General features: G+C 35.0%; 77 protein-coding genes (2 of these 77 cut by a window edge). 24 read left to right on the plus strand and 53 right to left on the minus strand.

From position 1 onward, the window contains the following. Together CLU81_RS11135 and CLU81_RS11140 are read left to right on the plus strand one after the other, a co-directional pair. Positions 1-1,085, plus strand: partial view of a lantibiotic dehydratase family protein gene (locus tag CLU81_RS11135; RefSeq protein WP_099709864.1) — the final stretch only. The gene continues 1,147 nt to the left of window position 1, outside the view; 1,085 of the gene's 2,232 nt are visible here — the last part of the coding sequence; its start codon lies off the left edge, out of view; its stop codon occupies positions 1,083-1,085. A 5-nt stretch (positions 1,086-1,090) separates the two neighbouring features. After that, the gene (locus CLU81_RS11140; protein WP_099709865.1) at positions 1,091-1,963 is read left to right on the plus strand and encodes a thiopeptide-type bacteriocin biosynthesis protein; all 873 of its coding nucleotides are present in this window, start codon (positions 1,091-1,093) and stop codon (positions 1,961-1,963) included. Between the two features lie 77 nt (positions 1,964-2,040). On the opposite strand, the gene CLU81_RS11145 is transcribed toward CLU81_RS11140, so the two are convergent. Beyond that, positions 2,041-2,496 carry a DinB family protein gene (locus CLU81_RS11145; protein ID WP_099712728.1) on the minus strand — a complete coding sequence of 152 codons (456 nt, stop codon included), beginning with the start codon at positions 2,494-2,496 and terminating at the stop codon, positions 2,041-2,043. Positions 2,497-2,575: 79 nt separating this feature from the next. Here CLU81_RS11145 and CLU81_RS11150 point away from each other — a divergent pair, with 79 nt between their 5' ends. The 5 genes from CLU81_RS11150 (at position 2,576) to nadD (ending at position 5,907) form a co-directional block, all read left to right on the plus strand. After that, a complete protein-coding gene (locus CLU81_RS11150; protein WP_099709866.1) occupies positions 2,576-2,929 on the plus strand; it encodes an arsenate reductase family protein in 354 nt (117 codons plus the stop codon). Positions 2,930-3,243: 314 nt separating this feature from the next. After that, positions 3,244-4,104, plus strand: a complete 861-nt coding sequence (locus CLU81_RS11155) for a YicC/YloC family endoribonuclease (RefSeq protein ID WP_089352238.1) — start codon at positions 3,244-3,246, stop codon at positions 4,102-4,104. A 78-nt stretch (positions 4,105-4,182) separates the two neighbouring features. Continuing rightward, on the plus strand, positions 4,183-4,758 hold the full coding sequence (gene gmk / locus CLU81_RS11160; RefSeq protein WP_099709867.1) for a guanylate kinase: 576 nt from the start codon (positions 4,183-4,185) through the stop codon (positions 4,756-4,758). A 74-nt stretch (positions 4,759-4,832) separates the two neighbouring features. Then, on the plus strand, positions 4,833-5,255 hold the full coding sequence (locus CLU81_RS11165; RefSeq protein ID WP_099709868.1) for a DoxX family protein: 423 nt from the start codon (positions 4,833-4,835) through the stop codon (positions 5,253-5,255). A 70-nt stretch (positions 5,256-5,325) separates the two neighbouring features. Then, the gene (gene nadD / locus CLU81_RS11170) at positions 5,326-5,907 is read left to right on the plus strand and encodes a nicotinate (nicotinamide) nucleotide adenylyltransferase (protein ID WP_099709869.1); all 582 of its coding nucleotides are present in this window, start codon (positions 5,326-5,328) and stop codon (positions 5,905-5,907) included. Between the two features lie 243 nt (positions 5,908-6,150). Here the strand turns inward: nadD and CLU81_RS11175 are convergent, their stop codons facing one another. The 12 genes from CLU81_RS11175 to CLU81_RS11230 all read right to left on the minus strand — a co-directional run bounded on the left by CLU81_RS11175 (position 6,151) and on the right by CLU81_RS11230 (position 15,478). Further along, the gene (locus tag CLU81_RS11175) at positions 6,151-7,620 is read right to left on the minus strand and encodes a nicotinate phosphoribosyltransferase (protein ID WP_099709870.1); all 1,470 of its coding nucleotides are present in this window, start codon (positions 7,618-7,620) and stop codon (positions 6,151-6,153) included. A 6-nt stretch (positions 7,621-7,626) separates the two neighbouring features. Next, positions 7,627-8,079 carry a nucleoside 2-deoxyribosyltransferase domain-containing protein gene (locus CLU81_RS11180; protein ID WP_099709871.1) on the minus strand — a complete coding sequence of 151 codons (453 nt, stop codon included), beginning with the start codon at positions 8,077-8,079 and terminating at the stop codon, positions 7,627-7,629. Between the two features lie 4 nt (positions 8,080-8,083). After that, positions 8,084-8,815, minus strand: a complete 732-nt coding sequence (locus tag CLU81_RS11185) for a metallophosphoesterase family protein (protein ID WP_099709872.1) — start codon at positions 8,813-8,815, stop codon at positions 8,084-8,086. Between the two features lie 9 nt (positions 8,816-8,824). Continuing rightward, on the minus strand, positions 8,825-9,379 hold the full coding sequence (locus tag CLU81_RS11190; RefSeq protein WP_099709873.1) for a 2OG-Fe(II) oxygenase: 555 nt from the start codon (positions 9,377-9,379) through the stop codon (positions 8,825-8,827). A gap of 15 nt (positions 9,380-9,394) precedes the next feature. Then, complete coding sequence (locus CLU81_RS11195; RefSeq protein ID WP_099709874.1) at positions 9,395-10,234, minus strand: ADP-ribosylglycohydrolase family protein; 840 nt, start codon at positions 10,232-10,234, stop codon at positions 9,395-9,397. Between the two features lie 41 nt (positions 10,235-10,275). Further along, the gene (locus CLU81_RS11200; protein WP_099709875.1) at positions 10,276-10,830 is read right to left on the minus strand and encodes an RNA 2'-phosphotransferase; all 555 of its coding nucleotides are present in this window, start codon (positions 10,828-10,830) and stop codon (positions 10,276-10,278) included. 5 nt (positions 10,831-10,835) lie between these two features. Further along, complete coding sequence (locus CLU81_RS11205) at positions 10,836-11,777, minus strand: ADP-ribosylglycohydrolase family protein (protein WP_099709876.1); 942 nt, start codon at positions 11,775-11,777, stop codon at positions 10,836-10,838. A gap of 7 nt (positions 11,778-11,784) precedes the next feature. Continuing rightward, positions 11,785-12,312: an NADAR family protein gene (locus tag CLU81_RS11210; RefSeq protein WP_099709877.1), complete on the minus strand. Its 528-nt coding sequence runs from the start codon at positions 12,310-12,312 to the stop codon at positions 11,785-11,787. A 53-nt stretch (positions 12,313-12,365) separates the two neighbouring features. Further along, positions 12,366-13,199, minus strand: coding sequence for a ribose-phosphate diphosphokinase (gene prs, locus CLU81_RS11215; RefSeq protein WP_099709878.1), 834 nt, complete (start codon positions 13,197-13,199; stop codon positions 12,366-12,368). A 75-nt stretch (positions 13,200-13,274) separates the two neighbouring features. Further along, entirely contained in the window at positions 13,275-13,967 is a 693-nt protein-coding gene (locus CLU81_RS11220; RefSeq protein WP_099709879.1) for an NUDIX domain-containing protein, read from the minus strand. A 112-nt stretch (positions 13,968-14,079) separates the two neighbouring features. Then, positions 14,080-14,451 carry a PKD domain-containing protein gene (locus CLU81_RS11225; RefSeq protein WP_099712729.1) on the minus strand — a complete coding sequence of 124 codons (372 nt, stop codon included), beginning with the start codon at positions 14,449-14,451 and terminating at the stop codon, positions 14,080-14,082. 121 nt (positions 14,452-14,572) lie between these two features. Then, positions 14,573-15,478 carry a LysR family transcriptional regulator gene (locus CLU81_RS11230; RefSeq protein WP_099709880.1) on the minus strand — a complete coding sequence of 302 codons (906 nt, stop codon included), beginning with the start codon at positions 15,476-15,478 and terminating at the stop codon, positions 14,573-14,575. Positions 15,479-15,563: 85 nt separating this feature from the next. Here CLU81_RS11230 and CLU81_RS11235 point away from each other — a divergent pair, with 85 nt between their 5' ends. The 3 genes from CLU81_RS11235 (at position 15,564) to CLU81_RS11245 (ending at position 18,995) form a co-directional block, all read left to right on the plus strand. After that, positions 15,564-16,328 carry a type 1 glutamine amidotransferase domain-containing protein gene (locus CLU81_RS11235; protein WP_199174560.1) on the plus strand — a complete coding sequence of 255 codons (765 nt, stop codon included), beginning with the start codon at positions 15,564-15,566 and terminating at the stop codon, positions 16,326-16,328. Between the two features lie 176 nt (positions 16,329-16,504). Continuing rightward, a complete protein-coding gene (locus tag CLU81_RS11240; RefSeq protein ID WP_099709881.1) occupies positions 16,505-17,662 on the plus strand; it encodes an iron-containing alcohol dehydrogenase in 1,158 nt (385 codons plus the stop codon). A gap of 337 nt (positions 17,663-17,999) precedes the next feature. Next, positions 18,000-18,995 (plus strand): NAD(P)H-dependent glycerol-3-phosphate dehydrogenase, encoded by a 996-nt coding sequence (locus tag CLU81_RS11245; protein WP_099709882.1) that lies wholly within the window; start codon positions 18,000-18,002, stop codon positions 18,993-18,995. A 160-nt stretch (positions 18,996-19,155) separates the two neighbouring features. Here the strand turns inward: CLU81_RS11245 and CLU81_RS11250 are convergent, their stop codons facing one another. The 4 genes from CLU81_RS11250 to CLU81_RS11265 all read right to left on the minus strand — a co-directional run bounded on the left by CLU81_RS11250 (position 19,156) and on the right by CLU81_RS11265 (position 21,682). Continuing rightward, positions 19,156-19,563 carry a hypothetical protein gene (locus tag CLU81_RS11250; protein ID WP_099709883.1) on the minus strand — a complete coding sequence of 136 codons (408 nt, stop codon included), beginning with the start codon at positions 19,561-19,563 and terminating at the stop codon, positions 19,156-19,158. Positions 19,564-19,639: 76 nt separating this feature from the next. Beyond that, on the minus strand, positions 19,640-20,659 hold the full coding sequence (gene pheS / locus CLU81_RS11255; protein WP_099709884.1) for a phenylalanine--tRNA ligase subunit alpha: 1,020 nt from the start codon (positions 20,657-20,659) through the stop codon (positions 19,640-19,642). A gap of 99 nt (positions 20,660-20,758) precedes the next feature. Continuing rightward, positions 20,759-21,286: a hypothetical protein gene (locus CLU81_RS11260; RefSeq protein WP_099709885.1), complete on the minus strand. Its 528-nt coding sequence runs from the start codon at positions 21,284-21,286 to the stop codon at positions 20,759-20,761. A 39-nt stretch (positions 21,287-21,325) separates the two neighbouring features. Next, positions 21,326-21,682 (minus strand): hypothetical protein, encoded by a 357-nt coding sequence (locus CLU81_RS11265; protein WP_099709886.1) that lies wholly within the window; start codon positions 21,680-21,682, stop codon positions 21,326-21,328. 390 nt (positions 21,683-22,072) lie between these two features. On the opposite strand from CLU81_RS11265, the gene CLU81_RS11270 reads away from it, so the two are divergent. Beyond that, positions 22,073-22,630, plus strand: coding sequence for a CvpA family protein (locus CLU81_RS11270; protein WP_099709887.1), 558 nt, complete (start codon positions 22,073-22,075; stop codon positions 22,628-22,630). Between the two features lie 260 nt (positions 22,631-22,890). Here the strand turns inward: CLU81_RS11270 and CLU81_RS11275 are convergent, their stop codons facing one another. The 15 genes from CLU81_RS11275 to CLU81_RS11345 form a co-directional block, all read right to left on the minus strand. Beyond that, positions 22,891-25,236 carry a glycoside hydrolase N-terminal domain-containing protein gene (locus CLU81_RS11275; protein WP_233209691.1) on the minus strand — a complete coding sequence of 782 codons (2,346 nt, stop codon included), beginning with the start codon at positions 25,234-25,236 and terminating at the stop codon, positions 22,891-22,893. A gap of 564 nt (positions 25,237-25,800) precedes the next feature. Beyond that, positions 25,801-27,303 carry a family 43 glycosylhydrolase gene (locus CLU81_RS11280; RefSeq protein ID WP_099709889.1) on the minus strand — a complete coding sequence of 501 codons (1,503 nt, stop codon included), beginning with the start codon at positions 27,301-27,303 and terminating at the stop codon, positions 25,801-25,803. 7 nt (positions 27,304-27,310) lie between these two features. Continuing rightward, a complete protein-coding gene (locus CLU81_RS11285) occupies positions 27,311-29,257 on the minus strand; it encodes a sialate O-acetylesterase (protein WP_099709890.1) in 1,947 nt (648 codons plus the stop codon). A 105-nt stretch (positions 29,258-29,362) separates the two neighbouring features. Beyond that, positions 29,363-30,874 carry a cellulase family glycosylhydrolase gene (locus CLU81_RS11290; RefSeq protein WP_099709891.1) on the minus strand — a complete coding sequence of 504 codons (1,512 nt, stop codon included), beginning with the start codon at positions 30,872-30,874 and terminating at the stop codon, positions 29,363-29,365. Between the two features lie 12 nt (positions 30,875-30,886). Next, on the minus strand, positions 30,887-33,136 hold the full coding sequence (locus CLU81_RS11295) for a glycoside hydrolase family 3 C-terminal domain-containing protein (protein WP_099709892.1): 2,250 nt from the start codon (positions 33,134-33,136) through the stop codon (positions 30,887-30,889). Positions 33,137-33,181: 45 nt separating this feature from the next. Beyond that, positions 33,182-34,762 (minus strand): glycoside hydrolase, encoded by a 1,581-nt coding sequence (locus CLU81_RS11300; RefSeq protein WP_099709893.1) that lies wholly within the window; start codon positions 34,760-34,762, stop codon positions 33,182-33,184. A 5-nt stretch (positions 34,763-34,767) separates the two neighbouring features. Further along, the gene (locus CLU81_RS11305; protein ID WP_099709894.1) at positions 34,768-36,924 is read right to left on the minus strand and encodes a glycoside hydrolase family 3 C-terminal domain-containing protein; all 2,157 of its coding nucleotides are present in this window, start codon (positions 36,922-36,924) and stop codon (positions 34,768-34,770) included. Positions 36,925-37,072: 148 nt separating this feature from the next. After that, a complete protein-coding gene (locus tag CLU81_RS11310) occupies positions 37,073-39,079 on the minus strand; it encodes a glycoside hydrolase family 97 protein (RefSeq protein WP_099709895.1) in 2,007 nt (668 codons plus the stop codon). Between the two features lie 282 nt (positions 39,080-39,361). Then, a complete protein-coding gene (locus CLU81_RS11315; protein ID WP_099712731.1) occupies positions 39,362-41,761 on the minus strand; it encodes an alpha-xylosidase in 2,400 nt (799 codons plus the stop codon). A gap of 121 nt (positions 41,762-41,882) precedes the next feature. Next, a complete protein-coding gene (locus CLU81_RS11320; protein ID WP_099709896.1) occupies positions 41,883-44,372 on the minus strand; it encodes a glycoside hydrolase family 2 TIM barrel-domain containing protein in 2,490 nt (829 codons plus the stop codon). Between the two features lie 129 nt (positions 44,373-44,501). After that, entirely contained in the window at positions 44,502-45,875 is a 1,374-nt protein-coding gene (locus CLU81_RS11325; RefSeq protein ID WP_233209692.1) for a hypothetical protein, read from the minus strand. 22 nt (positions 45,876-45,897) lie between these two features. Continuing rightward, the gene (locus CLU81_RS11330; protein WP_099709897.1) at positions 45,898-47,472 is read right to left on the minus strand and encodes a RagB/SusD family nutrient uptake outer membrane protein; all 1,575 of its coding nucleotides are present in this window, start codon (positions 47,470-47,472) and stop codon (positions 45,898-45,900) included. A gap of 11 nt (positions 47,473-47,483) precedes the next feature. Continuing rightward, entirely contained in the window at positions 47,484-50,615 is a 3,132-nt protein-coding gene (locus CLU81_RS11335) for a TonB-dependent receptor (RefSeq protein ID WP_099709898.1), read from the minus strand. A 46-nt stretch (positions 50,616-50,661) separates the two neighbouring features. Continuing rightward, positions 50,662-51,981, minus strand: a complete 1,320-nt coding sequence (gene xylA, locus CLU81_RS11340; RefSeq protein WP_099709899.1) for a xylose isomerase — start codon at positions 51,979-51,981, stop codon at positions 50,662-50,664. A 2-nt stretch (positions 51,982-51,983) separates the two neighbouring features. Beyond that, on the minus strand, positions 51,984-53,477 hold the full coding sequence (locus tag CLU81_RS11345) for a xylulokinase (protein ID WP_099709900.1): 1,494 nt from the start codon (positions 53,475-53,477) through the stop codon (positions 51,984-51,986). Between the two features lie 390 nt (positions 53,478-53,867). Here CLU81_RS11345 and CLU81_RS11350 point away from each other — a divergent pair, with 390 nt between their 5' ends. Then, a complete protein-coding gene (locus tag CLU81_RS11350) occupies positions 53,868-54,584 on the plus strand; it encodes an NUDIX domain-containing protein (RefSeq protein ID WP_099709901.1) in 717 nt (238 codons plus the stop codon). Next, positions 54,584-55,318: an NUDIX domain-containing protein gene (locus tag CLU81_RS11355; protein ID WP_099709902.1), complete on the plus strand. Its 735-nt coding sequence runs from the start codon at positions 54,584-54,586 to the stop codon at positions 55,316-55,318. Before CLU81_RS11350 ends, CLU81_RS11355 begins: the two co-directional genes overlap by 1 nt. A 47-nt stretch (positions 55,319-55,365) precedes the next feature. Here CLU81_RS11355 and CLU81_RS11360 read toward each other — a convergent pair whose 3' ends face one another. Then, positions 55,366-55,599 carry a hypothetical protein gene (locus CLU81_RS11360; RefSeq protein ID WP_099709903.1) on the minus strand — a complete coding sequence of 78 codons (234 nt, stop codon included), beginning with the start codon at positions 55,597-55,599 and terminating at the stop codon, positions 55,366-55,368. Positions 55,600-56,094: 495 nt separating this feature from the next. Between CLU81_RS11360 and lepA the strand changes: the two genes are divergently transcribed. Then, on the plus strand, positions 56,095-57,891 hold the full coding sequence (gene lepA, locus CLU81_RS11365; RefSeq protein ID WP_099709904.1) for a translation elongation factor 4: 1,797 nt from the start codon (positions 56,095-56,097) through the stop codon (positions 57,889-57,891). Positions 57,892-58,402: 511 nt separating this feature from the next. After that, positions 58,403-59,359, plus strand: coding sequence for a YafY family protein (locus CLU81_RS11370; RefSeq protein WP_099709905.1), 957 nt, complete (start codon positions 58,403-58,405; stop codon positions 59,357-59,359). Positions 59,360-59,410: 51 nt separating this feature from the next. Here the strand turns inward: CLU81_RS11370 and CLU81_RS11375 are convergent, their stop codons facing one another. Together CLU81_RS11375 and CLU81_RS11380 are read right to left on the minus strand one after the other, a co-directional pair. Further along, positions 59,411-59,908 carry a DinB family protein gene (locus tag CLU81_RS11375; protein WP_099709906.1) on the minus strand — a complete coding sequence of 166 codons (498 nt, stop codon included), beginning with the start codon at positions 59,906-59,908 and terminating at the stop codon, positions 59,411-59,413. Positions 59,909-59,973: 65 nt separating this feature from the next. After that, positions 59,974-60,456 (minus strand): DinB family protein, encoded by a 483-nt coding sequence (locus tag CLU81_RS11380; RefSeq protein WP_099709907.1) that lies wholly within the window; start codon positions 60,454-60,456, stop codon positions 59,974-59,976. 520 nt (positions 60,457-60,976) lie between these two features. Here CLU81_RS11380 and thiL point away from each other — a divergent pair. After that, positions 60,977-62,023: a thiamine-phosphate kinase gene (gene thiL, locus CLU81_RS11385; protein ID WP_099709908.1), complete on the plus strand. Its 1,047-nt coding sequence runs from the start codon at positions 60,977-60,979 to the stop codon at positions 62,021-62,023. Positions 62,024-62,142: 119 nt separating this feature from the next. Here the strand turns inward: thiL and CLU81_RS11390 are convergent, their stop codons facing one another. The 5 genes from CLU81_RS11390 to CLU81_RS11410 form a co-directional block, all read right to left on the minus strand. Then, a complete protein-coding gene (locus tag CLU81_RS11390; protein WP_099709909.1) occupies positions 62,143-62,841 on the minus strand; it encodes a response regulator transcription factor in 699 nt (232 codons plus the stop codon). Next, positions 62,831-64,882 (minus strand): tetratricopeptide repeat-containing sensor histidine kinase, encoded by a 2,052-nt coding sequence (locus CLU81_RS11395; protein WP_099709910.1) that lies wholly within the window; start codon positions 64,880-64,882, stop codon positions 62,831-62,833. The genes CLU81_RS11390 and CLU81_RS11395 overlap by 11 nt, the downstream gene beginning before the upstream one ends. A 101-nt stretch (positions 64,883-64,983) precedes the next feature. Continuing rightward, the gene (locus CLU81_RS11400) at positions 64,984-65,241 is read right to left on the minus strand and encodes a hypothetical protein (protein WP_099709911.1); all 258 of its coding nucleotides are present in this window, start codon (positions 65,239-65,241) and stop codon (positions 64,984-64,986) included. 175 nt (positions 65,242-65,416) lie between these two features. Beyond that, positions 65,417-66,250 (minus strand): LytTR family DNA-binding domain-containing protein, encoded by an 834-nt coding sequence (locus CLU81_RS11405; protein WP_233209693.1) that lies wholly within the window; start codon positions 66,248-66,250, stop codon positions 65,417-65,419. Positions 66,251-66,495: 245 nt separating this feature from the next. Then, the gene (locus CLU81_RS11410) at positions 66,496-68,034 is read right to left on the minus strand and encodes a glycine--tRNA ligase (protein ID WP_099709912.1); all 1,539 of its coding nucleotides are present in this window, start codon (positions 68,032-68,034) and stop codon (positions 66,496-66,498) included. Between the two features lie 98 nt (positions 68,035-68,132). On the opposite strand from CLU81_RS11410, the gene CLU81_RS11415 reads away from it, so the two are divergent. Then, on the plus strand, positions 68,133-68,816 hold the full coding sequence (locus tag CLU81_RS11415; RefSeq protein WP_199174561.1) for a ComF family protein: 684 nt from the start codon (positions 68,133-68,135) through the stop codon (positions 68,814-68,816). Between the two features lie 291 nt (positions 68,817-69,107). Here CLU81_RS11415 and CLU81_RS11420 read toward each other — a convergent pair whose 3' ends face one another. Next, positions 69,108-71,804 (minus strand): reprolysin-like metallopeptidase, encoded by a 2,697-nt coding sequence (locus CLU81_RS11420; RefSeq protein ID WP_099709913.1) that lies wholly within the window; start codon positions 71,802-71,804, stop codon positions 69,108-69,110. Between the two features lie 193 nt (positions 71,805-71,997). Between CLU81_RS11420 and CLU81_RS11425 the strand changes: the two genes are divergently transcribed. Then, complete coding sequence (locus tag CLU81_RS11425; RefSeq protein ID WP_099709914.1) at positions 71,998-72,927, plus strand: bifunctional riboflavin kinase/FAD synthetase; 930 nt, start codon at positions 71,998-72,000, stop codon at positions 72,925-72,927. A 24-nt stretch (positions 72,928-72,951) separates the two neighbouring features. Here CLU81_RS11425 and CLU81_RS26965 read toward each other — a convergent pair whose 3' ends face one another. Both CLU81_RS26965 and CLU81_RS11430 read right to left on the minus strand, forming a co-directional pair. Beyond that, positions 72,952-73,113, minus strand: coding sequence for a hypothetical protein (locus CLU81_RS26965; RefSeq protein WP_199174562.1), 162 nt, complete (start codon positions 73,111-73,113; stop codon positions 72,952-72,954). Between the two features lie 4 nt (positions 73,114-73,117). After that, the gene (locus CLU81_RS11430) at positions 73,118-73,645 is read right to left on the minus strand and encodes a hypothetical protein (protein WP_099709915.1); all 528 of its coding nucleotides are present in this window, start codon (positions 73,643-73,645) and stop codon (positions 73,118-73,120) included. A 258-nt stretch (positions 73,646-73,903) separates the two neighbouring features. Between CLU81_RS11430 and CLU81_RS11435 the strand changes: the two genes are divergently transcribed. The 3 genes from CLU81_RS11435 (at position 73,904) to CLU81_RS11445 (ending at position 76,552) form a co-directional block, all read left to right on the plus strand. Continuing rightward, the gene (locus tag CLU81_RS11435) at positions 73,904-74,341 is read left to right on the plus strand and encodes a hypothetical protein (protein WP_099709916.1); all 438 of its coding nucleotides are present in this window, start codon (positions 73,904-73,906) and stop codon (positions 74,339-74,341) included. A gap of 173 nt (positions 74,342-74,514) precedes the next feature. Beyond that, the gene (gene bioB / locus CLU81_RS11440; protein WP_099709917.1) at positions 74,515-75,603 is read left to right on the plus strand and encodes a biotin synthase BioB; all 1,089 of its coding nucleotides are present in this window, start codon (positions 74,515-74,517) and stop codon (positions 75,601-75,603) included. A gap of 82 nt (positions 75,604-75,685) precedes the next feature. Continuing rightward, positions 75,686-76,552, plus strand: a complete 867-nt coding sequence (locus CLU81_RS11445) for a cupin-like domain-containing protein (RefSeq protein WP_099712735.1) — start codon at positions 75,686-75,688, stop codon at positions 76,550-76,552. A gap of 413 nt (positions 76,553-76,965) precedes the next feature. Here the strand turns inward: CLU81_RS11445 and CLU81_RS11450 are convergent, their stop codons facing one another. From CLU81_RS11450 to CLU81_RS11465, 4 genes are all read right to left on the minus strand, one after another. Beyond that, entirely contained in the window at positions 76,966-83,271 is a 6,306-nt protein-coding gene (locus CLU81_RS11450) for a T9SS sorting signal type C domain-containing protein (RefSeq protein WP_099709918.1), read from the minus strand. A gap of 479 nt (positions 83,272-83,750) precedes the next feature. Then, positions 83,751-89,156 (minus strand): T9SS sorting signal type C domain-containing protein, encoded by a 5,406-nt coding sequence (locus CLU81_RS11455; RefSeq protein WP_099709919.1) that lies wholly within the window; start codon positions 89,154-89,156, stop codon positions 83,751-83,753. Positions 89,157-89,892: 736 nt separating this feature from the next. Then, positions 89,893-93,750, minus strand: coding sequence for a T9SS sorting signal type C domain-containing protein (locus tag CLU81_RS11460; RefSeq protein ID WP_233209694.1), 3,858 nt, complete (start codon positions 93,748-93,750; stop codon positions 89,893-89,895). A 182-nt stretch (positions 93,751-93,932) separates the two neighbouring features. Beyond that, positions 93,933-101,252, minus strand: coding sequence for a T9SS sorting signal type C domain-containing protein (locus tag CLU81_RS11465; protein WP_099709920.1), 7,320 nt, complete (start codon positions 101,250-101,252; stop codon positions 93,933-93,935). Between the two features lie 390 nt (positions 101,253-101,642). Between CLU81_RS11465 and CLU81_RS11470 the strand changes: the two genes are divergently transcribed. From CLU81_RS11470 to CLU81_RS11480, 3 genes are all read left to right on the plus strand, one after another. Next, positions 101,643-102,116: a regulatory protein RecX gene (locus CLU81_RS11470; RefSeq protein WP_099709921.1), complete on the plus strand. Its 474-nt coding sequence runs from the start codon at positions 101,643-101,645 to the stop codon at positions 102,114-102,116. 441 nt (positions 102,117-102,557) lie between these two features. Next, positions 102,558-106,805 (plus strand): Ig-like domain-containing protein, encoded by a 4,248-nt coding sequence (locus CLU81_RS11475; RefSeq protein ID WP_099709922.1) that lies wholly within the window; start codon positions 102,558-102,560, stop codon positions 106,803-106,805. Between the two features lie 251 nt (positions 106,806-107,056). Beyond that, complete coding sequence (locus CLU81_RS11480) at positions 107,057-110,050, plus strand: T9SS sorting signal type C domain-containing protein (RefSeq protein WP_158235326.1); 2,994 nt, start codon at positions 107,057-107,059, stop codon at positions 110,048-110,050. 123 nt (positions 110,051-110,173) lie between these two features. On the opposite strand, the gene CLU81_RS11485 is transcribed toward CLU81_RS11480, so the two are convergent. From CLU81_RS11485 to CLU81_RS11510, 6 genes are all read right to left on the minus strand, one after another. After that, complete coding sequence (locus CLU81_RS11485) at positions 110,174-111,346, minus strand: beta-ketoacyl synthase N-terminal-like domain-containing protein (RefSeq protein WP_099709924.1); 1,173 nt, start codon at positions 111,344-111,346, stop codon at positions 110,174-110,176. A 122-nt stretch (positions 111,347-111,468) separates the two neighbouring features. Next, positions 111,469-112,740, minus strand: coding sequence for an adenosylmethionine--8-amino-7-oxononanoate transaminase (gene bioA / locus CLU81_RS11490; protein ID WP_099709925.1), 1,272 nt, complete (start codon positions 112,738-112,740; stop codon positions 111,469-111,471). Between the two features lie 100 nt (positions 112,741-112,840). Further along, positions 112,841-113,458 carry a dethiobiotin synthase gene (bioD, locus tag CLU81_RS11495; RefSeq protein WP_099709926.1) on the minus strand — a complete coding sequence of 206 codons (618 nt, stop codon included), beginning with the start codon at positions 113,456-113,458 and terminating at the stop codon, positions 112,841-112,843. Positions 113,459-113,637: 179 nt separating this feature from the next. After that, positions 113,638-114,252, minus strand: coding sequence for a hypothetical protein (locus tag CLU81_RS11500; RefSeq protein WP_099709927.1), 615 nt, complete (start codon positions 114,250-114,252; stop codon positions 113,638-113,640). After that, positions 114,242-114,745 carry an RNA polymerase sigma factor gene (locus CLU81_RS11505; protein ID WP_099709928.1) on the minus strand — a complete coding sequence of 168 codons (504 nt, stop codon included), beginning with the start codon at positions 114,743-114,745 and terminating at the stop codon, positions 114,242-114,244. Before CLU81_RS11505 ends, CLU81_RS11500 begins: the two co-directional genes overlap by 11 nt. 7 nt (positions 114,746-114,752) lie before the next feature. After that, positions 114,753-115,343 carry the 3' portion of a TraB/GumN family protein gene (locus CLU81_RS11510; protein ID WP_099709929.1) on the minus strand. The gene runs 273 nt beyond the window's last position, so the window shows 591 of its 864 coding nt (coding positions 274-864); its start codon lies off the right edge, out of view — the gene reads right to left on this strand; it ends in the stop codon at positions 114,753-114,755.

A 115,343-nucleotide genomic window follows, 5' to 3' on the forward strand; every position in this document is an offset into this window, starting at 1 on the left:
ACACATATTATAATATTCTTCCAGACGAATCCTTTATCAATCACATTGTATTAAACAAAAAAAGTGCAACTGATGACATAAGGCTAAATAAAATCGATTTACACCTGCATGAAAAGATCTTGGAGTGCTATAAAAAAGATAGCTTAAGCATCGTTTTGGATAAAAATGAATTACCTCTAAGTAATAACAAATGGGATGATCTTTCAGAGACAATGTCTTTCCTTACGGAATTTATAATTACAGACAACAAACAAAAGATATTCATAAATGGAGGCGGAAGTTCAACTGGAGCAAATCTCTCCGGAAGATTTTCTTTGGCCGATCCTGAGATTAATGACCTTTGCAAACAAATAACCGAGGTTGATAAAAAAAACAACCCAAATGTTATTATAGCTGACATTAGTCATCTATTCGAAGCAAGAACCGGAAACATAGCCTCAAGATCAAGTTTTTATGATTACGAAATACCCTATCTTTCCAAATCAATTAAGGAACTTGATAATCAAATACCTATTAGCGACCTGGCAGTATCGATCAGCCAATATGGCGAAATTATCCTTCGTTCGATTTCTAAAAACAAAACCGTTCTGCCTAGATTAATAAACGCTCATGTATTCAGCAATAATAGTACTCCAATTTATCATTTCTTGTCTGATTTACAAACACAAGGTAAAAGAACAGGAATATTTATAGATATGAATAATCTTTCAAAAATCTTCAAATATATACCAAGAATAGAATATAAAAATATCATATTTAAAAAAGCAAATTGGATTTTTACTCAAAAAGATATTTCCGTGTTCTTTAAGAAAGTTCCTTTCAATCAATTAAAAAATGACATACAAAACTTTAGAACCGAATGGAAAATTCCTAGATATATAAATATAATCGAAGGAGATAACGAACTTATGGTTGATCTTGAAAACAGTAGATCATTTGCCATGATGCTAGACATCATTCTAAAAAAAGACAAAATCACTTTTGAAGAATTTCTATTCTTCGATGAAAATCAAATAGTAAAAAGAGGAGAAAGTAATTTCACCAATCAGATAATCTTTTCAATTTATAAAAATCACACAAATTAACCATAATGAGTAACAAAATAAAAAATCGTTTTTTCCCAGGAGACGAATGGCTATATTATAAAATTTATTGTGGCTACAAAGTATCTGATGTTTTATTAACTGAAATCATTAAACCTTTCACAGAAAAGCTCATTAAGGAAAATTACATTAAGAAATGGTATTTTATAAGATTTAATGATCCAAATTATCACATTAGATTCCGACTTGAACTTACTGATAAAAAAAACATCGGACACATCATACATGAATTCAATAATCTATTGCAAGAGTATATCGAATCAAAATCTGTTTGGTCGCTACAAATAGATTGTTACGATAGAGAAATTGAACGATATGGATTAAATACAATGGAATTAGCAGAAGAAGTTTTTTTTAATGACAGTATCGAAATAACTAATTTTCTAGCTGGATCAAAAAACGAGGACACTGAAATTATTTCGGAATCTAAACCCATATTTAGTTTAAAACTAATAGACCTTTATTTGACTCATTTTGAATTATCTGATTCTCAAAAATTAAGTTTTATGGAAAGACTCAGAGATTCGTTTTACAAAGAGTTTGACATTAACAAAGACAATAAAAAACAAATTGAAAAAGTCTACAACAATCATAAAGAATCAATCTATAAGCAATTATTAGATACAAACAATTCTATAATAAATACTGCAATAAAAAAGAATATAGACAAAATTTTAAAAGTTACAAAGCAGGAATTAACACCCGAAAACAACGTGACTTATTTAATTTCAAGCTTTATCCATATGTCCCTTAACAGATTGTACTATTCTAATAATCGAATTCATGAATTAGTATGTTATGATGTTTTATGGAAATTCTACAAATCTAAAGTTAGCCGAAATCTTCAAAATCAACATTAGACAAAATACTTTTCAGACAAAAAAAACACCCGCTTAAAAGCGCGTGTTTTTTTAAATCTATATTATTATTTATACTATTAAACAAACTTTCTAATACTCATTATAATTCCGGTATGGATTCCTTCGTGGTAATTATTGAAGCTCAAAGCGCCGTCAATATTTTTGAGTATAAAACCTAAACTTGTTGGATATTCGGTGTATGAAACAAAGATATTATTAGCGAAATCTTTTTGAACCTGATCTAAAGTCGACAAAAGCAATGCTCTGATTTCATCAACTTCGGCTTGTGAAACATCACCTTCGGGTTTGGTTCCTTTTCTGTATTTGGCAACAAATTCTTCTGAAACCAACATTGGTAAACCTGATAACTTGTAGATTAAAACCTGTTGTGAAGCGACACAATGTGCAATATTCCAAATTAAATTATTTGTAAATCCTTGTGGGATTTTGTTCAATTGTTCTAATGAATGGTTGTCTAAAACCTTCAAAAGAACTTCTCTAATGGTTTTTTGTACTTCAAAAACTGAATTCATAATTTTATTTTTTTTTCTAAAATTAGGCATTTTTCAGTTTTAAATGAATTTTCTTTGTAGTCTCTTAAATTTAAAAATCATGAACAAAATATACTACTTAGCTTCTTGCGATACGTGCCGAAAAATCATCAAAAGTCTTCCAAAAGACAATAACCTGGTTTTTCATGATATTAAACAAAACCCAATTACAGAAGCTGAACTTGACGAAATGTACAAGCTTGCCGGAAGTTATGAGGCTTTGTTTAGCAAGAAAGCACAGTTATACAAATCAATGGATTTAAAAAATAAATCCCTGACTGAGGATGATTATAAAAAATATATTCTGGAGCATTATACATTCATAAGCCGTCCGGTTTTTATCATTGATGAAAAAATCTACATTGGTAATACACAACCTGTGACTTTGCAGGTTCAAAAAGCTTTAGAGAAATAATACCATAAAGCTCTAAAATAATCTGCGTTTGCGTTAGGGATAAAAGAGGAAATCCTTTTTTTGAGCTTTTTCTGCTCAAAAAAAGATTGAAGCGGATAGCCCGTCCGCTGCGGCGGAGAACGCCCAAATTAAAATTCTAGTTCTAATTCTAAAAGTTAAACATGAATTTACACGAATTAAAAAGTTTCAAATTTGTGTAAATTCGTGAAATTCGTGGCAAAAAACTTTTAAGTCGTTCCGAATAAAACAGATTAGCGAATTACAGCGCAACACAGCAAAGTTTTATTTATCTTTGCGCCTTTATACTCAATTATATGATACAATCTATGACAGGGTTTGGCAAAGCTTCTTTGCAATTGCCTACAAAAAAAATTACCGTTGAAGTAAAATCCTTAAATAGTAAAGGTTTAGATTTAAACGTAAGAATGCCGTCGCTTTATCGCGAAATGGAATTAGGTTTAAGAACCCAAATCTCTACGAAACTTGAAAGAGGAAAAATTGATTTCGGAATTTACATCGAAAGTACTTCTGAACAAACATCAACTAAAGTAAATGTTCCTGTTGTAAAAAACTATATCGCTCAGCTTAAAGAAGTTTATCCTGATGCCGATGAAACTGAATTAATGAAAATGGCCGTTCGTATGCCTGATACGCTAAAAACGGAACGTGAGGAAATCGATGAAAACGATTGGGAACAAATTCAGGTTATAATTGAAGAAGCACTTCAAAACATCTTAACTTTTAGAAAAGACGAAGGTGAATCTCTTGAAAAAGAATTCAACTTAAGAATTGGAAATATCCGCCAATATATGAATGACGCTTTGGCTCTTGATCCGGAACGTGTTCAGGCTATAAAAGATCGTTTGCAAACTGCTATTTCGGAATTACAAGTTAATGTTGATGAAAATCGTTTTGAACAAGAACTAATTTATTATTTAGAGAAACTAGATATTACCGAAGAGAAAGTTCGTTTGACAAATCACTTAGACTATTTCTTAGAAACCATAAAAGGTACTGAGGCTAATGGTCGTAAACTTGGTTTTATAACTCAGGAAATGGGTCGCGAGATCAATACAATGGGTTCAAAATCAAATCATGCTCAAATGCAGAAGTTGGTTGTAATGATGAAAGATGAATTGGAGAAGATTAAGGAACAGGTTTTGAATGTTTTGTAAACGCTATAAGCTATAAGCAAGAATAAAAGCATCAAATTAAAGCTTAAAGCGTAATGCTTAAAGCCTAAAGAATAAATAATGAACAAAGGAAAATTAATTGTTTTCTCAGCACCTTCAGGATCGGGAAAAACAACTATAGTAAGACATTTACTTGGGAAAGAAGATTTAAACTTAGAATTTTCGATCTCAGCGGCTTCACGCGACCCACGCGGAGAAGAAGAACACGGAAAAGATTATTATTTTATTTCGTTAGAAGAATTCAAAAAACACATTAAAGCCGAGAATTTCCTGGAATGGGAAGAAGTTTATCGCGACAATTTTTACGGTACTCTAAAAGCCGAAATCGAACGCATCTGGGCTTTAGGAAAAAACGTGATTTTTGATATCGATGTTGCCGGTGGATTACGTATTAAACATAAATTCCCGGATCAAACTTTGGCTGTTTTTGTAAAACCTCCAAGTGTTGATGAATTAAAACGCCGACTAAAAGAACGTTCTACAGAAACTGATGACAAAATAAACATGCGTATCGCAAAAGCTTCTGTTGAATTAGCGACAGCCCCGCAATTTGACACAATCATCAAAAATTATGATTTGGATACTGCCAAAGAAGAAGCCTATCAATTGGTAAAAGCTTTTGTAAACAAAGACTAGAAACTTCATAAACCAATACTATTTTACAATAAGAGCCGTTAGCATTGATGTAAACCGCTATTAATATTTGTATTATGATTAATTTATTTGAAATAAAAAGAAACGAGAATTATCTGAGCATTATTATTCTTATCATTAGAATAGCTATTGCAACATTAATGATTTCTCACGGATTATCTAAACTGAATATGATTTTAGCCGGAGGCAAAATTGATTTTCCAGATCCGCTTGGCGTAGGAAACACAGCGTCTTTAGCTCTTACTGTTTTTGCAGAAGTACTATGTTCTTTCTTTATTTTTATTGGTCTTGCCACAAGATTAGCTACTTTGCCACTAATTATTACAATGTTAGTCGCCGTATTTGTTATTCATGGTGCTGACCCAATCGACGTTAAAGAAATGGGAATTCTATATTTGTTATTTTATGTACTTCTTTTGGTTACCGGAAGTGGTAAATTCTCAGTTGACAATTTAATTTCAAAAAAGAATCGTTACTAAGCTATTTTTAAATACCATAGATTAATTTGAATGTAATACTTACGATTTGAATTATGAAAAAAACTCTTTTATGAAGATAGGCCTTTATTTCGGAACTTATAATCCCATTCATGTTGGCCACTTAATCATTGCCAATCATATGGCTGAGTTTGCCGATTTAGATCAAATTTGGATGGTCGTTACGCCACATAATCCGCTTAAAAAGAAAGCTACTTTATTAGACGATCACCAACGTTTGGAAATGGTTTTTCTGGCAACAGAAGATTATCCAAAAATTAAACCTTCGGATATTGAATTCAAATTACCGCAGCCTAATTATACCGTAAACACGTTGGTTCATTTGCATGAAAAATATCCAACTCATGACTTTTCATTAATAATGGGTGAAGACAATTTGAAAACGCTTCATAAATGGAAAAACTACGAAGTACTTTTAGATCATTATGATATTTATGTTTACCCAAGAATTTCTGATGAAGAGGAAAATATCGAATTAAAATCGCATCCAAAAGTTCATGTTATTGATGCGCCAATTGTAGAGATTTCTTCAACTTTTATTCGAAATAGTATTAAAGAAGGCAAAAATATTCAACCACTTTTACCTCCAAAAGTTTGGGAATATATTGACCACAATAATTTTTATAAGAAATAAAGATTAACAAAAACATCATTCCATTAGGAATGTCTGCTCGGTAGAATTAAAATTGAATTACGATTATACGTTCCACAGGAACGTTTGATTAATGATCCAGCTATTTTAGTCCCATAAAAGCAGGTGTCCCTACAGGACACAACGCAAAATGCTCATATTATTTTTTACCAATGAGATATTCCTACAGAATATAAAATAGAATAAAAAAAACCTGAATTTTACAATTCAGGCTTTTCATTATAATTATGCTTCAACATTAATATCGCTTTTAACTCGAGATCTGATATCACTTAAAGATTGATTTACTAAAAGTTTTCCGTCTCTGAAAACTTCCTTCAATTCGCCTTGTTTTTCTTCTTCCCAAGAAACATTATCGGTTAAATTATATATTCCGTCAACTAAATCAATTTTCATTAATCCTTTAGCAGATTTTTTAGTTCCGTCGTCTGTAATCGGATCTTTAAAAATTGCTCTTCCTTCGCCATCAACTTCTCCGTAAGTCGCTTTCATAGCAAATCCAAAAGTATCTCTTGTATTGTATTGATACGTAAAAGAACCGATTCCAAGAACAACATTTGTAGAAGCAAATCCTTTTGCTTTTAATCTTTCACAAATTTGAATAGATCTCGCAACAGTAATACTATCACCGTAAATAGCTCCTATTTGAGGTATAAGCTCTTTATATCCTTTTGCATTAGTTGTACCTCCAAAAACATCCCAAAGAAGCTCAATTACACCTTTTTTCTCTTCTTGTGTTTTTCCGTTTGGATTTCCACAAATAATATCAACCGGATCTCCACTATCAGGACGAATAACTACTTTACCTTCTCTGGCAACAATATCTTCTTTTAGACGTGGCAAATAATCGGTTAGAACTTTCCATAAATCCCAGGTATCTGAAACGATCGAAACAATCCCTTTTGGATAAACCTCCGTAACTAATCTTTTAAAAGTTTCACATTCACCTTCAGTAGTTCCCATACACATTACAGAATGCTCTGTTGCTGCCACAGAACCTGCGATTAATTCAGTATCAGAATTTGCATTGTAATAATCTTCGAAAAAGTCAATAACCGGAATCGTATCAGATCCTGTAAAACTCAATAAATGCCCAGCTGCAGAAGTTATCGCCGCTTCTATTCCGCCCATTCCTCTCATAGAGAAATCGTGCGCCTGCCAATCTACAAATTCTGGAACAGAAGAAGTTTCATCAGCATATTTGTCTAATACTTTTCTATATTCTCTGGCAATTGTAGCCGAATTACAAGGCAGCCAAATCACCGCAGAAAGTAATGTTTCGAAATAATTCGTCAGCCAGAAAAATTCCGGAAGCGTATTATACATCGTAAACATTGGAACTCTCAAAGGTACACTCGCGCCTTCTGGCAAAGCTTTAAAAACCATCGGGATATACCCTAAATCATGAAGATCTTCGATATGTTTTGTACCAACTTGGTTTTCGCCTAAATAATTATTGATTCTTCTTGCGTATTTTTTAACTACTTCTTCTTTTGGTTGTTTGAAGAAATCAGCATCAAAATCATGAATAATATATTTTTTTATGAAATATTGCAATCCAAAAAACACTACTTCATCAAGACCTTCAATTCTTGATTTTCTTGGTGTCCAGTTAGAATATACTAATGTGGTTTTGTCTGGATATTGTCTTCTGTGGTCAACTTTGTAACCGTCGGTTAATAATAATGGGTTCATATTTTGTTATTTAAGTAAATTTTGTATTAACTCTTCCAATGTTTTAAACTGTTCTATTGCATATCTTTCGCATACAATATCAATATTGCCTTTACGCCAAAAGTTTTCTTCAACAACGACTTTCATTTTATTTGATTGCGCATAAAGTCCAAACTCAAGCAAAGATATTGGCGACATTGTATCTTCGGCAAAATACATGATAACAATATCTGCATTTTCTAATACGCCAAGTTCCCAATTTACCTGCTCCTTAAAATCGCTATTTTCTATCGTTTGTGACCAACTGCTATCCCATTCATTTCTTCTTGGGTTAAAAATAATATAATCATCTTGTAGCAATTCTTCACATTTCTTCTGCCAGTTTACGGCTTTATCCATTTCGATAGAACCTGCAAGAAAAATTGTTTTGAAATCATTCTGTAAAGGAATTGTTTCCGGTGCTTTGTAAACTCTTTTCATACTTCTATTTGTTTCTGCCTTTTTCTTTTGGATAAAAGGATTGCACTATTTCACTTTGCCAAAATGCTTTTGTCTTTATATCAATACAACTTAATTTTCCGCAAAAACCTGCTCCCGTATCAATATTCCAAACATTACAACCTTGCATTGGAACATCAATATTACAATTAAGTGTTGGCGTGTGACCAATGTAAATCTCATTATAAAGCAATAATCTTTTAGGGTAGGAAAGTGAATCTTTTTTAATTCTCTTGTCCATTGTCAAAGCCATTTCCCAAAGTGTTCTGTCCCAGGAATAATTTGTTTTGTAATGTTCTTTTTCCGGACCATGCATAGACGAAAAACCTGCGTGAATAAACAAATTATTATCCTCATCTACAAAATAATCTTTCATATTGTCAAAAAACTCAAGATGCTTTTCTTTAGACAACTGATCAATATTCTGATAACTTTCGATAGTTGATTTTCCTCCATGCAGAAACCAAATATCATTTATTACATCATTCATCAGCCATTCGTGACACCAAACATCATGATTTCCTCTTATAAAAATGCAATCTTGTCTTTGAGATAAACCGATTAAAAAATCAACAACTTGCACTGATTCGCTCCATCCATCGACATAATCGCCAAGAAAAATAAGTTTGTCAGTTTCTGTTATCTCAACTCTCTCCAACAATTGAACTAAAGCTTGTAAACCTCCGTGAATATCTCCAATAACTAAAGTTCGTTTCATCAATTAAATCTAATCTTTAAGTTTATACATAACATCACTTCTTAAAACATACTTTATCCCCGAAATCAGAGCCGTTCCTTCATGACGCTGACTATGTTCAAAAATAAGCGCTGTTCCTGTTTTAGGCGTAATAATTTCACCCGAAGCAAATTTTGTTTCTCCGCCCTCATATATTTCATTCAAATAAATGAGAAATGTATAATAACTAAATTCCGACTCACTTCGTTTATAACTTCCATCGCGGTGCATTTTAAAACGCTGACCTGGATTATACTTGTAAAACCTAAACATTTGATTTAATCCCGTAGCAGTACTATTTACTACTTCAGACTTAACATAAGGCTTCAGTTTTTGCCAAAAGAAAGATGCATATTCATCATCCTGATACATGATACGTTCGTTATTACGCACCATTTTCATCATTTTCTGTGCTCCGTCAATATTTACTCCAGCTTCTTCAAAGCCAATTTGTTCGCTTTTCTCTATCAACTCATTACATTCATCAACAGTAAGAAAATTGTCGATCGTATAAATTTCCAGTGTATCATTAATAATGTTTAGCATAATTATACATTTGAATTAATTAAACTTATTATCCAGAGCTGTATCTAATTTTATCAGAAAATCTTTCCCGAATTTATCATTCTCTAAACCTTCATACAAAAACAAAGGCAACGTTTTATCACAATTTTGTTTATGACTTAAAATCGCCATACACAAAGCAGCGACAGTATCAGTATCTCCGCCATAATCTATACTTGTTTTTAAACAATCGCTCATAGAAGTCGCTTCCGAAACAATTTTAATAACAGATTGCGTCGTTGGATATCCGTGCATATCAATTGGAGAAGTAATCCTGTAGGTTTCGTTTTCCTTTAAAGTTTCATTCAAAAACGGAATCAAAGTTGTTCCATCGCCTAAATTATATTTAAAATAATGAACCGCCAAAGCGATACGTTTCGCACAGCTAATTCCTTCGATTGTATGATGAGAAGTTTTTGCCTGAATTTCGCAAAACTCCATTAACTGATTAATATCTTTCAAATATCCAATAGAATACGCTCGCATTGCAGAACCGTTTCCGTTGCTGCCATTATCGATTATTTTGATAAAATCTGTTCCATTTTTACTTGCGTCCAAAGCATTGTAAACTCTGTCTGAATATCCTCTTCTTTTATCTCTCTGAAAAACTTCGACAAACTTATCTGCAACTTTAATTTCGTTCCAATTATCATCTTCTAATAACAATTCCGAAATTGCAATTACCATTTGAGTATCGTCTGTATATCTTTTATAAATCTCCGTATAAAGTCCGTGTTTATGATATTGAGTCAAATCGTTATTTTGAATAATAAAATCTAAATCTCTAAATTCAAAACCTGCACCATATGCATCGCCTATTGCTGCTTCTAGTATCATAATTATTGCTTTTGATTGTTAATTTTGAATGGTAAATCTATTTAAGATTTAAACTCGATGTATTTTGAAGGAACCTCGTCTGTCAGCCAAACATTGTTTTCGGATAAATAAAATTTGAATCCATCTCTATACATATCGCCACTTCTTACGGTTAGAATTTGAGGAACTCCTCTTCTTCCTCCTACCTTAATCGCAGTTTCACGATCTTTGGAAAGATGAACATGTTGACGACTCATTTTTTGCAAACCTTCTTTTTTGATGTCTTCTAAAAATTTCGCAACCGTTCCATGATATAAAAACTCCGAAGGTTCTGCTTCATTCAGGTTTAATTCTACCGAAATCGAATGTCCCTGACTTGCTCTGATTTTCGTTTTATCTTCATTAAAAGCAAAACGTTGTTTATCATTATTTTCTACAACGTAATCTAAAAGTTCAGCAGTCATTTGATTTTGACTTCCTCTATTATTGCATTTTTCAATTAATTCTTCAACATCTGCCCAACCATTTTCGTCTAATTTTAATCCGATGGTTTCCGGTGAATGTCTTAAAACTAAACTCAGAAATTTGCTTACGCTCTTTGCTATTTTTTCATTCATTATTTTTAATTTTTCAATTCTAAAGACAATCGTTCGCACAAATCATCAATATCATTTTTTCTTGCTAATACCGAAATCCACTTTTCAGGAATATTTTCAATTCCGTAATAAATACCGGCTAAACCTCCAGCAATTGCACCAGTTGTATCTGTATCTTCACCTAAGTTTACCGCTTTCAAAACAGTTTCTTCATAAGAATTACTATTCAAAAAACACCAAAAACTAGCTTGTAAACTATCAAGTACATATCCTGATGAGTGAATATTAATTTCTGGATAAGTCGAAATATCATGAAGCAAAACCCTATCAAACAATTGAATTTCCACAGGATTAAATTTCTTATCACTTAAAAAATCAGAAACAATATTCTGCATTTTTTTATAAGCTTCTACCTTATCATTTCCATTTAAAATTTCTAAGCAATAAACAACATAAACAAAACAAGCAAATACTGATCTAAAATGTGCGTGAGTAATAGACGATACCGCCTTTACTTTTTTATAAATAACCTCAATATCTTTCTCATTTTGCAGATAAAAAGCTAAAGGCAAAATTCTCATCAAAGAACCATTTCCGTTATCTTCTTCGTAAAAACCACCACATAATTCCGGATCATATCCTTTCCCAATATTATGAATTGCATGTCTGGTCGCTATTCCTATATCAAAAACTTGTCCGTGTGGCGTCCATAATTCTGCACTATACCATTTCACAAAATTTCTGGCAATATCAAATAAATCAAAGCCTTTACATAAGCTCTCCGCTAAACAAAAAGCAAGAGAACTATCATCGCTCCAGGTTCCTAAAGGTTGATGATGTGTTCCAAAACCAATCATTTCAGAAACAGGATTTTCTTTTAACTCAAATCTCGAATAAAACTCAACCGGAACACCCAAAGCATCTCCAACTGCTAAGCCAAACAAGCCTGATTTAATTTTGGTTTCCATAATTCAGTTATTCCAATTCATCCCTAACTTCCATCAAGGCAAAACCTAGCAAATTCAAACCTTTCCATTTCTTCGGATTCAAAACATCTGTATGATCACTTGCCATACCAATTCCCCAGATTGCATCAACCGGACTTGCTTCTACAATAACTCTGTCGTTTGTATTTAGTAGAAAAGTTTTCAACTCTGGATTCTGACTGAATTTATGAAAATTACCTTCTTTCACAATTTCAAATCTAGCGGCTAACCAAAGAGTTTCATTATAATTCTTAACTTCTCTTCCTAACTTTTTGGCTTCGGCAGGAGATTTAGCCAAAAGGATTTTCTTCAAAACTTCATCATCTTTAAACAATTCGGCTTTCTTTGCCATCATCCAATGTTCTGCAGTTTTATAAGTCACTTTATCTACTTCAAAAGAACTTAACCACCATTGACTAAAACAGGTTTTAGAAATACTTCCGTCTTTATTTGGCTGATGCCCCCAGAAAAGCAAAAACTTACTTTCCGGAGCTATATTATCTATGTTATATTTCATTTTTCTAATTTTTTTGTTTCAGGTTACTAAGAGAACTTGAAACTTTTTAATTTTTACAATAATCGATCTAGTCCAATTACCTCGACATTTTCACCTTCGAAATCTTTTACTGAATTGGTTGTAAATATTTTATCAAAACAATTCAAAACTTCAAAACCTTTATTAAAAATTCCGTGGCTTACTGCCAAATACAATTTTCCGGCATTTTTCTTTTTTAATTCTTCCGCCAATCCAACAAAAGTTCCTCCACCATCGCAAATGTCATCAACGATTAAACAATCGATTCCGTTTAGATCATCTTCATAAACTTTAAATCCAGATAATCTTCCGGTTTTTACATCACGGCTTTTGCTGCATTCTACAACATCTACTCCCCCTAAAAACTCAGAAACTTTGTAGATTTTTTTCAAAGCTCCACCATCTGGAGAAATTAATTTTAGATTTTCGCCAACGACTTTTAAAACTTCTGCAATAAAAGTATGATTCGGAATCACCTCGCAATTATTTACCAAAGCCGGAGTAACTTCAGAATGTGCATCAAAAACAAAAACTTTATTCAATTGAAGCGCATTGATAATATCAGCATACACTTTTACAGAAAGAGATTCGCCTTTGATCATAACACGATCTTGTCTTGCTGCCGGAAAATAAGGGATAAAAAGATCAATTACTTTAACATCCATTCTGCGTAAAGCATCTACCGTAATACACAACAATCCTAAATCGTTGAATGAATTTAATCGGTGTGTGATTGTTATTTTTTGATTGTGATCAAAATCAGGATTGATTTTAATGTGAGGTTCTCCTCCAGAAAATGTAAAACTTTGAAATTTGATTTCTTCCTGATTAGTTACAGGAGTGAATTTTGGGTCTAGGTTAAGTATCATAATTTTTATAGTTTGCGTTAATTATACGCAAATGTAGAATATTCTTTTTAATAAACAATTTATTTTGTGTAAAATTTACGCAAACTTTATTTCGAAGTGAAAGCCATTTTTAATTAATTGATTGTATTTCAACCTATTAAACTTAAAAAGCTTTGCTGGCCGACCGCTTTTTATTGGAGAAAAACGATCTGTTTCTTCTAAAAACCCGTAACTGAGGATTTTTTTTCTGAAGTTTCGTCGGTCAATTTCTTTCTCCAAAATTGTACAATAGAGGTTTTCAAGATCAGAAAAAAGAAATTCATCCGGAAGCAAATCAAATCCGATAGGTTCGTACGTAAGTTTTGATTTTAATCTTGAGATTCCTTTTTCAAGTATTAAATTATGATCGAATGCTAAAGGTGGAATTTCATCAATTTTAAACCATTGTACTTTTTCGGCATCAGTATCCGCTTTTATTTCCAAATTTGAAGCATCGACCAAAGCATAATAAGCAACCGAAATTACTCGGTTTCTGGAATCTCTGTAAATATCATCTCCAAAAGTGTAAAGCTGTTCCATAAAAGTCAACTGTACATTAGTTTCTTCATGCAATTCTCTTATAACCGCATCTGTTAGAGATTCATCGTTTTTTACTAAACCGCCTGGTAAAGCCCAATATTTTTCGGCAGAGCCAAATTGCTGTTCAATTAAAAGTACGTACAAATTGTTGTTTTTATATCCAAAAACAATGGCATCAACAGCAATTCGAATATTTTGAAAATTTTCCATAATCCTAAATCATATCAAACAAATATAACGAAGAAGAGCCAATTTTATAATCTATCACCAAGTAATAAATTATAAAATTGACTCTCAATATTAAAATCTTTATTTGTTCTATTTAATTCACGGTAACGCTTCTCTTTGGGCTCACCGTACAACTTCCTCCTGATTTCGAAAGAGTCACATCAGCTTTAACTTCATATGTTCCTGCTGCCGCGTATGTATGAGCTACAGCTCCAGTTGCACTATTTACAGTTTGAGCCGGAGTTCCGTCGCCAAAAGTCCATTTTACAGAAGTTACAGTATTACTTCCGCCATACTCTATATGATAATTAATTATCTTAGGATTAGTTCCGTCTGCAGAATGCTTTAATTCGGTCAAAATCGAATCTCCAAAACAATCTACTATCGCTTCATCATCATGTTTACTACACGAATTAATCATAAAAAACACCAGGGTAAGCATTAAAATTGTCGCAATCTTTTTCATAATCATAGTTTTTATGTGGTTTATCACTCAAAAATATTCTTTTAAAAAATAAAGTCAAAACAAAATGGCAGAAAATTCTACTGTTTTTAAAAGGTGTTTTACCTCTTATTATAGATTTAAACTACAATCTATTTCCAAAAAACAATTTTAATTCTTTAGAAATAATATCAAAAAACGAGTTCAAATTATTGTTTTTAGCGCTCAATAAATAAACAAACTCTTCTGGTACATGAAAACTATTCCATAACAATTGCAATCTGTTCTCTTTAATATATTTTCTCGCGTTACAATTCCAGGTTATCGCAACACCTTCATTATCCACCAACATTCTAAGCATTTCAGATTCTGACGGAATAATATAATTAGGAACCATCGCCGGACGTTTTTTATTAAAAGCATGCAACCAGAATAGTTTTATATGCGGAATTCTCGCGTCGTGACTGTACCACTTTTGCTCATTCAGCCACAATTCGATTTCTGTATAATTGTCTGCTTTTAACTTCTGACGGAAATCTGTTGCATCCAAACTTACTGGCGCAACCATTATCAGTTTAATTTTTCCGACGATTTCATAAATGGTATCAAACGTGTCAAATCTTTTTGTCGTGATTGCAAAATCAAGTTTCTTAGCATCGACAAGTGCAAAAAGAGCATCGTTATCTGCAAAGGTAAAATCGATCAAATCAAATTTAGCAATCAACAAATTACCAACACAATTAAAAAGATCTTTAGAAATACCAACCGATATTAACCGGTTTGCATCTTCGGCTTTCGCCCGAAAAGTATTCTCAACATTCTCCAGTCGATCAAGTGCATCAATAATCAAATTATTGAGTAACTTAGCGTATTCGGTTGGTTCTACGCCTTTTGACTTTCGATTAAATAATTTATTTCCAACATGAGCCTCCAACATAGATATTTGCTGACTTACAGCAGGTTGACTCATAAATAACTCTTTTGCGGCAACAGAAAAATTTCCGTTTTTATAAACCGCTTTAAATGTTCTGTACCATTCGAGATTTACCATGACATAAATATATTTATAACAAACATAGTTTATTTTATTTTTACAAATATCACTTTAGCCGTAAATTTGACAAAAATTTAAACTTATGAAAAAAATAGCATTACTTACGATTATAGCATTCGCAGCTTTTAGCACATCAGCTACAGCTCAAAAATCAACAAAAAAAGGTATGAAAAAAGTATTATTTGTTGTTACCAGTAACGATAAACTGGGCAATACAGGCGAGAAAACAGGATTTTGGTCAGAAGAATTTGCTGCACCATATTATGAATTATTAGATAAAGGAATCGAAATTACAATTGCGTCGCCACTTGGAGGTCAGCCACCAATTGATCCAAAAAGTGCAGATCCATCATCAGCAACAGAAGACACAAAACGTTTTGATGCTGATAAAGTTTTACAGGAAAAATTAAAAAACACACATAAACTTTCTACTATTAATCAAAAAGATTATGATGCTGTTTTCTATCCTGGAGGTCACGGACCACTTTGGGATTTAGTCGAAGATAAAAGTTCTATCGCTTTGATCGAATCTTTCTACACGCACAAAAAACCGGTAGCTTTTGTTTGTCACGCTCCGGCGGTTCTAAAAAATGTAAAAGTTAACGGTGAATTTTTGGTGAAAGGCAAAAAAGTAACCGGATTTACAAATGAAGAAGAAGAAGCTGTAGGATTAACTAAAGTTGTTCCGTTTTTATTGGAAGATGCTTTGACTCAAAATGGCGCTAAATTTTCTAAAATTGCAAACTGGCAGCCATATGCTGTTGAAGACGGACTTTTGATTACGGGTCAAAATCCAGCTTCTTCTAAATTAGTAGCAGGGAAATTATTAGAAAAATTGACTAAATAAGGATCTAAGGCTCTGAGTCGCTAAGGTTCTAAGGTTTTCTCTTAGGAACTTAAAAACTCAATCTCTTATTTGCTAATTAATAAAAAAATAAACATTGATACTAAGCTTGCTGAATAAATTCCAAGGAAAAAACCTTAGAACCTTAGCAACTTAGTATCTCAGAAACTTTAAAAAAAATGCTAAACTTTGAATTATACAATCCGACGAATTTAATCTTCGGAAAAGGACAAATTGAAAAACTTTCGACTTTAGTACCAAAAGATGCTAAAATTTTATTGGCATATGGCGGCGGAAGTATTTTTAAAAATGGAGTACACGAACAAGTAATCAACAACTTAAAAGGTTTTGATATTGTAGAATTTGGTGGAATTGAACCAAATCCGCATTTTGAAACATTGATGAAAGCGGTTGAAGTTATCAAGGCAGAAAAAATTGATTTCATTCTTGCCGTTGGTGGAGGATCTGTAATTGATGGTGTGAAATTTATTTCGGCAGCAGTAAACTTTGACGGAAATCCGATTGATATTTTACAAAAACGTATGTTGATTAAAGAAAATGCGGTGCCTTTTGGAACTGTTTTGACTTTGCCTGCAACAGGAAGCGAAATGAATTCGGGTTCTGTAGTTACGATTAAAGCAACTCAGGAAAAACTGGCTTTTGGCGGAAGCGCATTATTCCCAAAATTCTCTATTTGTGATCCAACTGTAATTGCTTCTTTACCGAAAAGACAATTGCAAAACGGTGTTGTTGATGCTTACACACACGTAATGGAACAATATTTAACATATCCGCACGAAGGTTATTTACAAGATAGAATTGCCGAAGGGATTTTACAGACTTTAATCGAAGTTGGTCCAAGCGTTGTTGAAAACCCAACAGATTATGCTTTGGCTTCAAATTTTATGTGGAGTTGTACAATGGCTTTAAACGGATTGATTCAAAAAGGTGTTCCATCTGATTGGGCAACGCACATGATTGGTCACGAATTAACGGCTTTATACGGAATTGATCACGCCAGAACTTTGGCGATTATCGGACCAAGTTTGTATAATGTGATGTTTGAAACTAAAAAAGGAAAACTAGCACAATACGGAAGAAGAATTTTCAACCTAACGGGTTCTGATGATGAAGTTGCAAAAGAAGCGATCAACAAAACAGTAGAATTTTTCCATACTATGGGAATGGATACTAAACTTTCGCAATACACAGATGATTATTCTAAAACTGCCAATTTTATCGTGAAACGTTTCGACGAAAGAGGCTGGAAAGGTCTTGGAGAAAACCAATTGGTAACTTTAGACAAAGTAAAATCAATTGTTGAACTAAGCTACTAGTTTAAAATTTTCGGTCTCGCCTTAAATACTAAGGTTGAAAACTGTCACTAAAATATTAAAATCAAAAAAGGCGTTCTTAAGTTATTTAGGAACGCCTTTTTAAAATACTAAAACAAAACTAACTAACTCAATTCTTATTAAACTCATTTAAAATTCTAATTTATAATCAGTTACAACGTAATAGTGCAAATATTATTATATAAATAGTAAATTATTTTTTTATTATTTTAAAACTCCTTGAAAACCATTGAAATTAAAGGGGTTTTGTAAATTTCTTAAATGAGATTTTGTATTATTACTACATTATTAAGTACTTTTGTTTTAAATTATTAAAATAATGAGTGAAAATTTAAAATTTGCAGTTATTGGAGGAGGAAGCTGGGCAACGGCAATTGTAAAAATGCTATGTGTAAATCTTTCCGAAATTTCATGGTACATGCGTAACGATGCTGCAATCGAGCACATTCAGAAATACAAACACAATCCAAACTATTTAAGTTCAGTCGAATTTGACACTAACAAACTTAAATTGACCAATAATATAAATGAAGCTGTTGAGTATGCAGATTATGTAATCTTTGCTATTCCTTCTGCTTTCCTTGCTGGTGAACTTAAGAATCTGACGGTTTCATTGTCAGATAAAATTATTTTCTCTGCAATTAAAGGAATTGTTCCTGAAACCAGTTTGATCGTTGGGGAGCATTTTCATATAGAATATGACATTCCATATTACAATATTGGTGTTATTACAGGTCCTTGTCACGCTGAAGAAGTAGCGCTTGAACGACTTTCTTACTTAACAATTGCTTGTGGCGATCCTGATAAAGCCAGAGTTGTTGCCAAATCACTTTCCGGAAACTATATCAAAGCCAAGATTTCAGATGATATTATTGGTACTGAATATGCTGCAATGCTTAAAAATATTTATGCAATCGCAGCCGGAATTGCTCACGGTTTAGGTTATGGAGATAACTTTCAATCGGTAATGATGAGTAACGGAATCCGTGAAATGAAAAAATTCATTAGAAAGGTTCACAAGATGAAACGTAACATCAATGATTCTGCTTATTTGGGTGATTTATTAGTTACAGGATATTCGGTATTCTCGAGAAACAGAATGTTCGGAAACATGATTGGAAAAGGCTACACCGTAAAAAGTGCGATGATGGAAATGAGTATGGTTGCCGAAGGTTATTACGCAACAAAAAGTGCTTATAAACTAAATCAGGGTTACGGCGCAAAAACTCCTATTATTGATGCTGTTTACGCTGTATTATATGAGGGAAAAGATGCCAAATCTGTATTTAAAAAACTTACGGAGTCTCTTGATTAATTTTTTTTAGAAAATAGATTATAGAGTAAAGAAAATAGACTTCTATACTTTGAGAATATAAAAAGAGCCAAGACTAATTATTTAGATCTTGGCTCTTTCTTCTTTATTCTATTCTCTTTACTCTATAATATCTATTTTCTTTATTCTTTCTTCTAAAAAATTACTTCACCATAATTCCCTCTACAAACAAAATCGGTACTTCTTCAGTATCGTTTTCGTTGATTAGGTTTGATTTGAAGATGAATTTCTTGTCGTATAAAGTATTTCCAATGAAGAATGTTACCATGAATTCATTGTTCAAAGCCAACAAACTCTTCTCGACCATTTCGATTTTTACTACAGAAACTGCCGGAACTTCAACAAATGCGTGACGTAAAACAGATGTTTTTTTCATTTCGCCATCAATAGTTCCAAAAGCTTTTGAAACTACCATAACACTGTCTAAATTAAAGTCGCTATCGTTTACAAGATAAGCGTACCACACTTTTTCCATAAAATCGTCGCTCCATTCCTGCACTGCTGCAAGAAATACGTTTTCAACTTCGGGGATTGTTATATCTTTCTTCATATATGTCAAAAGTTTAAAAGTCAAAAGTCGAAAGTCCCATACTTTGAGACTTTCGACTTTTGACTTTTGACTAAAATTAAATATTTGCTTTAAATTGCTCTAAGAAACGAACATCATTTTCGTAAAACATACGGATATCACCAATTTGGTATAGTAACATCGCGATACGCTCTACTCCCATTCCAAAGGCAAAACCGTTGTATTCGTCAGGATTGATGTCGCAGTTTTTAAGAACGTTTGGATCAACCATTCCGCAACCACCAATTTCTAACCAACCGGTTCCTTTTGTGATACGGTAATCAGTTTCGGTTTTTAAACCCCAATAAATATCAATTTCGGCACTTGGTTCTGTAAACGGAAAGTATGACGGACGTAAACGAATCTTAGATTTTCCGAACATTTCTTTTGTAAAATAAAGTAATGTTTGTTTTAAATCTGCAAACGAAACGTCTTTGTCAATGTACAATCCTTCCACTTGATGGAAAATACAGTGCGAACGTGACGAAATTGCTTCGTTACGAAATACACGTCCCGGAGAAATAGTACGAATTGGCGGTTTGTGATTTTCCATGTAACGCACCTGAACTGATGATGTATGCGTACGCAACAACACATCAGGATTTGTCTGAATGAAAAATGTATCCTGCATATCACGCGCCGGATGGTATTCCGGTAGGTTCAATGCGGTAAAATTATGCCAATCGTCTTCGATTTCCGGACCTTCGGAAACGTTGAAACCAATGTTGGCAAAAATATCTATAATTTGATTTTTAACGATCGAAATCGGATGACGAGAACCAATAATTACCGGTTCTGCTGAACGAGTTAAATCACCAAAAACTCCTTTAATTTCTTCTTTGCTTTCCAGTTCTTCCTGAATAAGTCTAACTTTTTCTTCGGCAACTGTTTTTAAAGTATTAATTACTTGTCCAAAATCTTTTTTCTGGTCGTTCGGAATGTTTTTGAACTCTGTAAAAAGTTCTTTCAACAAACCCTTACTACCTAAATATTTAATACGGAATTGTTCTAAGGATTCTTTGTTTTTATCATTAAAGGCTTTAGCTTCCTCTATATGTTGTTTTATCTTATCTATCATTTTCCTTCAATAATTGAGAATACAAATTTACATAATTTGTTTCAAGTTTAAAGTCTAAAATTTAAAGTTTCCTTTGCAAGGTGTGATATTCCTTCACAACTATTTTATCAGACTTATTTTGCTTTCTATTTCCTGTACTTTTTTAAGCCAAAAATCTATTCCATCCTGATTCTTAACAATCTCTTTTTTAAAGTTTGCCGAAATAGTATTTAATTTCCCCCAGTTTCTTTGACTGTCTTTATCATGCTCCACTTTGGTTGTTGGTTCTATTCTGGTTCGCCAAAAATCAATATTTTTAAGGTAATTTGTTTTTAAACCCTCAAAATATTCAATTAGTTTTTCTTTAGAATTAGGAATATAACCCGGACCGCTGCAACCGCAAGAATGAAAAGTAATCCCAACAGAATATAAACTTTTCAGATGTTCCCATTTTTTTAAATCATCCTTTTTTGGTGATTCAAAATCAAGTCCCATGTTTGCCATCAAACCTTCGCATTCCGGACATTTCGCTTCCTGAACTGATTCTGCTCCTCTTTTTATATCGTTTATAAGCTTTCTTTTAAATGTTTTCCGACAATTAAAACAAGCATAATGTGGCTTATAAGCGACCATTGCATATCTACACATTTCTTTTTATCACTTTAATTGACATTCAAAACTAAAAACCTACTCGATAAGTTCTCTTTCTAAAAAGTAATTCACAATTGCTTCTTTCATCAAAACCGATTGTTCTCCTGCTTTCAATGCTGGCAATTCTTCTTTTACTTTGTAATGTGGCCAACCTTCGGCATCAAAAAAGTCGAATTCATAAAACCCGTAAGGTTCTAATAATCGACAAATAGCGATGTGCATCAGGTTTAATTTTTCATCTTTTTTGAATTCGCGGTGCACTTTTCCAAGTTCCTGCACTCCAATTAGGTAAATTATGGCATCTAAATCTAAATCTTCGCCTTGCGAAAACTGATTAGATAGTATATCGACGAGCTTTTCCCATCGCTCTTTTAGTATTGTATCTCTGGACATTTTATTTATGATTTTAGATTTTAGATCGTAGATTGCATGATTTAAAAACTAAAATCTGCAATCTGAATTCTAAAATTAGAGCTGCAAAGATACGGACTTCAAATTCAAAGACCTTAAAAAACAGAAAACTTCCATTTTATGGTGTTTAAAATGGCACGCAGATGACGCGGATTTTAACAGATTTGAGCTGATTAAAATTAATTGGCAGATTTAAAACTTAAAGCTTTCCGTTATTTATAGTCAATGATTACAGAACAAAAAATAAAATCTGCGTTAATCCGCTAAATCAGTATAATCCGTGGGCTAAAAAAACCTCTGAACCTTTGCAACTCTAAACCTCTGAACCTAAAAAAAGATATATATTTGCGCCTCAATAAAACCAAAGAAAATATGAGTTTTTTAGACATGCTTTTTGGAGCACTTTTAGCTTTTAGTTTATACAAAGGAATTAAAAACGGGCTTTTTGTGGAAGTTGCTTCCTTCATTTCGTTATTGTTGGGAATTTATATTGCGATTAAATTTTCGTCTTTAATGAAAGAAATGATCATGAAGCACGTTTCCTGGAATCCAAACACGATTCAGGTTACCGCTTTTATTCTGACTTTTATTTTGGTGGTAATTGGTGTTTACTTTCTAGCCAAAATCCTTACCGGAATTGCCGATTTTGCTTTTCTGGGCTGGGCAAATAAACTTGGTGGAGGTTTTTTCAGAATCCTAAAAACGATCTTAATCCTGAGTATTTTTATTGCGTTGTTCGAAAAAATAAACTTCAATGAAACTTTCGCAAAAAAAGAAACTTTAGATAAATCTATTTTTTATAATCCTGTAAAAAAAGTAGCTGCTTTCGTTTATCCTTCGATCGAAAAATGGTACGAAGAATTTAAAGAAAGTCGTGCAGATAAACCAAAAGAAGAAACTAAAAAAGAAGAAACTTCAGAAAGTAATTAGAAAAATCCGTTTTTATCAGCGTTTTCGCTTTAGCGAATCAGTAAAATCAGCGTCTAATTTTGACGCGGATAAAACAGATTTACTTCGTAAAAACGCGGATAAAAACGGATTTTATTTGTCAGGCTGAGCGAAGTCGAAGCCCACGTTCCAATAGAAGCGCCTTCGACTTCGCTCAGGGTGACAGTTGTTTTCATAACATATTAAACCCGACAGGTTTTAAAAACCTGTCGGGTTTAATAAAGATTAAGTTTCGAATTCTTTTACCAGTTTATTTCTAAACTTTCGCCTTTTTTTAAAGTGATAGTTTGTTTTTTATCTCCGAAAATCAAAGTTGTTTTTCCTCCAATTTTAGAAGAAACTATCGTTTTCTGCAGCTTTTTATTTTCCCAATTCATTGCGATTTCAAATCCGCCTCGAGCGCAGATTCCTTTTATCGATCCGGTTTCCCAAGCGTCTGGTAAAGCAGGTAAAAGTCGGATTTCGTTTTCGTCAGATTGTACTAACATTTCGGCAACAGCTGCGGCTCCGCCAAAGTTTCCATCAATTTGAAATGGCGGATGTGCGTCGAATAAATTCGGATAAGTTCCTCCTCCTCTTCTTGGTTTTTCAGTTTTCTTTCCGTCAGGATCCACATATCGAAGCAATTCTCTGTACATTTTATAAGCACGATTTCCGTCCCAAAGTCTAGCCCAAAGATTAATTCTCCAGCCTTTTGACCAACCGGTTGTTTCATCACCTTTTATTTCTAAAGTTTGCTTTGCAGCTTCGGCCAAATCCGGTGTTTTTAATGGCGTTATATGATCGCCGGGAAACAACCCGAATAAATGCGATTGATGGCGGTGTTTTGGATCTTCGTCATTCCAATCGAAATACCATTCTTGCAAGTTTCCTTTTTTACCAATTTGATACGGATGAAATTTAGAAAGTGCTTTTTCTAATTTTGCTCTGAAATCGGCATCAATATTTAAAACTTCTGATGCTTTGATTGTCTTTTCAAAACATTCTCTGATCATCGCCAAATCTGCGGTTCCACCATACATTGTTGCTCCAATAAAACCATCGGGCGCAATATATTTATTCTCCGGCGAAGTGGAAGGCGAAGTAATTAAATTTCCGTTTTTATCCGTGATCATCCATCCTAAAAAGAATTGCGAAGCGCCTTTCATAATTGGATATCCTTCGTTTTTCAGATATTTTTTGTCTTGCGTAAAAACATAATGTTCCCAAATATGCGTACTTAACCAAGCGCCGGATAATGGCCAACAAGCCCAACTTGGATCTTCTTTTCCGAAGTTTCCAACAGGATTCGTCATTGCCCAAATATCAGAATTATGTGCCGAAGCCCAACCTTCATTTACGCCATAAAAAGTCTTTGCGGTAACTTTTCCAGTTACTGAAAGGTTTTTGATAAAACTCAAAAGTGGCAAATGCATTTCTGAAAGATTGGTGTTTTCGGCAAGCCAATAATTTTCTTCCAAATTGATATTCATCGTATAATTACTGCTCCAAGGCGGATTTAGATATGGATTCCAAATTCCTTGTAAGTTTGCCGGAACGCCCAAAGTTCTCGAACTGCTTATTAGCAAATAACGTCCGTAATTGAAATAGAGAATCTCTAAGTTTTTATCTTCTTTTCCGTCTGAATATCTTAGTAAACGTTCATCTGTTGGTAAATCCGGCGCTGTTGTTTTTCCTAAATCTAATGAAACACGATTGTAGAATTTTTGATAATCTTTTGTATGACTTTCTTTTAATTTATCGAATGGTTGTAGAAATGCCTTATTCAGATTTTGCAATGCAATTGATACATCGTCTAAACCTTCCGTCGACGGATTTTTGTCAAAACCGTTAAAACTTGTCGCAACAGACACATAAATATAAGCTTCCGTTGCATCTTTTAAAGTTAAAGCATCTCTGGAACTTGTAATTTTTCCGTCTGTTTTTTTAACTTGAATTAAAGTAGTAAATCTTGTTCCTCTTTCTTTTACTTGTTCGTATTTTGGTAAAACTGAATATCCCGAATTTTCATGAATTGGCGCAAATCCTGTCATTACCAGAGTATTATTTCCTACTTCGATATTTGATTTTAGTAAACTTTTTAAATTAATACTAAAATTCAAACCTCCTTTTTCGCTGCTTGTCAACTTAATTACCATGATTTGGTCTGGCGCCGAAACAAAATATTCACGGGTAAATTTAATCCCGTTCATTTCATAACTCACTTTTGATACCGCATTCGAAATATCCAACTCACGATAATAATTGACTGCTTTTCCTTTCTCCGAATTATTGATTTCTAATGTTCCGAGTGGTGAATATGATTCTGAGTTTTTCCCTTCAATTTTTTTGTTTAATTCCTCGGCAAGTTTGTAATCTTCGTTTTTAAGCGCTTCGCGAATTGCAGGAATGTTTTTGTACGCTTCGGGGTTCATGTTTGCGTTTACAGGTTCTCCCGACCAAAGCGTAATGTCATTCAGATAAATTTTATCTGTGTTGGTACCGCCAAAAACGGTCGCTCCCATTTTCCCGTTTCCTAAAACTAAACTTTCTTCAAAAAAATCTGCCGGTTTATTATACCATAAAATATGACTAGATTGTGCGGTCATGTTTAAGCAGAAAGAGGTGAATAGTAAAATGAAAAATGCTTTTTTGAGGTTTTGATTCATTTTTTGTGGCGTTTTAATGTTGGTTCAGATGTTCCTATGGAACATTATTATTGGCTGTTATTATCTTATCAACGGATTTCATCCGTTGTTACCGATGAATTGTTCCTAACGGAACAACTTTGGAATATTCATTTTATCAACGGATTAAAATCCGTTGCTACAATATAGTTCGTTCCTCCGGAACTTTTAAAAGCCTTTGACTGAATTATTATGTAGTTTGTTTATAATGTCCTAACAGGTTTTTCAACCTGTTAGGTCTTCTGGATTTTACTCTGTTTGACAATTATACCTAACAGTCCCGAAGCCTCGGGACTGTTAGGATATCGAATCTCAATTTGCGCGCGTGAGGGATAGGAATAAACTACCGAAGTAGTATGTATAGCCCGACCGTATTTGCGAAAAGCGCGCATAAGCGGTTTGTTAAATTGCGCCTTTTGTAAATATGGTCACGCCCTAATAATCAACGCAACTATTATTTTGATTCTAAATATAATTCTTTAGAACTTAATTCGTCGCTTTATAAACGAAATTTTTGAACGTAACCTGACCTTCGCCCACTGAAGAAAGTCCTAATCGAAGGCTCATAAAACCGCTTAATACGTTGTGATTAAACGATGAAACTTCGGCTGAGTTTTCGATCTTGATCCAGTCTTTTCCGTCGAGGCTGTAAAACATATTTACGAGTTGTTCTTTCTTTTCGAGACGCAGCAATAAGTGGGTTTTATTGATGCCTTTTAGAGTGGGAAATTGCCATGATCGCAATATTGCCAAAACATTTTCTTTGTCGGCAGCAATTCCTGTGTAGAGTTTATTGTCATAAAAAAGAATAAGTCCTGCTGTGGCATTTCCCTCTATTTCGACTTCAACTTGGGCGGTATAAGAATGATCCGAAGGCGTACATAAAAGGGGAGAACTATTGCCAATGGAATTTCCTTTTGCTTTTATTTGAATACCGTTTGGAGTTAGCTTAAATCTTTGATCGTCATAATGGTCAAAAAACTGCCATTGCGGTTGCAGTTCTGATCCTGAAAAAGTATCTGAAAGTGTAAAATTACTTTTGGTCTCTTTTCCTGTCGGTTTTTTTATTGGTTCATCGGTTTTTATATTTTCCGGGCTTTTAAACCAACCATCGTTTGTCCATTCTACAGGTTGCAAAAGCGTTTGGCGTCCCATGTTATAATAGCCGTTTTCGTAACCGTGAAAAACCATCCACCATTTTCCGTTAACATCGTCGATTAATGTTGCGTGTCCTTTTGACCACCATTTTTCTGAACGATCATTGGTTCTTAAAATTGGATTGTACGGTGAGTTTTCCCAAGGTCCTAACGGCGATTTCGATCTTGCCGAAATAACCATATGACTTGTTGCCGGACCAGCGGTTCCGCCTTCCGCAACGGTTAGATAATAGTAATTTCCGTGTTTTAGGACTTTTGGACCTTCCATACAAAAACATTCTATAGACCATTCTGAAGGAATTTTCCAGCCATCATAAACATGTTTGCTTGCGCCGGAAACTGAAAGTCCGTCTTTAGACAATGGCACATAATCGCCATTGCTAAAGTACAAATATCGATTGCCTTTGTCATCTGCAAAATGTCCCGGATCGATATTACCAATTTTTAAATCTACGGGATCACTCCAAGGTCCGTTGATATTGTCTGCCGATACTACATAATTGGTTTCGTTTGCCGGAAAATAGATGTAAAATCTATTGTTAAATTTTACTAAATCCGGTGCCCAAACTGAACCAACACTTTTTTTAAGTGCATGTGTTACAGGTTTCCAGTTTACCAAATCTTTTGAAGTCCAGATTAATAATCCGGGATAATAATTAAAGGAAGAATGTACAATATAATAATCTTCGCCGTCTCTAATAATCGATGGATCTGGATAATCCCCCGCAAATATTGGGTTTTGATACGAGTCAGTACCAACTTTTGCTTTTTGCTGTTGTGCATTAAGCGTAAGCGAAAAAACATATACAAATAAGAAAACTATCTTTTTCATAATTAAATTATTTGCTGACTTTGTAAGTTTCGTTTGCTGTAATCATTTCCCAATTATCGGTTCTAAAAGGCGACGCAGGAAATTTTTCTTTGTTGTAAAGATTGATTTCGGTATCATCGTCTGCCCAACCGTAATGAATGGCAATTGGATTTTTTACTTCGCTGCTTGAAACGATTATTTTATTGTCTTTTATTATCGCTTTCGCGGAATGAAAAACTTTGTCAGCACCAGCAATTTCGAATCCTTTCACGTTTTCTGTATTATCTGAGCTTGATAATCCTGAACCAATATTCTCGAAAGTCAGAATGATTTGGTTTCCTTTTATTTCCTGAGATTTAAAAGTTGGTCCGCTGTAAACTTGTTTTTTGCCATAAACATTATTCAGCGCGATTGCCGCCAAACGTAAACCAACATCTTTTTTATTGGTTGGATGAATGTCTTTTGCATTTCCGATATCTGTCGTAACTGCCATTCCGGTGTTTGGTAATTTTAGTGTTTCAAGTTGTGCTTCGCGAAGTTCTGCCCAACGACTTCCTGTTTTACTATTGCCATTGAATTCATTGAAAGTCGACAATTGTACAAAATAGAACGGAAAATTACCTTGTTTCCATTTTGTGCGCCAATCTGTAATCATCAACGGAAATGCTTTTTTATACTGTTTTGCTCTCCAAACATTGGCTTCGCCCTGATACCATAAAACGCCTTCGATCGCATACGGAATCAACGGATTTACCATTGCATTATATAATAATGACGGATAACTATTTGGCGATAATGATGTTTTTACAACGATAACTTTGTATTTCCATTTTCCGTCTAGCGGAATAATTTTGCTTCCTAAAGTTAATTTTAAATCTGCTGAATCTCCGTAGATTCCGCCACCGCCGCTATTGTCTACAATTCTTACAGCAATAATATTTGTACCTTCTTTTAATACATTTGCCGGAATTTCGTAAACACGTTTTGCATCCCATTGGGTGTTTTTACCAACTTCGATTCCATTGACATAAGTAATATCTTCGTCATCGATTTTGGCAAGACTTAAAGTTGCTTTGTTTTTAATATCTTCTGCTGAAAGTATTATGGTTTTTCGCATCCAAACTACTCCGTCTAAATCTCCTAAAGGTTGATTTTCCCATAAACTTGGCGTATTTAATTCTCCCCAACTTTTATCATTAAACTCGGTTTCTTTAAAAGTAGTTTCATTGGCGGTACTTACTTCTGTTCCCTGAATTTTCTCCACTCTTTCACGCATTCTTAAAGCGTATAATTTCGAAATAGAATCCATATTCAAAGTGGGAACATCGGCAATCATTGTTTTGAAATCATCACTTTTTTGAAATGCTTCACGGCTTGTCCAAGTTTCGACACAAGTTCCGCCCCAAGATGTATTGATTATTCCAATTGGAATTTTTAATTCAGCGTATAATTTCTTGGCAAAAAAGAAACCGACTGCTGTAAAATCACGCACGTTTTCTTTGTTGGCAACTAACCATTTTCCTGCTTTTAAATCTTCTTTAGGTAATCCGCTTAAATCTTGTGCAACGCCAAAATGACGAATCATTGGATAATCAGCATCTGCTATTTCTTTTTCGGAATTCAAGTTTTTATACATCTGAAATTCCATGTTTGATTGTCCGCTGCAAATCCAGACTTCGCCAACCAAAACATCTTTTATGACAATTTTATTTTTTCCGATAATAATCAGTTCAAATGGTCCACCCGCTTTTTCGGCAGAAAGTTTAAGCATCCATTTTCCGTTTTTATCGGCTTGAACTGTTTTTATTTGTTTGTTAAAATGAAATGCTACTTTTTCATTGGCATCAGCCCAACCCCAAACCGGAATTTCTTTGTTGCGCTGTAAAACCATTCCGTCAGAAAACAACAAAGGCATTTTGACATTTGCATTTGCAATGCTACCGAATAGTAAAAAAAGAAAGATTATTTTTTTCATTGTGTTTGTTGTTTAAACCATATAAGTGATATAAGTTAATATAAGCATTACATGTATTTTGTACTTATATTTTCTTATATCACTTATATGGTAAATGTTATTTTTTTACTGTAATCCTTCGATCATTGCATTTAATGCTTGTGTATCGGAAACAGTATTATTGGTTCTGTTTATGATTCCAAAACTATTGTCACCAAGGCTTCCTTCATCCCAATAAAAAGGCAATAAACCATTTGCTTTGGCTTGTTTTACGACCGTTTTTAGATAATAAGCTCTTGAATTTAAATGTAATGTTAATGCATCTCCGGTTAAGCTTGTGCGACGAATTGCTCCAAACTCTCCTAACAAAACCGGAATTCCTTTATCGACAAATTGGGTTTTCATTAATTTAAAGTTTTTCTCTAAATCCGCTTCTTCTCCATAAGTTGGATTTCTATCAAGATCTGTTGTCGAGTGATAATTTGCGCCCCAGTAATAGAACATTTTCCCCCATGATTCGTCTTTGGTTAAACCTGCAAAATTCCACGGAGCGTAATAATGTACTTCGACCATCATACGGTTTGTTGCTGTATCTGTAGGCAAAGTGGTCATTAATTTATTTGTTTTTTCGATATCAGTTGTTGGTCCCTGAACTACTAATGTTCTGTAGGCATTTTTACCTCCGGTCGAACGAACAGCGTCGATAAATGTTTGGTGATATGAAGTTAAAACTGCCATTTGTGTTGCATCTTCAACCGCTGGTTCGTTTGCACTTGCAAAAAGTAAATGCTCGTCAAAACCTCTTAAATGTGTTGCAATTTGTTCCCAGAATGCTTTTTGTTTGGCGTTGTTTTCTACTTTTTTAGCTTCGGTAATATTGTTTTCTAACCAGCCACCGTCCCAGTGGATATTTACGACAACATACATATTATTATCTACACAATATTGAACTACTTCTTTTACTCTGTTTAGCCAATCGGTTTTAATTTTGGCTGTAGCCGAATTTTCTAAATATTGATTCCAAGAACACGGAATTCTAATGGCATTAAATCCACTTGCTTTAACGGCATCAATCAATGCTTTTGTAACTTTTGGATTTCCCCAAGCGGTTTCACTTCCGGTTGCTTCCATCGTATTTCCAATATTCCATCCTAGTTTTATTTTTGCCGCCAATTCTACAGCAGAACTTGACATTCCTGAATTATCCGCAGCAATTGGGTTTGTGTTATAACTTGGATACAAACCTGCAACGGGAGCTCCGCCTGCTTGCGAAACTGAAATTTGTATTGATGCAGCTTCAGGTGAACTTAGCGTTAAAGTAGCAGTCCTAGCTTCGGCAGCTGTATTCTCAGAAGCTGTTATTTTTACGATAACGGTTCCTGTAACTCCTGCTGATTGGCTTAATTGTAACCAACTTGTATTTGAACTGGTAATTGTCCAGGCATTGACACTTGCAGCAACTTTGACAACTGCATCGCCGCCTTTGTTTACAATATCAATTTTATTAGTATCCACAGTCAGCGTTTTTCCAGCTGACTTTGTATCTTCTGTATCTTTTTCAGAACTGCAGGCCAAAAGGCTAAAAAAACACAAGCACAAAATGGTACTAAGCAGATAATTATTTACAAAATTTTTCATTTGATTTAGTTTTTACTTGATTGTTACTGAGATTTCTTTTTTGATATCTCTTGAAGAATTTCCTAATTTCAGCGTGTATTTTCCTGGCTCAATTGTCCATTTTTTAGCCGTTACATCGTAATACGCTAATTCTTTTACCGGAATTTTTATTGTTACTGTGTTTGAACTTCCTGCTTTTACCAATGTTTTTTGGAATCCTTTTAGTTCTTGTGCAGCACGGGTTATTTTTGAATCTGATTTTGAAGTGTACAATTGAACTACTTCTTTTCCATCAACTTTTCCTGTGTTTTTAACGTCTACAGAAACTGAAATTGTTTCGTTTTGTGCGTATGAAGCTTTATCAGATTTTGCATTGTCAAAAGCAAAAGTCGTATATGATAATCCGTATCCAAAAGGATATAATGGTGCAATATTTTTAGTGTCAAACCAACGATATCCTATCAAAATTCCTTCGGCATAGTTTACTGTTTTTCCTCCAGGGAAACTGTTTGTTGCATGTGCAGGAGAATCCATAATATTTTTTGGCATTGTCCAAGGTAATTTTCCTGACGGATTTACTTTTCCTAAAATTACATCAGCTAAAGCGTTTCCTCCTTCTGAACCATTAAACCAACTCCAAACTAATGCCGAAGTTTTTTTACTTACTGCATCAATATCAAATGGCGCTCCGGCAATCATAACTACAATTGTTCTTGGATTTACTGCCAATACTTTCTGAATTAATTCTTCTTGTCCAAATGGTAATTTTAAGTTTCTTCTGTCCGAAGCTTCTGTTTCATAATCACGATTTGAACCCGCAAAAATGATCGCAACATCTGATTTTTTAGCTGCTTCTACAGCTTCTAATACTTTTGCAGGATCTAATTGATCGATTGTTACGGGACCATTTAAAGTTATATCTCCTAATTTCCCTTTGTTCTTAACATCGTAACGCTCCAAATATCCTTCGGCGTAATTGATTTTTATTGACGATGGCAATCTGTTTTTTAAACCTTCAAGTGGCGTAATTTCTCTTTTGGTTTTTACTCCTGCACCAAATCCGCCAAGAGCATTTTTCTTTGTTGCGTTGTTTCCAATTACAGCAATAGATTTTACTCCGTCTAATTTTAATGGCAATGCATTGTTTTCATTTTTCAATAAAACGATGTCTTCTGTTGCAATTTTATAGGCATCCTGATAATGTGCTTCAGTCGAAATACTTCCTTTTACACGGTCTTTGCTTTGGCTTCCCATTGCTTTTACCTGAAATAAAGTGCGTAAAATTCTTTTTACATGTTTGTCTAATTCTGCTTCTGAAATTTCTTTGTTTTTGGCAGCAGCAATTAATTTATCGGCAAGAAAAAATTCGTTGAATGGTTTTGGAGTTCCCATTTCGATATCCAAACCACTTTCCAGAGATTTTACTGTAGAATGTACAGCAGCCCAATCTGAAACTACAACGCCTTTGAATCCCCATTCGTCACGAAGGATTTTATTTAGCATATAATCGTTTTCACATAAATATTCGCCTCTGAACTTATTGTAAGCGCCCATAACTGCATAAGCATGCGCTTCTTTTATCGATGCTTCGAATGCCGGCAAATAAATTTCACGAAGTGTACGTTCATCAATTTGAACGTCTACAAAATCACGATTTGTTTCCTGATTGTTGGCAGCAAAATGTTTTACGCAAGCCATAACATCATTGTCTTGTAAACCAACAATTAATGGCACTGCAATTTTTTTATTCAAAAACGGATCTTCAGACATGTATTCATAAGTACGTCCGCCAAGTGGAGTTCTCACCATATTAATTGCCGGCGAAAGCAACATATCTTTGTCACGCGCACGTAATTCCTGACCAACGCTGTTTCCAAAAGTATAGGCCATTTCAGCATTCCAGGTTGCCGCCAAACCTCCGCCTGCCGGATAATAGGTTGCAAAATCATTGGTTAATCCTGCCGGAGCCCAATTGTCACGCGAGATTTCTTCACGAACTCCTAAAGGTCCATCTGCCATTTTTAATTCAGGGATTCCTAAACGTTTTACACCGCCGGAAGTAAACATACTATTACCGTGCAACATTCCAATTTTCTCTTCCAATGTCATTTGAGAAACCAACTTTTCGATTTCTGCGTCGTATTCTGAACCTATTTCTTTTCCTTGATATTCTTTCTGAACTGAATTTTCAGCATCAGAAACTGTACTTTGAGCGTCTTTTTTACAAGAAGTAAACGCTGCAAAAGCCAATGCTACTGAGAGGTATATAATTTTGTTTTTCATGCTTAATAAATTTATTTTTAGTTTTTGATAGTTCTTTTTAGAGGTTTATTGTTTTACAAAATTGAATAAGACAACATCATTTTCATTGATTTTATAGTCTTTGCTAAAAGTTCCGTTTGCGTTAATAGTTACTTTTTCTGTTGCGATCAAATCACCGTTATTCTTTTCTTTGATACTTTTTACTTGTTCTTTTGTTAGCTGACTTGGTTTTCCCAAAGCTAAATAATCGGCGTAAGCGTCATTAATTTTATAACCGACTTTGTAGATTTCTAAATAGTACTTTCCTTTTTGTAAACCTGCAACTTCAATTTTTACAGTTCCTTTTGGTTTAGACGGTAAATCCTGAATATAATAGCTTTGATTATTTACAGAATCTCCCGGATGTGTGTTCGTAAAATCCCAAAATAACAACTGAACATTTCCTTTTGAATTTTTAGTTGCCCAAGAAGAAGTATCTTTATTTTGAAGTTCTGTTTCACCTAATTTATTCAAAAATGAATACGAGAAATAAGCCGGTTTTTTAATTCCTTGCGTATTCAATAATCCGAAACCTCCGTGAAAAGGTGTAAATCTTGGACCTGCTTCTTCAAAAATATCGGTGAAAACCCAATACGACATTGAGTTTGCGGCGTTGCCAACTTGTTTTAATTTTTGAAGAATATAAGCTGCGGAATGATAACTATCGTGAACAGGATCTGCGGGAGTATAAGATGTGCTCCATTCGGTATAATGCAATTCAAGATTTGGCTTAGCCGAATTTGAAATTTGTTTGCGTGAATTTATAACATCGCCACTAATACTCGATTCTTCTTTATTAAGAACGGTTCCCGATGTTCCAAATTCGTCCAGAAAACCTTGTTTTACTCCGTAAGTATGTGTAGAAATAAAATCTAACGGAACATTATTTTTAGCACAAAAATCTATTGTTTCCGGAACCCAAGCTGCTCCGGCTGTTGCTGGTCCGCCAACTTTATACGCTGGATTTACGCTTTTTATTCCGCGAGCTGCGTATTCATATAATTTAAAATATTCTTGCTGTGTTCCTGTCCAGAAACCCGGAGATAGATTTGGTTCGTTCCAAACTTCAAAATACCATGTTTTTACTTCTTCAGTTCCGTAACGTTCTGTAAAATGCTGGGTTAAATTCCGAATTAAATCTTCCCATTTTTTATAATCTTTTGGCGGAGTTACATTTCCTTTCCACCAAAAAATAGTTTGATTTCCACTTGCTAAAGCTGATGGCATAAAACCTAATTCGACAAAAGGTTTCATTTTTATGCTGATTAGAAAATCATACAAAGCATCAATATATTGGTAATTATATTCTGGATTTCCTTTTGAATCTTCGCGATAAACCGCCATATCATCAGATAATAAACCGTGCATTCTGATGTATTTAAAATCGCATTCTTTTTTGGTCATTGCCAATTGTTGTTGCCAATCGGCGCGTAAACCTTCGTTTGCTCTTCCGGCGCCAATACATTCTTTGAACATTGTGTTTAATGCGCCTGAAGTTTTGTTATAATCTACTTTTATGATTCGATTTTCAGCATTAGTATTTTGTCCAAACAATTTGATATTGATTAGACTTAGCAAAATAAATAGTAGGATTAAATTTCTTTTCATGGTAATTATTTCACGTTTATTTTCTTGTTCAGAAGAATATTATCTGAAGCATTTCCGATCTGAATTTCAATTGTATTATTCTCTAATTCAAATTGTTGTTTGGCTGTATTCCAATATTCTAAATCTTTTGCTTTTAAAATTAAAGAAACGTTCTTGGTTTCTCCGGCTTTAAAGAAAACTCTCTGAAATGCTTTTAGTTCTTTTTCAGGACGTTCTACTTTTGAATTTAATTGTTTTACATACAATTGAATCACTTCGTCTCCGTCTTTATTTCCAGTATTGGTAATAGAAACCGCGACTTTTACTTCTGCATTTTTAGTGATTGTTTCTGAATTGGTTTCAATTGAATTGTATTTGAAAGTGGTATAACTCAATCCGTGGCCAAAAGCATATAATGGTTTTCCTTTGAAATACATATAAGTTCTGCCATTTCGAATATTATAATCTAATAATTCCGGCAAATCTGTAATTTCCTTAACCCAAGTTTGCGTCAATCTTCCGGCTGGATTATAATCTCCAAATAAAACATCGGCTAAAGCTGTTCCTGTTTCCTGGCTATTTTGCGCCATATGTAAAATTGCGGGAACGTGTTCTTGCGTCCAGTTTATCGCATATGGAAAACTGCTAATCAAAGCAACAACAGTTTTAGGATTTGCTTGATACACCACTTTAATTAAATCTTCTTGTTCCAAAGTCAGCGATTGGCGATCGACGGCTTCTTTACCTTCACTCGGAACAGGACAATTTGCCCAACCTGCATCACAAACCGGATGGTTTCCGACAATAACAATTACAACATCTGCTTTTTTGGCTATTTCAGCTGCTTTTCCGTCGATGTTGTTTTTAGCGTAAAGAATTTCGACATTGTCTCCCAATTTATTTTTAATTCCCTGCAAAGGTGTAATTGTATAAGGCGGAGTTCCGCTGTACCAATCCAGAAGTACTTGATCTGCGCGCGGTCCGATTACGGCAATTGTTTTTAATTTATCCTTTTGTAAAGGCAATAATCCATTCTCATTTTTAAGTAGAACAATCGATTTTTGAGTTGCTTCGAGAGCTATTTTTTTATGCGCTTCGGTTTCCCACGGATCAATTGTGTCTTTTCCTGTTCCAATTTTCGAATATGGATTTTCATCTGAATTATCCAACATTCCAAGTTTAATCATCACTCTGTAATCACCGCGAATAACGGCATCAATATCTTTTTCTTTTAAATATCCGTGCGAAAGCGCTCCATAAATACCTTCAGTATATTCATCCAAAAACTGATTGATTCCTGCTTTTATAGCTGCGGCAGCACCAAGAAATTGATCTGCGTAATATTTATGATCTGAAAGCAACAATCTGAATGCGCCTCCATCTGTGCAGATAATTCCGTTTTGTCCCCATTCTTTTTGGGTAATGTCTTTTAGCATCGGGTGAACCATTGCCGGAATCCCGTTTACTTTATTATATGAAGCCATATACGCACGAGAACCTCCTTCGACAACGCCCATCTGAAAAGGTAAAGAATAATATTCTCTCCAAAGCCTTTCATCAAAATCAGATGATGTATAAGTTCTGCCATCTTCATTGCTATTGGCTAGAAAATGCTTCATTAACGAAGCCGTTTGCCAATATTTTGGATTATTTCCCTGCAATCCTTTTACAAAAGCAACGGTCATTTTTCCGTTAAAAAAAGCATCTTCTCCGTAACTTTCTTCGGTACGTCCCCAACGCGGATCTCTTGCAATATCTGCATTTGGAGCACGAACGACTAATCCGCCGCGATGGTATTTCTGAAATGCATAACGCGTTTCATATCCTTCGACTTGTGCAACTTTTTGAAGTAATTCAACATCCCATGTTTCTCCCAAACCGTAAGCCTGAGGGAAAGTAGTTGTTGTAACGGGTTGTTTGTTTTTTCCGCCCCATTCTCCCGGTCCGCCAAGTGCCAAACCGTGCAATCCTTCTACATGACCTGTTCCCACAACGCCCAATCTTTTTACAGATGGATTTGTGCTTAAAGCCTGAACTTTCTCGTCAAGCGTCATCAACGATAACAAATTATCAATACGCTTTTCAGTATCTAATTTAGGATCCTGAAAAGGATATTGCTTTTGCTGCGACAACACCAAATTGATCGACAAAATAAAAACGATATGCAGAATGAGGTTTTTCATTTAAAAAAATTGTGGTTATTTAGTAAAGGCGCACAGCAGTGCGTCTCTGTCTAAAATTTTTATAAATTCTATTTTTTAATCTAATCGTTGTGTTAAGAATATATACCTAACAGTCCCGAAGCCTCGGGACTGTTAGGATATCAATCTTTTATAGCTTTTTAAATCTAATTGCTGTTCCTCCTGCTCCGCCTAAATGTAATTTAAGTGAATCTGAAGCTTTTACTGTTTTCTTAGAAATCGCTACTGCAGATGGATTGTGTGTTTCGTCAGTTCCTTCGGCGTCAGCATAAATCTGTGCTTCATAAGTAGCTTTTGGATCTAAGAATGATAAAGAAACATTTACGTCTCTTGCGTTTTCATTTGTGATTGTTCCTAAATACCAATCGGCGCTGTTTCTGTCTTTACGAGCTGTTGTGATGTATTCTCCAATTTTTCCGTCTAACACTTTTGTGTCTTCCCAATCTGTTGGAACATCTTTTAAGAATTGTAATGCCGGTTTTCCTTCGTAGTTTTCAGGAAGATCTGCCATCATTTGGATTGGTGCATAAATCGTAACGTACAATGCTAATTGTTGCGCTGTTGTTCCGTGTACTCTTTTCCCCGGGTATCCTTGTTTTACCTCAACATCAAAAATTCCCGGTGTAAAATCCATTGGTCCGGAAAGTAATCTTGTAAACGGAAGAATCGTTAAGTGATTTGGCGGATTTCCTTCGCTCCAAGCGTTATATTCTTGTCCGCGTGCTGCTTCTCTCGAAACCATGTTTGGAAAAGTTCTGCGTTCTCCAGTATCTTTTATAGATTCGTGGTATAAAACGGCTAAATCATATTGCGCTGCTTTTTCAAGAATATATCTGAAATAATTTACTCCAAATTGTCCGAAGTGCATTTCTTTCATGTTCAATTTAGAACCTACGTGTCCAATTTTTACGGAATGCATTCCTAACTTTTTGTACAATGCAAAACCTTCGTCAACTTCTTTTAAATAGTTAATTAAGTTTGATCCTGTTTCGTGATATCCAATAAGTGCAACGCCTTTTTTGTTTCCGTATTCAACTACTTTTTCTAAGTCGAAATTGTCTGCACTTTTCGTGAAGCTAAACATATGCATATGATTTTCATACCATTGTGGCGTCCAGCCTTTGTTCCAGCCTTCGATCAATAAATGATGAAATCCTTCTTTTGCTGTAAAATCAATATATTCTTCCGCGTGTTTGGTTGTTGCGCCTTGTTTGTCGCTTTCCCAAAAAGTATATTTTCCAATGTGCATTCCCCACCAAATTCCGAAGTATTTATATGGTTTGAAATAACTTGTTGTATTTTTTAATTTGTTTGGTTCGTTTAGATTTAAAATCAAATAAGAGGTAATTAAATCTGCTGGTTTCTCTCCAATTTGAAGCGTTCTCCATGAAGATGTGAAAGTATCTTTTACACGAACTTTTACACCATCTGACCACGGCACCAAATCAGATTTTAGTTGCGTTCCGGTTGTGTTTACCAAAGTCATACTTGCAAAATCTACCAAATTTGCTTCGTGAAAACTCAATGCTAATCCGCTTTTGCTTTCGATTGTAAGCGGCGTCAAAACGGTATCAAGTGTACTTACGGGCGCATCTTTAAAAAGATATTCGTCACGGTTTTCTCTGTTTGCCGGAATCCACCACGCTTTTCCATCTTCTTTTAAATTAAAAGTCGTTTTTTCATCCATAATGAAAATACTGTCTTTTACACTTTGTTTTGGATATACATATCTAAAAGCAATTCCGTCATCGAAAGCACGAAATTGAATTTCCAACTTGCGTTTGTTTCCTGCTTTTTGCTGTAATTGAACCGAAAGCTGATTGTAATGATTTCTGATGTTTTTCTTTTCTCCCCAAACTTGTTCCCAGGTTTCATCAAAAGTGGAATTTTTCACACTTTTAATTTCGAAATCAGAACTTAAGTTTTCATTTCCTTTTAATAAAAACCCCATATCTGATGGCGTTATCACTTCGGTTTTTCCCTGTGAGACAGCATATTTTGGAGCATTTTTTACTAATTCGAATTTAATTTTGTTTTGCCCGTTTGGCGATGCCAATTCATAAGCATTTTTATTTTTCTGACTGTATCCAATCGAAACTGAAAGGATTAAAGCGGGAAGAATGAGGTAATTTTTCATGATATTTTTCTTAATTCATTTTTATTAAATCGGGTGTTGCTTATGAGACTTCACCCGATTTAGAAACTCAACAAAAACTTATTTTTATCCTTTTGGGATTATTTTTTGCCACCGATTAAAAGATTCCAAAAGATTTTTCTAACTAATTAACCATGATATAATCCATTAGAATCCTTTAAATCTGTGGCATATATTTTTCTAATCTTTGACTAATTTTTCTCTCGCAGATTTGGCAGATTGAGCGGATTTTTAATTTTTAATTCTCAATTTTTAATTCTTTCTTTATTTTATCCACTCTGTTTTAAGAGTCGTTTTTCCTTGTAACGGGTTTGAAACTACGTCAAAATTGTTTCCGGATTTTGTAACTTTTACTTCTTTTACTGAATCTCCGTCTGGTAAAAATACTTTGGCTGTAGCCGAAGTTGTTTTGTCACTTGCATATACTTTTAATGTCAATTTACTCCAATCCATATCTTTTGTAGATTGTGCCAAAGCGATGTGTGGCAATGCGGTTCCGTCTTTTACTAAAACTACGATTGGCACTTCGCCAGCTTTGATTTTATGCCATCCGGATTGGTACACTTTTTTGGTTTGATAATCAATCCATGTTCCTTCCGGAAGGTAAACGTCTCTTTCTGTAACTTCTTCAAAAAGTGGTGCAACCAACATACTTGATCCAAATAAATATTCATTGTCCACCAACCAAGCGCCCGGATCATTTGGATATTCTACAAATAATGCACGCATCATAGGTAATCCTTTTTGTGAACTTTCTTTCGCTTGAGCGTAGATATATGGCATTAATTCGTAACGCATATTATCTGCTTTTCTAAATCCTTCAAGGAAATCTTTGCTGTACAACCAAGGTTCGCGCGGAGGTTCTCCGTGGCTTCTTACGTGCGAAGTAAACATCCCGAAAGGTGCCCATCTTCTGTATAAATTCTCCGGTGATTTCGTTGCAAATCCTCCTACGTCATGACTCCAGAAACTGAATCCGCTTAATCCTAATGAAAGTCCGCCACGTAATTCTGCCGACATTGCTCCATTTGAAGTTTCTGCATCTCCGCCCCAATGCAATGGATAACGTTGAGATCCTGCCCAAGTACTTCTTGCCCAGATTAAAGTGTATCCTTTTTCTTTCTGAGTAATTTCGGCTACAGCCTTGTTGTATCTTAACGGATATAAATTGTGTTCGTAAAAACCTGTTCTTCCTGAATGGTAAATTCCGTCTGGCGGAGCTGCTTCTCCAAAATCTACTTTGAAAACCGAAACGCCTTGGTCGAATAAATGTTTCAGTTTTGCCTGATACCAAGTTACAGTTTCAGGATTTGAGAAATCAAGAACGGCATCTTCATACGGAAGATTTCCTTTGCGATCTCTTACGGCTAAATTCTTATCCATGATTTCGTTGAACAACGTATTCTTTGGTGAGAAATACGGCAATTGCCATAAACAAACATGAAATCCATCGTCTTTTAAATCTGACATCATTTTTTCGGCATCCGGGAAACGTGCTTTTGCAAACTCATAATTGTTTCTCCAATCTACATCAAACCAACCGGTATCAAAGTGAATTACATCTGTTGGAATTTTATATTTGCGCAAATCTTTTGCTACTTCTCTTCCTTCTTTTTCAGAAAAATAAGTGATTCGGCTCATCCAGAAACCAAATGACCAAAGTGGTGGCATTGCAGCTTTTCCGGTTAAATCTGTGTATTGATCTAAAACGTCTTTTGGTTCTCCGATAAAGAAAAACAAATCGGCTTCGTCATCGCCAATATACATTTCGTTTGCACTTGAATAATATCTTCCAAAGTCAACTGTAATTGGTGTCGAATGGTGCATGAAAACTCCGTAACCGCGGCTGCTCATATAAAATGGAACGGGTTTGTACATCGTTTCATTCTGAATTCCGTTTGCGTCATCGGTCCATAAAACTACTTTTTGTCCGCGTTTGTTGAATTGTGTGAATGATTCTCCACAACCAAATATTTTCTCATCCGGTTCTAAGCTAAAAGCCGCGCCCATACTTCTTGAATAATCGCTATTTCTGCGTACATACGAGAACGGAAGTGTTGGTGTATAAGTGTTTTTAAAATCTGAATCGTGAAGTGTGCTTGTCAGTAATTTTCCGGTTTCATCGTAAATTTTTACGTGCCACGGTTTTGTCAAAATTTCTACTCTTCCGTGTTTGCTTGTATAACTGTGACCGCCTTCTATTTTAGAATATTTCCATAATTCAGGATGATTTGGCGCAACGCCATTAATCAACATTAAGGATTCTTTTTCAGGATGAAATTGTGGTCCTGAAGTCGTTTTAATTCGGATAGTTCTGTCTGAAACAAACTGAATCTGAAACGGTAATTCTGGTGAAGCCTGATATTCTGTTGTTGGAAATTCGTTTGCTTCAACAACATCTGGTTTCATCATCATATTGTTGAAAGCCTGACGCGTTTTATAATTATATCTCAGATATTTTATGGTTCCTTTTCCTGTTGCAGGATCAAAATTTGTCAATTCATCGGCAAAATAAAAGGTGTTCAGATAATTCTGAAAATCCTTGCTGATATCTATCGGAGCATTTAGCACATCTGCGTTCTGAATTTGTGCCGATACTTTTGGCGTCAAAACAAATCCAAGCATGAAAGCTGAAAACAATGTGGTTAGTTGTGAGTTTTTCATTAGTTTAGTTTTTGTATTTCCTTCCTGCAAGGTTTTTTTCAACCTTGTAGGTTTTATATTGATGATGTAAACGTTTAACATACCTACAAGGTTTTGAAAACCTTGCAGGAAAGATGCGTCGTTATTCTGCTGTAATTACAATTGTTGCTGGTTTTAATCCATTCGCTTTAGCGGTTAATTCTAATCTTCCTGTTTTATTTTCCGATTGAACTATAACTAAACATTTTCCGTTAAGCGCTGTATGTTTTGAACCTTTGTACGATTCGTAACTTACTGGATCTCCGCTGCAAACGCCTACAATTTTTCCGTTTCCTTTTAATGAAAAGTTGATTTCGTTATTGGCATTTGGAGCCAAAGTTCCTTTTGAATCTAAAATATCTACAGTTACAAATGACAAATCATTTCCGTCTGCTTTGATGTTGCTTCTGTCTGCTGTAAGTTTTAAAGTTGATGGATTTCCGGCTGTTTTGATTTCGGTTTCCAGAACTGTTTTTCCGTCTTTACGGGAAATTGCTTTTAGTGTTCCGGGTTGAAAAGGAATTCTCCACATTACGTGTAAATCATCTCCTTTTTTACTGCGAACTCCAACTGATTTTCCGTTAAGGAAAAGTTCAACCTCATCTGCTTTATTGTAATATGCCCAAACATCTACGGTTTGTCCCACTTTCCAGTTCCAATGTGGGAAAATGTGCAGAACGGTTTTGTCTGTCCATTCGCTTTGATACATATAATAAACGTCTTTTGGGAAACCGGCTAAATCGACAATTCCGAAATATGAACTTACTGACGGCCATTCATATGGAGTTGGTTCTCCGATATAATCGAAACCTGTCCAGATATACATTCCGGAAAGGAAATCGTATTTTTTAATTACTTTCCAAGTTGCTTCGTGTGTTGAACCCCAAGGCGTTTGAACCTGATCGTAAGCAGAAACGGTATTGCCGGGATTTCCTTTTGTGAATTTTTGATCCCAACTTACCGGCCATTTTTTTATAGTATCTGAAACATTATCATAATAACCGCGGGTTTGTAATCCCGAAGTAGTTTCGGTTGCGATGAAAGGAATTCCAGGGAAATTTTCTTTATGATGTGCATAAGTCTGATGTGCATAATTGTATCCGATCAGATCTAAAACTCCAGATTTTGCAAGAGGATTAAACTGCACATTCTTTTTTTCGAATTGTAATGTTACGTCATCAATATTCATATTCACCGGCGGATTCATCGCTGCGGTTAATGGACGTGTTTTATCATATTGACGTGTAATTGCGGCTAATTCTTTGGCTATAGCCACACCATTTTCGTTCCATTGTTCCGGAATTTCATTTCCAATACTCCAAACAAAAATACTTGGATGATTTCGGTCGCGAAGCAATTGATCTGTCAAATCTTTTTTGTGCCATTTGTCCCAATCATTTGCATAATCGTATTTGGTTTTGTTTTGTTTCCACATGTCAAATGCTTCATCCATTACAATGAAACCCATTTTATCACAAAGGTCTAAAAGTTCAGGAGCCGGAGGATTATGTGAAGTTCTGATTCCGTTTACACCCATTTCTTTTAGGATTTCAAGCTGACGTTCGATGGCGCGTGTATTGATTGCTGAACCTAAAGGTCCTAAATCATGGTGCATACAAACTCCTTTGATTTTGACTTGTTTTCCGTTAAGAATGAAACCTTTATCGACATCAAATTTAAAATCTCTGATTCCGAAATTAGTTTTGTATTGATCTACAATTTTATCGTCAAGCGAAATTTCTGTAACTGCTGTATATAATTCAGGTTTTTCAACTGACCATAAAATTGGCGTTTCAACTTCTGCCGATTGTTTTATGATTTGATTGGCGTTTGCTCCAATTGTTATATTTTGGGTAACCGATGTTACTTTGGTATCTTCTTTAAAAATAGTGGTTATTACTGTTGCTTTTTTTGAAGCTGTATTTTGGTTTTGAATTGTAGTTTCAAAACTTACCGAAGCTTTTTCGGCAGTAACTTTTGGCGTTGTCACATAAGTTCCCCATTGTGCAACATGCAATTTATCTGTGGTTTCGATCCAGACATTTCTAAAAATTCCTGATCCTGAATACCAACGTGAATTTGGTTGTTTTGAATTGTCAACCTTTACAATTATTTCGTTGTTTTTGTCTCCGTAATTTAAATACGGTGTCATGTTATATTGAAAACCGATATATCCATTTGGACGTTTTCCTAAATAATGTCCGTTTACCCAGACTTCGCTGTTTCTGTAAACGCCATCAAAGATTACTGATATTACTTTACTACTATCAGAAGCATTGATTTTGAAAGTTTTCTTATACCAACCTAAGCCTCCGTTAAGAGATCCGCCTCCATATCCGGCAGGACTTTTTTCATCAAACTTTCCTTCTATACTCCAATCATGCGGAACATTTAGGGTTCTCCATTTGGTTGAAATTCCAATAGTATCTTTGTCTGTTATACTATCATTTAAATGAAAACTCCAATCTGAATTAAAAGAAACTTTTCTATTATCGAAAGTATCTTCTTTTTTACTGCAAGAGTTCAAAAGGATAATTCCGATTAGTAATAATAATGATAAACCTCTATTTAAATATTCTTTTATGCTATTCATATTCATAGGATTATATTGTTTTGAAAAACAAATATAAACATACCGATAGGCGACTCTTTAAATCCCCTACCGGTTGTTTACTAGTTTGAGGTAATTATGATTTTATTCTAAAACAAAACCGTAAATACTTTATGGAACTATATAATGAAAAACAAACCATTCATCTTTTCCTGCATCATATGATGTTCCAAGCCAGATTCCTTTTTGAAGAAAATCTTTATTGTATGCTTTTACAACTTTAATAACACTTGTTGTTGGATTCATCCAGCTTGTTGCATTTTGAAGAAGTTTTTCTCCTCCTAAATTAATTTCGTTTGTCGCTGCATTTATCGTAAAAGTTCCTGTTGTGATTACACCATTTTGATTGCGGGTATAGTTAAGAGTTCCTCCCCATTGATCAAAACGTATCGATGAATTTCCTGCAATTGTTGCCCAATCATCATTCCATCCCCAATTGTACGAACTTGTAGAATTAACTGTCCAGCCTTTTCCTTTTCCAACCCAGTCAACAGGATTTCCGCCTGCATCCAGTTTCCAAACTCTTCCTGCTCCGGCTCCACCTGTTAACATGGTCAATAATTCTCCAGGTGCGAACGTAGGATTGAAACCTTCGTCAACAACTGGTTCTGTAACCGGAGGAACATAATTATCTGCATAATCTTTAGAAACAAAATTCCAGATGTACCACCAAGGACCTTCGCTGTTGGTTCTTTTGACAGCAATTCTTAACTGATTTTCTGTTAGAGTTAATACTTTAATATTGTCATTCCAGTTACTTGCATTTGCAATATAATTATCCGGTCTAAGGATTGTTGTTCCTGTTGTTGTTAAAGTATGTGCATTGATGTCTAAGAAGTAAGATCCGTTTTCGATCGTTGTTCCGTCAGCTTCATGAACGGTCATAAATGGTCCTCCTTCAAGGCTGAATGTCATGTATCTTCCCCAGTGCATATCTGCATCTGTACTCGAGTTAGCGTTTCCTTCAGGTTCCCAGTTTGGAGTAAAATTACCCCATTCTACTGTTGTGCTTGGATCTGCATAAGACATTGCACCAGGAGCTAATCCATATTTACCATTGTCTGCTACCCAAGATTTCTTTTTACCAACTCCACCTGATAATGCGGTCCAAAGCGGATCATTAACATAGTTTAAGTTGTCTTGATTTACTGTAATTGTTACCGGATCTAATGCAACAATACCACCTCCGGTTACTGCAGAAATTTTAATTGTGTAACTTCCTTTAAAGGCATATTTTACAGTTTCAACCGCTTTGCTGGATTTTCCTGTTCCATAATCCCAGTTCAATACAACTCCGGGAGTTGTGTTTTTCATTATTACGGTATTTCCGCCTGGATCTGCGGTTAAATCCTGAGTAATTTCAAAATGTATATCCGCTTTATCCATTGGCGTATCCAAAGAATACGTTTCCGGAGAACAAGATGATACTAGCATTATTGCTGCTAACATCAAAAATGATGTAACTAATAATTTAATATTTTTCATTTCTTTCCTTTTTTAGTTAAGATTACCAACCTGCATTTTGTTTCAAAACTCCTCCAGATAATGTGATCTGTGTATTCGGAATTTGTTGTAGTCCTTTTGTAGCTTGGATTTTAGCTGCAGAAATTGTTTTTGTTCCGGCAACTCCACCACTTAATAATGTTGTAGTTTCTGCAATTGTAGTAGAAGCTTTTCCAACACCCTGACGTAATAAATCCCAATATCTAACTCCTTCAAGAGCAAATTCCAGATGTCTTTCGTTCAGTATATTATCAGCATTTACTGGTAAAGCTGTAAAATTCTCTTTGTAAGCTCTTCTTCTCACATCATCAAAATAAGTCTGTGCGCTTCCGCTTCCTAATTCAGCAGCCATTAATAAAACATCTGCATATCTTAACACAACATAATCCTGAAATTGTCCGATATCCCAATATTGACTTCCCATAACTAATGGCATATCTTTTCCGTCTTTGTCAACCATTGGAGAATATTTCTTGTTGTAATATCCTGTGTATTCTCTTTGATTATTGATTTTATCGAATTTTATTTTTTCTTCGTCGATTCCAATTACACTTGCTGCACGTCTTGTATCTGTTGCGCTGTAAGCTTTCCATAATTTAGAGTTTACTGTAACTCCCCAACCACGTCCATAAGGGTAAGATGAGAATTCTCTCATCCCGAACATTACCATCCAATGGTTTCCATCTGTGTTTCCGCTATAGTCACTTGTATAAGAGTATTTCACAGAAAACACGATTTCTTTATTGCTTTCTCCGGCATATTTATCCACTGAAGCTGCTGGCCATAATGTAGAAAAATCATCTACTAAACCGTGACCACTTGATGCAATAACATCTTCAAGATGTCCTAAAGCTTGTGTTTTAGTTACTACTCCTGCTAAATCTGTTTTTCCGTAATATCCTGTGTAGTATAAATAAACACGTCCCAGTAAAGATTTTGCTGCCCATTTTGTAATACGTCCGCTTGTTGTAGCATTATAAGCAACGGCTGGCAAATTGTTTGAAGCGAAGACTAAATCTTCTGCGATTATTTTGTAGATTTCTTCAGGTGCTGCTTGTGGTACATTTTCAGAAGAAGGTGATGTTAACAATGGAACACTTCCCCATAAACGTGCCATTTCAAAATATAAATAGGCTCTGATAAATCTAGTTTCAGACGTATATGTATTCTTCAAAGCTGTATCACCTTTCCAGTCAATCTGATCCATTTTTGATAAGAAAATATTACAACGATAAATTGCTTTATAATAACCAATCCAGTTACCGTTAAGCATATCAACATCTGAAGGTGAGCGTGAAATATCAAACTCATCGATTGCAGCATAATTGTAACCATCAGAATTTCCGGTTCCGCCGAAACAATCGTCAGACATTACTTCACTGATTACAGGAACTCCCAAACCGCTGGCTCCGGTTGCAACTTGCAAACCATCGTAACAACCTACTAATGCTGAATAAGCATCATCTGTTGTTTTATAAAAATTTGTATCTGTTTGTTGTACTAAAGGTTCTGTTTCTAAACTACAAGAACCCAATGACAATAGTGTCAAACAGAAAATATATAGATAGGTATTTTTCATCTTTTTATTTATTAAAGTTTAACATTTAATCCTAACATGAATGTTCTTGGTCGTGGATAGTATCCTACATCAACTCCTGATGAAAACTTTTGATCATTATTTGATGAACCAAAACCAATTTCAGGATCCATACCATCATATTTCGTAAAAGTGTAAAGGTTTAATACGGAGAAATAAACTCTAAACTGACTTGCAAAAAATGGTTTTGATTGTTTCATTTTTGCTAAATCAAATCCTAATGTTACGGTACTGATTCTTAAGAAATCCCCATCCTGAACATACAAATCCGAAAATTGTGTAAAGTTTCTATTGTCTTCTGTTACTCTTGGAACTGTGTTTGAAGAACCTTCTCCGTGCCAACGATCTAATATTGCAGAAGTATAATTTCCGTAAGCTCCAGCTTGATTTCTATATGATTGTACAATTTGATTTCCTGCTACACCATTTGCCATTAATGAAAAATCAAAAGCTTTGTAATTTGCTGACAAAGAGAATCCGTAAGTAAAATCAGGATTTGGTTTACCTATACTTGTTTTATCAGAAGCATCGATTTTATCATCTCCGTTAGTATTCACATAAATAAGATCTCCGGGAGCTGCAGTTGGTTGTAATACTACGCCACTTGCTGATTTATAATTATCGATTTGTGCTTGATTTTGAAAAACACCACCTGTTTTATATCCCCAGAAATAACCTAAAGGTTGTCCGTTTTGTGCTCTGTAGAACTCACCTGAATTATCATAAAGTTCATTGTTTAATCCGTGAATGATACCGTCTGTAGTAGGTATTTGACCAACTGTGTTTTTATTATAAGCTCCGTTTGCACTAATGCTATAATTAAAATCTCCAATTTTGTTTTGGTAATTTAAACTTAACTCAACTCCTTTATTTACAACATCTCCACCATTGATATAAGGTGCATCTGCTCCGGCTGTTGCCAAAATTGGTGCTAAAATCAACCAGTCTTTATTTGTTTTTTGGTAAACATCAAAAGTAACATTCAAGGCATTGTTTAAAAATCTTGCATCAAAACCAAAATCAATTTGTTCTGAAGTTTCCCATTTTAAATCAAGATTTGATAATCTGTCCGGATAAGCGCCCGGCGTTAAAACACCTTCTGTATCACCAAAAATATAATTTGTATTATTTGATTTTATAGTTGACAAATATTGGAATGGTCTTGCATTTTGATTTCCAACCTGTCCCCAACTTCCTCTTAATTTAAGGAAATTAATAACGTTTGAATCTCTCAAAAACGCTTCATTTGAAGCTACCCAACCTGCAGATACTGATGGGAAATAACCCCATTGATTTTCTTTAGAAAAAATAGAAGATCCATCCATTCTAAAAGTTGCATTGATCAAATACGTTTCTTTGAAATTGTAATTTAATCTTCCAAAATAAGACATTCTTTTAGTCTCTTGTTTTAGACCGCTCATAGATATTTTTGCACCATCTTTGTTAGTTGTATTGTCTAACCAAGCGTGTTCTAAATCATTAAAAACTGAATCGGCATTTGTAACACTTACTGATGTTCCATCATAATTAATAGAGGAAGTTCCTAACATTGCTTCAAAATGATGATTCTCGGCAGCATTAAATTTATACGTCAATAAGTTATCCCAAGTCAAGGTTTTACCTTTGTTCATGTTTTGATTTACTTTATCAAATGCGCTGTTTGCATAAATAGATAATCTGTAAACCGGAAGGTAAGAATGTCCTTCGCCAGCATAATAATCAAGTCCTAAAGTAGTTCTGAAGGTTAAGTTTTTTATTGGTTCAATTTGCAAATAAACATTACCTAATAATTTTTGATTATTACCTTCATTTTGATTGTTGTATTGCATCAAAGCATAAGGATTTGCTACTCCTGCAAGCCAAGGCTCTGTATTATTTGTGGTATCATAATAATCGCCTTTAGAATCATACATTGGCAATAATGGCGTTGTTTGAAAAGCACCTCTTAATGCATTATTGTATTGATTTCCAACTCCAATTCCGTTTTTATTGATGTAAGCAAAACTCAAATTTTCACCAAAAGTAACTACGTCTTTATATAATTTATGTTCTGAATTGAATCTGAAATTATAACGCTCGTAGTTTGATAAATCTTTACCTCCAACAACTCCTTCTTGTCCTAAATAAGACAAAGATGCTGAGTAAACAGAAGTATCTGAACCACCTGAAGCTCCAAATGCGAAATTTTTGGTAGCTGCATTATCCGTAAACATTTTATCCATCCAATTTGTTCCGCTTCCTAATCCTGCAATTTGAGCATTGGTGAAATATGGATTTTTACCAGAGTTTACTGCTGCTTCATTTAGTATTGTTGCATATTCAGTTGCATTCAATAAATCAACTTTTCTCGCTACTGATTGTACACCATAATATTGATCGAATGTCATTTGTCCTGCAGCGCCCCTTTTACCTTTTTTGGTTGTTACCAAAACAACTCCGTTTGAGGCCTGAGAACCATAAATTGCAGCTGATGCAGCATCTTTTAAAACCGAAATAGATTCAATATCTGAATTGCTTAAATAAGAAATATCACTTGTCAATATTCCGTCAACAACATATAACGGGCTGCTTCCGCCTGTTGAACCAACACCTCTAATTACAACATTCAATCCTTCTCCCGGCTGTCCTGAAGTAGATGTAACCTGAAGTCCGGCTGCTTGTCCCTGAAGTGCTTGTAAAGCATTTGTAGTATTGGTTTTTGCAAGATTCTCTCCGCTAACCTGAGTCACGGCACTTGTTACAAGTGTTTTCTTTTGAGAACCGTATCCAATAACGACAACTTCTTTAAGATCTGCCGCTTCTGTTTGTAAAGTAACATTAATCGTTTTTTGAGTTCCAACGGTTACACGTTGCGCTTTAAATCCCATAAAACTGATTACAATTACGCTGCCTTCTTTTGCTTCCAACTTAAAGTTTCCATCAAAATCTGTTGATGTTCCCGTTTTGGTTCCTTCAATAGCTACGGTAGCACCCGGAACTCCCATACCATCTTCTGCTGATTTTACGTTTCCGCTTATAACCTGGGATTGCTGTTGCGCAAAACCGGACTGCATCGTAAATACACTAAGCAACAGCGCCATGCAGAACGAGAGCGATGTTGTTTTAAGACAATGTTTGCTTTTCATAATAGTTAAGAATTGGTTTAAATTATAGTTAGTAATTTTTTGTCTATTAATATGCGTTCGAAATAATCTGTTCGAATAATTCCTGTCTTCCGCTAAGGGGTTGAGGTTCTCCACTTGCACGGGCAATTTTGCTAAGATCTTCAAGAGATAATTCTCCGTTTTCGAACTTCGCCCCGTTTCCACTGTCAAATGAACTGTAACGTTGTGTGCGTAATTTTTTGTAATCTGTATTTTGTAGTATCTGATCTGCGCAGATTAATCCTCTTGCAAAAACATCCATTCCTGAAATGTGTGCAATGAATTTATCTTCTAAATCGATTGAATTTCTTCTCACTTTTGCGTCAAAGTTTACACCGCCGCCCTGAATTCCTCCACCTTCAAGAATCACCAACATTGCTTGTGTAACTTCCTGAAGATTTATTGGGAATTGGTCTGTGTCCCAACCATTTTGATAATCTCCACGGTTTGCATCGATGCTTCCTAACATTCCGGCATCAACCGCAACTTGCAATTCGTGCTCAAAAGAATGTCCGGCAAGAGTTGCGTGGTTTACTTCAAGATTCAATTTGAAATCATTTTGAAGTCCGTATTTATTAATGAAACCTAATGAAGTTGCAGCATCATAATCATATTGATGTTTGGTAGGTTCCATTGGTTTTGGCTCAATCAGGAAGTTTCCTTTAAAACCTTCTTTGCGAGCATAATCTTTACAAGTATTCAAGAATCTTCCCAAATGGTCTAATTCTCTTTTCATGTCTGTGTTTAACAAACTCATATATCCTTCGCGTCCTCCCCAGAAAACATAATTTTCTCCGCCAAGTGCAATAGTTGCATCGATTGCGATTTTTGCCTGAGCTCCTGCATAAGCCAAAACATCAAAGTTTGGATTCGTCGCAGCACCGTTCATATAGCGAGGATTACTGAATAAATTTGAAGTTCCCCACAACAATTTAATTCCTGATTCTTGTTGTTTTTGTTTTGCATATTCAACCATTGTCTGAATACGAGTTTCAAATTCTGCCAATGTTGGCGCATCATCTACAACATCAACATCATGAAAACAATAATATGGCAAGCCTAACTTTGTCATGAATTCAAAAGCGGCGTCCATTTTGTCTTTTGCTCTTAAAATGACATTCTCATTTTTATCCCAGGAAAATGTTTCAGTTGGAGCTCCAAACGGATCTCCTCCTGTGTTACATAACGTATGCCAGTACGCCATTGAAAAGCGCAAATGCTCTTTTAATGTTTTTCCCGCAACGATACGATTTTCATCATACCATTTAAAAGCTAGTGGATTATCACTTTCTCTTCCTTCGAACTTTATCGTATCGATGTTTTTAAAATATTGATTAGTTGTGCTCATTATTATTGTTCTATTTTAATTTGACTTTTCCATTCTTGATATAAATCCTGATATTGACTTGTCAGGATTTTATTAGGTTCAATTCGGTCTAAACATTGCAATCCCTGAAAAGCTTCGTCCAGCGAATTGTAATATCCTAAACCAAAAGCAGCGCCTCTTGCGGCACCTTCTGCTCCTGAAGTATTGTATAATTCTAAAGTAGTTTGTGTAGTATTAGTGAAGATTTCTCTAAAAACCGGACTTAAAAACAGGTTTGAATTTCCTGCTCTAACCACAGTTCCAGAAACTCCAACTTCTTTCATAACATCAAAACCGTAATTCATGGCAAACACAATTCCTTCGCAGGCAGCGCGCACTAAATGTGATGGTTGATGAATATTGAAATTTAAATTCTGGATTCCCGAAGTTGCATTTTTGTTATTGAAGATTCTTTCTACACCATTTCCGAAAGGATAAAAACGAAGTCCGTTACTTCCTGCTTCAACTTTTGCAGCTTCGGCATTTAGTTTTTCATAGGCGATTAAATCAGTTCTGTCAACAGACATGATTTTGCGCAACCATTGGTATAAAATTCCTGAACCGTTAATGCATAACATAACGCCGTTTCGTTTTTCGACTTCTGTATTATTGACGTGTAAAAAAGTGTTGATTCTATTGTGTTTGTCGTAAACATCCTCATCGCTTACGGCATAAACTACTGCCGAAGTTCCGGCTGTTGTAGCAATTTCTCCAGGTTTCAAAACATTCAATGATAAAGCATTGTTCGGTTGATCTCCTGCTCTGTAGGTTATTTTTGCATCGGGATTTAATCCTAATTCTTGTGCTATTTCTAAGTGAATTGTAGCTTGAATTCCAAAATTTGAAACTATTTCCGGAATAATATCCGATGATAATCCCATTTGAGAAAGGATTTTCGTTGCCAATTTTCCTTCTGGGAAATTCCATAAAGCGGCTTCTGATAAACCTGAAGTACTTATTTGTGCCACTTTCGATAATTTGGCTGCAATAAAATCCCCCGGAAGCATCATATATTTTGCTTTCGCGAAAATTTCAGGCTCATTGTCTTTTACCCATTTTAGTTTTGAAGCGGTAAAATTTCCCGGGCTTCCTAAAATTTGCTGCTGACAATTTACGGATCCAATTTTAGCATAAATTTCATCTCCGATACTTGCAGCGCGACTGTCACACCAAATAATCGAAGAACGAACGGGATTCAGATTTTCATCGGTCAAAACCAAACCATGCATTTGATAGGCAATTCCAATTCCGGCAACTTTCTTTAGATCAATATTTGATTTCGAACCTAATTGTTTGATTCCGTCTTTTACAAATTGCCACCAGGATTCCGGATCTTGTTCTGCCCAACCGAATTTTGGAGCAACAATTGGCATTTCAAAATCAGGAACACTAATTGCTCCAATAGTTGTTCCTTTCTCTGCATCAAATACAGATAATTTTATCGAAGAGCTTCCTAAATCAATTCCTAAAAAAAACATTTGGTTCTATTTTAAGTTAGTTATAGATTTGTCCTTTTTTAACTTATAGTCAAACTGAACTTATCTTATGGTTATTTTGACTACAAGTGTAAAACATTTTTTCTATATTAACAAAATATTAGGTTTATTTTTTTTCATTTCTGATTATTCAATCTTGATTTTTATGAATACGTCAAAGAAGTCATTAAAATGGAATAAAAAAATATTGAAAAATTAACGATTTAGCGATTTGACAATCAGCCATTTAAGAATGATTATTTTAAAATCTGATTTTTAAGGATATCACAAACAATTGATTGTCAGAAAATTATTGCGTTAAGAAAAATATAAATCTTAGATAAAGACAACTATTCATTTTATTTATTTAATTTGTCAAAATTTAAATAGCATATGGTTAAAAATGTAGCCGACGATTCTGCTTTAAAAAGCGAGCAAACCGCAATGAATGCGATCACAATTGACTGTGTCATATTTGGATTTGATAAAGGAAGTCTGGAAGTGCTTCTGGTACAACACGGAGAAGGTATTAGTAAAGGAAAATGGGGGCTTCCGGGAGGATGGATCTATAAAAAAGAAAGTACTGATAATGCCGCGCACCGTTTATTGAATGAACTTACCGGGCTTGATAATATTTACTTAGAGCAACTGAAAGCGTTTGGAGATCCGGATCGTTTCCCGCTTCGACGCGTTATCACGATTGGTTATTATGCCTTGGTAAAACGTGAAGATTATAACATTAAAGCTGGTTTTACAGCTTCGGATGCACAATGGTACAAGATTAATAGCATTCCGGATTTGATTTATGATCACAACGAAATTCTTGCTTATAGCTTAAAACATCTTCGAAACAGAGTTAGACAAGCTCCGATAGGATTTAATCTTTTGCCTGAAAAATTTACTTTATTGCAATTGATGCATTTATATGAAGAGGTTTTAGGAATCGAAATGGATAAATCTAATTTCAGACGAAAAATTCTGCACATGAAATTATTGGTCGAATTAGATGAAAAGCAACAAGATGTTTCACACAGAGCTGCCAAATTGTATAAATTCGATCCGGCAATTTATAAGAAATTGACTGAAAAAGGATTTAACTTTGAATTTTAATGACATTTTTACCTTCTAAAAACACTTCGGAAACCGATAACAATACGACTGCAAATACAAAATCAGTTATAGACGGCATTTCGATCGACTGTGTTATTTTTTCTTTTGATAAAAAAAATCTTGAGGTTCTTTTAGTAAAACATGCTATAGGACAAAGCATAGGAAAATGGGGGCTTCTTGGCGGTGATCTGGAACTGGAAGAAAGTATTGATAATGCTGCACTGAGGATATTGTTCGAACTCACCGGTCTCGAAAATATTTATCTGGAACAGCTAAAAGCGTTTACAGATCCTGATCGTGTAAGCAACGCGAGAGTTATTACTATTGGTTATTACACGCTGGTCAACCGGGAAGATTATAATATTAAGGCAAGTGAATCTGTAATTGAAGCAAAATGGTTTAAAATTAATGAGATTCCGGATTTAATATTTGACCATAACGAAATTCTGCAATTTAGTTTGATGCAATTGCGCAATAGAGTTCGTCAGGCTCCGATAGGGTTTAATTTATTGCCTGAAAAATTCACCTTATTACAATTAATGCATTTGTATGAAGAAATTTTAGGAATTGAATTAGACAAATCAAATTTCCGCAGAAAAATTCTTCACATGAAATTACTCGTTTCGCTTGAAGAAAAACAACAAGATGTTTCGCATAGAGCTGCCAAATTATACAAATTCGATCCTGCGATTTATAAGAAACTAACCGAAAAAGGATTTAATTTTGAATTTTAAATAAAAAAATACCCGAAGAAAATCTTCGGGTATTTATCATTTTATTTTTAAGGAATACACACGATTATTACATTACAATAACCTCCTACAATTCCCGGAAACTTATTAGGATCTTCTGTTCCTGAATTCGCTGCAACTCCATTTCCGCTTGGACAAATCGAAGTTGGCACACCATTTCTCGGACCACAAACGGTTCCTAATGTTCCACCGTTAATATTTTTCATTTCTTCTTTTGAAAGCCTGCCAAATTTTTGAGCAAGCTTCATGGTTTGTTTTTCCATAATTTCTTGGGTTTAATTGTTAGCAAAAAAATAGACATTCTCGTTTTTTACATACAAATCCTGCGCACAGATTTCAGTAAAAAAACGATAATGAAAATTTAAAACCATAAAACAAATTATACTTATGGTTTAAATGACTACAAGTATAATCATATTTGGTTAAACCGACAATTATTCGCACAAAAATGCACATTTATCAAACAAAAGTAAGTTGAAGTATTTTTTTGACAAACAACAAATCAAACCAACGCATTAATAAAAACATTCTGCAAGGTTTTGCTTTAAACTACTAATCCATTATTTGCTAATTATGAACATTTTAAAACTTTAAAATGAACTTTCTGCCTTCAAAATTCAAAATCGAGCAACTACATTCCACAATCCAAAACTTTGCGCTATCTTTGCGCCTTAATAACATGCTCTAAAGCAATTGCTCTAGCGCAAATTCATACCCTGAAATTACTTAAAACTCGTTTAGAGAATTGATATATTAAAATGAAGAAGATACGTAACTTTTGCATTATTGCACACATTGACCACGGTAAAAGTACACTGGCAGACCGATTATTGGGCGCTACACAAACCGTTACAGCTCGTGAAGAAAAAGCACAATTGCTTGACAACATGGACCTGGAGCGCGAGCGTGGAATCACCATTAAGAGTCATGCCATTCAAATGGAATATACTTATAAAGGAGAAGAATATATTTTAAATTTAATTGACACTCCTGGTCACGTTGACTTTTCATACGAAGTTTCACGATCTATTGCTGCCTGCGAAGGTGCGCTTTTGATTGTTGATGCTGCTCAAAGTATTCAGGCACAAACGATTTCTAACTTATATCTTGCTTTAGAAAATGACTTGGAAATTATTCCGGTTTTGAACAAAGTAGATTTACCAAGTGCAAATCCTGAAGAAGTTAGTGATGATATTATTGACTTGTTAGGATGTAAATTAGAAGATATTATTCATGCTTCAGGAAAAACAGGTTTTGGTGTCGAAAATATTTTGGCTGCCATTATCGAAAAAATTCCTGCTCCTCAAGGAAATCCTGATGAACCATTACAAGCTTTGATTTTTGACTCGGTATACAATCCGTTTCGTGGAATCGAAGTAATCTTCAGAGTTGTAAATGGAGAAATCAAAAAAGGGCAAAAAATTAAATTCATGGCTACTGGTAATGAATATTTTGCTGACGAAATTGGAACTTTAAAATTAAATCAGGTTCCTAAAAATGTAATTTCTGCTGGTGATGTTGGTTATTTAATTTCTGGAATTAAAGAAGCCAAAGAAGTAAAAGTTGGAGACACTCTAACTGATGCTAAAACGCCAACTACAAATATGATTACTGGTTTTGAGGATGTAAAACCAATGGTATTCGCCGGAATTTATCCTGTTGATACTGAAGATTATGAAGATTTGCGTTCTTCTATGGAGAAATTGCAATTGAATGATGCTTCGTTAGTTTTTACTCCTGAAAGTTCAGCGGCTTTAGGTTTTGGTTTCCGTTGCGGATTCTTAGGAATGCTTCACATGGAAATTATTCAGGAACGTTTAGAGCGTGAGTTCGATATGACTGTAATTACTACAGTTCCTAACGTTTCGTATTTGGCTTACACCAAAAAAGATCCTGAAACTGCATTTGTTGTAAATAATCCTTCTGATTTGCCTGAACCATCTCGTTTAGACAGAGTTGAAGAGCCATTTATCAAAGCAACAATCATTACAAAAGCTGATTTCGTTGGAAACGTAATGAGTTTATGTATCGAAAAACGTGGTCAAATTACCAACCAAACGTATTTGACAACAGAACGTGTTGAATTGAATTTTGATATGCCTTTGGCGGAAATTGTATTCGATTTTTACGATCGTTTAAAAACGGTTTCTAAAGGTTACGCTTCTTTTGATTACTCTCCGATAGGAATGAGAACTTCAAAATTAGTTAAACTTGACGTTCTTTTGAATGCTCAAACGGTTGATGCACTTTCTGCATTGATTCACGAAGACAACGCTTATAACATCGGTAAAAAAATGACCGAGAAATTACGCGAATTGATCCCAAGACAACAATTTGATATTCCGATTCAAGCTGCAATTGGAGCTAAAATTATTGCTCGTGAAACAATTAAAGCACTTCGTAAAGACGTTACCGCAAAATGTTATGGTGGAGATATTTCGCGTAAGCGTAAACTTCTTGAAAAACAGAAAAAAGGTAAAAAACGTATGAGACAAGTTGGAAACGTTGAGATTCCGCAAGAAGCTTTTATGGCCGTTTTGAAATTGAATGATTAATTCTCTTTTTTGGAATAAAGAGTAAAGAGAATAGAATATAGATTGAACCCGATGACGATTGTTATCGGGTTTTTTGTTTTTATTTTTGTGGATTGTGGTTAGAAAGACGGATGTGGATTGTGTAGACGCACTGCTGTGCGCCTCTACGGTGATTTAGATTATGAAAATACAAATTGTCAAAATATAATTCGTTATAAAATATCTTCTACACAGATTTTCATCATAGATTTTCGTCACAGATTTTCGTCACAGATTTGTAGAGGCGCACAGCAGTGCGTCTCCCGTAATCAAAATCAATTTTAAAATTTTAATTGTGGATATACTTTGCGAGAGACGCACTGCTGTGCGCCTCTACGTTGATGCAAATTGCGGATATTTTTTCAACCCAAAATCTGTCCTAATTTGGAACATCTTTTTTGTTCTTCTAAACTTTTTACCTTTGTATATTTGATGCTTAGAACCTCAGCAACTTAGTCCCGAGACTTCGGGATAGAATCTTAAAAGAAAAAAAATGGACGATTCTCCAAAACGTTTTGACCGTATTGTCGCAATTCTCATTCAGTTACAATCCAAAAAAATTGTAAAAGCTCAGGAATTGGCGGATCGTTTTGATTGTAGTCTGCGAACTATTTATAGAGATATCCGAACTCTTGAAGCGTCGGGAGTTCCTATTTATAGTGAGGCCGGAGTTGGTTATGCTTTAATGGATGGTTACCGATTGCCGCCAGTAATGTTTACGCGCGAGGAAGTAAGCAGTTTTATAGCCGCTGAAAAACTAATGCAAAAATTTACAGATCCTTCTCTTGGATCTCATTATGCATCGGCGATGTACAAACTGAAATCGGTTTTGAGAGGTACTGACAAAGATTGGCTTTCGAATATTGAATCTAAAGTTTTGATGCAAACGCAAGAGCCTTTATTTCATGATAGTTCGCCTAATACTTTGGCCGTTTTATTCGAAAGTATTGCTGAGAAAAAACAGATTCTTCTTTCTTATAAAACCATTGAAGCAGAGCAAGCAAGCAATAGAAACATTGAACCTGTTGGCGTTTTTCACGATCATAACAACTGGTATTTTTTGGGTTATTGCCATTTGCGACAAGATTACAGGCAATTTAGAACAGACCGAATTCAGGGAATTCAAAAAACTGATTTAGAATTTACGATCGAACATGATTCTTTAGAAACATATTTAGTTAAATCAGAAACTATTCCCACAACTAAAGTCCGGATTTTAGTTTCGAAAAAAATCCTAACTCACCTTCGACATGAACAAAAATATCATGGTTTTGTTTCTGAAAGAGAAGTTGATGGTCAGATCGAAATGACCTTTATGTCGTGTAATGTTCATGAACACTTTTCGCGTTGGCTTTTGATGTTTGGAGATTATGCCACAATTCTGGAACCCGAAAGTCTTAAAACCAGAATATTGGAATTAATAGAATCTTATAAAAAAAGACTAATATAAAAAAACTCCCAAAGATGAACTTATCATTCGTCTTTGGGAGTTTTCAATTTATTATTGATTTTTTACGACATTATAAAAATTATAATCCGTGTTTGAAGCGTCGGTTATACCAATATTTCTTCCAATGGTTACAATTTGTCCTCTGTGATAAGTGCCATGATTTACTACTTGTAGTAAATAATCAGAAATTGGCAATTCACATTGAAACCACGGATTCTCGATTTTAACCGTTTTGTATAATTGTTCGTCTGATAATGATGATATAAACTCCGATAATTTTTCAGATGTTTTTAATAAACCTTCAAATATTACATTCTTATCTAAATCAACATTTTCATTCCTTTCCGGCAAAGCAGTTTCGGTTATTATAGAAAACCAATATTGCTCTGTTTCCCAGATATGGTTAAGTGTTTTAATAATGCTCGAATAACTCGAAGGAACATCTTTGTTCAACAATTCATCAGATTTTGGTGTTAGCCAATTCACAAATTGTTGATTTACCCATAAATTGTAGGCAGCGTAATTTGCCATTATTTTTCTTAAACTCATGATGTTTGATTTATAATTTAGTCTTGAATAAATTGATTTAGTTCATTAAAAACGTCCTGATTATATTACTGTCTTTCCCAGAAAAAAGGCGGATCAATTCCTAAAGCTCTTAGATATACATATCCTTGTCCGCGGTGATGAACTTCATTATCAACAAAGTACAAAATATTTTGGATTACAGGAAATTCATATTGACCAAAAAGATTAAAGTCTTCGCTAAAATCTTCGATAGATAATTTTTCCCAATATTTATTGATTTCTGCCGTTGCTTCATCCCATTTTTCAAGATATTGTGCTTTAAAAATCAACTTTTCAGTTCCTTCTGTAAAAGGAGCAATTTCTTTAGTTACAATTCCTTTAAGTCCAGGAACTGCAATCGCCAAAAGCTCATCTGTTAGTTTTGCGAAAGTTCTCATTCCTCCTATCGAAAATTCGAAAAAATCTTTTTCAGGAAATAATTCAATTACGCGACGAGTTAGCGCGCGGTGTCCTTGCCAGTGTATTAACAAATCTTCAGGAGTAATTACTTGTGCAGCTAATGTTTTCATAGTTTTAAAGTTTTAATTATTTTAATACTTCAAAATTATCAAGGGTCGGTGACAACAGTTTGTCAGTAGGAAAAAAAATAATTAAAATTATTTTTTTTCCTACTGTAGAGGCGCACAGCAGTGCGTCTCAGGCGACGTAACCCCAATTTATTCACATTGCGTTAAACCCGACAGGTTTTAAAAACCTGTCGGGTTTAATATGGAATCGTAAAAAACATTCGTTCTACAATACTTTTTCTAGCAAAACGAATTAAATTGTGGTTACTGGATGCGAGACGCACTACCGTGCGCCTCTACAATACTTTGACTACAAAAACATTTGACAAAGGTTAATCGCAATTTAAACCCGAAAGGTTTTAAAAATCGGGTTTAATACGGAATAAATTGTGGTTACCAGGTGTGAGACGCACTGCTGTGCGTCTCTACAGTTCGCCTCTACATATACATATCTACTATATAACATTAAGTTCGATAAAACCTTTGTACCTTTGCACCTTAAAAACTTTGGAACTTAAAAGAAATGATCGAAGATAAAAATCCGCAACGTACAAGTATAGCGCAATTGGGCGAGTTTGGCTTAATTGAACATTTAACCAAAAATTTTGATGTTACTCAGGAATCTACTTTAAAAAGTATTGGTGATGACGCCGCAGTTCTTGATTTTAAAGATAAAAAAGTAGTTGTTTCTACAGATTTACTGATTGAAGGTGTACATTTTGATTTGGCTTATATGCCTTTAAAACATTTAGGATATAAGGCTGTTGTTGTAAACCTGTCTGATATTTGCGCAATGAACGCAAGACCAACGCAAATAACGGTTTCTGTGGCTGTTTCTAATCGTTTTCCACTAGAAGCATTAGAAGAATTATTTGAGGGAATTACGCACGCTTCAAAAGAGTATAAAGTTGATGTAATTGGTGGCGATACAACCTCATCTCAAAAAGGATTAATTATTAGCATTACTGCAATTGGTGAAGCTAATGAAGATGAAATTGTTTACCGAAATGGTGCAAAACAAACTGATCTTCTTGTTGTAACCGGTGATATTGGTGCTGCATATATGGGATTACAGGTTTTGGAACGCGAAAAGCAAGTTTTTCAGGTGAATCCAAATAGTCAGCCTGATCTTGATATGTACAGTTATTTGATCGAACGTCAGTTAAAACCTGAAGCCAGAAAAGATGTACGTACTTTATTGCATGCTCTTGAAATTAAACCAACTTCAATGATTGATATTTCGGACGGATTATCATCTGAAATTATTCATTTGTGTAAACAATCAAAAGTGGGTTGTAATTTATATGAAGATAAACTTCCGTTAGATCCTCAGTTTATTTCGACTTGCGAAGAGTTTAATATCGATAGCACAACTGTAGCAATTAATGGTGGTGAAGATTATGAATTGCTTTTTACTATTGACATCAATGATTTTGATAAAATAAAAGGAAATCCAAATTTCTCAATCATTGGTCATATGGCAGATGAAAGCGAAGGAATAAATCTGGTTACTCGTGCAAATACCCAAATTCCGTTGAAGGCTCGCGGTTGGGATGCTTTGAGTGAATAAAATTAGTTTTCAGTCGCAGTATTCATTCACGTGACAAAAAAAATCCTAATAGATTAAAGTCTGTTAGGATTTTTTTTATGTCTTTGAATCTAAAATCTATACTCTTAAATCTAAAATTCTTAGAAAAGTCCTTTGCTTTTAGCTTCTTTAACCAATTCATCATCTGAACCGGTTTTTATTTTAAGCAATTCTTTGAGATTGATTTTCCGTTTTTCGATTGCGTTTAATGAAATCGGAATATATTGTGGCATTGTATGATGTTCTGTTCCTTTTGACAAATGAAATAAAATTTGCTTGTCAAACTGGTCTATTTCTATTGAATTATGAGGAGATTGATTGACCATTTTTACTACAGACTGACTGTAATATTTGTCATTCTTCATTACTTTATCAAATGCAAAAAGCAATTCATCAAACGTTAAATCATTTTTTATAATTAACCCATTTGGATTGATTGTTCTTATGATTGTTTTGATTTTTAGCAATTCAGTGTACATTGTCAGCAAAATGATCTTGCAATTGGGCATTTTTTTTATGATCAATTTTGCCAGATCTTCACCAGAAAAAATATCTTTTTCTTCATACGAAGGCATGCTAATGTCTAAAAAAGCAATGTCGAAATTTGGGGTTTCAACATCTTGCAATAAATCATAAGCCGATTTGCAATCGTATGCCTGAGAGATCAGAAATTCATATTCCTTAGGATTATATCTTGTGATAGCATTCTTATATCCTTCGATAATAAAAGGATGGTCGTCAACTATTAAAATGTTTCGCTTAGTAAGTTGCGAAAACGGGGCTGTTAGGTCAACTGTCATTATTTTGTAGGTTTATTTTTTGATCAATTGGGACTTTAATTATGAGAATTGTTCCTTCTCCTTTGGCAGATTTTATCGTAACTATACCCTTACATTCTGCTGCTCTATATTGAATATTGTGCAATCCTATTCCGTTCTTGGTTCTTTTGGTATTAAAACCAACTCCATCATCAGAAATCGAAAGAATCAAATGATTGATTTCACTCTTAAACTCCACTTCAATTGTACTTGCTTTTGCGTATTTATTACAATTTTGAAGCGCTTCCTGAATGATTCGATACAAATTGATTTTGACCGTATTACCTACTAATTCCCATTTAATATGAGAATCAAACGAAGTAATCAATTTTGACGCATAAGTATTTTGTTGATTTTCAAACAATTTGTTCAAAATCGCAACAAAATTATTAATTAATTCCGATTTTTCACGATTTAAATCATGCGAAATTTCACGTATATCTTCCTCAATATGTTTAAGTTCGGCCAAATATTTCTTTCTTTTGGGCGCAGCGTGGGCTTCATCGAGTTTATCTAAACTGTCCAAACTAATTCTGACTCCAAACATTCTGCCCAAAACGCCGTCGTGTAATTCCTGAGCAACTTTTTTCTTTTCTTTGATACGAGTCATCTCGATATCATTTTGCTGCGAAATCATCAAATTATAAATATCTTCATTTGCAATTTGCTGCTGCTGCTTAAAAAGTAACTCTCTGTTTTTGGCTTGTTGCGTTTTGTAAACATAGAAAAATAAACCCAATAATGTACAAATGCTAAAAACGTACACTAAAGTCTTATTTTTCTCTTGTAAGTTTGAATTTTGATCCTTTATTTCGTTGGTTTCGTATTCAATTCGGGAGAATTTTTCACCCATTCTACGTTCTGCTTTAAGTAATTTATCATTAAGCTGAATATATTCCTTAGAATAAATAGATGCTTTTTTGGGATCAACAATAGCAATTTGCTTAAGAGATTCTAATATATTTCTTATTGTATTTAATTTTCTCGATAAAACCAATGCTTGTTTTGAATACTGAATTGCCCTGAACGTATCTTTCTTAAAAGCATAATACTCCGACAAATGATTTTTATTTAATATAATTCCTGCGTCAAGTTTTAGGCTATCTCTAATTTTCAAAGCTTTATAAAATTGAGAAGGGAGTTCTGTAAATTCTTTCGATTTAAACTTAGAATAAGCTAAATTATCCAAGAGCATCGCATAAATAGCTGTATTTCCATTAAACAAATCTTTTTGTTCTAATCCTTTTTTGAAATACTTTTTTGCCTGATTAAAATTGTGCATCTTTAAATAAACATACCCGATATTATTTAGTGAAATCGCTTTCAATTGAAATTCTGACGAAATTGATTTATCTTCAAGGATAGACAATGCCTTGTTGTGATATTCAAGTGCTTTATCATACTCTTGACGTTCATTATAAATAATTCCCAGTAAATTATAACTCTCGTACAGGTCTTTATTTACGTTTTTTTTCGTTTTTAAAATCTTAAGCGCTTTAAAAACAGTAATTTCACTTTCAAAAAAATCTCCTTCACTCAACTGTAAATCTCCTTTGGCTATAAAAGTTTTTACCAAATTAGTTTCATCATTAACTCTTAAATATATTTTCTCAGCTCTGAAATAATTCAAAAAAGCACTATCTGAAATCATTTGTGATTGATAATAATCCCCTAGGTAACTATATGCTTTAGCAATGCTAGATGAATCTTTACTAATTATTGATCGTTCCAAAATCAGTTTAGAGATTTTTTTATAGGATTTCCAATCGCTCATATTATAGTAACGATTGGCAATTTTAAACAGATTGACTCTATTTAAAGAATCATTTTCCTCACCTATAACTATATCAAATGCCTTCTGATTGTACTTTTGTTTATAATTAAGAGGCAAATTAATATCATTTGCTAACGAGAAATAAATAGAAAGACTGTCTTTACTAACATTTTCATTTCTCCCACTTTTACTTGTACAACCAATCAGGACAAGAACTACAAACAATAATATCTGAGAATGTTTTTTCAAGGTATGTCTATGATTTTTCTCAAAAATACTAAAACTATAGACATAAAAAAAGGTTGCCAAAAACTGACAACCTTATTACTTAATATATATTTATACTTTTCTTAGTCTACTTTTACTTTTGATGTTGTAAATTGACTATTAAGATTAAAACTATTCAATTTACTTGCTGCTAAATTTTTATGATTTGAAGTGTCGTATGCTAAATCACCTTTTCTTTTTGGCGTTCCTTGTCCACCATCGACACCAATACTTATTTCAATATTTGCTGCAACCGATGTTTTTGTTTTTTCTGGAGTTACAAATGAAGTTGCTACCATTATTAAAGAAAATAATCCGAATGTTAAAGCTGCCTTTTTCATGATTTGAGGTTTTAAGTGTTTGATTTAAAATTTTTGGAGAATCATCGCCGGGGAGCGAATCATGGTGTAAAACTAACACTACAAACGAAAAAAACTTATATGAAAAAACAGGTTTATGGTAGATCATGCCCAATTGATAGTCAATGAACGTGAAAAACATGTAATCGTCTAATTTTTAGACTTCTAAATAATTTCCTGCTGCAAAATCGGCAATAATTAAATCAACATTTGATTTATAAGTTTTCGAAAAAGGAATCTTTTTCGAAGAATTTTTTATGTAACAAATTGAGTTTCCGTTATGAATTCTGGCAATATAATTTCGATTAATAATATAGCTATTATGAATTCGAATAAATGGATACTCTAAAACACTCTCAAAATGTTTCAACGTTTTAAAAGCTGTTATCATTTCGCCTGAATTTAGATAAATATCGGTCGAATTATTATCAGCTTGAAAATAAGAAATATCTGATGCACTAATGTAGCGATAATCACCGTAAGATTTTACACATATTAACAAAGAGTTTTCAACAATTTTAGAAGTTTTTTCAGATGGAATTATTTGGGTTATTATTTCTTCTGAAGTACTAACTGTATTGACCTCAACAAATTCCTTGTTTAATTTGAGAATGCTCTTTAATATATCAATTGTTATTATCGGCTTTAAAATGTAATCAAAAACACCATATTGAATAGCGTCAAAAGCTCTTTCTTTTGTAAAAGTTGTAACAATTATCTTAGGTAAAATTGATAAAAACCGATGTAATTCATTGATAAAAGCCAATGATAAATTACTGGATAAATCTTTGGGGTCTATTTCCAGAAAAACAATTGAAGGTTTGTGTTCTAAAACTAAATTTAAACCGTCTTGATAATTCGTTGCCGAAGCCACAAAAGCCAATTCTGAAAAACCTTCTGCAATTGTTCGGGTTTTCAAAATACTTTCTGCATCATCGTCAATTATAATATACGAATACTTTTTCAATATTTGTTTATGTTGTTCTTTCATTAATCCACGACAACTATTGCTTTAGTTTCATCATTACTCCTGAAAAAATTTAATTTTAATATATTTTCTGTAATTAAAATTACGCATTTCATTTATCTAAAATTTTCAATGTTAATACATTATGAACAAATGTTAAAACATAAAGCTGAAATGCAAATTTCATCGACAAAATACACATTTTTGGATTAAAAAAATCCCAAATTCCATAAAGGAATTTGGGATTTTATATTATTATGTATAAAAATTTACATTTTCACCAACCAGTTTTTCATAGAAACCTCATTTTCAATAATGTCTTTCAATTCAGAAATTTTTACACGATCTTGTTTCATTGTATCTCTATGACGAATTGTTACTGTTTCGTCTTCGATAGTTTGATGATCTACTGTAATACAAAACGGAGTTCCAAGAGCATCTTGTCTTCTGTAACGGCGTCCTACAGCATCTTTTTCATCGTAGGCTACTGTGAAATCCCATTTCAAATCTTCAATGATTTTTCTGGCGATATCAGGTAATCCATCTTTTTTAACTAATGGCAAAATAGCTGCTTTTGTTGGCGCTAATACTGCCGGTAATTTTAGAACTGTTCTTGTAGAACCGTCTTCAAGAGTTTCTTCTTGTAATGATGTTGCGAAAACTGCCAGGAACATACGATCTAAACCAACTGAAGTTTCTACTACATATGGCACATAGTTTTCATTCAATTCCGGATCAAAATACTGTAATTTTCTACCTGAATATTGTTCATGTGCTTTTAAGTCGAAATCTGTTCTTGAGTGAATACCTTCTAATTCTTTGAAACCAAAAGGGAAATTAAACTCAATATCAGCCGCAGCATTTGCATAGTGCGCTAATTTTTCGTGATCGTGAAAACGGTAATTTTCTTTTCCTAATCCTAAAGATAAGTGCCAGTTTAAACGAGTTTCTTTCCAATGGTGGTACCATTTCATTTCTTCGCCCGGACGAACGAAAAATTGCATTTCCATTTGTTCGAATTCACGCATACGGAAAATAAATTGTCTTGCAACAATCTCATTTCTGAAAGCTTTACCAGTCTGAGCAATTCCAAAAGGAACTTTCATACGACCAGATTTCTGAACGTTTAAAAAGTTCACAAAAATACCTTGCGCCGTTTCCGGACGTAAATATAAATCCATTGCAGATTCTGCAGAAGCTCCAAGTTTAGTTCCGAACATTAAGTTGAATTGCTTAACATCTGTCCAGTTTTTTGAACCGGTTTCAGGATCAGCAATTTCTAATTCTTCGATTAAAGCTTTTACATCCTGAAGATCATCAGTCATACCTTTTGCAAGTCTTGACAAAATTTCTTTGTATTTCGAAAGATATTCTACAACACGAGCATTTGTCGTAACAAATTCTTCTTCATTAAAAGCGTCACCAAAACGAGCTCTTGCTTTTTCAATTTCTTTTTGAGCTTTTTGATTGATCTTTTCAGCATGATCTTCTACTAAAACGTCAGCTCTATATCTTTTTTTCGAATCTTTATTGTCAATTAACGGATCATTGAAAGCATCAACGTGGCCTGAAGCTTTCCAAGTCGTTGGATGCATTAATATTGCAGCGTCAAGGCCGACAATATTCTCGTTCATCTGAACCATTGATTTCCACCAATATTCACGGATATTCTTTTTTAACTCGACACCATTTTGTGCATAATCATAGACTGCACTTAATCCATCGTATACTTCGCTTGACGGAAAAATAAATCCGTACTCTTTTGCGTGCGAAACCACATTCTTAAATAAATCTTCTTGTTTTGCCATAGTGATGCAAAAATATAAAAAGTACGTTTAAAAAAAAGAAAAATTACAAAGATTGCAGGATTGATTTTGTTGTTTTTGTAACTAAATTCTTTCTATTTGTGTTTAATTATCTTATCAACCTGTTTTTTCCTAAAGTTTGCGCCGGATGTCATACCGTTTTGGTTACTAACGAAACTGTTTTATGTACAAGCTGTCGCCATGAAATGCCTCTCACTCAATATCATTTAGATGATAAAAATGAAGCTGTCAAAAAGTTTTATGGTAAAATTGAGATCGAACATGCATCGGCACTTTTGTATTTTAATAAAAAAGGAATTGTTCAGGAACTCATTCACAACTTAAAATACAAAGGTCACGAAGAGATTGGCTTTGTTTTAGGAAATTGGTATGTTGAAGATTTAAAAAAATTGAATTTAGAAATTCCTTTTGATTTTGTAATTCCTGTTCCGCTTCATCCAAAAAAGTTAAAAGAAAGAGGTTATAATCAGGTTACTACTTTTGGAAAAACTTTAAGCGAAGGATTGAATATTCCGTATAACGATTCGACTTTATATCGAAAAAAATATTCTAAAACACAATCAAAAAAGAATCTCTCCGGAAGATCCGATAATATCGAAAATATCTTTGATGTAATTTCTACAGAAGACTTTCAAAACAAACATTTCTTAATTGTCGATGATGTTTTGACAACCGGCGCAACGCTTGAAGCTTGTTCACGCGCTTTACTAAAAATTCCGGGAACAAAAATCAGTATTGTTTGTATGGCAATTGCGAATTCATAGACTTATTAGCCACGGATTTTACGGATTAAACGGGTTTTTCGCGGGTTTATTTTTATATCACGAAGACGCACTGCTGTGCTTCTCTACGATATTAATCATTAGAATTAATAAACTATCGTATAACAAAAATCTGTGTCAATCGGTTTAATCCGTAAAATCTGCGGGCAAAATTAATTCACAACAAGACGCACTGCTGTGCGCCTCTACGATATTAATCAACAGAATTAATTAAACGATTTTAAGACAAAAACCTGTGCAAACTCGTTTAATCCGTAAAATCTGTGGGCAAAATTAATTCACAACAATTTTCTTAACTGTTCTTCGATCTCCATCAATTACTGTTACAAGATAAATTCCTGCAGATACTTGTGGCAATTGAATATTCTGATCAAAATTAGAAGTAGGATCAAAAGAATTAGAATAAACTTTTTTACCTAAAATATCATGTACATAAACCTGAACTCTATTTGTGGCGTCGCTTTCAAATTGAACAGTAAAATTTCCTTTACTTGGATTTGGATAAAGAACAAAATCTATAGTATTAAAATCCTCTGTTCCTAAAGTAAATGTTTGACTGCAAATGTTTATCGAAGCTGAATTTATTGTTCCAAATTTTCCCAAAACAGCATCACGAACTCTGAAAGTCCAAGTCCCTTGTGGATTCTGACCATTAAAAACATTCAAAGCATCAACCGGAAGTACAATTTGCGATGTTGTTTTACTACAATCCAAATTTACTCCGTCGTCGTCAAACTGCGCAACTAAGGTAGAAGCTACGTCTGTACAGGCTTTATTAAACAAACGAACAGCTGTTCCTTGCGGATTTATAATTTGAATCTCAAGATCAGAAAGTCTGTCGTGTGTTACATTTATCGAAACATTTACATCCTCAATTACTCCTGTTGATGCAGGTACTGTTATCGTTTTAGAAGTATAAGTAGTTGAATATGGGATAGTAAAAGAATTTCCAAAACTATAGGTATCACACGTTGTTTTTGAAGTATATCCTATTGCAAATGGCGTACTATTTAATGCATAATAAATATTTGAAACTGGTTCAATCAAGATTCTGCAATTTTTTGATGAAGGTACACTTGCAGGAAGTGTGATAACTTCTGAACCATCATTTGGTGTATTCGTTGCAAGAGTTACTGGAAAAGTCAATCCTTCATCTGTAGACAATTTTATATTTACAGTCGAAGATCCGAACAAAGTATTTGTATTATTGACACTCCAAGTTATCGTTTGACTCAATCCCTGAGTCCAACTTACATTTTTATCCTTGTGGGAAGTAACTGCAAATGGTCCTGCAAATGAAGCAACGGTTACCACCATAGCATCTGTATAGGTTTGAGCTTTTCCCTGAGCAGCATTATCACGTCCGGTTAAAGTAAAATTTAGTGTTCTTGCAATATCCGAAACAGATTCCCAAGTTGTAGTCAGTTTATTTTGAAGTACTGAATCATAACTTGGCATATATCGAATTGGTGAACTCGTTGGTCGCAATGATCTAAACATTGGACCGTCTGGTTTTATGGCATATGCAATACTATTATTTTTATCTGTTGTGGTGGCACTATCATTTTCTTCCCAAGTATAAGTAACTGTATCTCCATCAGGATCAGAACCTGAACCTTTTAAAACAAATGCTGTACTAATAGGAATCGTATAATCTAAACCTGCACTAATTGTTGGAGGATTATTAGTTAAAGGCGTACTAACCGGACAGTTTAGTGTGGCAAGATTTTCCTGAATTTGCAAAATACTGGCATATGCAAAATAATCATCTGAATTGTTTTGAACATCATAATCCGTAATTCCTGCATAACCCATAAGTGTAGAACCGCTTCCTGGTTCAACACTAGTTCCAGTACCTTCAATAGAATAAGAAAAAGTATGAGTTGCACCTAGTTGATGACCCAATTCATGCGCTACAAAATCAATATCAAAACTATCTCCCTGAGGTATTCCATTTGATGGAGATGTATATGCACTTCCTTTACCAATAGTATTTACTGCCGGAGGACTACTACAAATACAACCTATACAACCTGCATTTCCTCCTCCTCCAGAAGCTCCAAACAAATGACCTATGTCGTAATTTGCCTCACCTATTACGCTTGTTATATTATTCTGTGCTTCAATATTCCACACTTGATAATCACTTGTCCCCGGATAATCTGCAGTTCCATCACTGGCTTTAGAATAAGGATCTGTCGCTGCATTTGTATAAATTATCGCATCATTATTGGCAATCAAAATTAATTGTACCGCTAAATCTTTATTAAAAACTCCATTAACTCTTGTCATAGAGGCATTCATACCCGCTAATGCTCCAGCTTTTGTGCCTCCAAAAAAAGCAGTATACTCTCCTGTACAAGACAATGCTAATCTCAAAGTTTTGAAAACTTTATTACTTGCAGTTGTTTTTGCTGCCTTTTTTGTTGAATTATTTTTTGAAACAACATCTTTAAGTCCGCAAACTAATTTAGAAGTAGAATTAAGACTATGATTTGAAGTAAACAACACATATCCGGTTTTGTCCTCCGGATTTTGCTCTATAAATTCTGTTGGTTTATCAGCACGAATTACCATAGTCTGCATACCAATTGGCGCTACACTAAAGTGAATTTTAGCTGTTTTATCGTCCAAACCGTTTCCTTCATAAGCGCGGATTTCCGGATATTTGGCTTGTAATTCCGGTTCAAAATTCGAAGATTCCCAAACCTGAAATCGCTCTAAACCTCCTTTCGCATTCGGAATTGTAATTGTAGTTGTAGTACTTTTTGAACTTTTATTTGTTGTCGAAGATAATTTTGCTTGTAGAGATTCAGCATTTAATTTATAGTATAATTTATCTGAATCAATCATATTGATTCTTTTGCTAAGTGCGGCATCTGAACTAACTTTTTGCCATAAATCATCACTTTGAGCTTGAATTTGGGCACAACAAAATATAATCAATAATAAAAGTAATTGTTTTTTCATACTAGGTGGTATTTATAAACCAAAATTAAACGAATTAAATTAAATTCTTACATAAATACGACAATTAATGCTTTTTGCTCGACGAGTATGCTCTTTTTCACAAAAAGAAATAGAATCTCAGCAAAAATCAATTAGGCGTAGTACCAAATTTAAAATAGATAGTATAAATTTGCAGCATCTTAAATTATTTGTTTTGAAGCTCTTTCATTCTATAAACGATTTTCAGTCAACCAAGAAAACGATTTTAACTCTTGGTACCTTTGACGGCGTACATATTGGTCATAAAAAAATTCTGGAACGAATTACTCAAAATACGGAAAACGGAAAATACGAAAGTTTAGTTCTGACTTTTTTCCCGCATCCGCGAATGGTTTTACAAGAAAAATCAGAAATCAAACTCTTAAATACGATTTCTGAAAAAACAAAACTTCTGGAAGCAACCGGAATAGAAAATCTTGTTATTCATCCGTTTAACGAAAGTTTCTCAAGATTAACTGCCGAAGAATTTGTTCATTCGATTTTAGTAGATCAATTTCATATTCAGAAAATAATTATTGGTCACGATCATCGTTTTGGAAGAAACAGAACGGCAAACATTGACGATTTAATTGCTTTTGGTGCTGAATACGGTTTTGAAGTAGAGCAGATTTCGGCACAAGAAATTCAGGATGTTTCTGTAAGTTCTACCAAAATCAGAAAAGCCTTAAATGAAGGAAATATGGCTCTTGCCAATGATTATCTTGGTTACGACTACTTTTTATCCGGCGAAGTTGTAAAGGGAAAACAATTAGGAAGAACGATTGGTTTTCCAACGGCAAATATCCAAATTGAAGAAGATTACAAGCTTATTCCTAAAACTGGTGTTTACGTTGTTAAAGCTATTGTGGATCAAAAGGAAGTTTTCGGAATGATGAACATTGGTTTTAATCCAACTGTAAATGGGCAAAAACAAACAATTGAAGTAAATCTTTTTGACTTTGATGCTGATATTTATGGACAAAAAATCGAAGTTTCTTTATTGGAATATCTTCGTGAAGAGCAAAAATTTGGTTCGGTAGATTTATTGAAAGAACAATTAAATCAGGATAAAATAAATGCTTTGGCTTTTGTAAGCGGGCTTTAAAAAATATTAAAATCTATTAGTCAATTATTTTCTGGCAACAGCTTTTGGCTTAGAAGTTTTTACATCACTATTTTTTTTAGCCTTTCTACTAGCTATAAATTCGCTAATTTCATTTTTTTCTTTTTCTGTTAAAGGTGGACTTTGTATAATAAAATCTACACCTTTAGGTTCTTTTATATAACTCATATCTTTAAGATTTAAAATACTTTTTTACTAATTTCTTTGATGCTTCTGTCTCAATAATCATTCGTTGGTTTTTAAAATGGAAAGCACCTAAATTTTCTTCATAATGTTTAATTAAATTGGTTTTTGCTGTAAATGCAACAAATCCATCAAATCCTTTTTGAAAAGAAACTTTACAAGCAAAAGCAACCAAATTTCCTGAAACACCTTCGTAAAGTTTATTTTTACCAACGTTAAAAGGAGAGCTTTCCAAAAGATTCATATAAACATGATCCTGTTCTATTGTTATACTTATTGCTCCCTGAATAATATTTGAATTATTTACAATTGTAAGCTTATATACCTCCTTTTGGATGTCATTAAATTCAGATTTCCAATCAAAATTCCATCCATTTTTCTTTAAAACAGTTTTTAAATCCACATTTGTTATACGACTCACTTCAGTTTGAAAACTATCACCTGAAATTGTATTTAAAATTGAATCCGTTAATTTGTCAATAATAAAACTTTGTTCTATCTGCGTTTTATTGCTCATTTACCAAAAATACAAATTTTAAAGGTAATTAATTAAATTTAGCTCAAGAATTTACGGGTTTATTTGACTTATAGATACGTCTTTAATACTAAATATTAGCCCGAATCTGAAGCTTTCAATATCTATATAAGATTAAAAAAAGAGACAAGAAAAATACTTTTTTCCTTTTTTAAATCATCGTAGTTATTTTTTTAGTAAATTTGATATAGAACTCTGTTTATCAAATATTTACTATTAACTTCTTTAAAAATAACCACTATGAAATTACCTAAAGAAATTACCAACGGGTTTTTGATATTCCTTGGAATAGGAATTTATTTTTTATTGATGAACGTTTTAGGTTTAGCTCATTTATTCTACCTGCGTACTCTGAATGTATTCTTTATATTTTATGGCGTAAACAAAACCATGAAAATGAATTTGCATGAAGGAGAAACCAATTTTGTGTCAAATGCCGTTTCTGCAATGGCAACTTCAGTAGTTGGCGTGGCTTTGAGCGTTTTTGGATTATTGGTTTACAGTTACGCAAGAGGTGGTGATGCTTATGTAAAAACATTATCCGAAACTTTCATGTTTGGAGGAAATCCTTCTGTACCAACTTATTGTATATGTTTATTATTTGAAGGAATCGCTTCGTCGGTCATTGTCACTTTGATGATGATGTTATATTGGAATAACAAATATGTAGCCGATTAATATTTCAAAACAAAATAGATCTTTTAGCACTCTAAAATCATAAAAAAATATAATTATGTGATTTTAGAGTGTTTCTTTTTTGAAAATCGCTGTCAAATATTCATTTACAGGATTCAGCATTGGTTGATTAGAACAATTTCGTTACTTTTGAACCTTCAAAAACAATGTACCTAATGAGCATTACAAAACACAACTGGACAAAAGACGAGATAATCGCCATATATAATAAACCTATGATGGACTTGCTTTATGAAGCAGCAACTATACATAGACAAAAACATGATCCGAACGTAGTTCAGGTATCAACTTTACTATCTATCAAAACCGGAGGTTGTCCGGAAGATTGCGGTTATTGTCCGCAAGCTGCCAGATATAACACTGGTGTTGAAGGTAATGATCTAATGAGTGTAAGCCAGGTAAAAGCTCAGGCTTTGCGTGCAAAATCAAGCGGATCTTCTCGCGTTTGTATGGGTGCTGCCTGGAGAAACGTAAAAGATGGCGAAGAGTTTGATCAGGTTCTGGAAATGGTTCGTACCATTAACAAACTAGATATGGAGGTTTGTTGTACTTTAGGTATGATTACCGAAAATCAAGCACAACGTTTGGCAGAAGCTGGTTTGTATGCTTACAACCACAACTTAGATACTTCTGAAGAATATTATAAAGATGTAATTTCTACACGTGGTTTCGAAGACCGTTTGCAAACTATCGAAAATGTTCGTAAAACGAATGTTACCGTTTGTAGCGGAGGAATTATTGGAATGGGAGAAAGCATCGAAGACAGAGCAGGAATGCTTGTTGCGCTTTCTACTTTAAATCCTCAACCGGAATCTGTGCCAATTAATGCATTGGTTGCCGTTGAAGGAACTCCAATGGAGGAAGAAAAACCAGTTGAAATCTGGGAAATGATCCGAATGGTAGCAACTACAAGAATTGTTATGCCGGACACACAAGTTCGTTTATCTGCAGGAAGAACAAATATGAGCCGTGAAGGACAGGCAATGTGCTTTTTTGCTGGTGCAAATTCTATTTTTGCAGGAGATAAATTATTGACTACTCCAAATCCTGATGTTCACGAAGACATGAAAATGTTTGAAATGTTAGGTTTGATTCCGCAAAAACCATTTGTTAAAGTTTCACAGCCACAAACTGTTGAAGCAGCTGATTCTCAATTTGCTCCATTAGGCGAAAAACCTAAGTGGACGAGACCAGGACATACAATTGAAAGAAACCTTGAGGCTTCGATCAAATCAAAAATTTAATTAAAAGAGTTCATAAATCTCACAAAATATTTTTAAATTGCTTCTCGACTTAGTGTCAGAAGCAATTTTTTTATTTAGAGAGATGAAGTTAAAACAAATCGAAAGGGTAAAAAAAATCTCAAAATCTGATTTTATTTCCCAATATGTAAAAAAGCAAATTCCCGTTGTTATTGAAGAACTGACCGAAGATTGGCCAGCCTATCATAAATGGAAATTATCATATATCAAAGAAATCGCAGGCGATACCATCGTTCCTTTATACGATGACAGACCCGTAAATCATGAAGATGGCTTTAATGAAGCTCATACTAAAATGAAGATGAGCGATTACATCAATCTTTTAGAACAAAAACCTACCAATTATCGCATCTTTCTTTATAATCTAATGAAAGAGGTGCCTACATTAAAAAACGACTTTCTATGGCCTGATATTGGCTTAAAATTAGTCAAGCAAATGCCAATGCTGTTTTTTGGCGGAGAAAATTCAAGAGTCTTTATGCATTATGATATCGATTATTCGAATATTTTGCATTTTCATTTTCATGGAGAAAAACAATGTATGCTTTTTGCTCCAAGCCAAACGAAGTTCCTGTACAAAGTTCCTCACGCTTTGATCTCGCGAGAAGACATTGATTTTGACAATCCTGATTTCGAAAAATTTCCTGCTCTTAAAAATGCCGAAGGTTATATCACCAATCTAAAACATGGTGAAATGCTTTATATGCCCGAAGGTTATTGGCATTACATGAAATACCTGACTCCGGGATTTTCTATGAGCTTAAGGGCTTTTCCTAAAAATGTTAAGAACTTATCAAAAGCACTTTATAATGTTTTCATCATGCGCCATTTTGATATTTTAATGCGAAAAATTAAAGGTCAAAAATGGATTGATTATAAAAATGAAAAGGCGGTTAGCAAGACTAACGGAAGTTTGCAAAAGACTTTTTGAGAAGAAAGTGTTTTCTCTATAAAACAAAAAAACCACTCGCTCGTGAGTGGTTTTTTACTTTTATATATATAAGGAAAAACTATGATTAAATCCGCTTTATGAACTACAACAATGTATTGTTGTCTTTTTCTTTTAGTACCCTTTTTATCTTTTGCTTATTGCTCTACTAATGTCTCTAAGTTCTTAAGATTAATCATCATTGTTTTTGATGGGACAAAATTACGGTGAATTACAAAACCAACAAACCCGTAAAAGACTTGTTTGCAACACAATAAGACAAAATTAAATTTTCATTGGAAATAATTAAGCGCGTTAATTATTCCAAATTTAAAATAAGAAACCCTTCAAATCAAAGACTTGAAGGGTTTTATGCTAAAGTATATTTCTACAGCTTTTTTTCAGTTTTTTAAATCTTAAAACACAACTTTTTTAGTTGATATATAACCGCTTTCTAAAATCACTTTCACAAATAAAACCTGATTTCCTGATTGTAGATTTGTTATTTGTAATTCTGTATTTCCTATTTTCTTTTTTTCATAGAGCATTTTTCCGGAAACGTCATAAATAAAAACTTCATTAATAGCGTCTTTGAGTGATGATACTTTTATGTTTTTATTTTTCACAAAAGCAATAATGTTATCTTCATTTTTATCAAAGTCTTCGACTCCTAAAGTTTTCTTATATCGCAACACAAAACGATCTGCAAAAACGCCTGTTGCAGTTGTAAAAGTATAGTTACTTGTTCTCAGATCGTGTGTAAAACCAGTAGTTTTATCTTCCAGAAAAATAGGTTGTGCACTTAGATTACCGTCGGTATGATCTATTGCAATGGTAAAATCACCTACAATTGCGGATCTATATCCTAAAGGAACAATATCAGAATCTTTAAACGGTAATGCGCGTCCCTGAATCACAAGTTTTAGATCTCCATTGATGCTGTAAAAATCTAAATATTTGTTTGCATCAGCCGTGATTCCATCATAATTAGTATCCCAACCATCTGTTGCTCCTTCAATATAACCAACTAACAATTGCTTGAATGCTCCTTGGGTATTTGTTAGATTAAGCCAGACACGGTTCTTTTCGATCTTTGAATTTGCATCTTTAAAAAATTGCGTATTATTCCCTGGAATACGCATTGAGTTTGTAAAAACAGCGTTTTGTCCTGTTTTTGATTTCACAAAGAATGATTGTCCTGCTGCAATATATCCCAATGGAGGATTTTGATTTCCAGGTGTTGTTGATCCATCTCCTGTCATATTACCTATAACGATACTACCTGATAAGTTATAAGTTGCATAATCTTCAGTATTGTATTGGTATGTTGTACTATTGGGAGCTGAATTGTGAGTCCAAAAATATAAAGTACCATAAACATTTGCCGTATTATCGACGATAAATTGATCTGCATAAATTGCAGAAGGATATGGATTTCCTAATAAGCTCCATTTCTCAGGTGCTCCTAAACTTATATTATATGGACCATTATTTGGAACTCCTTCAAATAATGCATTATAAACTACCGGAATATTAATATCATAATTTTGCGGAGCTCTTACGGTATAACCAACTCCCGCTAACATTGGTGCAATTCCATTATTAATAATTATCCATCCTGTTAAAGGATCATATCTTTCGTACTTATCAATCAAAGTATTTGGTGACAAATCATGTAACGTAAAAGCCGGAGTACGCGTAACCGGAGATGACCAATAGGTAAAATCATAACGGCGAACGGGAGAAGTATCTCGTTTATAAAAAATATTTCCTGTGTTAACTGAATTGTTTACCTGAAGAAGGCTGGCATTGTTTTCAAAAATCAAAGTTCCTCCATTATTATTTAAAAAATTATCAATAGTGAATGTATGATTAGATTTTACAGTAACATTAACTCCGGGATGCACAATACATGAGCAGGCACTTAAGTTTCCTGTTGTTTGATAATTTCCTGCAAACTCAACGCCATCAGTCGCTATAGGCGGACTTCCTTTTGACCAAACTGACCCATTCCAAATATTTGTAACAGGTGGTATAATCACAACAGCTGTTGTTGGCAGCGAAGGACAATTTGCTCCATCCTGAACCGTAAAATAATAAGTACCCGGAGATAAATTAGTAACGGTATAACTGGCTCCAAAATCAGTATAAGTTTGCAAAGATGTGCCCGTTTGATTAATAACCACATTAGGACCAGTAATTAAGCCATTTAAAACTACACTTCCCGTAGGGTTAACACATGTTGGGTGCACTATAGTTCCTGGCACCGGAGCAGAAGGTCTTGAATCAATATCAATTCTTGTTTCTATTGAAAAATCTTCTGCACAGCTTCCGTTTTTTATTACAGCTCGGTAACTAGTACTCGTTGATAATATTCCTGGCTGATAAGTAACACCTGTATGACTTATAGATTGCCATACATATGGCAAAGATTCGGCATATTCCCATCTGACAATAGTACCGTTATAACCACTTAAAGTTAATAAAGGACTTGGATCTCCGCCACAAACATGCGCTCCTCCGTTTACAATTCCGGGTTGTGTTTTTGTTACATTTGTTGAGTTGCTTGCATTTACAACTGCTGCACATCCATTTGAAGAATAACTTACCGTAACTGTTTTACTTCCTGTTGTTTTCCATTGTAATGTGACTGTATTATTGGTAGTTGATATTCCTCCTGCAGTAATATTATAATCTGTACCTGCAACTCCGGGAACCGTCCAAAGATAATTTGTTTGTCCGGCCAAAGTCGTATAGGTTACGCTATCATCAACACAAACAATTGCCCCAGGCTGAACAGAAAAAACCGGAACCGGTAATGGATTAACGGTTATTGTCGCTGAACCTCCTGTAAAACCAGAACTTCTTATGCAAGTATTAGCATCTGTAACAGAAACTAAAGTATAAGTTGTAGTATTTGAAACTGGTGTGACAAACGTTGCAAAAGCGGTTCCGCTTGCGACACTATTTGCAGTGCGATTTGCAACTCCATCATTATAAACCACAGTAAAAGGTCCTGTTCCGGATGTTGCGGTAAAAGTTAATTGTCCAGCACCAGTTGCACAAAATGGACCATTGGCTGACAAACTTCCTTGTGGTAATGGATTAACGGTTATTGTTGCTGAACCTCCGGTGAAACCAGAATTTCTTATACAAGTATTTGAATCGGTAACGGAAACTAAAGTATAAGTTGTTGTATTTGAAACTGGTGTTTGGAAAGTTGCAAAAGCTGCTCCGCTTGCCACACTGACACTACGATTTGCAACTCCGTCATTATAAACTACCGTAAAAGGTCCTGTTCCCGATGTTGCCGTAAAAGTTAATTGTCCAGCGCCAGTCGCACAAAAAGGACCATTGGCTGATAACGTTCCTTGTGGTAATGGATTAACGGTTATAGTCGCGGAACCTCCGGTGAAACCTGAACTTCTTATACAAGTATTTGCATCTGTAACAGAAACTAAAGTATAGGTTGTTGTATTTGAAACTGGTGTTTGGAAAGTTGCAAAAGCTGCTCCGCTTGCGACACTCACACTTCGATTGGCAACTCCATCATTATAAACTACCGTAAAAGGTCCTGTTCCGGATGTTGCGGTAAAAGTTAATTGTCCAGCACCAGTTGCACAAAATGGACCATTGGCTGACAAACTTCCTTGTGGTAATGGATTAACGGTTATTGTTGCTGAACCTCCGGTGAAACCAGAATTTCTTATACAAGTATTTGAATCGGTAACGGAAACTAAAGTATAAGTTGTTGTATTTGAAACTGGTGTTTGGAAAGTTGCAAAAGCTGCTCCGCTTGCCACACTGACACTACGATTTGCAACTCCGTCATTATAAACTACCGTAAAAGGTCCTGTTCCCGATGTTGCCGTAAAAGTTAATTGTCCAGCGCCAGTCGCACAAAAAGGACCATTGGCTGATAAGGTTCCTTGTGGTAATGGATTAACGGTTATCGTTGCTGAACTTCCGGTGAAACCAGAACTTCTTATACAGGTATTAGCATCGGTAACCGAAACTAAAGTATAGGTTGTTGTGCTTAAAACCGGTGTTTGGAAAGTTGCAAAAGCTGCTCCGCTTGCCACACTCACACTACGATTTGCCACTCCATCATTATAAACTACGGTGTAAGGTCCCGTTCCAGATGTTGCTGTAAATGTTAATTGTCCAGCGCCAGTTGCACAAAATGGACCATTGGCTGATAAGCTTCCTTGTGGTAATGGATTAACGGTTATCGTTGCGGAACCTCCGGTGAAACCGGAACTTCTTATACAGGTATTTGCATCGGTAACAGAAACTAAAGTATAGGTTGTTGTGCTTAAAACTGAGGTAACTGCTGTTGCAAAAGCTGCTCCGCTTGCTACACTCACACTACGATTGGCAACTCCGTCATTATAAACTACCGTAAAAGGTCCTGTTCCGGATGTTGCGGTAAAAGTTAATTGTCCAGCACCAGTTGCACAAAATGGGCCATTGGCTGACAAGCTTCCTTGTGGTAATGGATTAACGGTTATCGTTGCTGAACTTCCGGTGAAACCGGAACTTCTTATACAAGTATTTGCATCGGTAACCGAAACTAAAGTATAAGTTGTTGTACTTAAAACCGGTGTAACAGCTGTTGCAAAAGCTGTTCCGCTTACTACACTATTTGCGGTACGATTTGTAACACCATCATTATAAACCACAGTAAATGGTCCGGTTCCGGATGTTGCGGTAAAAGTCAATTGTCCAGCGCCGGTCGCACAAAATGGACCATTGGCTGATAAGGTTCCTTGTGGTAATGGATTAACGGTTATCGTTGCTGAACCTCCGGTGAAACCGGAACTTCTTATACAAGTATTTGCATCGGTAACCGAAACTAAAGTATAAGTTGTTGTACTTAAAACTGGTGTGACGGCTGTTGCAAAAGCTGTTCCGCTTACTACACTATTTGCAGTGCGATTTGTAACGCCATCATTATAAATCACAGTAAATGGTCCTGTTCCGGATGTTGCGGTAAAAGTCAATTGTCCGGCGCCAGTTGCGCAAAATGGACCATTGGCTGATAAGCTTCCTTGTGGTAATGGCCTAACGGTGATCGTAGCTGAACCTCCTGTGAAACCAGAACTTCGTACGCAAGTATTTGCATCGGTAACCGAAACTAAAGTATAAGTTGTTGTACTTATAACTGGTGTAACAGCGGTTGCAAAAGCTGTTCCGCTTACTACACTATTTGCAGTACGATTTGTAACGCCATCATTATAAACTACCGTAAACGGTCCTGTTCCGGATGTTGCGGTAAAGGTCAATTGTCCAGCGCCAGTTGCACAAAATGGGCCATTGGCTGACAAGCTTCCTTGTGGGGATGGATTAACAGTTACGGTTGTTGCTGTAGAATTTAATGTAGAGCAAGTACCACTTTGCACTACAGCTCTAAATTGTGTAGTTTGTGTAAGTGCGTCCGAAGTATATGTTGTTGTTGTATTTGCAACAGATGTAGGTGTCCAAGTTGAAAACGGAGTTGTTGAATATTCCCATCTTAGAACTGAACCTACATTTCCCGTTAATAATAAAGGACCGCTTGTCGAACCATTGCAAATTGTAGTGCCTCCGCCAACTGATCCGGCTACTGTCAACGGCGAAATTGTTACAGTAGTTGAAATTCCTGAAATGGGAGAAACACAAACTCCAGAAGATAATCCTGTAACAGCAATAGAACTTGTGCCTGTAGTTGTTAAGCCTACAGCTGTAAAAGTTCCTGTACCAGCTGTAGTTACTGTCATTGCTGCAGTCAATCCTGTCGCGGCTGGTGTGCCTCGATTATAAGTAACGGTATAAATACCTATAGGTAAAGATGCAGCACTCGATGTAACTGTTACGGAAGATGTTCCTGGAGTAATACAAACATTCGTTGCTGATATTCCCGTAATATTATAAGTTGGACATGTATAAGTAACTGTAACTTGTCCATGAGCTCCTGAACCTCCTACTTGAGAAGGATTTCCTACGGTGTGCAATCCACCACTACCGCCACCACCGGGTGGGCTACCTACATTTCCTGGTCCATTACCTAATAATAAAGTTGAAAGAGCTGCACCTCCGGCACCACCTCCGGTACCACCAGCATTACCACCAGCCCCAGATGAAAGACCCAAACTTAATAAGGCAGCATTTCCATTTCCTCCATTTATCCCAGAAGCTGTTGAAATGGAACCAATCGAAGCACTGCCTAATCCACCTGCTCCACCACTAGGTGTACCGCCTGCTGTATTGGCTGTACCTCCTGCTCCACCAACTGCTAAAATAACTGTTTCAAAACCTTGTATTGTTGAACTGCCTCCTGCTGTTCCACTTGAAGTTGTTCCAGTAACCGCTCCGGCAACTTTAATATTTAAAGACACTCCTGATAATGGATTAACTGTTATAAGACCATTTGCATATGCGCCTCCACCTCCTCCTGCACCACTTCTTCCGCTAAGTAAAGGAGAAATACCCGCACCTCCTCCAGCACCCCCAGCACCCCATGCCTTAATATCCATAGAGGTAATCCCTGCCGGAATAACTACTGTGCCGTCAGCTGTAAATATATGTGGTGGCTGAGCCCATAATGATGTGCATATAAAAGATAGAACTAAAGCTAGTTTGAACTTCGCACTATGAAATGTTTTTCTATTTTGTTCATTTCGAAAAAAAGATTCCTTTAGAAATGGAAGAAAAATCAAATAATTAAGTAAGGCTTTTTTCATAAGAGGCATTTTAAATAATTAAAAAAACAGACCCATAATCAAATTATGAATCCTCTTAAAAAACTTTAGATACCATATAAGCAGAACAGGAACGCAAAAAAACGTTCTGAAAACTTAGAAAGAGATGTAGAAATAAACGTTAAGTACTTATTTGCTTATTTAATGGTATTTAAATTTAACAATCAGTATTTAGGCGAATAAAAAACTAAAAAATCATCTTAGTTTTTAAGAGTAGTGATTAAAATTGTATTACAACAGGCTTTTATATAAGTTCGTCGACTATAACCTACAACAAGGTACGATTTTATTTACAATATAAAAATATTTTAACGTAAAGAGTTGTTTTTTAACATATTGAAATCAATAACACTCTGTTTTAGAAAAAAATGTTAATACTCAAAAACCTCTGAGGAAAAGTTATTGCACAAAAAAAATCCATTCCGTAAAACGAAATGGATTCCTTACTTTTTAAAATATTATCACTCAAATATAACCTTTCTGGAGGTTGAATGCCCATTTTCTAAAACAATTCTAACCAGTAGAACCTGATTTCCGGATTGCAAATTTGATATCAACAATTCAGTATTCGTTATTTTATTTTTATGATAAAGCATTTTTCCTGAAACGTCAAACAGGACAACTTCTCTAAGTGATTCTTTAGTTGATGTTACTTTTATAATTTTATCTTTTACGGATACCAAAACATCATTTTCAGGATTTTCAAAATCTCCTGTTCCAAGGGTTTTATCTATATAACTAATAGTAAAGCGATCAGTAAAAGTTCCTATTGCAGTTGTAAATGTATAATTACCAGCTTTTAAGTTTGTAACCTTTCCTGTTAATTTATCTTCCAGATATACTCCCTGATTATTGAAAAGCCCATCAGCGTGATCGATTGCAATAGTAAAATCGCCTGCAATGGTCGTTTTATATCCTAATGGAACCTTATCAGTATCTAAAAATGGTAATGCCCGACCTTGAATCGTTAGTTTTTCACTTTCATTTATACTGTAAAAATCTATAAAACTATTACTTTCCATTGTAGTTGCATCATAATTAACATCCCAACTATTTGATGCTCCTTCGATATAACTAATTAACAGTTGTTTGAAAGCTCCCTTAGTATTGGTTAAATTCAGCCATAAACGATTTTTTTCTAAAACTCTTGTTTTTGTTGTTTTGAAAAACTCTCCATTGTTTCCGCCAACTCGCATGTCATTTGTAAACTTAACAGGGTCCGGGCCTGAAGCCTGCATAAAGAAAGACTGACAAGCAGCTATTTTTCCTGATGGTGGGGATTCATAAGTTCCGTCAGGCAATCTGGCTCCAGTTGAAATTCCACCGGACAAACTAAAAACAGCATAATCGTTACTGGTATAATCATAAGTGCCACCAGTTGAAGCTGTGCTGCTTGGAGGAGTATTATGTGTCCAAAAGTATAAAGCTCCAACATCTACAGACGGTGATGCGAAATGATTTGTATTAATAAATTCCTCTGCATCTATTGCTGATGGATAAGGATTTCCTATTAAACTCCATTTTGTTGCAAAAAGCGGAACTGAATAATCTCCATTATTAGGAACACCAGTAAAAACTGCAGGATAAATTGCAGGAGCAGTAATAGAAAAATTTTGTGGTGCTCTGATTACATATCCTATAGCAGGTTTCATTTCATCTGTTCCGTTTAAATTGATATGCCATGCATCTGCTGAAGAATCATAGCTCTCATATTTGTCTAATAATGTCCCTGGTGACAAGTCATGCATTGTATAAGCTGGAATTCTGGTTATTGGCGCTGACCAATAGGTAAAATCATATCGACGAACCGGTTCTGTATCTCTATGATATATAATGTTTCCTGTATTAACTGCATTCGTTATTTGTACCAGACTGGCATCATTCATAAATATCAAATTAGTTCCAGCTCCTGAATCAACATTTAGTTCTTTTTCTATTGTTAATGTATGTCCTGAATTTATGGTTACACTTTTTCCGGAATCAATCTTACATGAGCAGACATTTAAATCTCCTGTTGATTGATAATCTCCAGAAAATTCAACACTATCTGTATTTAAAGGAAGACCTCCTTTGGACCAAACTGTTCCGTCCCAAATATTTGTAATTGGTGCCTTAATCTCTAAACTTATTGTTGGTAGCGAAGCGCAATTCACCCCATCTTCAATCGTAAAATTATAATTTCCGGGTAATAAATTAGAAATTGTATAAGTGGTTCCAGAAGCCGAATAAGTTCTCAAAACAGTTCCGCTTTGAGTAATAACCCATGTTGGTGTAGAAAGTAAACCATTTAATACAATACTTCCTGTTGGATTACTGCAAGTAGGTTGTGTAATTGTTCCGGATATTGGAGTAGATGGCAAAGGTTTTACCACAATAGTTCCCGCAGCACTAACAGGTCCACAACCTCCTGTTAATGGAATACTATAATTAAAAGTCCCTGACTGTGTTGGAGTACCACTTATCGTAATTGTATTGGATGCCCAACTTGCAGAAACTCCTGTTGGTAAATTTACCGGCACACCAATTCCCGTTGCACCAGGAGTGGTATGTGTAATATTTGGCATTATAGTGTGAGAACAAATTGATGGAGATGTTGACGCTGCTCCAACTGTATCTAAATTTACAACAATTGTTCCGGTTGCATTCACTACACTACAACCTCCCGTTAATGGAATAGTATAACTAAAAGTCCCCGACTCTGTTGGCGTACCACTTATCGTAATTGTATTGGATGCCCAACTTGCAGAAACTCCCGCAGGCAAATTTAACGATGCTCCAATTCCTGTTGCGCCAGTAGTAGTATGCGTAATATTAGGCATCAAGGTATTTATACATAATATTGGAGAGGAAGAAGCTCCTGTAACAGTGTTTTCTGCGTTAACAATAACCGGATAGATATCTGTGACTGTGTAAGCTGTAGAACACGATGGCGAAGCAGTTACGGTCATCGTTAATGTAATCTGTTTTCCAGCATCGGCGGCTGCGGCTGTATATGTAGGTGTTAATGTTGTGGCTCCTGCCGAAATTGTTCCAGCGCCATTATGTGTCCATAAAATGGTTCCGTTTGAAGCGTTTGCCTCTCCGCTCGCGAGTGTAACTGATCCGTTTGAACACGTACTTTGCGTACCGGAAATTGACGCTGTAGGTGCAGCCTGAATATTTATAGTATAAGCTGCTGTGGCGATTTGTGGCATACAAGCATTAGTACTTGTAACTGTCATTGTTAAAACAACTGTTCTAGCAGCTCCCCCCATAACCGGAGTATAGGTCGGTGTCAATGTAGTATCATTTGTTAAAGTACCTGCACCACCGCTAAACGTCCATTTTATATTTCCATTTGTTGCCGATGCTCCTGTTACGGTTACAGATTGATTAGAACATATTGTTGCACTTCCGCCAGCAATTGCAGTGGGCAAACCTTGTACTGTTACGGTTGCCGCCGGAGAATCTGCACTTGAACATCCACCTGAATTAACTGCTTTTACAGTATAACTACCGGCTGCAGTAGCAAATATAGATGAACCCGTTTCTCCTGTAGACCAAACATATGTATATGCAGCATTAGGACTAACTACATTAAGACTTACTCCATCTGTCTGACAAATTGTGCTAGAAGTTGGTGAAATAGCAGGAACCGCAGGCACAGGCGTAGTTGAAGTGTTTGCTATTGTAGAATTTGCACTTGTTCCACAGTTATTTGTTGCTCGCACTCTATAATAATAGATCGTATTTGCCGATAATCCTGTAATATTTTTCGTTAGCACATTACCAACATTTAAACCATTGTAAGCGGGTAATATATTCGCCGTAAAAGCTCCGCCCGGCTGGGTTGAAACATCTATAATATAACTTGTTGCACGAGTAGCCAAAGCCCAATTTATTGTAATTTGAGTACATGTTTGCCCTGTAGGTGTACTTACTGTAGGCACAGTTGGCGTTCCTGAACCTCCCGTTGTAGTGCCATACATTATAATATTAGAATTAGCACTTGTACCACAAGTATTAGTAGCTCTAATTCTGTAATAATATGTAGTATTCGCATTTAATCCGGTTACATCGAAAGTAAGCACATTTCCAACATTCAAACCATTGTAAGCGGCTAATATATTATTTGTAAAAGCAGTTCCAGATGCTTGGGTAGAGACATCTATAATATAACTTGTTGCTCTTAAAGCCGAAGACCAATTTGCTGTAAATTGAGAACATGTTTGACCTGATCCTGCATTTGCAGTAGGCGTTGCAGGAATTCCAGCTGCGGTATTAGTTGTAGTACTATATGCAATAATACTAGAACTTGCACTTGTAGCACAACTATTAGTAGCTCTAACTCTATAATAATAGTTTGTATTTACAGCCAATCCTGTAACATCTTTCGTTAAAACATTTCCAACATTTAAATTATTGTAGCCAACTAACATATTTGCATTAAAGTTGGCGCCATTTTGTGTAGATACATCTAAAAAATAACTAGTTGCACCTGATACTGCTGCCCAACTTGCAGTTATTTGTGAACACGTTCTTCCCGAACCCGCATTTGCGTTTGGCACTGCAGGAGCTACTGTAGTTGCATATGTTATAATATTAGAATTAGCACTAACGCAAGTACCATTATAAGCTCTTACTCTATAATAATAAGTATCATTTACCAAACCAGTTATATTAAATGTAAGCACATTGCCAACATTACGCGCGCTATAACCTGTAACAAAAGTCGCAAAAGTATTATCTGTAGAAACATCTAATTCGTAATACGATGCACCTGAAACAGCTTGCCAATTAGCAGTTATTTGAGTACAAGTAGCACCAGTACCTGCTAAAGCTACCGGAGCTGTTCCTGATGAATTTACTACAACTGTCGCTAAATTAAATTGTGTTATTGTCGAAGTACAATTTTCAGAAGCTACTGTGCTTGATCCGGATGTTAAGGCAGTAATTTTTATAAATTTAGAACCAACAGCAGTAAAACCAGTTGCAATAAAAGATCCGGTTCCGGCTGTTGTTACATTCATTGATGAAGGAGTTTGTGCGACTCCTTGTATTTCATAAGAAACTTTATAAAGACCAATAGGTAAAGTTCCTGTTAAAGTAATTTCTGAAGAGCTTCCGGAACAAACATTTACTGCTGAAGCAACTGCACTGGTTAGGCTATAAGTTGGACAATTATAAGAAATGATTACTTTTCCGTCTCCACCATCTCCACCTGCTCTGGCACTTTGAAAAAAAGAAGATCTACCACCACTACCACCACCTCCCGGAGGATTCCCCGGATTACCCGCATTAGTAACAAAGGCTCCTGTAATTGCAATCCCACCCGTTCCTCCACCATTTGCAGCGTTTCCACCAGCGCCTGAACTAATAACTGATCCGGTATCATCAACAAAACCTGATTCTCCGGCAAGACCAGGAAATCCAGAGATTGTAGTTGTTCCAACAGATGCTCCACTGGCACCTCCTAAACCTCCTATAGGTTGGTTTCCTGTATTTACAAGACCTCCTTTTCCTCCATCAGCTTTAAGTGAAAATCCTGTAATGGCAGAAAAACCTCCAAAATTTCCATTTGCACCGGAAACTCCTTTTCCTCCGGCTCCAACAATTACTGGCAATAAAGCCCCGGATGTTATAGTCAAAGTGGCACTTGCAAACGCACCTCCACCACCTCCGGAACCAGCTCTTGCACCGCTAAATCCGGGAGGAGGAGTCGAGCTTCCTCCGGCGCCACCGGCACCCCAGGCTTGTACATTGATTGAAGTTATTCCCGCAGGACTAACAAATGTTTGTGAACCTGCAACCGAAAATGTGGTTGTAGTTTGTGCGTAGAAAAAAATAGGAAAACAAATCAATGATGGAATAAGTAAAGATCTTTTCATATCAAGGCGTTTTAAATCATTAAAAAATCAGATTCAGTTGAAAATCATTTTTAGACTATTTAAATACCGCAATTTCGAATCAGAACAATAAAAAAGAGATGATTAAGACATGACGTATGAACACAAATGTTATAGAAAAATTGGAACATGAATTTCACAAATTGACACTAAACTTAATGTTTAGTTGGTGAATTTAATTGTACGAACTAATTCGTGAAATTTGTGTTTACTTTTTTTATTCTACGTTCAGACTGTCGTCATTAAGATGTACTTTTTTGTTTATTTAGTGTGGTACTTAAATTAAACAATCAGTAGTTGCAAATAGGTAGAAGGGCTCTGAAAAAAAAATATTTTTGTTTACATTTTTAATACTTCTGAGAGCAGTTTTAACAAAATGTAATAGTAAAATTCCGTTAAATAAAGTGTAGTAACAATTTACAAAATATTATTCAACCTATTAAAAAACAGATACTTATAATTTAAAAATCAAATATTTTTAAGTAATTTCGCATAAAGTTTTTTTTTTAATGTAGTTCATCATTTAAATAATGTAACTCATCCAAATAAATAAAATGCTAATTCTGAAATTTTTATGGTTTTAGTACCCAATTTGGAAAAACAAGAGGTAATTTAATCTCAAAAAACGTCTGACAAATACATCAGATCAAAAATTATTGCATAAAAAAATCCAATCTGTTTTGCAGAATGGATTGTAAAAATTTTGAAAAAGATCTTCTTAAAAAGGTATTTTTTTTGTTATCGAATTTCCATTTTCCAATGTCACTTTTACAAGTAAAATTTGATGTGCTGAAAACAAATTCTGAATGGTTAATTTACTTGTATCCAATTTATTTTTTCTATAGATTCTTTTTCCAGAAATATCAAAAACAACAACTCCATTTATATTTTGATTTTTGGCAGTAATAAAAATCATTTTATCTTTTTCCCAAACTACAACATCATTGTCCTGAACCTCAAAATTGCCAATACTTAATGTTTTATCAGTAAATTTTACTATAAAACGATCGCTAAAGGTTCCTATTGAAGAATTAAAGAAATAGGGTGATTGAGACAAATTATGAATGGTCTTCAAATCTTTATCTTCAATAAAAAAATTTGTTTTCTCAAAAATCCCGTCTTTGTGATCAATACTAAAATTAAAATTACCTTCGATTCCTACTTTAAAACCCAATACAATAGAATCATTTTCGGTAAAAGGCAGAGCACGTCCCTGAATTACTAATTTTTTATTTTCAATAATACTATAGAAATCCACATACTGATTACCAATCATACTTAGAGCATCATACTTATCATCAAGTTCGTTGGTCGCTCCATCAATATAACCAAGTAGAATTTGTTTAAATATACCTTCATTATTTCTTAGGTTCAACCAAAATCTATGTTTTTCAATTGTATTTTCATTTGAAACTTTATCTCGGTTTGCAGGTTTAAAAAAACGTTCGTTTCTTCCCACAATTCTCATTTCGTTGGTAAAACTGGCAAATCCTAAATCTTTACTTTGCAGAAAAAAAGATTGTCCTGCTGCAATCGCACCATTCGGCTCTGTTATAGCAGAAACCAAAGTCGTTGCGGCGGTACTAACTCCTCCAAGTAAATTATAAGTTGCGTAGTCATCAGCTGTATATTTAAAATTGGTTATTGGTGTATTATGAGTCCAGAAATAAAGTGCTCCTTTTATTTTTAAGGCATTATTCATCAAAAAAACATCCGCATTAATTGCCGACGGATAGGGATTTCCAACTAAATTATAACTGTCCTCCGTTCCCAAATCAACCTTTATTTTTCCATTATTCGGAATCCCTTTAAAAGTAGCTTCAAATACAGATCGTTCTGTAATTGAAAAATTCTGTGGCGCTCTAATAACATATCCTTTGCCTACAATCATGATATTGGAAGGTTTCTCGAATGTCCAGCTTTCTGACAAACTATCATAAGATTGATATTTATCCAATAACGTATTTGGAGAAACATCGATCAATTTTTGATTTTCCACGGGAGAAGACCAATAGGTAAAATCATATCTTAAGACTGGCTTTGTTTTTCTTTTAAAATGAATAATTCCTGTATTTATCATATCATCGTCTGATTGATATAAACTCGCTGAATCTTCTAATACTAACGTTCCTAAACCTATATATGAAAATTCAATTCCTAAAGTATTACCACTTAATAATGTGACTGTTTTTCCTTCGTCAATAGAGCAACTACAAATATTTGTAGTTGTCAAGGAAGCAAAATTTTCTCTAAAAAACACTTCCTTACCAACTGATGGCTTTCCATTATCCCAGGAAATGCCATTCCAGATTGTAGAATCAACGCAGAGTTTCAGACGTGCAATTCTATGTTTTGTAATTTTGGAAACAGAATTAAAATTCCCTCCTATTAATAGTCTATAATCTGATGTAAAACTCATTGCAAAAAGAGTATTGTTCAAAGGAGCATCAAAAGAGACATCATTATCCCCATTTTTCAACAACCGTATAAACCGCTGAGAAGGCAATTTTTTGTAGGTTCCGGAGAAAGTTCCTCCTACCAGAATTCTATCATCGGGCTGAACAAGAATACTGCGAACTTCTCCTTTGCTAAAACCTGTACCTGAATCAAATGTAGTATCTAAACCACCATTAGAGTTTAGCCGAAGTATTCGTTTTTGTGCAGCTTTGTTATAGCTTAAAAAAGAACCTCCAATGATTATTTTCTGATCAGATTGTAGTGCGATTACATAGATGTTTTTATCGAAACCTTCGCCAATATTAAAACCGGAATCAATACTTCCGTCGGAATTTAAGCGGACTAAACGAGCGAAACTATTTCCATTAAAACTATTAAATCTTCCTCCTGCCAAAATTTTTCCGTCAGGCTGAATTAAAATCGCCTCAATAATAGCGTCAGCACCAAGGCCTGTATTAAAGCTATTATCACGAGAACCATCTGACAATAATCTAATAATTCTTCCCACTCCGGTTGAACCATTATAGGCGGTAAAATTGCCTGCAACAATTACTTTTCCATCTGACTGGATTGCCATTGCATATATCTGACTATTGAATCCGGATCCGATATTAAAATTAGTATCAATTGTTCCATCAGGAAAAACTCTGGTTATCCGATTGGAGATTACATCGTTATACTTTGTAAAGTTTCCTCCAAAAACAATTTTCCCGTCTGATTGTAATACGGCAGATTTTATGAGATTATTTGCTCCTGATTTATTAGAATTAAAAGATAGATCAGAGAATCCGTTCTCTAAAAGTCGGGCGATTCTAAAAATTGGGTCGCCATTAAATTTGGTAAAACTTCCAAAAATCATTGTTTTATTATCTTCTAATGGCAAAATTTTTAAAACCGAATTATCAAAACCAACTCCTGCAGACAGGTAACTACTATCATGATCTCCATCTGGGTTAACTTTTACTAATCTGCCTTGATTTTGCCCGTCAAAAGTTAAAAAAGATCCTCCAATATACCACGAGCCATTTGAGTCATTTATTAATGCTAAAACAGAGCCTGAACCTGGTCCGGATTCTATATCAAAATCTGAATTTAGAGTTCCATTAGAATTTAAAAGAAAAACTCTATTAATTGCATTGCCATTATATAAGCCAGCGAAAGATCCTCCAACCATTATTCGACCCGCAGCATCTATTTTGACTGTTTGAACCGCTCCTCCGTTTATGCCCGAGCCCGATAATAAACTATTGTCTATGGTACCGTCTTCGTTTAGACGTATGATTCTATTTGCTATAATTCCGTTGTAGGTTGTGAAGCTTCCGCCCAGAATAATTTTACCATCTTCCTGAACTGCTATTGCATCGATATCATCATTAAAACCTGTTCCGATATTAAAGGTTTCGTCTACGCTTCCATCATAATTTAAACGGGCAATTTTATTCTTTGAAGTGCCATTAAATTCTAAAAAATTTCCGGAAATCAGAATTTTTCCAGTGGCTAAAACTCTGGCATTTGAAATAATTACTGATGAACCGGAACCTGTAATAAAAGTAGAATCTAAGGTTCCATTTGGAAGTAAACGTGCAATTCGATTTACTGTAATATTATTATATTTTGTAAAACTGCCTACAATAATAATTTTGCCATCTGGTTGCGGACAAATATTATAGATAATTCCTGTTGTGGCCGCGATCGATGTATTAAAGGATGTGTCGTTTGTTCCATCTTTATTTAGACGAATTAACCTTCCTGAACTTACGCCATTGTAAGATGTAAAACTTCCGCCAACTAGTATTTTGCCGTCAGGCTGAATGTGAGTTGTATATACTTTTCCATTGAAACCAGTTCCGGTATTAAAACTTAAGTCAATAGTTCCGTCAGGTTTTAAACGGGTTAAATAAGTACATGGTATTCCGTTAAGGCTTAAATAATCACCTCCTACTATTAGCTTTTCATCTAATTGCAGCGATAAAGTTCTGACTGTATTGTCGAAACCATCTCCATTTAGGCCATCATCAAATGTGTTAAAAGTTATATCGACTTTGCCTTGCTGTGCATAAAGTTGTGGCGTAAATGTCGAACTAATTAAAATCAAGGAACAAAATAATTTTCTAATCAAAATTTAAATTTTCAGGTTATTACTATTTGTAAGAATAACCCGAAATGTAGAGTTCTTTTATGACTACAGCAATACCCACTTTTGGTTAAATTTATCTTTACATCAAAAAAAAATCCATTCCGAAAAAACGGAATGGATTTAGATAATTTAAAATCATAAAGATGTTTTAATCTCTAGATCATTTATTGAAATATAATCTTTTTGGTTGTTGTAAAGCCATTGTCTAAAGTAACTTTTACTAATAACACCTGATTACTTGATTGTAAATTTGGTATTTGCAATTCATTAACGTCAATTTTCTTTTTGCTATAAAGAAGCTGTCCATTGATATCATAAATCGTAACTTCTTTGATCGTTTCTTTACTAGAATTTACTTTGATCGTTTTATCTTTTATAGAGACAAAGATAGTATTTTCAAGATTTTCAAAATCTCCTGTTCCAAGTGTTTTCTTGATATATGCAATTGTAAAACGGTCTGTAAAAGTTCCTATCGCAGTTGTAAAAGTATAGTTACCTGCTTTTAGGTCTGTAACTTTTCCTGTTGTTTTATCTTCCAGATAAACTGCCTGATTATTAAAAAATCCGTCAGCATGATCGATTGAAATAATAAAATCGCCAGCAACTGTAGTTTTATATCCTAACGGAACGCGATCTGTATCTGCAAATGGTAAAGCACGACCCTGAATAATCAATTTATCTGCTTGATTAATACTGTAGAAATCTATAAAAGTATTTCCATTATTTGTAGCAGCATCATAATTAACATCCCAGTCATTTGTTGCCCCTTCGATATAACCAACTAAAACTTGTTTGAAAGCTCCTTGATTACTTGTAAGGTTTAACCATACACGATTTTTCTCGATAGCATTTGTTTTTGCTGTTTTGAAAAATTGCTCATTTCTTCCGTCAACTCTCATATCATTTGTGAACTTAACAACACCCGGAGCAGAAGCCAACATAAAGAAAGACTGACAGGCAGCTATATCGCCTGTTGGCGGTGGTGTTGGACCTGTTCCTGTTGAGCCGGATAAATTAAAGACGGCATAATCGTTACTGGTGTAATCATAAGATCCCCCTGCTGAAGGTGTACCGCTTGGAGGAGAATTATGCGTCCAAAAGTATAATGATCCAATATCTACAGATGGAGACGCATCATGGTTAATTTTAATTAATTTTTCTGCATCTATTGCTGATGGATAAGGATTACCTATTAAACTCCATTTTGCACCATATATGGCAACTGAATAATCTCCATTGTTAGGCGTTCCCGTAAAAACTGCCGGATAAACTGTTGGAGCAGTAATTGAAAAAGTTTGCGGAGCTCTTACTGCATAACCTACAGCAGGTTCCATATCTTTTAATCCGTTTAAATGGATATCCCATAATGATGTTGTCGAATTATAGCTCTGATACTTGTCTAATAAAGTACCCGGAGATAAATCCTTAAGTTTATAAGGAGTTACAGTATTTGTTATTGGTGTTGACCAATAAGTAAAATCATAACGGCGAACTGGTTCTGTATTTCTATAATAAGTAATATTTCCGGTATTTGTCGCATTTGTTGTTTGCACTAAACTTGCTTCGTCTTTAAAAACTAAAGAACCTAAAGACGCTACTGTTACGCTACCTACAACTTTTAAAGTGTTTTTGCTATCTACTGTTAATGAAGCATTGTCATTTACATTAAGTGTAAAGGCGTCTGCAACGATTCCTGTTCCTTGAATACTTGGAACATTTAATACCGTTGACGCATCTGGTATTACAACACAATCTGACGGTAATGGTATTCCTGAAGGATTCCAGTTTGCAGGATTATTCCAGTTTCCATTTGTGTTTCCTGTCCATACTTTAGAAGAAGAAACATTTATTGTCACATTTGTAGAAGCTAAAGAACTACAAGAATTAGCAGCACCTACAACCGTAAAAGTATAATTACCCGGCGCAAGATTTTGCACATTGTATGTTATTCCTGTACCATTATATGAACCTGGAGCTGAACCGCTTTGTGTGATTGTCCAAGTTCCGCTTGACGGTAAATTACTCAACAAAACACTACCTACTGGTGAAGCACATGTTGGTTGTGTTGGAGTTCCCGGACTTGGAGTTCCTGGTAATGCATTTACAGTAATTAGTTTAGTTGTTGTCACTGCTCCACATGATCCCGCATTAGTTGTCAATGTTAATGTGATACTACCAGATTCTGATGCGCTGGCTGTATAAGTAGCAGTTGATGGATTGTTTGCATTTGCCCAGCTTCCTGATCCACCTGTCCATACTCCGCTAGTAGCTCCTCCACCAACTGATCCCCCCATTGCTTGTGAAGTACCTCCTTGGCAGATAGCTGGCAATACTCCTCCGGCATTAGCTGTTGAAAGTTGATTTACTGTTATTGTTTTTGTAACTGTCACTGCTCCACATGATCCCGCATTAGTTGTCAATGTTAATGTGATACTGCCAGATTCTGATGCGCTGGCTGTATAAGTAGCATTCGATGGATTGTTTGCATTTGCCCAACTTCCTGATCCACCTGTCCATACTCCGCTAGTAGCTCCTCCACCAACTGATCCTCCCATTGCTTGTGAAGTACCTCCTTGGCAGATAGCAGGCAATACTCCTCCGGCATTAGCTGTTGAAAGTTGATTTACTGTTATTGTTTTTGTAACTGTCACTGCTCCACATGATCCCGCATTAGTTGTCAATGTTAATGTGATACTGCCAGATTCTGATGCGCTGGCTGTATAAGTAGCAGTCGATGGATTGTTTGCATTTGCCCAGCTTCCTGATCCACCTGTCCATACTCCGCTAGTAGCTCCTCCACCAACTGATCCTCCCATTGCTTGTGAAGTACCTCCTTGGCAGATAGCAGGCAATACTCCTCCGGCATTAGCTGTTGAAAGTTGATTTACTGTTATTGTTTTTGTAACTGTCACTGCTCCACATGATCCCGCATTAGTTGTCAATGTTAATGTGATACTGCCAGATTCTGATGCGCTGGCTGTATAAGTAGCAGTCGATGGATTGTTTGCATTTGCCCAGCTTCCTGATCCACCTGTCCATACTCCGCTAGTAGCTCCTCCACCAACTGATCCTCCCATTGCTTGTGAAGTACCTCCTTGGCAGATAGCAGGCAATACTCCTCCGGCATTAGCTGTTGAAAGTTGATTTACTGTTATTGTTTTTGTAACTGTCACTGCTCCACATGATCCCGCATTAGTTGTCAATGTTAATGTGATACTGCCAGATTCTGATGCGCTGGCTGTATAAGTAGCAGTCGATGGATTGTTTGCATTTGCCCAGCTTCCTGATCCACCTGTCCATACTCCGCTAGTAGCTCCTCCACCAACTGATCCTCCCATTGCTTGTGAAGTACCTCCTTGGCAGATAGCAGGCAATACTCCTCCGGCATTAGCTGTTGAAAGTTGATTTACTGTTATTGTTTTTGTAACTGTCACTGCTCCACATGATCCCGCATTAGTTGTCAATGTTAATGTGATACTGCCAGATTCTGATGCGCTGGCTGTATAAGTAGCAGTCGATGGATTGTTTGCATTTGCCCAGCTTCCTGATCCACCTGTCCATACTCCGCTAGTAGCTCCTCCACCAACTGATCCTCCCATTGCTTGTGAAGTACCTCCTTGGCAGATAGCAGGCAACACTCCTCCGGCATTAGCTGTTGAAAGTTGATTTACTGTTATTGTTTTTGTAACTGTCACTGCTCCACATGATCCCGCATTAGTTGTCAATGTTAATGTGATACTGCCAGATTCTGATGCGCTGGCTGTATAAGTAGCAGTCGATGGATTGTTTGCATTTGCCCAACTTCCTGATCCACCTGTCCATACTCCACTAGTAGCTCCTCCACCAACTGATCCTCCCATTGCTTGTGAAGTACCTCCTTGGCAGATAGCAGGCAATACTCCTCCGGCATTAGCTGTTGAAAGTTGATTTACTGTTATTGTTTTTGTAACTGTCACTGCTCCACATGATCCCGCATTAGTTGTCAATGTTAATGTGATACTACCAGATTCTGATGCGCTGGCTGTATAAGTAGCAGTCGATGGATTGTTTGCATTTGCCCAACTTCCTGATCCACCTGTCCATACTCCGCTAGTAGCTCCTCCACCAACTGATCCTCCCATTGCTTGTGAAGTACCTCCTTGGCAGATAGCAGGCAATACTCCTCCGGCATTAGCTGTTGAAAGTTTATTTACTGTTATTGTTTTTGTAACTGTCACTGCACCGCATGATCCCGCATTAGTTGTCAATGTTAATGTGATACTGCCAGATTCTGATGCGCTGGCTGTATAAGTAGCAGTCGATGGATTGTTTACATTTGCCCAGCTTCCTGATCCACCTGTCCATACTCCACTAGTTGCTCCTCCACCAACTGATCCTCCCATTGCCTGCGAAGTACCTCCTTGGCAGATAGCAGGCAACACTCCTCCGGCATTAGCTGTTGAAAGTGCGGTCACGTTCACAGTGTAAATAGCCGTAGCTACTAAACAAGGTCCATTTGATACCGTCATAGTTAAAACAACAGCATTTCCTGCATCTCCTGATGCAGCTGCATAAGTTGGCGTTAAAGTTGTTGCATTAGTTAATGAACCCGTACCGTTATGTGACCATAATATAGTTCCATTTGTTGCATTTGCGCCACTTACTAATGCTGTACCTGTTTGGCATATTGTCGTACTACCTCCTGCAGTTGCTGTTGGAGTAGGTAAGGTTATAGTAACTCTACCCATACCACCTATACCCCCAGAACTATTAGTACCGTTTGTGTTGCGTCCACCTGCACCACCACCACCAGGGGCATTTCCATCTGCTCCCTTACCATTAGTAATAGTACCGGCAGCTATTGCGCCTCCGTTAGCTCCTGCACTTCCGCTACCTGCAATACGACTAGCACCAGTTAAATTTGCTGAACCTCCGGCCGCACCATATGCACTAGTAGTTGTACCACCAACATTTCCAGTTGAAACAGCAGTACCTCCGGTTCCATTATTAGTTGTATTATTTCCTACCACTCCACCTCTACCACCTACGGCCAAAATTGTTGTCGCTGAACCAAACCAAGATGATCCACCAGTTCCTCCAGTAGCAGTTGTAGAAACAGTACCTCCAGTACCAACATTAATTGTATATGTAGAATTAGGTGTAACTGTAAATGATGCGTTTTTAACGTAGCTACCTCCAGCTCCACCACCACCAGCCGATGGGTTATTAGAAGCTCCGCCACCACCACCGCCAGCTCCCCAGCATTCCACTTGAATATTTGTAACTCCTGCAGGAATAGTATAAGAACCTGAGGAGTCAAAAACAATAGTTGATGATGAAACTGTTACTGCCGCCGTAGTTGCTGAGCAATTAGGTGCAGTGCCACTAGTAAAACTAAATGTTGCCGTTCCTGTTGCTAAACCTACTACATCGCCATTATTCGCTACAGAAGCAATCAAAGGATTGTTACTTACCCAATTACCTCCACTTGTAGGAGATAATTTAGTTGTACCATTCACACAAATATTGCTGCTACCTGTAATACTTACAGTTGGTGGAGTACTTATTGATATAACTGGAGAACCATTCATGTTTGAAGAACAAGCAGTAGTAACTAAAGTATTTTTAGCAACCACTGTGTATGTACCCGCTACCGTTTGAAGACCAAAACTAATCGCAGACCCTGTTCCCGTAACAACAGCACCCGCAACATCGACTCCGTCTCTTTGCAACTGATAGCTAATATTTGAAGTCGAACTAACTGCATCCGAACCATCCAGACCTACTAAAACTCCGGTACCACCAGAACAATATGGTCCTCCTCCGGTAACATTATAAACTGTCGGAAGATCAATTACATATACAAATGTACTGGAATAAACATTTCCGCAACCGCTTGAATTGGTTGCTAATACTTTAAATTCCTTCATTCCAGTTTGTGTAAATGTAACTGAGGGATTTTTAGTAGTCGTCCCTGCAACCAAACTTGTTCCCGAAGATGGTGTTGACCATGAATAAGTTACACCTGAAACAGAAATATTATCCACATCTAACCCTGCAGATCCTCCTACACAAACAGTTAATGTTTTATAACTCCCTTTAGGATTTGTTATCGCAATGGGAACTACCTGAGTAGATGGAACTAAAACTATATTATCGATAATAGACCCCAGAGTACTTGTTCCTCCCAAGGAGTTGAAAAATTCAAGCACTATTGAAGAACTTGTTGGCGTAAAGGTTAGAGTACCTATTTGCGGAGTACTATTAGTATCACTAGTAGTAATATTTTTTGATGCTGTAATAGAGCCACCTTCATATACTCTAACATCAACCGCAACGGTAGCTGGAGATCCCGGTCTTCGCGCATAAAGAAAATTTAGTGTATACTGAACATTTGGAATAACAGCTACAGTTTGCCCTAACGATGCCTGGCTATCTAATTCTGCTGTATTATCATCATTATTATTGTTAAAATAAATTTTTTCATTCAAAACCTCAACATAAGAAGTACCACTAACGGGTCCTTTTGAATTAATTGCAGGTGTCCAACTAGTAGCTCCACCAGTAAAATCGCCATTAGTAATTAAATTAGTCACACAATTCGAAATAACAACCTGATCTACTGATGTTCCGCAACCATTAGTTATGGTCCAGTTCAATGTCCATGTTCCTGCTCCTGAAGGTGTAAATACAGACGTTGGATTTGAAGTATCGCCACTAGCAAACTGACTTGTTGAAAGACTTGGACCACTCACTATTGACCATGTTCCTGTGTTACCCGTTCCCGGAGTATTAGCCCCTAATGTAAATGTAGTATTTTTATATTGATCAGGTCCTGCATTGGATACTGTCAGGACCGGTGGGGTATTATAAGTAATTTTTATTTGACCATTCCCTCCACTTCCACCATACCTGTCCGTACCATTACCAACATAAGCGCCGCCACCGCCACCGCCAGGTTGGGATCCTGAATTTCCATCTCCACCATTCCCACTATTTGAACGCGCAGCACCTCCAACACCTCCATTATTACCGCCTCTTCCACCTGCGCCACCTTGAGTTAATGTTGCATTACTACCATCAGCTCCCTTTACTAAAGTGCTTCCTATGCTTCCTGTAGTTGTACCTAGACCACCTGCAACAGTTGTATAATTTGGTGCAGTACCGCCATTCCCACCTTTAGCAAGTAAAGTTGTATTATTAACAAACCATGTATCTCCTCCTCTTGCCCCAACAGCAGTAGCTGCAGGTGCTCCAGCCCCTACACTATAAGAAATAGATTGACCTGATGAAACAGTTATGATTGAAGAAGCATATGTTCCACCAGCTCCTCCTCCTCCTCCTAGAGCAGTACTACTAGTTGAACCACCTCCAGCTCCTCCTCCTCCCCATGTTTCAACAGTGATTGATGAAACACCACAAGGAATAACAAAGGAACCTGAGCCAGTTGCAGTAATTGTTTGAGTTGTTGTTTGAGCAGAAGAAATGAAATTAATTAAAAACATCCCCAAACAAAGCAATTTCAAATTAGGGATAAAAGATCTTTTTTTAGAAGTACTAAAAAAATTTAAAAATAAAGAACGAACGAAATAAAGTAGTTTTCGAATCATATAGGCGTGGTATTAATATTAGTTTTGGCGTTAAAAGAAATAAAACAGCAATGCATTTTTAAAACAATACTTTAAATTTGGCTTTTAATCTGAAAAATTAAAGCTAAAATCCTGTTTTTTAGACAGATTAAAACTTATCAAAATCTCGTACAAAAATATTATAATTCCACACATACACAACATTTTAGCAAACATTATTTTTAAGAAAAAGCAAAAAAAGACATACAATTTTAACAACAAAATGACTATTTTTAGAACAATTAGTTAAAAAGAAAGAAAAAACTCATGAAATCATTCTGCACCCCCAAAGAAGCCTTACTTAAACTCGAGCACTTTTGTGCCTATCAGGAGCGCTGTCATGCAGAGGTTGTTTCGAAATTATACAGCTTAAAAATGACCAATGATGAATCGGAACAAATCATAGTTCAGCTAATCGAAAGTAACTTTTTGAACGAGACTCGTTTTGCCTGCAGTTTTGCCAGAGGAAAACACAGAATGAAACAATGGGGAACTATCAGAATAACAAATGAATTAAAAGCAAGACAAATTTCTCCAACCAATATCACCATAGCCTTAAAAGAAATATCTCCTGAAGAGTATGACACAACTTTTCAGCAATTATCAGAAAGATGTTGGGAAAATTTACGTGAAAAAGACGTGCTGAAAAAGAGAAAAAAATTCTGCGATTATATGTTAAGACGCGGTTTCGAAAGTTTTTTGGTTTATGATAAAGTAAAAGAATTGGAGAAAAATTCATAGCTTAATTTTATCGTTGACAATTATGCCCTAAATCCATTTTAAGATCTAAAAAATAATTTACTAAAATTCTAAAATTGCAAGTCAAAAAACTTCGTAATCGATAAGGTTTAAAATTGCATTTTTATAAGAAAAACCATCAATCACAAATCTTCCGTTTTTTGCACAATCTGCATCATAAATCACTTTTTTATAATTAAATATTCAAAAGAAGCTAGTTTTTAAAGTGTATTTTGCGATTTTTCTTATATTTAAAAAAGCTAATTTATAAGAAATAACGCAATTTGATTAATTTTATGATGTAGTTCATCGATTATTTTAACATTTCATCGACTATATCGTTCTTCTAAAAACCGTTCCGATATCCAACACGTAGATGTATCTATCTTTGCGTGGGCAAAAAAAACCTATGCCTACATAACATTCTGATAGAAAACATTTAACATGAAGAAAACTCTACTTTTATTTTTATTGTTACCTTTTTTTGGAATTGCACAAACTGATCTTGCTAAGTGGAATGCTGTAAACAGCAATTTATACAAGCCAACAGTTAAACCAAATGTAGTAGCTGCGGATATTTCTGCTACGGTAAATTCTTCAGATTTTAAATACGTTAATAATTCAAATGAAAACGTATTTTATGACAGTTCAGGCTGGCCAGTTCCTTCAGCAAATGGAGGTACTTATGATCCAACCAAATATATTTCTTTGCAGATTACAGCTGCAGCAAACTACAAACTAGATTTGTCCAGTCTAAGTTTTGAATGCAGATCTCAAGGAAACACAAATAATTTCAGAATTAAATATTCCAAAGATCCAAACTTTGTAACCGGAGTTAAAGACCTGATGGCCGAAACAATAAGCACATCTACATGGACAACATACAATCCGTCTTTTTTACCTGAAATCAATCCTGTACTCCCTACCCAAACTGTGTATATCAGGATCTATGTTTATAATACCAACAATAACTTTCAATTAAAAATAGGCTCGATAGCAACAAATGGAGGTCCTACAATAAAAGGAAACATCACTAACTTTGATCCTAATTCACTTCTGGCAATAAATGATTATGTAACAACCACAAAAGATCAGGTAAGTAACATATCGCTAATAGGCAACGACGTTAAGGGTTCATCAAATATCAATAGCCTGACACTTACAACAAGACCAAGCGCGAGTGAAGGAACTATTACTGTTAATCCAGATTATTCGGTTACTTTTAATCCTGCTTTATCCTATATTGGCAGCACTTCATTTATGTATACAATTACAAACGCTACACAATCCTCTACTGCAACGGTTTACTTAACCGTTAATGACTTTCAGGAAGAAAATCTTGCGTTATGGAACGGTGCTTCATCAAGTCTTAATCCTGTACTTAACAGTAATGTAACTTCAGGACCAATAACTGCATCCGGAGGCGTACAGTTGACACCCGTTAACAATTCCGGAAGTAATATATTTTTTGAAACTTCGCAGTGGCCTACTCCTGCCGTAAATGGTGAAAATTTTGTCCAATCTACACCCAAATATGTAACCTTTAAGATTTCACCAGATCAGAATCATAAAATCGATTTGACAACTTTCAGCTTTACGCACAGAAAAATTTCAAGTGATGGTCAAAAATTTCAAGTGCAATACTCTAAAGATGCTTCTTTTGCTACAGGTGTAAAAACATTTGTTGCAGAAACATCAAGCACAAATAGCTGGGCAACAATAACAAAAACTTTTGCCTCAGATGCAAGTACGCTTGTACCTAATGAAACTATGTACATTCGATTTTATGTTTATAATACCAACAATGCTTTTCATATACAAAACGGTAACGGAAACAGTATTGGACCTGTAATCAAAGGGTATGTAAGAGGTCTTGACACCCTAACAGCATACAACGATGCAGCAACTACACCATCAAATCAAAGCATTCCAATTCCAGTTTTAAATAATGACGTCAAAGGAACTATTCCTTTACAAACTATGACGGCGACACAACCTGCCACAGGAGGTTCTGTAGTTGTAAACGGACTAACTGATATTACTTTTACTCCAACTTCCGGATTTATCGGAACATCTACATTTACGTACACTTTATACAATGGAAGCATTTATTCATCTGCCACAGTAACTGTAAACGTTACAGCACCACCATGCGTTGCTACCCCAACGCCGGGAATTAATCGTTGGAATGGATATGTATACACTTACACAGGAACACCAGCGCCAACTACATATGTTGGAACGGTTTATGAAAATCCAAATTTTGAAAGAGATGTACAATACGGAACAATAACAGGCGACCAAAGTGTTGCTGCTGATAATTTTTGTGGTCCGGTACCCGCCGAAAATTTTATGGTGCGTTATTTAATGCAAACAACGACAACAGCAGATACTTACAATTTTACAATAGGAGGAGATGATGGTGTTCGACTGTATATTGACGGAAACATAGTTACTCTTTCGCCAACAGATTCATGGAGCGATCATGGCTATAACACTTATGTAGCTCAGGTTGCGTTAAATGCCGGAACACATAATTTTATACTTGAATATTATGAAAAAGGAGGAATCGCAAGAGTATCCTTTTCACATGGCGCGGTGATAGGAACTAATGCCTCACTTCCGTTTGGAATTAATAAATGGAACGTTTACGGTTTCAATTTACCAGACATCAATTTGCAAACTGCAAGTTTTGCGGGAATGTATGTTGATCCAAATCTAAACTTTGACACACAACTTTTTTGGAATAAAACAAAATCACCTTCTTATTACTCTGGTTGGCAAGGTGCTCCAATGCCTATCGACAATTTTACTATTACTTACAAACGTAAGGGCTTTCCATGCGGTCGCTATCAACTTGTGCTGCCAAATTGTGATGATGTGGCAAAAATTTTCATTAATGGAGTTGACATTTTTACTCAAAATGGCTACAGTAATGCTAATGTACAGGTAAATGGAAATACCACATATTTCCTAAACGAAAATTCTACAGTAGAAGTACGCCTTAGAGAAGATGCCGGTGATGCTAATGTTGCTCTTACTTTTATTGATACACCAACTGAATATAATGGCACGGGAACTATTCCCCCAAACTCAACTTCTATTAAAATAACTGCAAATACAACTTTAAGTAACGATATCGAAGTTTGTTCTTGTACGATTAATCCAAATGTGATTCTTACCGTACCTTCTAACAAAACATTGACGGTTAACCAAAATATAACTGTTGGAACGGGTGGAAAACTTCTGCTTGAAGATGGAGCATCATTACTACAAACTAGTACCACAACAAATGCTTATCAAGGCGCAGCAGATTCTTTTCAGGTACTAAGAAACACAGATTTAGTGAAACGCTATGATTTTACGTATTGGTCAGCGCCAATAACCAAAATTCCAGCTTATACTATGCATGACTTGTCACCAGGTACATTATTAGACAAATATCAGAGTTATGATTCCTCAGCAAATGCATGGAAGATCAATTTAAACGGAACAGATGAAATGAAACCTGGTGTAGGATACGCAATTAGAGCGCCACAGAATTTTTCAATCACAAATCCAGTGACTTATCCTGCAACTTTTACGGGTGTTCCTAATAATGGTGATTATTCAGTTCAGCTTTATGCCACAAATTATAGTTTAATAGGAAATCCTTATCCATCAGCGATAGATGCACAAAAATTTATTACTATAAACCACAATGCTACACCATCTGTAGATGTTGGATCATTGTACTTTTGGACACACAATACACCTCCAAGTGATAAACCTTCAGCAGGAGGAACTTATGATTACACCAGTAATGATTATGCTGTTTTAAACCTATCAGGATCAACTTCTACAGGTGCAAAACGACCTGACGGAACTTACGAACCTGCACCATCAGGAAAAATAGCTTCTTGTCAGTCTTTCTTTATGCAGGCTTCTGGTCCTGGTGTTGTTAAGTTTACAAATGATATGCGTGTAAGCGGAAGCAACAATGAGTTTTATAAAACAACAAAAACAAATGAGCTCGATAAAAGTCGTATTTGGTTAAACCTTACTAGTAATCAAGGAGCTTTCAAACAAGCTTTGGTTGGTTATATCGAAGGTGCAACAAATGACTGGGATGTTAATTATGATGCAACTACGATGGCTGGAAATTCTTTTATAGATTTCTACAGTATTAATCAAGCAGATAAATTGAGTATTCAAGGGCGTGCTTTACCATTTACAGATACTGACAGAATTCCATTAGGATATAAAACTACTGTTGCAGGTGATTTTACAATTGCAATCGATCATGCTGACGGATTATTCGATAATCAGGCAGTATATCTGGAAGATAAAACGACAGGAAAAGTTATAGACCTAAAAGCTGGTAATTATACTTTTACAACTGCAATAGGAACTTTTACAGATCGTTTTACAATTGCTTATACCAAGAAAACTCTTGGAACAGGAGATTTTGAAAATACTGAAAACGATCTTTCGGTTTCTGTAAAAGAGAAAACAATCAAAGTAATTTCTACTAAAGAAAACATTAAAGAAGCTGCTATTTATGATATATCAGGAAAGCTTCTTTACAATAAAAAGAAAGTTGACGCAGCTGAATTACTGGTACAAAACCTTCAATCAGCCAATCAGGTTTTATTGGTAAAAATAACATTAGACAATGACTATGTTGTAACAAAGAAAATCATATTTAATTAAACCTACAATTATTATATGTAAAATCCGACAGTGAAAGCTGCCGGATTTTTATGTGTAATACAAAGTCTAAAACTGAATTATAAACATTTAAAAAAATATCGATCGTTTAAAAACCTACTATAACGACAGCTCTAAATCTATAACCAACTCTACAAAAAACCAAGCCCGCCATGCCCCATAAAACATTATTGCCTAATCATACCTTTTTTATACCAAAAATCGTATTGTTTTTTCTGTTGATTTCTTTTAAGATGTCTAGTCAAACCAAAATAACAACAATATACACAGACTGGAACGGCTATTGGAAATCAAATGCTTTAACCGCTGCTGGAAACAGACCTGATACCGAAAACAATTTACTGGCTTTTGAATGGAATAACAAGACATATTCTACAGGAGTAAATGATAATATTCTAAATGGAAAGTCTATTACGTATAGTTCTCAAAAATTTAGAGCGCTAAAAATTCAAACCCTGGGTTTAGACCCGGCGTCTATGTATTTTTTACAAGGTTCAAAAATAGACGGAGATGATGCAATTACAAAATTAATTCCCCCACTCGCAGGAACGACTGCAACAGGCGCCGAACTTGCTTCCCGACTTACAGATGGAGTTAACGGTTTAACTCTTGGAACGGGTATTGCCAATATAAAAGCAGGTTCAGCTGAATTTAAAGTGGGAACAAATAATCTTAATCTAAACGGTCTTGACGACAAAATTCCCGATTTAATTGTAACTCAGGTTGCAGAACCGGGAGGTAACGCAGATACTTTCAAATTTGTAGACAAAGACAATAATGTTGTCGGTCATGCCTTATCTACAAATTTTGGTTCAATGTCAGCTATTGGTACTTATAGCCTGGATTTATTCCGAGCTGATAATGCTGCCAGGGCTTTTACGCCCGCTGCAACCAGAGACATTCGAATGTTGGCAATTGAAACCAGCGAATTTGGTATTACAGCAGCAAATGCTGCAAGTGTCGATCGTTTTGTGGTTACTTTTTCCGGAAGTTCCGATTGTGCTTTTATAGCTTTTAATACCAATTCACTAAAAATCGCAGAGTTAACTTTGGTCACAAAAGGCACATTAACATCTTGCGGAAAAGCTGGAGACAAAATAAACTACACCTTTGAGGTAACCAATACTGGAGAAGTTCCTGTCACTGACATTAAAGTTACCGATGCCTTAACCGGAATAGCAATATCAGGAAATCCAATTGCATCATTGGCCGTTGGTACAAAAACAACTCTAACAGGAGTTTACACTATTACAGCAGCAGATGTTACTGCAGGTAAAATTATAAATACCGGAAAAGTTACCGGAGTCGATCCTTCATTAAACACCGTTGAATTTAATAATACACCTGCAACGACATTTTTGTTAACACCGCCAACGATCTCTAGTTTTACAAATACAACCTGTACCACTTTGGGAACTATTACATTAACTGATTTACTAGCTAGTGGAACATGGACTGTTGAAAGAAGTCCGGGAGCAGTTAAAACTACGAGCTCAGGAACATCAATTATACTGACAGGAATTCCGGCTGGAAAATATACTTATAAAGTTTACAACTCCTGTTTCATGTCGCCATCAAGTGCTGAAGTTACCATTACAAATCAATCTTCTACAACCTGGGATGGAACCACATGGTCTACTGGTGATCCAAATGCAACCAAAAGTGCCATATTTGCTGGACCTTTTACAATAACAGCAGATATAGAAGCTTGTTCCTGCACCATTAACTCAGGAGTTAACATAATTGTCCCTGCAGGACGTACTTTAAACATTAAAAATGCGCTTAATGTTGTCTCTGGAGGATCTCTAACATTTCAGAACAATTCAAGTTTATTGCAAACTAATGGAGTAACCAATACTAATACCGGCAATATTATCTATCAACGTAATACAGAACCAATTCGCCGATATGATTTTACTTATTGGTCAACACCAATAACAAATGCTGCTCAGCCCTATAAACTTAAGGACTTATCTCCGGGCACTTTATTAGACAAGTATCAGAGTTATAATTCGACAGGATCATCATGGAACATCCATTTAAACGGATTGAAAGATATGGAACCTGCTGTAGGTTATGCAGTAAGAGCTCCGCAAACTTTTTCGATTACTGCTCCAGCAGTTTATCCGGCAGTTTTTACTGGAACCCCTAACAATGGAAATTATACAGTTCCAATATATGGCGCAAAATGGAGTTTAATAGGCAACCCGTATCCATCAGCAATAGATGCAGAAAAATTTATTAAAATTAACCATGATGCTTCACCATCTGTAGATGTTGGATCATTATACTTTTGGACACACAATTCTCCGCCAAGTAGCACGCCTTCAGCTGGCGGTTCTTATGATTACACCAGTAACGATTATGCTGTCTTCAATTTATCTGGCTCAACAGGAACAGGCCCAACACCTCCACCATCAGGTAAAATAGCTGCCTGTCAATCTTTCTTTATGTTGGCTTCAGCACCTGGAATTGTTAAGTTCACAAATGATATGCGTATAAGCGGAAGCAATAATGAGTTTTATAAAACCACAAAAGCAAATGAGCTCGAGAAAAATCGTGTATGGTTAAATCTTACCAGTAATCAAGGAGCTTTCAAACAAGTTTTGGTTGGGTATATCGAAGGCGCAACAAATGACTGGGATGTTAATTATGATGCTGCTACAAATAATGGGAATACTTTTATAGATTTCTACAGTATTAATCAAGCAGATAAATTGATTATTCAGGGTCGCGCTTTACCATTTGCAGATACAGATCGCGTTCCGTTAGGATATAAGACTACAGTTGCTGGCGATTTTATTATTTCAATCGATCATGCTGACGGATTTTTTAACAATCAGGCAGTATATCTGGAAGATAAAACAACTGGAAAAGTTACAGACCTAAAAGCAGGCAACTATACTTTTACAACTGCAATAGGAACTTTTACAGACCGTTTTACAATTGCTTATACCAAAAAAACTCTTGGAACAGGAGATTTTGAAAACACTGAAAATGATGTTTTGGTTTCTGTAAAAGAGAAAACAATCAAAGTAACTTCTACTCAAGAAAACATCAAAGAAGTTGCTATTTATGATATTACAGGAAAACTTCTTTACAATAAAAAGAAAGTTGATTCGGCTGAATTACAAATACAAAACCTTCAATCGAGCATTCAGGTTTTATTGGTAAAAGTTACTTTAGAAAATGACTTTACATTAACCGAAAAAATAATATTTCAATAGTAACTTAACCAAATAACATTAAGCATCTTCTAAAATAAAAAATCCATTCTGTTTTGCGCAGAATGGATTTTTTTATTCATCTAAATGATATTATTGTATATCTCTTAAATTATAGATTATAGATTATCGTTTTTCGATTAAGATACTAACTGCATTTCCTCCAAATCCAACAGCATTTATTAGTACTTTCTTAATTGGTTTTCCGGATTGGTTTTGTTTTTCTCCAAATGGAACTCCAATAAAAGTGTCGTTTTGCATCATTAAAAGAGCAAGTTCTAAACTCAATATTCCCGAAGCGCCAAAAGTGTGTCCAATCTTCCATTTATTAGTAGTCAATAAAGGCAATTGAGATCCGAAGACTTTTTCGATAGCACGCAATTCCGTTAAATCACCTTTTATTGTTCCCGGAGCATGCATTACAATCACATCAATATCTTCTAAATTTTCATCCTTCAAAGCCATTTTCATTGATTTCTGAAAACAATCTGCTTCCGCAGAAATCGAAATATTATGTTCCAAAATCTCTGTCGCATATCCCACACCGGTTACGTAAGCGATTGCATTCTCTTTTTCACCAGCTTCCAGACAACAAACTGCAGCGCCTTCACCCAGAATCATAGTATTTTGAGTTTTCTCAAAATCAAAAGCCAGATTCGGCCAGTCTTCTTCTGTTTGATTAATACGTGAATATATTTTTAAAGCACGCATTTGCGCAATCGTAAAATCTGTTAAAGGAGCTTCACTTCCACCAACCAAAAATTTATCGGCCATTCCGGATTTCAACCATGCAAATCCATTTAATAAAGCGTGAAGTGCCGTTGAACAAGTAATAGAATGAGAAATTTCAGGACCAACACTTTGTAAATCGTGGGCAATCCATGACGAAATATTTCCTAATGTTGTTGTTGGCGATGCCAAAGTCTGTGCTTTTCCGGTATCGATATATTCTTTATAATGTTTCTCGAATAAATCTGTAGCTCCACGCGAAGAACCGATGTTGATTCCAAAAACATCATTTGATTTCCATCCTGCCTGTTCGACTGCTTTACGAGAAGCTGCCAAAGCAAACAAAACAGAATCATCTAAGAATTTATATTTAGGATCTGATTCTCTAATTTCAGCAACAATTTGTTTCGACTCAGCATCAAGCGCCGCAACCGATGTGTCTTGTTGATCTAAAAACTGTTTAGAAAAACAATGTTTATTGTCGAGATATTTTCCCCAAACTTCCTCAGCATTATTTCCCAAAGGAGAAATAGACGAAAAAGCTGTTATGGATATTTTTTGTGTATTCACTTTAATTTATTTAATCGCAAAGTTCGCATTATTAAACCATATAAGTAATATAAGTTCATGTAATAAATAGCAAAAACAAACTTGCTTAACTGGACTTATATTACTTATATGGTTAAAAAAAATCACACCATTTCTATTGCCTCTTCAATAGTTTTATATACTTTTTGAAGTTGTTCGTCTGTCATTATATATGGAGGCAAGATGTAAACAATATTTCCAACCGGCCTCAAAACAATACCATTTTCAATAAAGAAATTATAGAGTTTTGTTCGCATCGATCCATAATAACTTTCATCTGAATCTGATTTAATTTCAACTGCAAAAATAACTCCAAGAGTTCTGGCGGTAATTACTTTTGAATGCTTTTCAATTTTCTTCTGAAAGTTCAAATGACTTGCGTTGATTCTTTGAATATTGGCTTGCATTTCCTCTGTTTGCAACAAATCGATACTTGCCAGCGCTGCCGCACAACCAGTAGGATTTGCTGTAAAAGTATGTCCGTGAAATAATGCTTTATTAATATCATCATCATAAAAAGCATCAAAAACCTCTTGCGTAAATGTCGTAATTGCCATCGGGATAGTTCCTCCGGTTAACGCTTTAGACAAGCAAATCATATCCGGAACTTCCGAAACATAATCCATTGCGAAGGTTTTTCCTGTTTTACCAAAACCTGTCATCACTTCATCGGCAATAGTTAAGACTTTGTTTTGGCTACAAATCTGAATTAATTTTGCCAAGGCTTCCGGTTCGTACATTACCATTCCCGCTGCACCTTGTACCAAAGGTTCAAAAATAAATCCGGCGCAATTATGATTTTGAATCACATTTCTTAAAGCGTCAAAACTCTCTTGCTCCTGCCCTTTGATCGGTACCGGAATTCTAACCACATCAATAAACATTCCTTGAAAAGCTTGTGTATAAAATGAAATTCCGCTTGCTGCCATTGCCGCAAAAGTATCTCCATGAAAAGCATTTTCGAAAGCAATAATTGTAGTTCGTTTTTCGCCTTTGTTAAAGAAATATTGCAAAGCTACTTTAATCGCTACTTCAACTGCAGTTGAACCATTATCCGAAAAGAATATCTTTTGCTGATTTTTCGGCAAGATTTCGATAAGTTTTTCAGCCACATTTATTGCCGGTTCATGTGTAAAACCGCCAAACAAAACGTGCTCTAAAGTCGTTAATTGTTTATAAATCGCATCTGCAATAATTTTATTACTATGCCCAAACGGATTTACCCACCAAGAAGCTATTGCGTCAATATATTCTTTATTGTTTTCGTCCCAAAGCAATGCACCTTCACCTCTGGAAATTGCGATTGGAGTTTGCGACGTTTTGTGTTGTGTATAAGGATGCCAAAGGTATTGGCTGTCTTTTTCTGTTAATGTCATGTTGTTTAGAATATGGATATTAGAGAATAGAAAAGAGACTAAACACTCCAGTTTTAACAAAGATAAGAAAGTCTATTTTCTTTATTCTGTATTCTTTTCTCTATAAATTAAGTAAGTTGTCTCGAAATAATTCCGCATATTCGCGAATTACATTTTGATCAAAATAGGGTTCTTCGTCAATTCTTCCAATGGATTTTATACCTGTTTTATTCAGAATCAAACTTTCTGTAGATTTGTTTTCGCTTCCGCTAAAGATAATCCCTGCAACTTCAAAACCACGATTCCGAATCGCTTCAATCGTTAATAAAGTATGATTAATACTTCCTAAATAATGTCTCGAAACAACAATTACTTTATAATCGGGTTTAATTAAATCTACAATTGTATCCGTTTCATTTAGCGGAACAAAAATTCCTCCCGCGCCTTCGATTACTAAATGATTCTCCGTTTCCGGTTCTTTTATTTCCTTTAAATCAATTGTGATTCCATCAATTTCTGCAGCCAAATGCGGACTTGCAGGCGTATTTAACTTATAGGAGTTTTCGAAAATTTTAGATTTGAGATTGGAGATTTTAGATTTGATTTTGTGACTATCTGAATTGTCTAAATCTCCTGCCTGGATGGGTTTCCAATAATCAGCTTCTAAAGACTCAACAATAATTGAGGAAGCTATGGTTTTACCAACATCCGTTGAAATTCCTGTTACGAATATTTTCATAATGATATGGACCGCAGATAAAACTGATTGAACGGGTTTACTGCGGATTTGTTTTTTTCTATTTGCAAAAACTCAACAAGATAATCGGTGTAAATCGGTTCGATCCTTCATATCCGTGAGCCATGATGCAAAAATACCAATAAACAATAAACCCATCATTACGATGGGTTCTGTTTTTTCTATTCTTCTTTTAATTCGTCTATAACTTTCTTGATTTCTTTGGCAAACTTTCCATAAAACTTATGTACCCACCATTCTAGAGAAATTCCCATAAAAAGCATCGTAAAAACTACAATCGAAAATAAGGCTCCTAATTGATAGTTTGTAAAATCATTTGACAGAAAACCCGGAGCTTCCGAAAATTTTAAATACAGAAAGCCTATTAAATAAAGGATTAAAAAAGGCGTCAAAGCAAATCCAAAGGTTTTGTAAAGCTCCATATTCAATCTTATATCAAAGTACGTTTCGTATAAATTGTCTTTTGTTTTTAAGGTTATTGAACTCAATCTCTTATAAAAGAAATAAAATTTTGCCAAATAATAAATGCAAACCGCCACAAAAAGACTGAAAAGCAAGTAATACAGAGTTGTCATTTTTGGAGGAAAATCATAAAAAGTTGGAATAAACCCGATGAAGATGATTGACAAAACCTGATAAATAAATTCCTTTTTAAGATTTTTTCTAATCTTATCTAATGGCGTATTCGCTTCTTGTATTTTCTCTAAATTGTCTGGAAGAATAACATTATTAGTTTCTTCATTATTCCATGCGTTTTGTATATCGTTAAAATCCATATCCTTGATTTTTAATAATTTCTTTTAGTTTTTCTTTTGCTCTGTTTAATTTCACTCTGGCATTTCCTTCAGAAATCCCAAGATTATCTCCTATTTCTTTATGTGAGAAACCTTCGAGTTGATAAAAAATGATCGCTTTATCTATTTTTTCCAGTTTTTGAACGGCTTTATAAAAGTGATCAATCTGACTTTCTTTTATATGCGAGTCACCTTCGTCTTCCTTAATGTTTTCTGAAGCGATTTCGTATTTATCCACCTTTCGTTTTTCTTTTCTAAGAAAAACAATTGCGGTATTTACTGCAACGCGATACATCCAGGTCGAAAACTGACTTTCATTTCTAAAAGAGTCATACGATTTCCAAAGTTGACAAACAATTTCCTGAAACAAATCTTGTTGATCATCATGATTATCCATATACATCTTAGAAACTTTATACAAGATTCCTTTGTGCTTTTCGATCCGATTTAAAAATTCTTGCTCTTTTTCTTTCAAAACAATACTATTTCATTATTGGTTTTACTGTATATCCTGCTTTTTTCAATAAATTAATTAATCCTAAATCACCCGCCAAATGCGCAGATCCAACCGCCACAAATAAACTTTCTTTTTTCATCATTTCTGGTAAAGCTTTTACCCAATTTAAATTTCTTTCATAAAGCATATATTTTTTTGCTTTATCATTCATTACATTTTCAGTAGTTGTAACTTTATATAATTCTTCTAAATTTTCCTGTTTATAAGCTACTACCATTTCTTTGGTTAATTCTGTATCTGATTCTTCAAGCATTGCGATCATTTCTGAATCTGAATAAGCATCATTCAGCGATTTAAATTGAGATTTCACCGTTTCTAATCCGGCAATTTCCATATTTTTAGCCTTAGTTTTTTCGATAAAATCCATTTCATAGAATTTCAAATCATTACAGCCAAAAGTCTTCATCGATATCAAACTCATCACCGTCACTAAACTAAAAGCATCTACTTGCTGAATAGTCATTCCGGCTGATTTTTTCAATATCGCATCTAATTTCGACAATTGTTCCGGACTCAATCTTTTGCTTAATGGCTCTTTTCCCATCGCCAATTGCTG

This window comes from Flavobacterium sp. 9, assembly GCF_002754195.1.
Classification (GTDB): domain Bacteria; phylum Bacteroidota; class Bacteroidia; order Flavobacteriales; family Flavobacteriaceae; genus Flavobacterium.

Coding starts and splice junctions, on each gene's coding strand:
- CLU81_RS11140 (WP_099709865.1), top strand. CDS start 1,091: ATGAGTAACAAAATAAAAAATCGTTTTTTCCCAGGAGACGAATGGCTA.
- CLU81_RS11145 (WP_099712728.1), bottom strand. CDS start 2,496: ATGAATTCAGTTTTTGAAGTACAAAAAACCATTAGAGAAGTTCTTTTG.
- CLU81_RS11150 (WP_099709866.1), top strand. CDS start 2,576: ATGAACAAAATATACTACTTAGCTTCTTGCGATACGTGCCGAAAAATC.
- CLU81_RS11155 (WP_089352238.1), top strand. CDS start 3,244: ATGATACAATCTATGACAGGGTTTGGCAAAGCTTCTTTGCAATTGCCT.
- gmk (WP_099709867.1), top strand. CDS start 4,183: ATGAACAAAGGAAAATTAATTGTTTTCTCAGCACCTTCAGGATCGGGA.
- CLU81_RS11165 (WP_099709868.1), top strand. CDS start 4,833: ATGATTAATTTATTTGAAATAAAAAGAAACGAGAATTATCTGAGCATT.
- nadD (WP_099709869.1), top strand. CDS start 5,326: ATGAAGATAGGCCTTTATTTCGGAACTTATAATCCCATTCATGTTGGC.
- CLU81_RS11175 (WP_099709870.1), bottom strand. CDS start 7,620: ATGAACCCATTATTATTAACCGACGGTTACAAAGTTGACCACAGAAGA.
- CLU81_RS11180 (WP_099709871.1), bottom strand. CDS start 8,079: ATGAAAAGAGTTTACAAAGCACCGGAAACAATTCCTTTACAGAATGAT.
- CLU81_RS11185 (WP_099709872.1), bottom strand. CDS start 8,815: ATGAAACGAACTTTAGTTATTGGAGATATTCACGGAGGTTTACAAGCT.
- CLU81_RS11190 (WP_099709873.1), bottom strand. CDS start 9,379: ATGCTAAACATTATTAATGATACACTGGAAATTTATACGATCGACAAT.
- CLU81_RS11195 (WP_099709874.1), bottom strand. CDS start 10,234: ATGATACTAGAAGCAGCAATAGGCGATGCATATGGTGCAGGTTTTGAA.
- CLU81_RS11200 (WP_099709875.1), bottom strand. CDS start 10,830: ATGAATGAAAAAATAGCAAAGAGCGTAAGCAAATTTCTGAGTTTAGTT.
- CLU81_RS11205 (WP_099709876.1), bottom strand. CDS start 11,777: ATGGAAACCAAAATTAAATCAGGCTTGTTTGGCTTAGCAGTTGGAGAT.
- CLU81_RS11210 (WP_099709877.1), bottom strand. CDS start 12,312: ATGAAATATAACATAGATAATATAGCTCCGGAAAGTAAGTTTTTGCTT.
- prs (WP_099709878.1), bottom strand. CDS start 13,199: ATGATACTTAACCTAGACCCAAAATTCACTCCTGTAACTAATCAGGAA.
- CLU81_RS11220 (WP_099709879.1), bottom strand. CDS start 13,967: ATGGAAAATTTTCAAAATATTCGAATTGCTGTTGATGCCATTGTTTTT.
- CLU81_RS11225 (WP_099712729.1), bottom strand. CDS start 14,451: ATGAAAAAGATTGCGACAATTTTAATGCTTACCCTGGTGTTTTTTATG.
- CLU81_RS11230 (WP_099709880.1), bottom strand. CDS start 15,478: ATGGTAAATCTCGAATGGTACAGAACATTTAAAGCGGTTTATAAAAAC.
- CLU81_RS11235 (WP_199174560.1), top strand. CDS start 15,564: ATGAAAAAAATAGCATTACTTACGATTATAGCATTCGCAGCTTTTAGC.
- CLU81_RS11240 (WP_099709881.1), top strand. CDS start 16,505: ATGCTAAACTTTGAATTATACAATCCGACGAATTTAATCTTCGGAAAA.
- CLU81_RS11245 (WP_099709882.1), top strand. CDS start 18,000: ATGAGTGAAAATTTAAAATTTGCAGTTATTGGAGGAGGAAGCTGGGCA.
- CLU81_RS11250 (WP_099709883.1), bottom strand. CDS start 19,563: ATGAAGAAAGATATAACAATCCCCGAAGTTGAAAACGTATTTCTTGCA.
- pheS (WP_099709884.1), bottom strand. CDS start 20,659: ATGATAGATAAGATAAAACAACATATAGAGGAAGCTAAAGCCTTTAAT.
- CLU81_RS11260 (WP_099709885.1), bottom strand. CDS start 21,286: ATGTGTAGATATGCAATGGTCGCTTATAAGCCACATTATGCTTGTTTT.
- CLU81_RS11265 (WP_099709886.1), bottom strand. CDS start 21,682: ATGTCCAGAGATACAATACTAAAAGAGCGATGGGAAAAGCTCGTCGAT.
- CLU81_RS11270 (WP_099709887.1), top strand. CDS start 22,073: ATGAGTTTTTTAGACATGCTTTTTGGAGCACTTTTAGCTTTTAGTTTA.
- CLU81_RS11275 (WP_233209691.1), bottom strand. CDS start 25,236: ATGACCGCACAATCTAGTCATATTTTATGGTATAATAAACCGGCAGAT.
- CLU81_RS11280 (WP_099709889.1), bottom strand. CDS start 27,303: ATGAAAAAGATAGTTTTCTTATTTGTATATGTTTTTTCGCTTACGCTT.
- CLU81_RS11285 (WP_099709890.1), bottom strand. CDS start 29,257: ATGAAAAAAATAATCTTTCTTTTTTTACTATTCGGTAGCATTGCAAAT.
- CLU81_RS11290 (WP_099709891.1), bottom strand. CDS start 30,874: ATGAAAAATTTTGTAAATAATTATCTGCTTAGTACCATTTTGTGCTTG.
- CLU81_RS11295 (WP_099709892.1), bottom strand. CDS start 33,136: ATGAAAAACAAAATTATATACCTCTCAGTAGCATTGGCTTTTGCAGCG.
- CLU81_RS11300 (WP_099709893.1), bottom strand. CDS start 34,762: ATGAAAAGAAATTTAATCCTACTATTTATTTTGCTAAGTCTAATCAAT.
- CLU81_RS11305 (WP_099709894.1), bottom strand. CDS start 36,924: ATGAAAAACCTCATTCTGCATATCGTTTTTATTTTGTCGATCAATTTG.
- CLU81_RS11310 (WP_099709895.1), bottom strand. CDS start 39,079: ATGAAAAATTACCTCATTCTTCCCGCTTTAATCCTTTCAGTTTCGATT.
- CLU81_RS11315 (WP_099712731.1), bottom strand. CDS start 41,761: ATGAAAAACTCACAACTAACCACATTGTTTTCAGCTTTCATGCTTGGA.
- CLU81_RS11320 (WP_099709896.1), bottom strand. CDS start 44,372: ATGAATAGCATAAAAGAATATTTAAATAGAGGTTTATCATTATTATTA.
- CLU81_RS11325 (WP_233209692.1), bottom strand. CDS start 45,875: ATGAAAAATATTAAATTATTAGTTACATCATTTTTGATGTTAGCAGCA.
- CLU81_RS11330 (WP_099709897.1), bottom strand. CDS start 47,472: ATGAAAAATACCTATCTATATATTTTCTGTTTGACACTATTGTCATTG.
- CLU81_RS11335 (WP_099709898.1), bottom strand. CDS start 50,615: ATGAAAAGCAAACATTGTCTTAAAACAACATCGCTCTCGTTCTGCATG.
- xylA (WP_099709899.1), bottom strand. CDS start 51,981: ATGAGCACAACTAATCAATATTTTAAAAACATCGATACGATAAAGTTC.
- CLU81_RS11345 (WP_099709900.1), bottom strand. CDS start 53,477: ATGTTTTTTTTAGGAATTGATTTAGGAAGCTCTTCGATAAAATTATCT.
- CLU81_RS11350 (WP_099709901.1), top strand. CDS start 53,868: ATGGTTAAAAATGTAGCCGACGATTCTGCTTTAAAAAGCGAGCAAACC.
- CLU81_RS11355 (WP_099709902.1), top strand. CDS start 54,584: ATGACATTTTTACCTTCTAAAAACACTTCGGAAACCGATAACAATACG.
- CLU81_RS11360 (WP_099709903.1), bottom strand. CDS start 55,599: ATGGAAAAACAAACCATGAAGCTTGCTCAAAAATTTGGCAGGCTTTCA.
- lepA (WP_099709904.1), top strand. CDS start 56,095: ATGAAGAAGATACGTAACTTTTGCATTATTGCACACATTGACCACGGT.
- CLU81_RS11370 (WP_099709905.1), top strand. CDS start 58,403: ATGGACGATTCTCCAAAACGTTTTGACCGTATTGTCGCAATTCTCATT.
- CLU81_RS11375 (WP_099709906.1), bottom strand. CDS start 59,908: ATGAGTTTAAGAAAAATAATGGCAAATTACGCTGCCTACAATTTATGG.
- CLU81_RS11380 (WP_099709907.1), bottom strand. CDS start 60,456: ATGAAAACATTAGCTGCACAAGTAATTACTCCTGAAGATTTGTTAATA.
- thiL (WP_099709908.1), top strand. CDS start 60,977: ATGATCGAAGATAAAAATCCGCAACGTACAAGTATAGCGCAATTGGGC.
- CLU81_RS11390 (WP_099709909.1), bottom strand. CDS start 62,841: ATGACAGTTGACCTAACAGCCCCGTTTTCGCAACTTACTAAGCGAAAC.
- CLU81_RS11400 (WP_099709911.1), bottom strand. CDS start 65,241: ATGAAAAAGGCAGCTTTAACATTCGGATTATTTTCTTTAATAATGGTA.
- CLU81_RS11405 (WP_233209693.1), bottom strand. CDS start 66,250: ATGAAAGAACAACATAAACAAATATTGAAAAAGTATTCGTATATTATA.
- CLU81_RS11410 (WP_099709912.1), bottom strand. CDS start 68,034: ATGGCAAAACAAGAAGATTTATTTAAGAATGTGGTTTCGCACGCAAAA.
- CLU81_RS11420 (WP_099709913.1), bottom strand. CDS start 71,804: ATGAAAAAACAATTACTTTTATTATTGATTATATTTTGTTGTGCCCAA.
- CLU81_RS26965 (WP_199174562.1), bottom strand. CDS start 73,113: ATGAGTTATATAAAAGAACCTAAAGGTGTAGATTTTATTATACAAAGT.
- CLU81_RS11430 (WP_099709915.1), bottom strand. CDS start 73,645: ATGAGCAATAAAACGCAGATAGAACAAAGTTTTATTATTGACAAATTA.
- CLU81_RS11435 (WP_099709916.1), top strand. CDS start 73,904: ATGAAATTACCTAAAGAAATTACCAACGGGTTTTTGATATTCCTTGGA.
- bioB (WP_099709917.1), top strand. CDS start 74,515: ATGAGCATTACAAAACACAACTGGACAAAAGACGAGATAATCGCCATA.
- CLU81_RS11445 (WP_099712735.1), top strand. CDS start 75,686: ATGAAGTTAAAACAAATCGAAAGGGTAAAAAAAATCTCAAAATCTGAT.
- CLU81_RS11450 (WP_099709918.1), bottom strand. CDS start 83,271: ATGAAAAAAGCCTTACTTAATTATTTGATTTTTCTTCCATTTCTAAAG.
- CLU81_RS11455 (WP_099709919.1), bottom strand. CDS start 89,156: ATGAAAAGATCTTTACTTATTCCATCATTGATTTGTTTTCCTATTTTT.
- CLU81_RS11465 (WP_099709920.1), bottom strand. CDS start 101,252: ATGTTTTTAATTAATTTCATTTCTTCTGCTCAAACAACAACTCAAACA.
- CLU81_RS11470 (WP_099709921.1), top strand. CDS start 101,643: ATGAAATCATTCTGCACCCCCAAAGAAGCCTTACTTAAACTCGAGCAC.
- CLU81_RS11475 (WP_099709922.1), top strand. CDS start 102,558: ATGAAGAAAACTCTACTTTTATTTTTATTGTTACCTTTTTTTGGAATT.
- CLU81_RS11480 (WP_158235326.1), top strand. CDS start 107,057: ATGTCTAGTCAAACCAAAATAACAACAATATACACAGACTGGAACGGC.
- bioA (WP_099709925.1), bottom strand. CDS start 112,740: ATGACATTAACAGAAAAAGACAGCCAATACCTTTGGCATCCTTATACA.
- bioD (WP_099709926.1), bottom strand. CDS start 113,458: ATGAAAATATTCGTAACAGGAATTTCAACGGATGTTGGTAAAACCATA.
- CLU81_RS11500 (WP_099709927.1), bottom strand. CDS start 114,252: ATGGATTTTAACGATATACAAAACGCATGGAATAATGAAGAAACTAAT.